Source organism: Natronococcus sp. A-GB7 (genome assembly GCF_029688865.1).
Lineage (GTDB): Archaea > Halobacteriota > Halobacteria > Halobacteriales > Natrialbaceae > Natronococcus.
This window is the reverse complement of the sequence record NZ_JARUKV010000012.1, coordinates 56,925-147,752: the sequence shown is the minus strand read 5'-3', so window position 1 is coordinate 147,752 and position 90,828 is coordinate 56,925. Positions and strand designations below refer to the sequence as shown.

Below are 90,828 nucleotides of genomic sequence, written 5' to 3'. Positions count from 1 at the left end.
ACCGGAACTCGCATCCGGAGGCGATCGCCGAACCCTGCCGACCGGGTGGTCGGCGACGAGGCGGGATGGAACACCTGCCTCCGTGCCGGATGTGGCCGGAGGGAACGTGGCGGACGCCACGTCGATCACAGTAGTAACGAGTAGCGGGTTATTATATAAGGCTGTCGAATCGAATACAGTTCGGATCGCGGTACCGTACCATGGTTTCCCACTCAATAGAGTCCTATCTGACATTTCCGTGATGGCGACGCCTCGAGCTCGCTGAGACAAGTGTTACGCGGGCGGAGGTCGGCCGTTCATCCCACCCTCGAAGGTTCGGTCGGGCCGAATGATACCCGCGTACTCGGACCTCGGACACGAACGTGCAAGAAGGCTTCGAGAGGGGAGCCGTACGACGTTCGCGAGCGGAAACGGCGATCCGCATCGATGCCAATAAACCCCGTGCGTTGCAAGAGGAAGACGAATGGTCCAGGATCCGATCACTTCGGAACCGCCGCCGTCACCGGAAGTGATCTGTTCTGCGCTCGACGATCCCGACTGCCGGGAGATCATCCGGAAACTCGAGGAGCCGATGACAGCGTCGGAGCTCAACGCTCGGTGCGAGATCCCGCAGTCGACGTTATACCGCAAGCTGGAGCTGCTGACCGACTCGACGCTGCTCGAGGAGTCGACCGAAATCCGGCGTGACGGTCATCACGCGAGCAAGTACTCAGTCGCGTTCGACGAAATCACGCTCGTGCTCGAGGACGATCGGTCGCTGTCGGTACAGATCGAGCGTCCAGCTCGGACAGCTGACGAACGGCTCGCCGAACTGTGGTCTGAGGTACGAAAGGAGACATGACTGGAATAGAAACTGCGCTCGTATTGGCAATCGTCAAGACCCTCGTTCTCGTCGTCGGCAGCGTGATCACGTACTTTGCGTTCAAGGCCTACCGCCGAACCCGCCAGCCGGCGCTTGGCTATCTCGCGGGAGGGTTCGGTATCGTCACCCTCGGTTTCGTTCTGGCGGGCGTGCTTCACGAACTGCTCGGCGTCTCGCTCATAACTGGGGTGCTTCTCGAAAGCCTGCTCGTTCTCGCGGGCTTTTCAGTGATCGCGTACTCGCTCTACGTCCAGTAGACCGACCGAGTCTCCCGCGGCTCAGCTGTCGTATCCGGCATCCGACATTATCTCGCCGAACTCCTCGGTTTCCATCGCTTCCTCGTAGACGATCGCCGTCGCCATCCCGCCCGGGTAGCGGTCCTCGGTCGTTACGTGGTGAACCTTGTGACAGTGTGCCGGGTAGATTCCGGGATCGGCGTCCGCCTCGAGTTCGATCGTGTACCGTTCGGCGGGCGCGATGTTGATCACGTCCTCCTCGTACCGGGCGGCTTCGGGAACGACCGAGCCGTCCTTCTCGACGACGGTGAACCGATGGCCGTGCGTGTGGAACGGGTGAGATTCGTATCCGTTGTTCGCCAGATGGATACGCATCGTCTCGCCCTCGGAGACGAGCAGCGGCGACCCCAGTTCGGGATGGAACGTAGTGGGTGCGCTCCGGCCGTTGATCGTGTAGGCGTCCGAGGACCGAGCGGACGGACTGTAGTCGGCACCGCCGCCGGCTTCGCGGTCGTGGAGTCGCGTATCCCAGTCCCGAAGCGTCAGGAAGTACTCCCTGTCGGGGGCCTCGTAGCCCTCCGGATCCACGCGGAGGATTCCGTACATTCCCATATCGAGGTGGTTGTGCGTCTGGTAGTGACAGTGGTAGACGTGCGTTCCCGGGACGTCGGCGTGGAGTGTGTAGGTATGACTCTCGCCAGGGCCGACGTGCTCCCGGTTGGTTACCGGCGCGCCGTCGTCGGCCCAGGTCTTGCCGACCGCATGAACGTGAACAGTATGCGGGCGGCCGTGCTCGCTGTTGTCGTATGTGAGTTCGAACGTATCGCCCTCGGTCATGCGGTAGATCGGGCCGGGGACCGACGGCTCGAGGTCGTCGGCCTGCCAGGCCCACACCTCGGGGAGTTCGACGGGTCCGCCCGATCCCGCCTCGGTGACGAGTTCGTGGCGGGCAGGAACGGTTCGGAGCGTCGACTCGTACCCCTGGTCCGCGAGGTCGACGATCTGCGGCGGGGCCGTGTACTGGTAGTCAGTCAGCGGCTCGTCGTCGTCCGTCTCCGCCTTCTCCGCGTCGCTGTCGTCGCGCTCGGCACTGCCGTCGTCGTCCGTCGCGGAGATACAGCCAGCCAGTGTACCGAGTGCGCCAGCGCCAGCGATCGAGAGGACGGTTCGGCGCCGGATCCCGGAGGATGTGGTAGATGTCATAGTCACATCCGTCCGTAGGTACCGCCCAATGAAGGGTTATTAAGTCGGTTCTCGTCGGTCGGGAAACTCGGGATAGTTTTCGGTCGTTTCTGAGTCCAAGAAAAAAGCGTTCGTCGGCTCGGGCGTCGGTTCCGGACTATCGGTTCAGCGTGTGAATCGCGTGGCCGAGCGCGTTCTCGGCAGCCTCCATCACCGACTCCGAGAGCGTCGGATGGGTGTGGACCGTCGAGGCGACGTCCTCGAGGGTCGCGCCGAGCTCGATCGCGAGCCCGAGTTCGGCGATCAGTTCGGACGCTTCCGGACCGACGATCTGGGCACCCAGCACGTAGCCCTGGTCGTCGTCGGCGACGATCTTGACGAACCCGTCGGACTCGCCGGTCGTCAGCGCGCGGCCGCTGGCCCGGAACGGGAACTTCCCGACGACGGTCTCGAAGCCGGCATCCTCGGCCTCACTCTCGGACATTCCGACGGTGCCGATCTCGGGTTCGGTAAACACCGCCGCGGGCATCGCCTGGTAGTCGATCGCCGACGGCTCGCCGGCGATCACCTCGGCGGCGACCTGCCCTTCCATACTGCCCTTGTGGGCGAGCATGGGCTCACCCGCGACGTCGCCGACGGCGAAGATGTGCTCGACGTTCGAGCGCGCACGCGAGTCGGTCTGGATGAACCCGCGATCGTCGGTTTCGACGCCGGCTTCCTCGAGCTCGAGCGAGTCCGACACCGGCTCGCGGCCGACGGCGACGAGGACCTTCTCGGCGTCGAGCTCGAGGAGGTCGTCCTCGACGGCCTCCGCGCTCGCCTCGCTTCCGCCGTCGGCGGCCGCCTCGTCGGGTGCCTCGGCGACGACGCGGATGCCGTCGCCCTGCTGTTCCCACTCCGAGGCCGCGTAGCCGAAGTGAAAGTCGATCCCGAGGTCGTTCGCGCGCTGTTTGACGGGACGTTTGAGATCGTCGTCGTAGCCCGGCAGGATCGAATCGAGCATCTCGATGACGGTCACGTCGGTACCGAGCTTGGCGTAGACGCCCGCCAGCTCCATACCGATGTAACCGGCGCCGACGATCACCATCGAGTCCGGTACCGACTCGAGCGCGAGCGCCTGGGTCGAGTCGATCACCGGCTCGTCGTCGTACTCGAAGCCGGGGATCTCGATCGGACGCGATCCCGTCGCGACGATAGCGTGTTCGAACTCGAGGGTCTCGGAGCCCTGGCCCTCGCCGCTGTGAGAGACCCGGACGGTGTTCTCGTCGGCGAAGGTGGCGGTCCCCTCCAGTAGGTTGACGCCGTTTGCCTTACACAGTTTCTCGACGCCGCCGGTGAGCTGATCGACGACGTCGTCCTTCCAGCCCATCATTCCCGCGAGATCGACCGCGGGGTCGGCGTGGATCCCCATCTCCTCGGCGTTGCCCGCCTCGTGGGCAACGTCGGTAGCGGTAATCAGCGCCTTCGAGGGGATACAGCCGTCGTTCAGGCAGGTCCCTCCGTAAGCGTCCTTTTCGACGAGCGTTACGTCCAGATCGAGCTGTCCGGCCCGGATCGCGGCCACATAGCCTGCGGGGCCCGCGCCGATGACCAGTACGTCTGTCCCGGTGGTGACGTCTCCGACGACCATCAGTTAACTCCCTCTCGTGGCAGTGTAGTAAGGTTCATCATTCGAGCAGTAGCAGTTCCGGATTCTCGAGGTACTCCATCAGTTCGTTCGTAAACTGTGCGCCGACCGCGCCGTCGATCAGCCGGTGATCGAACGACAGCGACAACGTCATCACCGAACGTGGTTCGATCGACTCCGCGCCGTTTTCGTCGGTGACGACGCGGGGTTTGCGCTTGATCTCGCCGATCGCGAGGATCCCCGCCTCGGGGTAGTTGATGATCGGCGTCGCGTACTCGCCGCCGATCCCGCCGATGTTCGTGATCGTAAACGTCGACCCCCGGAGTTCGTCGGGGCTGATCGACCGTTCGCGGGCCTTCGTGACGAGTTCGTTCATCTCCGAGGACAGCTGCAGGAGTCCCTTCCGGTCGGCGTCCTCGAGGACGGGGACCATCAGGCCGACGTCGGTCGCCGTGGCGATGCCGACGTTGTAGTAGTCCCGATAGACGATCTCCTCGTTGTCCTCGTCGATCACCGCGTTCATTTCGGGGTACTCCTTCAGCGCGGCCGTCACGGCCTTCATGATGAACGGCATGTACGTGAGGCTGATCCCCTGTTCCTCGGCCCGGGGTTTGAGACGTTCTCGGGCCTCGACGAGTTCGGTGACGTCGACCTCGTCGTGGTGAGTGACGTGGGGCGCCGAGTACTTCGACTCGACCATCGCGTCGGCGATCGTCTTCCGGACGCCCTTGAACGGCTCCCGGCGCTCGCGTTCGCCCTCGGCGAACTCGGCGCCCTTCGCGCCGACCGGCTCACCCGCAGAAACGGCCTCGGCGTCTGCCTCCTGTGCCCGCTGCTGGGCCTCCGCGTACTCCCGGACGGCGTCGGGCGTGACGAACGCCTCGCCGTCGCGTTCCTCGTCGGTCGGAACGGCGTCGATGTCGACGCCCTCCTCCTTTGCGAGCTTCCGGGTGGCGGGCGCGGCCAGCGTTCGGTCGCGATCAGCAGACTCGACCTGTGTCGGTGTGGTCGTCTGTGCCGTCTGCGCTCCGGCCGCCCCGGTGTCGGCCGCGGCGGTGTCGGCCGTGTCGGGAGCCGGGTCCGCTCCCGTGTCAGACGTGGATTCCTCGGGCATCGTCTCGGCTTCCGCCGACCTCGAGGACGCGTCCGAGCCGCCCGCAGCGGCCTCTACGTCCGCTGCGGTGATTCGACCGCCAGGGCCGCTGCCCTCGAGCCTCGAGAGGTCGATCCCCTCCTCACGGGCCAGCCGTCGCACGCGTGGCGGTGCGAAGACCCGGTCTTCGGGCGGTTCGACCTCGCCGGTTTCGGCACCCGTCGCGCCGGCGTCGCCGGCGGGTTCGTCGTCCGTGCTCGCCTGGGCCTCCTCGGGCGAGTCGACGCCCGGCGGTTCGCCCGCCCGTTCGTCTTCCGACGCGGTCGGCTCTTCCGTGCTCGGCGCCTCGCTTTCCTCGCCCTCGACGTCGTACGTGACGAACAGATCGCCGACGGGGACCATCTCGCCTTCCTCCCAGTGCAGTTCTCTGACAGTGCCGTTGACCGGCGAGGGGACTTCGACGAGGGCCTTGTCGGTCTCGACCTCCGCAACCGGCTGGTCCTCGCTGACCTCGTCACCTTCCTCGACCAGCCAGCTGACCAGTTCGCCCTCGGCGACTCCCTCGCCGACGTCGGGTAGTTTGAACTCTCGTACCATGTTAGAACCCCATCGTGTCTCGGATTCCGTCCTCGATGCGTGCCGGCTCGGGCAGGTAGTAGTCCTCGAGGGCGTACAGCGGGAACGGCGTGTCGAACCCCGTGATACGCCCGACGGGAGCCTCCTGGTAGAGCAGGGCTTCCTCCTGGATCGTCGCGGCGATCTCCGCGCCGAGGCCGCCCGTCTTGGGCGCCTCGTGGACGACCGCCGCGCGACCCGTCTTCTTGAACGACTCGACGATCGTCTCCTCGTCGAGCGGCGACAGCGTCCGCAGGTCGACGACTTCGACGTCGATCTCGCCCGCGAGGTTCTCGGCGGCCTCGAGGGTCGGACGGCTCATCGCGCCCCACGTGAACACGGAGATATCCGACCCTTCGCGGCGGACGGCTGCCTCGCCGATCGGGACCTCGTAGGACTCGTTCGGAACCTCCTCGCGGAACGCCCGGTAGATGAGTTTCGGCTCGAGAAAGAGCACCGGATCGGGCGAGCGGATCGCACTCGCCAGCAGCCCCTTCGTGTCGTAGGGGGTCGAGGGGATGACGACCTTCAGGCCGGGCTGATGTATGAACATCGCCTCCGAGGACTCGGAGTGGTGTTCGGGTGCCCGAATCCCGCCGCCGTAGGGGGCGCGGATGACCATCGGACAGGTGTACCGCCCGCGGGAGCGCGTCCGCAGGCGCGCAGCGTGGGAGACGATCTGGTCGAACGCGGGGTAGATAAAGCCGAGGAACTGCATCTCGGGGACGGGACGCATCCCGTAGGCGGCCATGCCGACCGCCGTGCCGACGATCCCCGACTCTGCAAGCGGCGTGTCGATAACGCGGTTCTCGCCGAACTCGTCGTACAGCCCCTCCGTGGCGCGAAAGACGCCGCCGTTTTTCCCGACGTCCTCGCCCATGACGATCACGTCGTCGTCGCGTTCCATCTCGCTTTGCAACCCGTCTCGTACCGCCTGTACCAGCGTGAGGTTTTCCGATTCTGCAGCCATATTAGCCCTCCAGAAGCGCGTCGTCGCCGTGTCGCTCTCGGATCGATTCGAACCACTCGAGCTGTTCCTGTAGTCGCTTTGGCATGCCCTCGTAGACGTGGGCGAAGATCTCTTCGGGGTCCGGTCGTTCGACGGCCTCGGCAGCGTCGATCGCCTCGGCGACGTCCTCGGTGATCCGGGACTCGATCGCGTCGACGCGCTCGTCGTCGAGCATCCCGTTGTTACGCAGGAACGTCTCCATGCGCGGGATCGGATCCTTCTGCTTCCAGCGCTCGACCTCCTCGTCGTCGCGGTAGACCGACGGATCGTCGGCCGTCGTGTGCGCGCCGAAGCGGTACTGGACCGCTTCGATGAGCGTCGGCCGAGTGGCGCTGCCGGGCGAGTCGTCCTCGACTGCGTCCGGGTTCTTCGCCTTCTCGACGGCGTCGCGAGTAACCTTGTACACCGCCAGCGGATCCATCCCGTCGACCTGGACACCCTCGAAGCCGTAGGCGGTAGCCTTCTGGGCGAGCGTCTCGCTTGCGGTCTGGCGCTCTCGAGGAACGGAGATCGCCCACTGGTTGTTGTTACAGAAGAAGACGTTCGGTGTGTCGAAGACGCCGGCGAAGTTCAGCCCCTCGTGGAAGTCGCCCTCGCTCGTCGCCCCGTCGCCGAAGTAACAGAGGAATGCCTTCTCCTCGTCCTTGAGCTTCGAGGCCCAGGCCGCACCCGTCGCGTGGGGTATCTGCGTGGCGATCGGGACAGCCACGGTGAAGATGTTGGCGTCGTCGGGGATCTGGTTGCCCAGTTCGTGGCCCATCCAGTACAGCAGGGTCCGCTTGAGCGACATGCCCCGCACGAGCGCCGAGCCGTGCTCGCGGTAGCTCGGGAACATCCAGTCCTCGTCGGCCAGTGCGTGTGCACTGCCGATCTGGGAGCCTTCCTGGCCGGACAGGGGTGGATACGTTCCCATCCGACCCTGGCGCTGCAGGCTCACGGCCCGTTCGTCGAAGTGGCGGACGAGTCGCATCTGCTCGTAGATCTGGACGAACTCCTCCTCGGGGAGGTCGGGCACCTCGGCGCCCTCGAGAACGCGTCCGGCGTCGTCGAGCACCTGTACGCGGTCCTGCGGGTCTCGCTGTATCGTACTCACGGGTGTACCCACCTGTGCATACCCTAACGAATTATCGCTCGCGTTAAAGGATTTTCGTAAATAGTTTACTATCGATGAGATTCTTGCTCGACACGCAGAGAGTGGTCGGTGAAGCCGACTCGAATCGACCGATCGTCCGTGTCAGAACGCCGAAAGAAGAGGTTTACCGGTTATATATCGAAAAACGATCCAGATAGTGGACGATCGGTCGGTCTCCGGCACGGGGACGAGTCGCGGGCGAACTACTCGGCGGCCTCGGCCGGGTTCGACTCCGCACGCGCGTTCCGACGCGCTTCGGCGACGCTTTTCCCCTCGCGGAGAACCGCGTCGACGAACAGTTCCCCGGCCTTGTACGACGAGCGGACCATCGGTCCACTGGCGCAGTACAGAAAGTCGAGTTCCTCTTCGGCGACCCGTCGCCAGGTCTCGTACTTGTCGGGGTGGTCGTACCGGCGGACCTCGAGGTGGTCCCGCGAGGGACGGAGGTACTGACCGAGCGTGACGATGTCGACGCCCCGTTCGCGGAGGTCTGCAAGGGTCCGGTACACCTCGTGGTCGTACTCGCCGTGGCCGAGCATGATCGAGGTCTTCGTGTAGACGTCGGACTCCCGATCGACCTGCTCGAGCACGCCCAGGCTCTGTTCGTATCCCGCTCGCCGATCCCGGACGGGAAACTGGAGTCGCTCGACGGTTTCGACGTTGTGGGCGATGACGTCCGGCTCGGCGTCGATGATCTTCCGTACGAGGTGGTCTTCTCCCTGGAAGTCGGGAATGAGGACCTCGACGAGGATGCCGGGATGGCGATCCTTGATCTCGCGGATCGTCTCCGCGAAGTGACCCGCCCCTTGGTCCGGCAGGTCGTCCCGGTCAACGCTCGTGAGCACAACGTAGTCGAGGCCGATCTCGGCGACGGCCTCGGCGACGTTCGCGGGCTCGTCGGGATCGAGCGGCTCCATCCCGCCAGTCTGGACGTCACAGAAGTTGCAGGCTCGAGAGCAGCGATCGCCCATCAGCATGAACGTGGCCGTCCCGCCCGCGCCGTCGCCGGTACCGGCGCCGCCGGACCAGCACTCGCCGAGGTTCGGACAGTTAGCCTCCTCGCAGACGGTGTTGAGGTTCCGCTCGCGGAGGCGCTTGCGAATGTCGGTAAACTCCTGTCCCGACGGCGGACGCATCTTGAGCCAGTCGGGCTTGCGGACGCTGCTCATACCTCGACCTGGCGGGCCAGCGTGAAAAACGGTTGTGGTCGGCACCCTTATCTCATCTCGATCTCGATAAAAATATTTATCTCGCATGTCGGCATCTATATGAACGAGATGCTCGACCTCGATCGCGAGGAGATCACGACGGGCTCGATACCCCGGGTACTCGCGATCCTCGCCGCACCGTTGCTCGTCCAGAACCTCGTGCAGGTTCTCCAGCAGGTCGTCGACACCCTCTGGCTGGGTCGACACAGCCTCGAGGCGGTCGCCGCGGTCGGGCTGACGTTTCCGGTCATCGGCCTGCTGGCCGCGGTCGCGGTCGGCACCAGCGTCGGGACCCAGGTCCTCGTCTCCCAGCGCGTCGGCGCGGACGAACTCGCGGACGGTCGACGCGCCGCGGTCAACGGGACCGTCGTCGGTCTCGTCGCCGGGTTGATTGTCGGGTTCGTCGTCTGGCTCCTCGCCGGGTGGATCGTCGGCCTCTTCGGGGCTGGCGCGGTCGTCACCCAGTACGCCGCCGCCTACCTCGCGACGTTCGCGATCGCGGTTCCCCTGATGAGCGCGAGCGACACCATCGAGGGGAGTTTCGTCGGCTGGGGCGACACCCGCGCGGCCCTCTACATCAACGTCGTGGCGGTCGCGACGAACCTCGTGCTCGACCCGTTCCTGATCTTCGGCTGGTGGCTGTTCCCCGAACTCGGCGTCCCGGGCGCCGCGCTGGCGACGGCGATCGGCTACGGCGTCGGCCTCACGTTCGGGATCGGCATGGCGGTCCGCGGTCGCGACGGGTTCGCGATCTCGCGGACGGACGTCGAACCCGCGCTCGAGGACTGCCGAGAGATCGTCGATATCGGCTGGCCGACCGCGGGTCAGTACCTCTCGAGCCAGTCGGCCCGCGTCGGGATGATCTGGCTCGTCGCGATCGTCGGCGGCGCCGCGGGGCTGGCGGCGTACACGATCGGCGCACGGGTCGCAGCGATCGCATTCGTTCCCGCGATCGGGCTTCAACAGGCCGCACAGAGCATGGTCGGACAGAACCTCGGCGCCGAGCGCCCCGAGCGAGCGCGGCGAACGACGTGGGTCGGCGTCGCCATCGCGAGCGTCGGCCTCACCGCGGTCGGCGCCGTCCAGTGGGCCGTTCCGGAGACGCTGTCGGTGCTGTTCGTTCCCGACGCGAGCCCGGCGGAGGTCGAACTCGCCGCGGAGTACCTGCGGATCCTGGCGTACGGCTACTGGGCGATCGGCGCCACCTACCTCCTCCAGGCCGGGTTCAACGGCGCCCGGCGGACGCGAACGAGTCTGGTCGCGACGCTGTTCCAGTACTGGATCGTCCGGCTGCCCGTCGCGCTCGTCGGCGCCTACCTGCTCGGGCTGGGCGTCGTGGGTATCTTCTGGGGCGTCACGATCTCGAACATCGTCGCCGCGCTGGGACTCGGCGCGTACTACTGGTACGAGACCGAGACGGGAATGAACGCCCGTGCGGTCGAAACCGCGAGCTCCGAGGCGGCGGACTGAGACGGGCTGCTTTGCTGTACCGATTTGCCGACACAACCAAACCGGGGCACGATCGCGTCGGGACTGACGTACAGCAGCCCGTACGAGGCGATCTGACCCCGTTAGCACGACAGTTTTACGACGACGAGCCGAGTACGATCCGGTATGCCCACTTCGACGCCGGACTGGCTCCACCTCTCCGAGGACGAACGGATCGTCTGGGAGAGCCGTCCCCACCCGATCACGATGGGCGTCAGGCTCCCGGCCGCGCTGTTGCTCGTCCTCGGTGGCTTCGCGATCGCCGGCTGGACGGCGACCGGCGGCACCGGGCTGCTCACGTACGTCGGAGTCGCGCTCGCGGGCGTCGGCGTCGCCGCAGTGCTCGTCCGGTACGCGTTCTGGCGAAACACCCACTACGTGATCACCTCCGCGGAGCTGTACAAGAAACGCGGCATCGTCTCGAGGGACGTTACCCAGTTCCGGCTCGATCGCGTCCAGAATACGACCCTGGAGCAGGACGCCGTCGGACGACTGTTCGGCTACGGCGACCTGACGGTGTACACCGCCGGCTCCGGCAACCCGGAGCTCACGTTCGAACGGACGCCCCAACCCGAGCGCGCCGGCAGCGCGCTCTCGGATCAGCTCGACAGGGCCGTCGACGGCGGCCAACCGGGAACGCCGTAGTCACCGGTCACCGACGCGGATCCCGGGAGCCGCCGAAGGAAACGCCTTTTGCCCGTCGCTCCCCGTCTCCATCCGATGGAGGTCGCCGAGGTTCTACCCGAGTTCGCCGACGCCTTCGCCTTCGAGGAGTTCAACCGGATGCAACGCGAGGCTCTGCCCGCGCTGCTCGAGTCCGAGGCAAACGTCGTCGCGAGCGCGCCGACGGCTTCCGGCAAGACCGCGCTCGCCGAACTGGCGATCTGTAAGACGCTGGCCGAGGGCGGCACCGCGCTGTTTATCGCGCCGATGCGGGCCCTGACCAACGAGAAGGAAGACGACTGGGACCGCTTCGAGGCTCTCGACTACTCGGTGTACGTCGTCACCGGCGAGCGCGACCTGAACCCGCGACGGGCGCGCCACGCCGACATCCTCGTGATGACCCCCGAGAAGCTGGACTCGGCGACCCGGAAACACGACTCCCGTCGGTACGACTTCGTCACCGACATCGACGTCTGCGTCATCGACGAGGTGCACCTGCTCGACGCCGACAGACGGGGATCGGTACTCGAGGTGACGATCTCTCGGCTGCGGCGGCTCTGTGATCCCCGAATCGTCGCGCTCTCGGCGACGATGCCCAACGTCGACGACGTCGCGGCCTGGCTCGACGCGCCCGAGGAGGCGACCTTCGAGTTCGGGGAGGAGTACCGTCCCGTCGAACTCAACGCCGGCGTCAGGACCTACACCCACGGCGACAACGCCTTCGCCGACAAGTACCGCCGGCTCTACCGGGCGCTGGATCTCGCCGAGCCCCACCTCCGGGAGGACGGGCAGTCACTCGTCTTCGTCTCCTCCCGGCAGGACACCGTTCGGGCGGCCGAGAAGGCCAGAGACGAGATCGCCGAACGCGATATTCCGATGGGAGTCCGAGGGGATTACGACTTCCACACCGAGGCCCAGGAACTCGAGAACGACACCCTCCGTAACTCCGTGCTCGACGGGGTCGCCTTCCACCACGCCGGCCTCTCGAAGAACGACCGCGACCTCGTCGAGGAGTGGTTCAAAGCGGGCCACGTCGAACTGCTGTTCTCGACCTCGACGCTCGCCTGGGGCGTCAACCTGCCCGCCCGCTGCGTCGTGATCCGGGACACGAAACTGCACGACCCCCTCGAGGGCGAGGTCGACATGAGCCCGCTGGACGTCCTCCAGATGCTCGGGCGGGCGGGTCGACCCGGCTACGACGACGTCGGCTACGGCTGGGTCGTCTGCGACACCGCCGAGGCCGACAAGTACCGCCGACTGCTTCGGGACGGCAAGGAGATCGAGTCCCGCCTCGCCGAGACCCTCGAGACCCACCTCAACGCCGAGATCGCGATGGGGACGATCACCGATCTGGAGGACGTGATGGACTGGCTCGAGACGACGTTCTACTACGTCCGCGGCCAGTCGAAACCCGAGGCGTACGACTTCCCGAACCTCCGCCAGCGCGTCCGTGACTGCCTCGAGGGACTCGTCGACCGGGGGTTCGTCGCGATGGGCGAGTCCGGCGACCTCTCGATCGAGGCGACCCCTCGAGGAGTGCTCGCCTCGAAGTACTATCTCCGCCTCGAGACCGCGGCTTCCTTCGCCGCGCTCTGCGATCGGGCGAACGGAGGCGACGCCCTCGAGCCCGACGACCTGCTCGAGGTCGTGGCGAGCGCCGCGGAGTTCGACTCGGTGTCGGCCCGCCAGAACGAGCGCGACGCGATCAGCGCCGTGCTCGTCGGCCAGGAGACGGGCGATCTCGAGGCGGGCCAGCGAAAGGTACTCGCAATCTTGCGCGGGGCCGCCAGCGGCTCGGTCCCTCCGGAGCTCAGAAGCGACGCTTGGGTCATCAGGCAGAACGCGACCCGCCTGCTCTCCGCGCTGGGTGCCTTCCTCGATCGGCTGGCGGACCCACACGCCGCGAACCTCGCGAGGCGAGTCGAGGCCCGGGTCGAGAACGGCGTCGCCGAGGACGCCGTCGGGCTCACCGCGATCGACGGCGTCGGCCCCGGACGAGCGAGCAAGCTCTCGAAAGAGGGGCTGTCGACGCCGGGCGACGTCGTCGGTGCCGGGGTCACCGGACTCGTCGACGCTGGACTCTCGGAGGGCGTCGCGGAGGGCGTCTACGAGGGCGCCCAGTCGCTACCCGCCGTCGAACTCGAGTGGGGCGCGTTTCCCGAGACGATCGCTACCGGGGAGAACGACGTCGCCGAGGTCACCGTGCGAAACGTCGGCGAGCCCGCGCGGGCGGGGGTTCAGGTCACCGTAAACGGAGTCGAGATGACGAGCACGAGCACCTACCTGCGCGATACGGAGACGGTTCCGGTCGGCGTCTTCGGCGCCGACGCGGACACACTCGAGTTCAGCGTCAGCGTCGCCTTCCCCGAGGAGCCGCTCCTCCCGCTCGAGGAGCACCGAACGGTCGAGGTCCGCTGAGTTACTTTTTGTGGGTGAAAATGACCGCCTGGTCGTCGGCCGACCCGATACAGAGGTCGAGTTGCTGTGAGAGGTTGAGGCTCGTCGGGTTCTCCTTGCAGACGACGAGGTCGTCGAACTGGACGTCACAGGCCGGACAGGAAAGCGCGACGGTGTTCTGGTAGCTCTTGATCGCCTTGTTCTCCTCGCGAAGAGTCAGCGACGCGGCGAGTTCGTCGAGGTCGATCTCGTCCATACCGTCCCTTTCGAGCGGGTAACTATAAAATCAGGGAGAATAATCATCGATCATCCGGTTCCTGTCGGCACGGTCGGCACCCAGCCGGGGCGACGACGGCTACGCCTCCTCGACGAGCTCGAGGACCGCCTCCCGGAGTTCGGCCGGCGTATCGGCGACTCGATCGGCCGGCGAGTAGTCGATGTCGCCGTGGGCGTCGATCCGGTAGGCGACGACGATCGTGCCCGCGCGGTCGGCCGCCTCGATGCCGTTCTCGGAGTCCTCGACGACGACTGCGTCGTCGGCCGGGACACCGATCTCGTCGGCCGCGTACTCGAAGACGTCCGGCTCGGGCTTGCTGTCGCCGTCGATCTCCTCGGCGCTGATCACGCGATCGAACTCCCCCTCGAGCTCGAAGCGCTCGAGGACCATCCCGATCCAGTCGTGGGGCGACGAGGAGACGACGGCCGTCGGCACGCCCCGCTCGTCGAGTTCGGCGAGCAGGTCGTGGGTCCCCTCGAGCAGTTCGACGCGCTCGGTGTAGAGGGTCTCGGCGGCTTCCTTGAACTGCTGGATATACTCCTCGCGAGAGATCTCGGTGCCGTACTCTTCCTCGAGGTAGTCGTAGATCTCGGCATAGTTCATCCCGCTTACCTCGGCGACGTCGACGTCCTCGTCGGGGACGGCCGCGGGGAGGATCTCCTCGCGCTGGAACTCGACCCAGTAGTCCTCGGAGTTGACGAGCACGCCGTCCATATCGAACAGAACTGCACTCATGTACGTCGGGCTACCGGCGACGAACGTATAGCCGTTTGGCCGTCACACGGACGCCTTCGATCGTCGTAACGTAGACGGCCGACAGAGACGTCCGTTCAGCGAGTGATATCTCTCACGGTCAGATAGTAGCACGGTCCGTAACTGGGGGTGAAACTCAGGATAGTACTGACAGGACTGTGGGCAGATCCGTATCGAGTGATACGGCCGCCGTCGGCCAGTCTACGTGTAGCAATTCTCACAGCACAGGAACTTCCCCACGGTATTTTTCTCGGGCGAGATGATTTCCCGGTAGAATGAGTGGCCCACAGCCCTCGACCCAGGAGCAGACCCGTACTCCCCCAGCCGAAGCCACGGAGGCCACAGGGAAGGTCGATGCCCGTGCGCTCGGTCTCTCGGCCGGTATCATCTGGGGTGCAGCGGTTGCCTTCCTGGAACTGGCAGCTGGGACGAAATACGGAGAGCGCTGGCGACTGTTGCTGGCAGACCTCTACCCTGGATACAGTTCCGAACCGGGCGATCTCGTCTGGGGGACGGTTCTAGGGGTCGTCGATGCGTTCGTCCTTGGATACCTGTTCGGGCGGATCTACAACCGGCTGGCGAGGTGATCTGTCACTCAAATCGATCTCTCCGTGCCGTCCACTCCGACAGGCCCGACACCCGAATTTACAACTACTGCTGACCGAACACCTCGCCCCGGCGCTCGTGTTCCATCTCGGTCGCGACCGCGTCGGCGATCTCGGCGCCGAACTCGCGCTCGAGCAGCCACAGCGCCAGGTCGATCCCAGCCGTGACGCCGCCTGCCGTAAGCACGTCACCGTCGTCGACGACGCGTTCCTCGACGACGTTCGCGGCCGACTCCTCGAGATCCTCGAGCGCGTCGTGGTGGGTCGTCGCGGGACGGCCCTCGAGCAGCCCCGCCTCGGCGAGGATCATCGCGCCGGTACAGACCGACGCGACCGTTGCCCCCGTCGCGAACCGATCGTCGACGGCGTCCGGAATTGCGCCGTCGTCGACGACGGTCCGTACCCCGCCGTCGTCGCTCGTCCACCCGCCCCCGGGGACGACCAGCAGGTCCGGTTCGCCGAGCGTGCCGTCGGGTTCCACACGAAGCTCGTGGCTCGCCGTGACAAGGTCGGCGTCCTCGAGCGTAACTAGCCGAACCTCGAGGGAGGCGCCGGCCGCCGCGCCGTTTGCGAGGACCTCGTAGGGGCCGATGGCGTCGAGTTCGTCGAAGCCGTCGAACAGCAGTATCTCCGCGGTAACGTCGACCATGTGTGAGAGGTCCGTGCCGTCGCGGAAACGTATTTCGCCGACGGTCGCCCGCTACCGCGGGGATGCGATCGCCGCGAAACGAGCACGACGGTCCTCGATCGGAGCGACGGTCCGGGACGGGCTGTGAACGGTCGCGACCGGTCAGCTTCGATCCGCGAGCGCGTCCCGGGGGATCTCGAGGAGTTCCTCGAGCAGCGCTTGGTTGCCGGCGCCGACGAACCACTCCTCGCCGCTCGCGGTCTCGAGCCCGCTCTCGCGGGCGAACAGCTCGCCGAGGCGCTGCTCCTCCGCGTCGGGCCGGTAGCAGACGATCCCGTCCAGCCGGCCGCGGGCGAGCAACCCCCAGTGGACCGTCGGCGACCAGCTCTCGAGGCGGCGCTTGCACCGGTCCTCGATCCCCCGATTGATCCGCTCCGAGATCGCGGCGCGGTCGGACTCGAGTTTGACGTCGTGGCCGATGACCGACGCGACGGTCGCCGTCGACGGCACCGCGTCGACGTCGGCTTCGACGGGGCGACCGTCGTACCTGACGCCGGCACCGCGTTTCCCGTCGTAGAGATCCTCGAGCAGCGGAACGTGGACGACGCCGAGCACGGGCTCGGCGCCCTCGAGTACCGTCACCGCCGTTGCGAACGAGGGGAGTCCGGACTCGAAGTTGTTCGTCCCATCGAGGGGGTCGACGAGCCACTCGCAGCCACCGTCGCCCTCGTGGACGCCAGACTCCTCGGCGCGGATCGGGTGGTCCGGAAACCGCGAGCGGATCGCCTCGAGCATCCGCTCCTCCGATTCGGTGTCGGCACTGGATTTCACGTCGTGGGCGAGTCGATCGGCGTCCGTGTCGCCGGTTCGGTAGGCTTCGCGCAGGTATCGCCCGCCGACGGTGCAGGCCTCGATGGCGGTCGCCTCGAGTTCCGAGAGGGACGGCTCCATGGGTCGAACGAGTCGATCGGCTGACTGTTGAACGTTCGGGCTCGCTTCGCCAGGGAGACCTCTTGTGGGTTCCCCGAAACCCTGGAGGCGTCTGCGAGGGCACCCGAGCCGGAGTTACCGAACCGTCTCCGCTGCCTTCGGTCGAGTGCTGGCGATTCCGAAAAAGAAAGCGAGGGAGAGGGCCAGCACGAGCATCCAGAAGGCGGCGACGAGCAGCGAGACGGGAACGGCCATCGGTTCCTCGCTCGACCGCGGTAGCTGGAGCTCCCGTACGCACACCGCTTCCCGCCGATCGGAAGGAGTGGTCCGTCGTCGAGCAGTCGGGCAGCGACGGGTCGGGTACAGTTCTCACAGATCACGACCGTCCTCGGACGCTCGTGTAGCGAAGCCATCGTCCCGCTCGAGCGTACCGCGGGAAGCGACATGAACGCTGCCAGGAGGGGACGATTCGCCTCCGGAGCGCTACGTCGGTCTCGGTACCTCTCGAATACGTAGTGCTCGTAGCGGAGTAGCGACGGCGTTCGAGGGCGGATGCTCGATCCCGCTCTCGAGTCTGCAGCAATTATTTGACCCCTCGACTCGAGACACAGACAGATGCGACGACGGGGGACGCGACGAGTTCGGTGGCGAACGAACGGACGGATGCTCGCTGGATCGAACGGGCGAGAGGCCCGCCGAAGACGGCGCCGTTCGCAGCGCTGTTGGTGGCCGACGGAAACCGCGCCGGGGACTCGATGAACAGACGTCTCCTTCTGGTGATCGGACTGTTCGTCCTCGTCGCCAGCTACCTGGTCGCCGGCGGCGTGGTCGATCCGACCACGGAGCCGGGAGAGCCCGAGACGCTCGATCAGGATCGACTGATCCAGCCGGAGGAAAACGGCAGCCACGTCTGGCCCTACACCAGTCGCGATCGATCGACCGACGAGCAGACCCTCGCGCTCAACCTGATCGTCCACGGCGACGACGAGCGCGTCCAACGGACGCTGGTCGCTCAGGAGGAACTCGAGTGGGAGGAGCTCGATCCCGACGAGGAGGACGAACCCGAGGCCTACGAAGACGATGGGGACTCGATCCAGTGGGACGACGCCCACGGCTCGACGCGGTACACCTACGTCGACACCGAACCCCACGGCGGGGAGGGCGTCTGGATCGACGAGAGCTACCAGCTCCACTCGGGAACCTACCTCGGTAGCCGCCACCACATCCGGGCGTACACGACCGAACACGACGACTGGACGGCCATCCAGGTCCACCAGGAGCATTTCGACTTCTTCCGGCTTCGGCACACGGTGACCGACATCCAGCAGTCCCAGAACACGCTCGAGGGGGAGTTCCTCGACGAACCGTTCGTCGAGGAGGTGCGACGGGAGTACCACGGCACGCACGGCGGGTGGAACGACGGCTGGCTCTCCGTTATCGAGCTGGCAACCGTCGGTCCCGTGGTGATCGGGAGCGTCCTCGGCGTCCTCGGACTGGCTGGCGGCGGAAAGGCCCGAGGTGCCCTGCGCGGTGCCCGCCGGCTGCTCGAGTGGGCGTACCTGAACGTCCGCGGGTTCGTCCTCGTCGGGGCGCTGGCGGGACTGGTCGTCGGCGTTCGGAGTGCCGGGATCGCCGTCGAAGCGGCGGTGCCCTGGATCACGCCGCAGGCGTTCGTCGTCGCGCTTTACCCGATCCTAGCGGTCGGGTTGCCGGTGACGGCGATCGTGCTCACGCAGTCGCTCGAGCGAGCGGGCCGGCTGCTGCGGCTGCAGCGCGTCGTGAACTGGCTCGGACGACCGCTGGCGCCCCAGTCGGCGTTTACGTTTACCGTCGTCGGGCTCGGGCTCGGGTTCCTGCTGGATTTCGCCGCGGTCGGGGTGACGACCCTGCCACTCGAGTTGCTGCTCCACCGGATCGGGCTGATCGTCACTCTCGGGCTGCTCGCCGCGGGAACCGCCCGCAACGACACCGAGGGGGTCGTGCTCTTCGGCGTCGGCCTGCTGGGCTGGACGGTCGGCCTCGCGATGCCGCTTCTGGGCTACCTGTAGCGACGGTCGCCGTCGCTTCCGAAACGCCGTACGTTTTTGCGCCAGCTCTCGTCTCCGGCTCCATGGAGGACCAACAGCGACGAGTTGCGGCGTTCGTCGACGACCACGATCTCGAGACCCCGCCGGCGTACAGACTGCTCGACCTCGTCTCGGAGGTCGGCGAACTCGCGAAGGACGCCAACGAGTCGACCGCGTACGGCGCCGAGCCGGACGCCCTCGAGATCAGCTCGGACGAGCTCGGGGACGTCCTGTTCGCGCTGCTGGCGCTCGCCGACGACCTCGAGATCGACGCCGACGACGCACTCGAGGAGGCGGTCGAAAAGTACGGAGAGCGACTCGAGGAGAGCGGATCGGCTGGTTCGGGCGGCTGAGAGGGCGAAAGACGGCTACGGTGCGGGGTCGCCCTCGAGTTCGAGGACGTCGGTGGCCGCCTCGCGAACCGCATCGACGCGATCCGGCGGGGCGTAGACGCCGAGACGCCAGATCTCGCGCGTGCAGGCGTCCAGACCGGCGACCAGGGGGGATCGGTCGCCGAGACTGCGGGGTTCGCCGTCGACGAGCACCCGCGCCCGCGATTCCGGCGAGGAGGGCATCCCGGGGCTATCGAGGATGACGGCCGACGGAGCGACGTCGGCGATGCTCGCGATCTCGCGCTCGAGCTCCCGGGTACGGTCGTACTCGAGGCCGACGAAGTTCTCGGGGACGGCCTCCCGCCGGACCCAGGCCGCACGCTTGTAGAGACGGCGGTTTCGCAGGCGACTCGCGGCGTCGGCCGTCGGTTCGTGGTCGGCGAGCGCCGCCAGCAGCTCCTCGTCGGTTAATCGTGCGAACCGTTCGGGCTCGAGAACGCCGTCGTCGAGGACGCGCTCGCTGGCCCGGTCGAGCATCGCGCCGGCGATCCGGGAGACGTGGTGACGGTAGACGGTCGCGTTCATCAGCGTCCGGGCGATCAGGGCGCTCTCGGCGCTCGCGACGTTGCCGTCGGCGATCACCAGCTCGCCGTCGACGCGCCGGAACGCTCGGACCAGCCGCGCGTGGTCGATCGTCCCGTAGGGAACGCCCGTGTGATGGGCGTCCCGCACGAGGTAGTCCATCCGATCGACGTCGAGCGCGCCCGAAACGAGCTCGCCGAGCGGGCCGCGGCCGTCGACGGTCGCCGCGATGGCGTCGGGGTCGATCCCCCGCTCCTCGAGGACCGTTCCGAGCTCGGTCTCGGCGAGGAGCCACCCGATCTCGTCGTGGTGGCGTCCGAGGTGGCGCTCGATGGCGGCCTCGGTCTGGTGGCCGAAGGGGCCGTGACCGACGTCGTGGACCAGCGCGGCGGCCCGCAGCCGGTCGGCGAGGGCGTCCTCGAGCTCGAGCTGGTCGACGGCCCGCGAGGCGAGGTGGTAGACGCCGAGACTGTGCTCGAAGCGGGTGTGGTTCGCGGCGGGGTAAACGAGCTGGACGGTGCTCAGCTGCCGGACGTAGCGGAGCCGCTGCATCGGCTCGGTGTCGAGCAGCGCCTCCGCTGTCGGGCGGAGTTCGATGTAGTCGTGGACGCTGTCCTTGATCGTCGTCGTCATGGCCGACACTCGGCGGACCGGGCTCTTAGCCGCGGTGGTCTCGACGCCGGCTGCGAACCGATCCCAGAGTTACCGCGCGGCGACCGGCGCGAGCAGCGCGCGGTCGATCTGCTCGCGAGTCTCCTCGAGCGAGCCGGAGTTGTCGATCGTCACGTGCTCACAGTCGAGTGGGTCGAACGTCTCGCGCAGCTGGAGGTGCTGTTCGAACCGGGCGTCGCTGACGCAGTCGGTTCGGCTCTCGATACGTTCCTCGACGACGTCGACGTCGCAGTCGACGTAGACGAACGTGCAGTCGGCGCCGACCGAGTCGGCGATCTCGGCGGCGCGGTCGCGGTACGGCTTCGACTGAAAGGTCGCGTCCAGAACGGCGTCCGTGTCGGACTCGAGGGCCGACCGCGCCAGCGAGAGCAACTCGGCGTAGGTCGCGTCGGTTTCGGCCGAGGTGTAGTCGGGATCGGGGAAGAGTCGCTTCCGAACCCGGTCGCTTCGGTAGCGCTCGGCCTCGAGTCGGTCGGCGGTGTACGCCGAGGCGACGGATTTACCCACGCCCGGTAAGCCACAGTAGACGATCAGGGTTGGACGGGCCACGGCTGGTGATGGTCCGTACGGGTATTAAATCCGACCGAATTCCGATCGATCGGCCCGCGGTCGTCCGTCGTATTTTGCTCGCTGTGTAGCGATAAGTACGAGAATATAGGACCACAAGAGCAAAAGACCATTGTATTTATCCCGGTTCACTTACCGTACTAGGTATGGCGCAGATACCACGCGGTGGCGATAGCAGTCGACGAACGTTTCTGGCGGCCTCCGGGGGGGCTGCACTCGCAGGGCTGGCCGGTTGTCTCGGCGGGAACGGCGACGGAGACGACGGCGACGGCGACGCCGTCCGGTTCATCCTCAACCCGGCGGAAGAACAGACCGACATCATCGAGGAGTACACGCCGATGCAGGAGTACCTCGAGGACGAAACCGGCGCCGACATCGAACTCATCCGCGCCGGCAGCTACGTCGAGACCCTCGAGGCGCTCGACGCCAACCAGGCCGAGATGGCCGACACGTCGCCGACGGCGGTCCCCGGCGGTGAAGGGTTCGCCGACGTCCTCGGGATGCGAACGGCCTTCGGCGGACCGCTGTACTTCTCGACGATCATCACCACGCCCGACAGCGACATCGAGAGCGTCGAGGACCTCGAGGGCGAGTCGGTGGCCGCCGGCGCGCTGATGTCGTTCAGCGGAACGCTGGCCCCGGCGACGATGCTGAGCGACGCGGGACTGGATATCGGCACGTTCCCGCAGGGAGATGCTGAGGATCTGGAGATTCAGACCGCGGGCGACCACGACACGGCCCGCGAGCAGATGGTCAACGACGACACGGTCGCGGCCGCCACGACCGGCGCGTTCGCGTCCGCCCCCCAGATTCCCCAGGAGCAGTTCGACGAGTACGAGGAGTTCGTCGAGCACTCCGCGGAGTACGACGGTGCCGGGTCGGCCCTCGAGGACGGCGAGGAGGAACTGCAGTTGCTCGCCGTCTCGGATCCGCTCCCGCGAGCGCCGATCATGGCCCGCAGCGAGTGGGACGATCCGGTCCGTGAGGACATCGAGGAGGCGCTGCTCGCGGCCGAGGAGGAAGACCTCATCCCGGACGACGTCGGCGAGGACTACGAACTCTGGTTTACGGGCATCGAGGAAGCCGACAGGGACGACTACGAACCGGTCAACGAGGTCCTCGACGAACTCGGACTCGAATTCGAAGACTTTGAGGACGAGTAGCGGGCAGACACAGTAGGGAGCGTATCCAAAATTAACTATGTCCGCTATTCGAGTAGAAAATCTCACAAAACGGTACGGGGAGACGGTCGCCCTCGACGACGTCTCGTTCGAGATCGAGGAGGGGGAGTTCGTCGTCGTGCTCGGCATCTCCGGGTCGGGAAAGTCGACGCTTCTCAGATGTATCAACGGACTCACCGTACCGACTGAGGGGGCGGTGTACGTCCAGGACGAACCGGTCACGTCCCACCGACAGGACGTCTCGATGGTCTTCCAGCAGCACAACGTCATCGAAGGGATGAGCGCGTACTCCAACGCGCTCACCGGCGCGTTGAGCCGGGCCGACTACCTCGAGAGCGTGTTTCGGTTTAACGACCGCGAGGACAAGGTGAAAGCGCTCGAAGCGCTTCAGACGGTCGGACTCCTCGACGAGGCCGAACAGCGGGCCAGCCGAATGAGCGGCGGACAACAGCAACGGGTCGGCATCGCGAGAGCGCTCGTCCAGGACTCGGATATCCTGCTCGCCGACGAACCGGTCGCGAGTCTCGACCCCGGCAGCGCACAGACGGTCATGGGGTATCTCCGTACCGCGGCCGAACAGCGCGGTCTGACCGCGATGATCAGTCTTCATCAGGTCAACCTCGCCCGACAGTTCGGGCAGCGATTCATCGGACTCGCGGACGGGGAACTGGTGTTCGACGGCTACGGCGACGAACTGACCCTCGACGTCATCGACGAACTGTACGGCGGGATCGACATGGAAGAGTTCCTGTCGGCCGGTGACGACAAAACGGAGGCAACCCAATGAGTACCGATGCGGATACTGCCATCGAACAGCGGTTAGAGGAGATCCGGCTGACCCGTCGGGTCCGGTGGATCATGTACGGACTCCTCGCAGTGTTGTTCGCCGCCGCGCTCTACGGATCGATACGGCTGATGGATTTCTCCTTTAGCTACCTCTACCAGCAGTGGCCGTACTTCACCGACCAGGTCGTCAACTACGTCCCGGACCTCGAGTTCCTCATCGAGGAGAACCTGCCGCTCGAGGCCGGAATCACGCTCGCGATGGGGTTCGTCGGAACCGTCTTCGGGATCCCCTTCGCGCTCGCACTCGGCGTCCTGGGAAGCGGTCGGGTGACTCCCTTCCCGTTTAACTTCATCTTCCGGTCGATCATGGCCGTCTCCCGCGCGATCCCCGCGCTGGTGTGGTTCTTCATCTTCATCCCGCTGAGCGGACTCGGGGCGATCACCTCGACGATCGCGATCTTCGTCAGCACGATCGGCAATCTCGGCCGCCTCTTTACCGACGAACTCGAGGAGATCAAGGAGGGACCGATCGAGGCGATGGAGACGACCGGTGCCTCGAAGTCCCAGACGGTTAGCTTCGGCATGCTGAGCCAGGTCAAGACCTCCTTTATCGCCTGGACGCTGTACATCTTCGAGGTGAACGTCCGTCAGGCCGTCACGCTCGGACTGCTCGGCGGCGGCGGCATCGGCGTCGTCATCGAGGTCCAGCAGGGGATGCGCGCTTACGACAATATGATGGCCGGAATCCTGGTCGTCTTCGTGCTGATCGTCGCCGTCGAGATGGTCAGTCAACGCATCCGATCCTACCTCCGCGACGACGAGGAGGCCGACGGGCTGATCGCGCTCATCGTCGGCTTCCCACAGCGGATGGCCGAATCGGCCGTCAAGTAACCCGTCGGCTCCAGTTTTCGACTCACTCGAGATCGAGTTCGCGGGCCCGCTCGAGAAACAGCGCTTTCGCGTCGGCGTCGGAATCGATATCCGACGGAGCAACCTCGAGCGAGGGTTTCTCTCGGCGGTCGCTCGGAAAGTGAACCGCGAGCTCGTAGCGCCCGATCGCGCCGTCCGCGGCGTCGACCAGCCGTTCGTCCTCGGCCGTTAGCTCGAGTCCCACCGCGTCCCGGACGGCCGCCTGGAGCCGACGCTCGGCGCTCGTGTACCCTGGAAGGCTCCGCTTGACCGGAGCGGGGACGTCCGAGAGGTAGGCCTCGCTGGCGTCGTGGAGCAGCCCCCACCGCTGTGCCGAGAGCGCTCCGCCGCGGGCTTCGATCTCGCGGCTGACGTGAACCGAGTGGCGAGCGACGCTATAGAAACACTTCCCCTGACCCGTGAACCGGCAGAGGTTCGAGAGCGCGTGGGCGACGTCTGTCAGCTCGATCCGCTCGGGCTCCGGAGCCAGCGGCGTGATTGTTTCGCCCGTCCGGGTGTCGATCGAGGCGTGTCCGCCGTTGGCTTCTGCGAAAAGGTCCTGCAGCCCTCCCACGACCGACTCCGCTCGCCGTCGGAGTTCGTCGTCCGGTTCCTCGGCTTCCCGCAGCGCCCGTGTCAGGGCCACGACGTCGTCCTCGAGCCGGGACGGATCCCCCGATCCGGCGACCCCTTCGTTCGAATCGGCCATACCGACGTGGATTCGCGAGCGAGAAAAAAGGTGTAACGCTGTGGCCGAGAACCCAGCCGCGAATTTAAGTATTGGAACGCGGCCAACGACCCCATGATCGACGACGCCATCCGCGTGCTCGCGGGCGACTGCACCGTCATCGCGGAGGACACCGATCGATCGGAGTACCGCGGTCGAGTGACGACGATTGTCAAGCCCGACAACACCGTGCTCGTCCACGATATCGACGGCTACCAGCCCGTCGCCTGGCTCACCCGCGCCGACAGCGTCTCGAGCGATCGGGCGGGCGACTTCACGCTCGTCGCGAAGAAGGACACCCAGACGCTGCGGATCGCCGCCCACGAACAGGAGGGGTTCGCCCACTACCCGGCCTCCGCGGCGGGAACGCCCGTCGGTACCTGTCCGAACTGTGACGGCGCGCTCGTTCGCTCCTCGGGGGTCCACTGCGTCGACTGCGGGGACCGCTACGGGATCCCCTCCGACGCGACGATCCGCGAGGAGCGCTGCGACTGCGGACTCCCTCGGATGCGCGTCGAGCGCGGGCTCGCGTTCGACGTCTGTCTCGACCGGAGCTGCGAGTCGCTGGACGAGGCCGTTCGCGAGGCGTTCGACCGCGAGTGGGACTGCCCCGAACCGAACTGCGACGGCGACCTTCGGATCCTCCGCCGGGGCGGGCTGATCGCCGGCTGCGAGCACTACCCCGACTGCGACACCGGGTTCGCGGTGCCCGCCGGCGTCGTCGACGGCGACTGCGGCTGCGGGCTGCCGACCTTCGAGACCGGAACCGGCGCGCGCTGTCTCGACGCGACCTGCGGGCGAGTCGGCGAGTACCGGGTCGAGGCCGGCGTCGACGACTGAGACGGAACGGGAGGGGATCCACAGCCACTTAGTGATCGCCGGCAAAGAGCCGGGTATGTCACTCGAGGGGCGGTTCGAGGACGGCGTCGTCCGCGTCGGCGGCGACGCCCGCCAGCGCTATCACGACTCGCGAGGGTACGGCTACCCGCTCGAGGGCAACGAGATCGCCCTCGCACCCGTCGAGGCGGCTCACCTGCTCTACAGAGGCGACCTCGCGGCCGTCGTCGACGGCGACGAGCGACTCGACTTCCGGTCGTTGCTGGCCCGCGAGCCCGGCCCCGACTTCGGTGTTCGGTTTCTGGTCTACGCCGACCTCCGCGAGCGTGGGTTTTACCTCTCGCCCGCAGCGGAGCCGTGGGTCGAGGATCCCCCAGAGACCGAGTTCGCCGTCTTCCCGCGCGGAAAGGGGCCCGGGGACGGCGAGATTGCCTACGCCCTGCGGGTGCTGGGCGAGCGGACCGACGTCGCCGGTCGAGACCTCGAGGCAGGCGTCCTCGCGGTCGTCGACGAGGAAAGCGAGATCACGTACTTCGAGGTGAACCGCCGGGACCCCGCAGGATCCTCGGCGTCCGGGCTTCCCGAGGGCTGCGAGGCGGACCTGCTCGCCGACCGGGTTGTCGTCTGGGAACCACCCCTCGAGCTGTACGAGGAGACGTTCTACGGCCAGCCCCTCGAGGGTCGGGAGTACGACGAGCCGACGCTGCAGTGTTCGCTGCTCGAGGCGACCTACCTCGCCGAGCGGGGTGCGCTCGATCTCGAGCCGTCGACCGTCCGGGAACGGGGCCGTGAGGTCGAAGGCGAGCGGTTCGACCGCCGGCTGCGGGTCTACGCCGAGCTACGCGAACGCGGGCTCGTGCCGAAGACGGGCTACAAGTTCGGTGCGGACTTCAGGACCTACGCCGACGTCGATTCGGTCGACGATCTCGGTCACTCCGAACTGCTGGTGCGGGTCCATCCCGCCGACCACGTCTTCGAGCCCCGCGATATCGCCCTCGACGTCCGGCTGGCCCACGGGGTCCGCAAGACGATGGTGTTCGCCCTGGTCGGCGATGACAGCATCGAGTGGTGGTCGCTCGAGCGGCTGACACCCTGAGGAATCCCGCGACCGTTGCCGACAGGCGAGACGATTAGCGTGCTGAATACCACGAGATAGCGGTTCCAGCGATGTATCCGACCGTTCCGACGACGATCGCGAACGCGAGACCGAACCCGACGCCGCTTTCGATCCCACCGACCAATTCGTCGTACGCCGAGGTATACCCGTAGTCCAACAGCCGAGGGTAGGTGTACCGAGAGCCCGTTGCCCAGTTTCCGGTGAGATAGCCCACCAGTGGTGGAAAGACGTACCACCAGAGAGCGAAAAGCCACAGCGCACCGATCGTCGGGACGAGACCCGCCCGTACCGCTCCTGCGGTGATAGCGATCCCGAGCGCGACTGCGATCCAGCCAAGAGAAAGGTCGATATCTACTACGTCGAGTACGAACCCACCGGAGAAGAGCAACAAGAGGGCAACTACTGCCAACAGGAGACGTCCGCCGTTCCGTCCGTCCCCGACGACGTGTGGACGGAAACGATCCCGATAGCTCATCGTAATTTGAACTGTCGTTGTCACTAATGGTCCTTTTGGCGGGAGCGGTGATCACCGCGGGTGCCTCACGACCGAACGGACCGGTTCAGACTCGAGTTTGCGCTACCGGTACTCGAGTTCGGGAATCGCGACGCCTTCGTGCTCGAGCAGGCGCCGCTTCAGCTCCAGGCCGCCGCCGTACCCGCCGAGCGAGTCGTGACCCACGACGCGGTGACAGGGGACGACGACGGGGATCGGGTTCCGACCGCAGGCCTGCCCGACGGCGACCGGTGCCGTCTCGAGGTCGACCGCGAGGTCGCCGTACGTTCAGGTTTCGCCGAACGGAATCGCCGCGATCGATCGCATGACGGCTCCGGTGAAATCGTCCGGATACTCGATATCGAGGCCGAACGCCTCGCGCTCGCCGACCTCGTACTCGCGTAGCTGGTCGCGGATCGTCCCCTCGTCGGCGTCGATCAGCGAGGCGTCGATCTCGCGGTCGGTTCCGAGTATCCGAACGTCCATCTACGTCCCGTCGGCTCCATGCGTACTTGAGGTCACCGACGGTCCGAACGAACGTCCAGCGGCGAAGTCGAAGCCGAAGCCTTTTGCGCGCTGGCGCGCCAAAACGCAGCTAATGACCGGAGACGAGCCAGTCGAGGAGTCCGAGTCAGGAGAACCGCTCGCGGACGGTGGGGCAGCCGGAGCCGACGACGTCGCGCTGGATCCGTGGGGTTCCTCGGCTGTCTCCGACTACCGGAAGCTGTTCGAGGAGTTCGGCATCGAGGAGTTCGACGAGGTCCTCGAGGAGGTGCCGAATCCACACTATCTGATGCGTCGCGGAGTCATCTTCGGCCACCGCGATTACCGACCGGTCGCCGAGGCACTGCGCGAGGGCGAGGATGCCGCGGTCCTCTCGGGCTTTATGCCCACCGGCGACCCCCACATCGGCCACAAGCTCGTCTTCGACGAGATCATCTGGCACCAACAGCAGGGCGCCGACGCCTACGGGCTGATCGCCGACCTCGAGGCCAACTCGGCCCGCGGGATGAGCTGGGACGAGATCGACGAGCACGCCCGGGACTACCTGCTCTCCCTGCTCGCACTCGGGTTCGATCCCGAGGAAGGGACGCTGTACCGCCAGTCGACGAACCGGGAGGTCCAGGACCTGGCCTTCGAGATCGGCGCCGACGCCAACTTCTCGGAGTTCCAGGCGATCTACGGCTTCGACGGCGAAACCGATGTCTCGCACATGCAGTCGGTCGTCACCCAGATGGCCGACATCCTCTACCCCCAGCTCGAGGAGCCCAAACCGACCGTCATCCCCGTCGGTCCCGACCAGGATCCCCACGTTCGCCTGGCTCGCGACCTCGCCGAGCGCACCCGCTTTTTCAAGGTCTCGAAGGCCTACGCGAGCTTCGAGCTCGAGCCCGAGGAGCGCGACCTCGTCGCCGACTTTCACGAGAAGCTCGACCCGGCAGAGTTCGACGACGACCAGCTTCGGTGTGTCCACGTCGCCGAGGCGATCGAAGAGACGCCCCTCGAGGAGCTGAACGTCCCCGCCGACACCCTGAGCTCGGTGCTGACGAAGCTCGAGGAAGCCGGTATGGAACCCGTCCGCCCGCGAACTCGCTTCTTCGACCGCCGGGCGACCGACGAGGCGTTCGACGCACTCATCGACGCGATCGACGGCGAGAAGCGCGTCTACGAGAATCATATCGACGCCTTCGAACTCGAGGTGAGTGAGGCCGAGGAGCTGGCCCGCCAGATCGAGGTCGACAATGGCGGTTACGGCTTCCGCCCGCCGTCATCGATCTACCACCGCTTCATGACCGGGCTGACGGGCGGCAAGATGTCCTCGTCGGTTCCCGCCTCGCACATCTCCCTGCTCGACGACCCCGAGACGGGGTACGACAAGGTCAAATCCGCGACGACCGGGGGCCGCGAAACGGCCGAAGAGCAGCGCGAGAAGGGCGGCAAGGCCGACGAGTGTCCCGTCTACGAGCTGTACGCCTACCTGCTCGCGGGCGACGACGACGAGTTCGCCAAGCGAGTGTACGACGAGTGCGTCGGCGGCGAACGGCTCTGTGGTGACTGCAAGGAACAGGCCGCCCAGCTCATGAAAGAGTTCCTCGAGGAACACCAGGAGAAACGCGATGAGGTCGAAGAGCTGCTCGAGGCGGCGGACATCGAACTCGAGTCGCCGCGGAAGGCCTGACCGAGCCCACAGGAGCCGTCTTTTGCACCGCAACGGCACCCCTACCGAGCCACCACCGGGTGGGAGTGAAAGGGGTTCGGGGCTTTCGGAGTAGTGCTGTCACCTGAAACACCACGATCTGCAGAACGAGCGACGACGAGGGAGGGGCGCGTAACGTTTTTGCACCCCCGTTGCAATCGTTCGCACATGGCATCCGAACCCCGCGATCGGCGTGTCGTCCGCCAGTCAGCTACGGCTCCGGGGTTCGGCTTCTTTTTCGCCGACTAACGTCGGGCCGGTGGACTCGAGGACGATCACACCGATCGCCCTCGGCGAAACCGTCCGCGTCCCGTCGTGCCCTCGAGCGACGCTCGAGTCGGGTAGTCCGATCGAGGAGCGCGCGCCGAACGGAGTCGGAACCGCTAACTGACCGACCGACAGCCATTCAGACAAGCGAATGCAACTACCAGAATCAGAGGTCGCGGTCCTCGAGGCCGCGAACGCCGACGAGGCGACGCCCGTCGACGCCCTCGCCGCGGCGACCGACCTCCCGCCCGAAACCGTCACCGGGGCAGCCTTCGAGCTCGAGGAGCAGGGACTGGTCGCCGTCACGGAACGCGTCGATGAAACGATCTCGCTCACCGACGAGGGACGCACGTACGTCGAGGACCGTCTGCCCGAGGTGCGACTCTACGAGGCCGCCCTCGAGGCCGGCGCCGACGCCGACCCCGTCTCCATGGGGCAGGTTATCGGCACCTCGGGACTCGAGGGAGCCGAGGTCGACATCGCGCTCTCGAACTACGCCCGGAAGGGGTACGGGTCGATCGAGGGCGGCGAGATCACGGCCGACTCCGACGCCGATCCCGCCGCGGATCCGGAGGGCAACGCCCTCGAGTCGCTCGCCGATGAGGGGACGCTCGAGGCGGACGACGTTTTGGACCAGCTCGAGCGCCGCGGGCTCGTCGAGGTCTCCGAGACGACGACTCGCGAGGTAGAGCTCACCGAACAGGGCGTCACGGAGCTGATGGCCGGCGTCGAGACCGCCGAGACGGTCGGCCAGGTGACGCCCGAGCTGCTCACCAGCGGCGAGTGGGAAGACGTCGAGTTCGCCGAGTACAACGTCGAGGCCGACGCCGAGACGGTCGAGGGCGGGCGCGTCCACGTCCTCCGGGAGATGTCCGAGCGGGTCAAGGACGTCCTCGTCGGAATGGGGTTCGAGGAGATGGACGGCCCCCACGCCGACGCGGACTTCTGGATCAACGACTGTCTGTTCATGCCCCAGGATCACCCGGCGCGGACCCACTGGGACCGATTCGCCCTCGAGCAGCCGACCCACATCGATGAGCTCCCGGAGGATTTGGTCGAGCGCGTCGAGCGCGCCCACCGCGAGGGCGTCGGCGAGGACGGCGAGGGCTACCACTCGCCCTGGGACGAGGACTTCGCCCGTGCGCTCGCACTGCGCGGACACACGACGTCGCTCTCCACGCGGTACCTCTCCGGTACCGAGATCGGCGAGATCGAGCCGCCCGCCCGCTACTTCAGCGTCGAGAAGGCCTACCGCAACGACACCCTCGATGCGACCCACCTGCTCGAGTTCTACCAGATCGAGGGCTGGGTGATGGCCGAGGACCTCTCGGTGCGAGATCTGATGGGCACCTTCGAGGAGTTCTACGCCCAGTTCGGCATCGAGGATATCCAGTTCAAGCCCCACTACAACCCCTACACCGAACCGAGCTTCGAGCTCTTCGGGACCCACCCCACGACGGGCGAACTGATCGAGATCGGCAATTCGGGCATCTTCCGCGAGGAGATGCTCGAGCCCCTCGGCGTCGACTGCGACGTTATGGCCTGGGGACTCGCCTTAGAGCGCCTCGCCATGCTGACTACGGGCGCGGAGGATATCCGCGACCTCCACGGGACGCTGGCCGATCTCGAGTTCCTGCGGAACGCGGAGGTGACCTACTGATGCCAACCGTCGATATCGACCCCGACGAACTGCGCGAGCTGACCGGCCGCGAGGAGAAAAGCGACGAGGAACTGCAGGAGGACCTGTTCGGACTGGGCCTCGAGTTCGAGGGCTGGACCGACGAGGACGAGTTCGAACTCGAGTTCGCGCCCGACCGCCTCGATCGGCTCTCGGTCGAGGGCGTCGCGCGCTCGATGCGGTACCAGTACGGCGATTCTCGAGGGGTTCACGTCCCGTCGACCAACTCGGCTGACTGGACCATCGAGGTCGACGAGTCGGTCCCCGACGAGCGACCGTACGTCACGGGCGCGGTGATCCGCGACGTCGACTTAGACGAGGACGGTCTGGATTCGCTCATCCAGCTCCAGGAGAAGCTTCACGCGACGATGGGCCGCAAGCGCGCGAAGGGCGCGATCGGGATCCACGATCTGACGATGTTGAAGGGCAGTGCTGCGACAGAGGGGAGTCCAACGATCCGATACGTCGGCGTCGAGCCCGACGAGGACCGGTTCGTCCCGCTCGATTCCGACGCCGAGCTGACGCCCGCGGAGGTGCTCGAGGAGCACCAGACGGGCCGCGAGTACGCCGACCTCGTCAGCGAGTACGAGCGCTACCCGGCGATCTACGACGATATCGGACTGTTCTCGTTCCCGCCGGTGATCAACGGCCGGCGGACGGAGGTCTCGACCGACTCCCGGGATCTGTTCGTCGAGATGACCGGCACCGATCAGTGGACGATCGACAAGATGCTCAACATCGTCTGCTACGCGCTGGCGGCACGAGGTGCGACCCTCGAGGACGTCCGAGTCGAGTACCCCGACAGCGAGTTGGTGCGCCCCGACCTCTCGACGAAGACGAAGCGGGTCGCCCACGACCGCATCGAGACGCTTCTCGGAATCGATCTCGACCCCGACGACGTGATCGATCTGGCCGAGCGCTCGGGGCTCGACGCCGCGAGAAGCGAGGACGAAGCGACGGGTAACGAGGAGAGTTCCATCACGCCTCTGGAGGACCGAGACGGACTCGAGGAACGGGACGGCCCGGTAGGTTCGGACGAGTCGAACGCCGAGGACGCCGCGTCGACGGGCGACCTCGTCTACGAGGTGACGATCCCACCCTACCGCGTCGACGTGCTCCACCCGCTCGACGTCATCGACGACCTCGGACGGGCCTACGGGTTCAACGACCTCGAGCCCCGCTACCCCGAGGTCGGTACCGTCGGCGGCCGCCACGAACGGTCCCGGCTCGAGCGCGCGGCTCGAACCCAGCTCGTCGGACTGGGCTTCGAGGACATGCTCAACTTCCACATGATCGACGAGGAACAGAACTACGAGCGCCTCGGCGTTTCACCGGGTGAGGAGGTCTACGGCGCGGGCGAGCCCGCGACGATCAAGGAGCCCTACAGCGAGGACTACACGATGCTGCGGACGTGGACGCTGCCCTCGTTGCTCCAGGTCCTCGAGAACAACACCCACCGCGCGTACCCGCAACACCTCTCGGAGGTCGGCTTCGCAGCGGAACTCGACGAAACCGAGAACACGGGCGTCGGCGAGGGACGTCACGTCGGCGCCGTCCTCGCCGATCACGAGGCCGGCTACGAGGACGCCAAGGCTCGCCTCCAGGCGTTAGCTCGGGACTTCGACGTTGCCCTCGAGACGCCCGCTACGGAGCATCCGAGCTTCATTTCGGGTCGGGCGGCAGACGTCGTCATCGACGGCGAACCCGTCGGCGTCGTCGGCGAGATCCACCCGAAGGTGATCGTCGAACACGATCTCGAGGTGCCCGTCGCGGCGTTCGAGTTCGACCTCGAGGCCCTACGGTAGCCCCGTCGTCGTCCCGACCTGACGCTATCTGATCTCGCCGTAGGTCCTCGTGAGCTCTCCCTCGGCGTATCGGCACTGCTCGAAGCCAAGTGCGTTACACAGCAGCGTGTGACCCATAAAGGAGACAGCGTAATCTGCCATCCCGAACGGGTGGAGTTCCGTCTGCTGGGCCGGGGGGAGGACCGATCCGACGACGGCGATTTCGGCCCCGTCCGCCGAGAGGATTCCGGCACCGACGCCGGTCCCGGTGGGCTCCTCGCTTCCGTCTTCGTACTCCGCGAACGTCCCGGCGACCGAACCGCCGGCGTCGGCGAACGCGTCCGGATCGACGGTCGTCGCGGGCTGGTCGACGTCGGTCGTATATCCTAGCTGGGACCCCTTCCAGATCTCCTGCTGGCGCGGCCGAATCCCGGCGAGTAGCGGGTGGTCGAACGCTCGGTCCTCGAGGTTCGCGAACTGCATCTCGACGTTGCGGACGTCGTCGGCTGCGATCGACGCGGCGTTGCCGACCTCGAGCGCTCCGAGGAGGTTCACGCCCGCGTCCGTGAGCACGAGGTCGCCGCCGGCCTCGACGAACGCCTCGATCGCCTCTACGTACTGCGGGTCGTCGATCCCGTCGTCGTGCGAGACGACGAGCTTATCATAGTGGCGCTGGCCGGAGTTGCCCCGGAGCAGTCGTCCGATACGAACGTCGTGAACGCGCAGGCCGTCCATGTCGCCGTCCTCGAGGTACGGCTCGAGATCGGCGAAGAACTGCATCGGATTGACAAGGTACTCGCGCTGTTCGTACCCCAGTACTTCCTCGGGATCGGGGATCCCGTTCTCGGCGTCGACGGTCGTCAGACTGGCACTGATCTCTGCGTCGCTTTCGATCTCGACGTCCCACTGACCCGTCTCGGGGTGGCGGATACAGATATCCTCGTAGTCGTGCTTTCGGACCGTCGAGTCGTTCGGATCCGCCTTCGCTTCGAGGTCGATTTCGCGGACGACCTTCCCCGCAGGGTTGAGCAGTCTGACGACTCCCTCGGTCGCGTTTCCGACGCCCTCGAGGTGGATGAAGATCGACTGCGAGGCGTCGGTGGCTTCGGCCGTGATTCGCGTACTTCCGCCGGGACCGGGCTGGACGACGTCGTGGCTCCGGCGGGCCCCGGAGCCGTGGCCGTCGCCGGACGGATCTGTGCCGGAACCGGTATCCGTGTGTGGCAGATCGGCCGAGGACCGCGTCAGCGCGTCCGTCGTAACGTAGGCCGTATCCTGGTCTCCCGTGGCGATGGTCGCAGTGGTCGTCTGGGCCGCCATCTCGGCGTACTCGCGCATCGAGATGCGGTAAGCCTCCTCGTAGTGGCGAGTCCAGTACGGTTTCCACTCCTTCTGTGCGTCCTCGGAGTGGTTCGAGAGAATTACTTCTGGAGCGACCGTGATCGCGCCGAGGCCACCGAACGCCTCGGGTTGACCGGCCCAACAGAGGAAGCCGCCGGTGATCTGGTAGGACAACGAGTCGTAGATCGTTCCCCAGTCGAACAGCCCCTCGTAGCTGTCTCCGTCCGGAACGAACGACTCATCGTACATCTCCTGGCTGGCGGTCTCGATGTCGTCGGCGATGGCACCGATATCACCCCAGAAATCGTGCATTCCCTCGCCGATCCGGATGTTGACCTCGTCGAGATCGTGGGTCCCGTCGTGATCGAACGGCGCGTTCGTCTCGAGATTGAACACCATGTGGTCGGCGGTGTACATCCCGTGGTAGTCACAGAGGAACTCCACGTTATCGTACCCCCGGAAGTGGTCGACGATCGCCAGCGAGTCGGGAACGAGGTCGTGGAACTCCTCGGGCGCACCGTCGGGCTCTGCCGGCCGGAAGTTGGGGTCGGTCCACCCGATCGTTGGATACTGACGATTCGTGTCGACCGGCTGCTCGTTGAACTGGCTCGCGTTTCCGCGCTGGAAGTTAGTGTCGTGCTCTTCGACCCACGGGATATGGGTCTGGGGCTTGCGCGAGACCCAGCCGTCGGGATTGGTAAACAGGAACAACAGGACGACATCGTCCAGCAGCGGCTCGAACGCCTCGGCCTCGCCGAACGCGATCTCCTCGAGCAGCCGACAGCCGGCCTCGGTTCCCGCACGTTCGTCGCCGTGGATATTCAGCGAATAGACGACTTTCTCCTTGGCCGCGAACGACGACTCGTCGTGAACGTCGTTCGTCACTTCGGCGACGTAGATGTCGCGAGGGTCGGACTCCTCGCCGGTAAATCGGTTCTCCCATCCCGGCGACTGGCCGACCGTTTCGACGGAAATCCGGTCCGAAGCGGTCGTTTCGAGGTACTCGAGTGCCTGTGTGGTCTCCTCGTAGGCGAGGTACTCCCGGGCCTCTTCAACGGGCGGGAAAACCCCCTCCTCGTAGGGCGCCTCGAGTTTCCACCAGGGGTTCGCGCCCGGAGAGAAATCCATGCGCTCGATTCCGTCGAACTCGAGAACGTCCTCGACTTCGTCGGCCGTGAGGTGTGCGTGGGCGGCAGGCGAAGGCGAGTCCCGCGTGACCGCTTTCGGCGCGCGCTCGAGATCTTCGTCCTCGGTTTCGTCCTCGTACGCGTCCGCGAAAGCCGTGAGACCGTCCTGATCGGCGAACTCGATGAGGGTCGCGGCCTCGTACGCTTCGGGCGTGTGGTTGACGACGAAGGCGTACTCGTCGGTCATCGGTTCCCCGGTTACGTCGGCCGCTGCAGTTCCGGGTACTGCGAGTGCCGCACCCGTCGCCGCGGAGAGCGAGAGGAACGTTCGGCGGTCGATATCCGCCTCATCGAAGCGAGCGGCCGAAAGGCGATCGTCGGTTTCGTCCGAGTCAGCAGCGAGTAGATTCCAAGTCATTTGAGTTCTATGAGGGGCTATCCTCCAGAATATCAACAATGATGCTGGGTATATAAACTCAGGGAAGAGAGAGTCTCTCTGCTACACGTATCTTTAGGTAGACAACGATCCTGAACTAAGGGTTTGTCAGTTCGGTTAAGTTAACCCCTCGAAAGGATCGTTCTATGAGCGGACCGGGCTTCGTAGCTGTCGGCCGGCTACCGTCGCTGATCCTTCCAGGGGAGATACTCGAGAGAAAATCTCGAACCGAAACAGCAGTACAACGGGAACGGAACGATGTAGTGGTCGGTTAGAACTCGTGCTCTACCTCTTCTTCGTTAGCCTTCTGGATGATGATCTTCCCGTCCCGGACGCGAACGAAAACTTCGTCGCCGATATCCATACCCGCGACTGCGAGTTCGTCCTCGTGGAGGTTTAGATGGACGTTGTGATAGTTGCCGTCTTCGTCTTTCGCACCGCTTGGACTCAGCTTCTTTTTCCGGACCATCGCGGGATTCTAGGTCGCACTTCGCCGTAGGATATACTTAAGTGTTTTCTACGACACAGCGAATGATCTCGCCTCGGATCCGAATCTCCCCGTGCAACCGCGACGTAGCACAGATCCGGGTGGAGCAGTGACCGGACCGATCCGACAGGATCATTTAAACATAGTGGCGCAGTCCGTCGATTTTGGGGGATATCTTTATGTCTGATCGTGTGCAGAACTGACATGGAGGCTAAAACTATGGTACGTGAGGACGGAAAGCGAAACTTCGCGCTGCGAGAATCGGGCGGCGACGAGACGAGCGTCTTCTCGGGAAACACGCCGCGCCAGGCGGCACTCAAGGCGGCCCGCCGACTCGAGCCCGGCTCGAGCGAGGACGCGGCCGACCGCGTCGAGCTCCGGCTCCGGGAGAAAGGCACCGACAAGGTCCACATCTACGACGGCTGGGCCTGGGAGGAGACCGCTCCCGACGACAAACCCGACTGGATGCCCGACGAGATAACGGAAGCAAACGTCGCCAAGAAGGGAATCGACCACCTCGAAGAGTAGCCGTCCGAGAACCGATTGTTTTGCCGAGGACGCCGTCCCGAACCGCCACTCGAGCGTTCGGTCGCGACCCGGGTTCCGGATCCGTCCTCGAGCCGAGCGTCGGCCGGACCGAACGCGTCCGCTCCGACGCGCTTTTGGCGCGGTCCGGCAAAGACTGAGCCAATGCGTACAGTCACGCTCGGTCCCGAAGGGACCTACTCGCACCGGGCAGCGAGCGCGATCGCCGACGACGACGAGATCGGGTTCCGACAGTCGGTCACCTCGATCGTCGAAGCCGTCGCGACCGGCGAGTACGACCGCGGTATCGTCCCCATCGAGAACAGCATCGAGGGCAGCGTCACGGAGAGCCTCGACGCCGTCGCGGAGTACGACGTCGCGATCGTCCGCGAGATCGTCACGCCGATCCGCCACGCGCTGCTCGCCCAGGGGCCGGAGTTCGACACGATCGCCAGCCACTCCCAGGCGCTCGCACAGTGTCGCTCCTACCTCGAGCGCGAGTATCCCGACGCCACCCTCGAGGCCGTCGCCAGCACTGCTCAGGGCGTCGAGTTCGCCCGCGACGACGCTTCGATCGCGGGGATCGGCCACCCCGCGAACGCCGACATCGAGAACGGACTCGAGGTGCTCGCCGAGGACATCCAGGACCAGGACTCGAACGCGACGCGGTTTTTCGCGCTCGCGCCCGCCGACGAGCGCTCGACGGGCGGCGGAAAATCGACGTTCGTCGTCTACCCGAACGCGAACTACCCCGGACTGTTGCTCGAGTTGCTCGAGCCCTTCGCCGAGCGGGACATCAACCTCTCGCGGGTCGAATCCCGTCCCAGCGGGCAGCGACTCGGCGACTACGTCTTCCACATCGACGTCGAGGCGGGGCTGTACGAGTCCCGGACGATCGAGGCGCTCGAGGACATCGAGGAGCTAGCCGAGAAGGGATGGGTGCGACGGCTCGGCTCGTACGATCTCGAGCACGTCGTCGAGTAAGCAATATAATCCGAGATTCGTAGTTTAGTTAGTTCTCGTTGATCTTTTGCTCAGAATAGAATTCACGAATAGCATAGCCTACAAACGTTTTCTCGAATCTATCACGGCGTTCCCGGGTTACTACGGCAAGAATTAATCCAAGTAGAACTACCGAGATTAGCACAGGAAGGGGACGAGTAGGAATCCATCCTAGCAGAAAGGATCCAATTGCAACCACACCGATTGTCAAGATAGCCCATGAAGTCACAACCATACTTCGATAAAATGAATAAAGCGATTGAAAACGAAGTGCACGGACTGGTGGTCGTGTTTCGAGGAAACTAAGTACGATCTGATAGCGTTCAGTGTCTGACACAGTATTATCAAGTTCAAATATCTCATCAACGAGGGTTAAGAACTGATATCGTACTGTACTCATCGGGAGTGAATTTTCCGTGTTGTTTGGATTATTGTCCCTTCTCGGGGCCGAAAGGTCAGATTCCAGTCGTATTTGTCGCATTGTATGTTGGAACACATCTGGCTGTTTCCAAAGACACTCCCACCCTCTAACCCATTGGATCATATGACCAAGAATCAACGATCCAATTACCGTGATGAGTATCATTGCTCCAGATGCTTCGAAGATGGGGAGAGTTTCTACAGGAAATAAAATAGCTATAAATAGTAAAAAGGCAGCACCAGGTATCAAATCGGTAAGAACGTCATACAGGTTAAGAACCTGTAGAGGCCTCTCAATTGCCATTAATCCTATAGCTCTCAAAACCGGGTGTAGTTTCTTTTGGCCATTTTCCCCTTGGCCTTTTTATTGGCAAATTGATCGTGGAATGACACCTGCCAATCATCTTCGTGGTTTGCACGAACACGAAGTCTGCCATCTTTGCGCGTAGTGAGGACATTACGCTCGGAAGTCTCGTTGTCTGGTTCATCAAGTACAGTAACTCCATTTGGTTTTGTATAGTAGCCACCCGCATTATTACCGTCATCAGACTTATCTGAAATAAGCACTATTTCTGGATTAATATGGTCAACGAATTCACTAACATAGCTGCTTTTCCTCCCGTGGTGTGGAGCGACTAGAATATTTGCGTCTTCGATTGCATTCATAATTTCGGTGTCTTTCATCGCAGTATTGATCCCATCTTCAAGAATATCTCCCGCTGTTACAAGTTTAAATCCATAGCGCTCAATAACAGTAATAATACTTAAGTTGTTTAATCGATCGAAAATACTGCCAGAAACATCATCACTGTCGAGATGATAGTTCGAAAACATTGTTCCTTGTGCCCAGTCCTCAGATGAGGGGTCTTCAACAGCTGGCTGGTCAAATCGACTCACAAACTCTCTGTATGTGTTTGCGATGTTAAGATAAGATTCGTCGTCTTCTTCTTCAATTCGCTCCTCCAGCAGTGGGTCTGTTGCCTCATTTTGACATAGGAGAGGAACTTGAAAATCGGATTTCTCATATTGGACAATATCTCGTATATGGTCCTTATGTGGATGAGTTATGATCATATAATCAAGGGATGATACAGTAGACTGTCTTTCTAAATGCTCAATGGGTGAAAAATTGCTCGCACCCAAGTCGATTATTACATCCCTTTTTGCCGCACTTGCCCACATTGCGCTGCCCCGTTTTACATCCCAAATTCGGAGATCAAGGCCCCAAATCTTTCCTGTCATACTCTAACCTATCAGTGGAGAGCAATCATATTTAAATTGCCGGCACCAAGGTGAAAGTGAAAAGTGAGGATAGAGGCCATTAGAGGCAATATATTCGCACTCAACAATAAATCTCTCTAGAATCCCTCATACTATACTTAAGCGTAAAGATAGACCTATCATTTCTATCAATAAGTAGGACAAGAACGAACTATGTTTTCTCCACTTGAGCGATGTTGATGGCTGCGTTCACATCAGCATGAATTTCATATCCACAACGTGAACAAGAAAACTCCGTCCCATTACGATACTCACGATTCGTTTGTCCACACTTTCGACAGGTAATACTGGTATTTTCGGGATCAACCATTTCTATAGGAACACCTGTAGCTTTCGCCTTGTACGCGATCATCTCCTGCAACTTAGCGTACGGCCAGTCGTGAATTGGATCAGCAACTGTCTCACGATACCCGGTTAGCTCCTCGAGCGCGATCGTAGACGGCGCATGCTCACTCGCAAGATCGACGATCTCTCGAGATGCCGTATTGAGAACGTGCTCGGTGTACCGCTCGCGCTCACCTCGAGTCTGCCGTACCCCGCGAAGATCACCCTGTTCCATCAGTCGCTCTCGCTTGTCCTCAAGTCGCTCTCGGTAGTGGCGAAACTCTCGTCCCGGTTCGACTACGACGTCCTCGACGTCGTCCCCGTCGACCACGGCTGCGGCGTAGATCACGTTTTCACCGATATCGACACCGACGGTCGTCGTCACGTCAGCTGGCTCGTAGACCTCGACGTCCCACTTGACCACCAGATGGGCACGAACCGATCCGTCCGGTTCGACGTGGAGTTCACACGAACCAGTGTCGGCATCGTCCTCGAAAATTCGCTCGAGATAATCCCGTTGATAGCCGTTTGGCTCGATATGAAACCATACTGGTTTGTAGGGAATGAAACTCGCCTTCAGCCCATATCCTCGTTCGTTTTCGACCAACTCGAAATCCTGATGTGAGAGAACAAGATAGCTTCCCCCACCGAACTGCGGTCGATTACCGTCTTTCCCGCGACTACGCCAGGACGAGAAGGATTCGGCAACATGCTGTGCTGCCTCTCTGGCAGTCGTAGCCTTGACTGTTCGATCCTCGAACTCTCGCGTCACCATCTGATAGAGTGTGTTGTTCTGTGGACTCCACTCCCATTCTGGAATTGAGGGCATCATATCGGCCATGTACCCCGCCATCGCCTGAAACTCCTCAACGCCAGCCCGAACGCGCTCGGTCTTCTGCTGGCTCGTCTCGAGATCGAGGACGACTGTCTGGACGACCGTCTCAGTCGTCGTTCCGGCAGTGAACTCCTCGAGATCGGCTTGATTTGATTCACTCATTGGTCTGTGTCACCGGCGACTGTCTGATATATCACTAATTGTACTCGACACCAATAGTTATTTGTGGTTTGTTGCTAAACCGATGAGTAAGCGGAGTTGGGTATATCTCAGTTTCCGCAACGCGGCACTTCGCCGCGCGTATCGAGTCGATGCTACTCGGTACGAGCCTGCCCGCCGATAAGCTCGGCTCGGGCGTCCCTGGCTTGGATGCATGGGCGTGGACCTTTCGCCCGCGGGACTCCGCCGAGATAGGCGAAAAGCGGCGCATAGACAGCGCCCGGCTCGAGGCAGTACTACACCAACAGTGGTTGGGGCACAGGACGTTCGTCCGACGAGGTCCCGGAAATTATAATCCATAGATGCATGGCCTATTCCATGCGGGAAGGAACCCGTCACGCCAAGAGCAGGCACCCCACCGTATACTAAGGGTAGTTCTCCAACTACCCGCGAAAACGGAAAAAGAAACGTTTCCATACGTTAAAGCCCAATACAAAGCCAGACATCAGACAGTTATGTCGACCCCCCGGGTGAAATCGGGTATTAGCGGTCGACGATAGAGGTAGTTCGAGTAACGGTATTGTAGGCGCTAACAACTCGGTTTTTGCAATGGTTCCTGATGAACCCTTGTGGGGTCGAAGGGCCCGGTGTGTGGATTTCAAACGTATCGGAACCAATTGGTGAGGGTTCCTGATGAACCCTTGTGGGGTCGAAGGTTCCGTAACACCAAGATGTAAGGTCATTACATCCCTGTTCCTGATGAACCCTTATGGGGTCGAAGGTCCGAATCAACCAACTCACGGGCCATTTGCCTACGTGTTCCTGATGAACCCTTGTGGGGTCGAAGGGGGCTACGGGTTACCCTCAAAGAAACGTAGGAAGATGTTCCTGATGAACCCTTGTGGGGTCGAAGGGAGATACTGAACAACCCATACGAAAACGTCGACTGGGTTCCTGATGAACCCTTGTGGGGTCGAAGGTGCACACGTCCATTTCACTCCGGGTTCAGGTAGATGTTCCTGATGAACCCTTGTGGGGTCGAAGGATTCTCGACGAGAAGCCAGAAACCGGGTTCCCACAGTTCCTGATGAACCCTTGTGGGGTCGAAGGTTTGAGTACCAGCGCCGTGACTCCCAGATCCCCGAGAGTTCCTGATGAACCCTTATGGGGTCGAAGGTCGGTCATACAGCGAAGCGTGGGCCTCGTGATCGTAGTTCCTGATGAACCCTGTATTGTTGAAGAGTTCCCCCTTTCGGCGGCAACCGTCTCGATCGCGGTCGGGATTTCGGCCGTCACCGAGACCAGGACCAGAGCGATCAGCGTCGCTCTCGGCGGGTACCTCCTCGCGACCGTCCTCTGGTCGTACGTCGTCGACGGGCTCTACTACGCGGTTACTCGAAGCCTTCCGGGCGCCGACCCGCCGACCTGGATCGCCGTCGTCGACCACCTCAACCCCCTCACGGCAATGAGTACGAGCGGAGACGTGTTCCTTCCCGAGGCGAGTCAGATCGCCATCACCGCGACGGAGGAAGGAGTCAGTGCGACACAGACCGAACAGACACCGTCCGGCACGACCGAGGCACTCGTCCACGAACCGCTGTTCCTGGCCGCGGTACTGCTGTTCTGGATCGTCCTCCCGCTTGCGGTCGGCTACCTCCGCTTTCGCGACGCCGACCTCTCGTAGCGTTCGCGAGTCGGTGTCCAAATCGTTTTTCACCCTCCCACCGTACTGCGGGTATGGCACTCACCGCAGGCGACGACGCACCGACCGTCACCGCGCGCAACCAGGACGGCGAAGAGGTCGTCCTCGAGTTCGACCGTCCGACGGTTCTCTACTTCTACCCGCGAGACGAGACGCCGGGCTGTACGACCGAGGCGACCCAGTTCCAGCGCGAACTCGAGACCTACCACGAGGCGGGCGTCGACGTCTACGGCGTCTCGACGGACGACGTCGACTCCCATCAGTCGTTTTGCGAGTCGGAGGGACTCGAGTTCGACCTGCTGGCGGATCCCGACGCCGAACTCGCCGAGGCGTTCGACGTGGAGGTTCGAAACGGCGCGACCGCGCGGACGACGTTTTTCATTGGCGACGGCAAGGTCAAAGCCGCCTACGAGGACGTCGACCCGGACGGCCACGCCCGACAGGTGCTGCTCGACGCGCTCGAGGACGGACGCGTGACGCTCCCGGAGTAGCCGTTCCTCCCGTGCTGTTCTACCGTGGCCTCGAGAGCCGCCGCTGTAGCTGTCTCGAGAGGACACGACGATTCTCGGCGAACCGACGCGCCGAATGCGTGAGTATACCAAGCACAGTATTTATCTGCTCGGACGTAGAACGCACTGACGTCGCGGGACGATAGCAAGTCCGGTGATCAGCCAGACGGCGTATCGCGTGTCGAGAGCCGAGCACGACGATACGGACCACGCCTCCTCGAGATCGGAGCAAGGAAAACGGAGGAGCCGAGCCACCTGTTCGCGTGGTCCTTTTCGAACTCCGTTCCGAGCAGAATTTATCCCCGTCGAGCACCTACGCCGAGGTATGCGACGAAACCCCTTCGAGGAGATCGAGGAGATGCTCGACCGCGTCAGCAAGCAGGTCGAAGGCGGGATGGGCAGCGGCGGGCTTCAGGTGCCGGGTTCGGTGCCGGTCGACGTCGCCGACAGAGCCGAGGAGTACGTCGTCACGGCCGACCTGCCCGGCTACGACACCGACGACATCGAGCTCACCCTCGCCGAGGGAACGCTTCGCCTCGAGGCTGATCGGGCCGACGAACTCGAGCACGCCTCCGAGCGGTATATCCGACGCGAACGAACCCGAACGTCGGTCAACCGTCGGATCCGGCTTCCGGACCCGGTCGAGGAGGAGTCGGTATCGGCAAGCTTCGAGAACGGCGTCCTGACCGTTCGACTGCCGAAGGTCGAAGGCGGCGACGACTCGAGAGCGATCGACATCGAGTAGTCGCCCCCGAGGCGTTCCGTTCTCGGACGTCTCGAGCAACCGAGCCGACCAACCGCGAACACCGTTTTTCGACCCGCCAGTCCGGATGAGGGTCCAGAGACTGTATAGAAAGTTATACGACGACGACGCTACCACACGTATATAAACAGATGAGCGACGCGGGATACGACCACGCGGCGGTCGAACGACGCTGGCAGGAGGCGTGGGACGAGGCGGACGTCTACCGAACGCCCGACGACGTCGAGGATCCGACGTACGTCCTCGGGATGTACCCGTACCCGTCGGGGAAGCTCCACATGGGCCACGTTCGCAATTACACGATCACGGACGCCTACGCCCGGTTCCGACGGCTGCAGGGCGACGACGTGCTCCACCCGATGGGGTGGGATGCGTTCGGCCTCCCCGCCGAAAACGCGGCCAAGGAGCGCGACACCAACCCGCGGGACTGGACGTTCGACTGCATCGAGACGATGCGCGGCCAGATGGAGTCGATGGGCTTTGGCTACGACTGGGAGCGCGAGATCGCCACCTGCACCCCTGACTACTACAAGTGGAACCAGTGGCTCTTCGCTCGGTTCCACGAGGAGGGGCTGGTCGACCGACGCGACGCCGAGGTCAACTGGTGTCCCGAGTGCGAGACCGTCCTGGCCGACGAGCAGGTCGAGGGCGAGGCCGAACTCTGCTGGCGCTGCGATACGCCGGTCGAGGAGCGCGAACTCGAGCAGTGGTTCCTGAAGATCACCGAGTACGCCGATGAACTGCTCGAGGACATCGACGAGCTGGAGGGGTGGCCCAACTCGGTGCGCCAGATGCAGCGCAACTGGATCGGGCGCCAGGAGGGGACCGAACTCGAGTTCTCGATAGAGGGCCACGGCTCGGTGACGGCGTTCACGACCCGCGTCGACACCATCCACGGCGCGACGTTCTTCGCGCTCGCGCCGGACCACCCGATCAGCGAGCAGGTGGCCGAGACCGACGAGGACGTTCACCACTTCGTCGAGGAGGAGGCCGACCCCGAGGGTGACGAGCCAAACGGCGTCGAGACCGACCTGACCGCCACGAACCCCGTCACTGGCGAGGAGATCCCGGTGTACGTCGCCGACTTCGTCCTCTCGGACGTCGGGACGGGCGCGCTGATGGCCGTCCCGGGCCACGACGAACGCGACCACGCCTTCGCGACGAAGATGGACGAGGAGATCGTTCCCGTCATCGCCCCCGAGCCGGACGACTGGGACAGCGAGACCGTCCCCGAGGCACCCGACGTCAGTGAGGAAGCCTACACCGAGGACGGTGTGTTGGTCAACTCCGGTGAGTACTCCGGCCTCGAGAGCGGCGTCGCCCGCGAACGGCTGACCGACGATATCGACACCGCCGAGTGGACCACTCAGTACCAGCTCCGTGACTGGGGGATCTCCCGCCAGCGCTACTGGGGGACGCCGATCCCGGTCGTCCACTGCCACGACGGCTGTGGATCGGTCGTCCTCTCCGAGGAGGAGCTGCCGGTCGAACTGCCGGAGTTCATCAACACGACCGGCAACCCGCTGGACGAGGCCGAGGAGTGGAAGGAGACGACCTGTCCGGAGTGTGGCGGGGCCGCCACCCGCGAGACCGACACGATGGACACCTTCGTCGACTCCTCGTGGTACTTCCTGCGGTACGTCTCGCCGGAGCTCGACGAGGCCCCCTTCGACCTCGAGCAGGCCAACGACTGGATGCCCGTCGACCAGTACGTCGGCGGGATCGAACACGCCGTGATGCACCTGCTGTACTCGAGGTTCTTCACGAAGGTGCTGGCCGACCACGAAGGCCTCGAGCACCGCGAGCCGTTCACGAACCTGCTCGCCCAGGGGATGGTCCAGCTCGAGGGCGAGAAGATGTCCAAGTCGAAGGGGAACGTCGTCTCGCCCCAGCGGATCGTCGAGGAGTACGGCGCCGACACCGCCCGCCTCTTCATGATGCAGGCCGCCCAGCCCGAGCGGGACTTCGACTGGAGCGAGGAGGGCGTGCGCTCGACGTACGCCTTCCTGACGCGCCTGCAGGGGATGGTCGAGGAGTACGACGATCCCGACGGCGACGACGACGCGGTCGCGAGCTACGTCGACGGCGAGATCGACGCGACGGTCGCCATCGCGACCGAAAAGTACGACGAGCTGACGTTCAACCGAGCGCTGCGAGAGGTCCAGGACCTGGTTCGGACGCTCAGACAGTACGCGGAGTACGCCGAGCCACACGCCGACACCTACGAGCGAGGGCTGTCGGCGGTCGTCCGGCTGCTGGCGCCCGTCGCGCCCCACATCGCCGAGGAGCTGTACGACGAGCTCGGCTACGACGGGTTCGCCGCCGAGGCCGAGTGGCCGACCGCCGAGATCGACCGCGATCACGTCCGGAAACGCCGACAGCTGGTCGAGAACACCCGCGAGGACGTCCGCGACATCGTCGACGTCGCCGGCATCGAAGATCCGCAGGCGATCGACGTCGTCGTCGCACCCGACTGGAAGTACGACGCCTTAGAGATCGCGGTCGAGAGCGATGCGCCGAACCTGATCGGCGAACTGATGCAGGAGTCCCACATCCGCGAGCAGGGCGACGCCGCGGCCGACTACGGCCAGGACCTGCAGGCCGAGCGCGAGGCGCTGTCGACGACTCTCGGGCCCGACGCGGAACGCGAGGCCCTCGAGGCGGCCGCGTGGCTGCTCGAGCGCGAGTTCGAGGCCCCGGTCACCGTTCGCCGCGCCGAGGCCGTCGACGAGAGCGTGCTGAAGAACGCCGAGCCCGGTCGGCCGGCGATCGAGATCGAGGACGGATCCGAGAACTGACGGCGACCTCGTCGACGAGCGTGGAACGGGCAGGCTGTTCTTTTATTCCCGCGCCTGTGGGTAGTGGAGACACCGAATGAGAAACGACGGACGAGAGCGGACGGATCCCGCCCGATGGCCGGTTGCCGGTGTCTCGAGCCCGAGGGCGCCGTACGTCGCCGCGATGACGTGGCGGAAGGGGCTGTTCGCCCACTGGCCGATCGACCCCGAGGTGCTTCGGCCCCACGTTCCCGATCAGCTCGAACTCGAGACTCGAGACGGGCGGGCCTGGCTCAGCGTATTACCGTTCGTGCTCGCCGACGCGGGACTGCGGGGAACCCCCTCTATCGCGAGGCTCGATATCACCGAACTCAACGTTCGGACGTACGTCGAACACCGCGGCGACCCCGCGCTCTACTTCTTCAGCGTCGACGTCGACAACCCAGCGGTCGGCGAACCGATCGGTCGAGCGACTCGGCTTCCGGTCTACACCGCCCGGATGTCCCTCGAGGACGACGGCGACCGAATCGAGTTCTCGAGCGAGCGACGCCGGTCGAGGGCGGGTGATCCAGCCCGATTCGTGGCGTCGTACCGTCCTACCGGAGATGTCTCCGTTCCCGAAACCGATTCGCTCGCCTACTGGCTTACCGAGCGCCGACGGTTCTACGCCCCGTCGGGTGACGGCGTGATGGGAGGAGAGATCGCTCACGATCCGTGGCCGCTCCAGCCGGCCGAGGCCACGATCCGCGAAAACACGATGTTCGCGGCGAACGGGCTGCCGTCGCCGACCGGCGACCCGGTCGTTCACTACTGCGATCGGCTTCCGATTCGGGGGTCGATCCCACGTCGGCTTCCGGACCGAGAGTAAAAACGGGTTTCAGGCGAAGGGGAGATCCGGTGTCGATACTCGTTCGTTATATTCTTTTATCGTTCATGTAGGTTATCCGAAAGCGACAGGTTAGTTTACTCGGGTTAGAAAGAACGCTCGAGTTCTAACCGCATGGCAACGAAAGACGCGACTCCAGAGGGGACCGGACGAAACTCCTTCGTCTACGTCGTCGCCGCGCTGGCGGCGCTCAACGGACTGTTGTTCGGCTTCGACACCGGCGTCATCGCCGGCGCGATGCTGTACATCCAGAACAGCTTCGATCTGACCGCGCTGTTTGGCTACCCAATGAGCGCCTCGTTCGTCGAGGGGCTCATCGTCAGCGGCGCGATGGGCGGTGCGATCGTCGGCGCCGCGTTCGGCGGTCGACTCGCCGACCGACTCGGACGGCGCCGACTCATCCTCGTCGGCGCCGTGATCTTCTTCGTCGGCTCGCTCATCATGGCGATCGCCCCGAACGTCGAGGTGTTGATCTTCGGCCGACTGATCAACGGCGTCGGGATCGGTTTCGCGTCCGTGGTCGGCCCCCTCTACATCTCCGAGCTCGCGCCGCCGAAGATCCGCGGCTCGCTGGTCTCGCTCAATCAGCTGACGATTACGAGCGGTATCCTCATCGCCTACCTCGTGAACTACGCCTTTTCGGGCGGCGGTGACTGGCGCTGGATGCTGGGTCTCGGCATGATCCCTGCCGTCGTCCTGTTCGTCGGGATGCTGTTTATGCCCGAGAGCCCCCGCTGGCTGTACGAACAGGGGCGGGTCGACGACGCCCGCGACGTGCTCTCTCGGACGCGCACGGAGAGTCGAGTCGCCGCGGAGCTCCGCGAGATCAAGGAGACGGTCAAGACCGAGTCCGGCACCGTCGGCGACCTGTTCAAGCCGTGGGTTCGGCCGATGCTCGTCGTCGGGGTCGGGCTGGCCGCCTTCCAGCAGGTGACCGGAATCAACGTCGTGATGTACTACGCCCCGGTGATCCTCGAGTCCACCGGGTTCCAGGATACCGCCTCGATCCTGGCGACGGTCGGGATCGGTGTCGTCAACGTCGTGATGACGCTCGTCGCCGTGCTCCTGATCGACCGGACCGGTCGGCGACCGTTGTTGCTCACGGGGCTCGTCGGGATGACCGTCATGCTCGGTCTCCTCGGGCTCGCCTTCTTCCTGCCCGGGCTCTCGGGAGTCGTCGGCTGGCTCGCGACGATCGGCCTGATGCTGTACGTCGCCTTCTTCGCGATCGGGCTCGGCCCCGTCTTCTGGCTGTTGATCTCCGAGATCTACCCCACCCAGATCCGGGGTACCGCGATGGGCGCCGCGACGGTCGTCAACTGGGGGGCGAACCTGCTGGTCTCGCTTACCTTCCTCGGGCTGGTCGACGCCGTCGGCCAGGCCAGCACGTTCTGGCTCTTCGGCGCCTGCTGTCTGGCCGCGCTGGTCTTCTGCTACAAGCTCGTTCCCGAGACGAAGGGGCGCTCGCTCGAGGAGATCGAGGCCGACCTGCGCGAGAAGACCCTCGTCGGACCGGACGAGCACCCCGACGCCGTCGGGAGCGACGACTAGTCGGTCGCTGCGATTCGAGGAAGAAGCGTTCGATCGACGACCGAGACGACTACCGGTCGGTGTGAATCAGTCCGAAGTCGAAACCGGCCCCGTGCTCCCGGGCGTCCTCGTAGACGACGCGGGCCGCCGCGACGTCCTGGATCGCGAGTCCGGTCGAGTCGAAGACGGTAACGCCGGTGTCGTCCTCGCGGGCCGCCTTCTCGCCGACGACGAGTTCGCCGATCTCGCCGTAGATGTCCTCGTCCGTGAGCGTCCCCTCGTTGTAGGGGACGTTGACCTCGCCGGAGTGGGTACACTGCTTGTGGTCGTCGATGACGACCGTCGACTCGAGCAGTAGCTCGTCGCTCAGCTCGTGTTTCCCCTCGGCGTCGGCGCCGATCGCGTTGACGTGGGTGTGTTCGCCAACGTCCTCGAGGCCGACGACTGGGTCTCTGACCGGCGTCACCGTCGAGAGGACGTCACAGTGACCCGCCTCGGAGATCGAGCCCGCGCGGACGTCGAACTCGTCGTCGTAGGCGTCGATGAACCGCTGGACGCGGTCGTCGTCGAGGTCGCTGACGACGACCTCCTCGATCGGACGGATCTCGCTGATCGCCTCGAGCTGGGTGTAGGACTGAACGCCCGCACCGACGACCCCCATCGACGTGGCGTCCTCGATGGCGAGGTAGTCGGTCGCGACGGCCGCTGCGGCACCCGTGCGTTTCATCGTCAGCGCGGTGCCGTCCATGATCGCCAGCGGGGAGGCGGTCTCCGGGTCGGAGTAGATCATCGTCCCGAGCACGGTCGGCAGATCGTGATCCGTCGGGTTGTCGGGATGGACGTTGACCCACTTGACGCCCGCGGCGTCCCACTCGCCCGCGTCGAGGTAGGCGGGCATCGACCGGAAGTCGCCGTTGTACTGCGGGAGATCGATGTAGGACTTGGCGGGCATCTGGGCGTCGCCGCGCTCGTAGGCCCCGAAGGCGTCCTCGACCGCACCGATTACGTCGGCCATCCGCGCGTGCTCGTCGACGTCGTCGCTGTCCAGGAGAAGTGTCTGCATATCGGCGAATATTGCGGGCTAGTACTTAAGTGGTGCTAACTGTCGAGCACACCGACCGCTATCGGGACGAGCGGCGAAAGAAATCGACGTGTGGGCCGACGAATCGATCGAATGCGATACGTGATCGGACGGGTGGGTAGCCGAGCGGGCCGAGCGTGATCTCGCGGGTCGCGTGCTCCCCGCTCGCTTTTACGAGGTTCTCACTCGCTTCGCTCGTTCCGAACCTCGCCTACATCATGCCGCCCATACCGCCACCCATGCCGCCCATGCCGCCACCCATACCGCCGCCGCCCGGCGGCATCTCCTCGTCGTCGTCGTCGTCGGCGACCGCGAGGTCGCCCGCGGCGATGACGTCGTCGATGCGCAGCAGCATGACGGCGGCCTCGGTGGCCGACTCGATCGCCTGGGTCTTCACACGAAGCGGCTCGTAGACGCCTTCCTCGCCCATGTCGATGGTGTCGCCGGTGAACGCGTCCAGTCCGGCGGCCTCGTTACCGCCGTCGTGGGCCGCGCGCAGCTCGACCAGCGAGTCGATGGGGTCGAGGCCGGCGTTCTCGGCCAGCGTGCGCGGGATGACCTCGAGGGCGTCCGCGAACGCCTCGACGGCCAGCTGCTCGCGCCCGCCGACGGAGTCAGCGTAGTCCCGCAGAGCGAGCGAGAGCTCGACCTCGGGGGCACCGCCGCCGGCGAGGACTTTGCCGTCCTCGAGGGTCGTTCGCACCACACCGAGGGAGTCCTCGATGGCGCGGTCGACCTCGTCGATGACGTGCTCGGTGCCGCCGCGGAGGATGAGGGTGACGGCCTTGGCGTCGTCGACGTCCTCGACGAAGATACGCTGGTCACCCGCGATCTCCTTCTGGGCGACGCTGCCGGCGAAGCCGAGGTCGTCCTCGGTGAGGTCGTCGACGCTGGTAACGGGCGTCGCGCCGGTTGCGCGGGCCAGCTGACTCTGGTCGCTGGACTTGACGCGACGGACGGCGATGATGCCCTCCTGGGCCAGGTAGTGCTGGGCCATGTCGTCGATGCCGCCGTCGACGAAGACGACGTCGGCGCCGGCGTCGGCGACCTTCTGGGCCATCTCCTGGAGCTGGGCCTCCTCCTGCTCTAAGAACTGCTCGAGCTGGTCGGGGTCGGTGACGTTGACCTCGGCGTCGATCTCGGTCTCCTTGATCTCGAGGTCGCCGTCGACGATCGCGACATTGGCGTCCTCGGCGAAGTACGGCATGTTCTCGGAGACGCGCTCCTTGTCGACGATGACGCCCTCGACGAGCTCGGAGTTCTCGATCGAGCCGCCGACGACCTTCTCGACTTTGATGTTGTCCGTGTCGACCTCGTCGTCGTCCGCGACGGACTGGACGGCGCTGACGACGAGCTCGGCGAGCAGGTCGCGGGCACTCTCGGCGCCCTTGCCGGTCATCGCCGTCGCGGCGATCTGGTGGAGGATTTCCTCGTCGTCCTCGTCGACGTCGATGGCAATCTCTTCGAGGGCCTCCGTGGCCTCCTCGGCGGCCTGGCGGTACCCCTGGGCGAGGGTGGTGGCGTGGATATCCTGGTCGAGGAGATCCTCGGCCTGGGTGAGGAGTTCGCCGGCGACGACGACGGCGCTCGTCGTTCCGTCACCGACCTCGTCCTCCTGGGTCTCGGCGACTTCGACGATCATGTCGGCCGCCGGGTGGTCGATCTCCATCTCCGAGAGCAGCGTCACGCCGTCGTTCGTGACGATGACGTTGCCCGAGGAGTCGACGAGCATCTTGTCCATCCCTTTCGGACCGAGTGTGGTCCGTACCGACTCGGCGACGGCCTTGCCGGCCTGGACGTTCATCGACTGGGCGTCCTTGCCGGACGTTCGCTGGCTGTCCTCCGAGAGTACGATAAGGGGCTGGTTGCCCATCTGCTGTTGTGCCATAGTCACCTGATGGATTGATTGCTATTCTATATAAAAGCTTCGCTATAGGATGACACAACCCCTCACACAACGGTTCAGTACGGGGATTCGGTACTGGCGCTCGTTCCACTATTTATATGCAACGAGCGCGACGAAAACACGTTTCGGCCGAAACGCGAGCGATCAGGATTCGCTACCGGGGTAGCGGTGGTACTGCATCCCCTGGTGTTTCATCTCGTTGTGGCGCTCCTCGAGGAACGAGTACACCGTTCCGTGGGGGGCACCGTCGAGCAGCATCTCGGCGGCGGTACGGACGGCGTCGACCTCCGGGGGAGTCCCGATCGCGCCGAGCGTCGAGCCGTAGATGACGACGTCGGCTCCCGACAGCTCCTCCATAAGCTCGCGGGTGCGGCCGTCCTCACCGATGAGCCGGCCCTTCTTGCGTTTCATGTCGTTTTTGTTGCGTGCGGCGGCGTCGATGTCGACGATGTCGAGTTGCATCATGTCGTCCTCGAGCAGCTGCAACGCCTCCTCTGGCGGAAAGCCGCGACCGATCGCGCGAACGATCTCGGGCCCCTTGAGGCCGCGAACGGGATCGCCGACGGTCTCGACGGCGACGGAACCGTTCTCCGAGTCGATGTCCAGACGGACCTCCGCCGCCGCCTCGATCTCGCGCATCGTCTCGCCGCCCTCACCGATGAGGACACCGATGCGGTCCTGCGGAATCTTCACGTGTTTCATGCCCTCCAGTATTCGCTCAGCGAGGTTAAGGTCTTGGTCCGATCCCGGCAACAAAACGATCTATACGGTCTCTCGACGTCTGGTACCCTATGGCAAGCGACCCACGGTACGAAGTATCTGTCCCGGACGATCGCACGCTCGAGGGAACGCTCCTCGTCGGCCTCTCGAACTTCGGGCTCGCGGGACTCACCGCGACGGACCACCTGCTCACCCAACTCGAGTTCGAGCAGGTAGGACACGTCCGATCCCGGAACCTGCCGACGGTTACCCCCTTCGAGGACGGAACGCCCAGGCGGCCGATACGCCTCTACGCGGCGGCCGATCACGACGTCTGCGTGCTCGTCAGCGAGGTCGTCGTTCCGGTGTGGGCCGCCGCCGCGTTCGCGGACGCCGTGGAGAATCTCGTCGCCTCGAGCGAACTCGAGGAGATCGCCCTCCTCCACGGCGTTCCGTTCCCCCACGGACCCGACGAACACGCGGTCTTCTTCGTCGCGACGCCCGAGTTCCGGGAGCGACGGCTCGAGGAAACCGAGCTCGAACCGCTTCGCGGCGGCGTCTTCGACGGCGTTCCGGCCGAGTTCACGAGCCGGAGTCTGGACGGCGAACTGCCGCCACTCGGGACGCTCGTCACGCCGATCCACCCGCCTGGACCGGACTTCGAGGCCGCCGTTCGATTCCTGGAGTTCCTCCGCGAGGGGTACGGGCTCGAGGTCGACGACCGACAGCTCCGCGAGCGATCGGAGTCGATGAACCGCTACTACGGCGAGCTCGCCGACCGCATCGAGACGCTCGAGTCGGAGAGAGGGAGCTCTGAGGAACGCCAGTTGCCGATGGATCGGATGTTCATGTGAAGAAGTCGCGACCCGGCGGGAGGTTACGGTCGGCGAGAGCGGGCGATCGACTCCCCGATCGCCGGAAGCGCGAGCATCGAACCCACCCCGACGACGATCGCCACGGCGACCGACAGCGCCGGGACCCCGACGGCGACTGCAACCGCGACGCCGCCGTAGGACGCGACGGCGAGGGCGGTGTTGTAGTGGACGAACCGAAGGGCGATCAGCGCCGGCGAGAACGTGAGCCAGCCGAGGGTCTCCGTTCCAAGCGGCCGAACCCATCCGCCACGAACGAGGGCGCCGACCAGCACCATGGTCAGCCAGGCGACGATCGCGGCCGCCGTCACCCCGTAGCTCGCCGTCGAGTCGGTCATCCCGACGAGCAGCAGTACCGGAAGTCCGATAATCGACACCTCGCCGAAGATCGACGTCAGGTCGTGGAGGAAACAGCCGAACCGGCTCTTCTCCAGATTGGCGATCGTTCCGTACCCGTACCACGACTGACGCTTTTGCGTGTAGGCGGGACGGGTCCGCCGGCCGGGTGTCCGCTTGCGCCGGTCTCTGCTCATACCGGTGCTAACGGTCACCACCGATAAATAGCCCGTGACTCCCGCCAGTTACCGGTCGTCGGACGACCCGGCGACCGAGCGGAACCGCACCGACTCCGAGAGCGTGTCGACGATCGCAACCGTCCGGTGTTCGTCGTCGACGGTCGGGAACTGCGCCCCGGGATTGAGCAGCGTCGTACGGCCCGATTCGGTGTGCTCACGCCGGTGGTGGTGACCGTAGCAGACGAAGTCGTACGTCTCGGCTGCAGCGAGTGCTTCGACCTCCGCCTTCGACTCCCCGTGAAGCACCCCAAAGGAGAGCCCGTCGAACTCGAGCGTGGCGAACCGTCCGTGGAGTTCGCTTCCCTCGCCGAGGGCGTCGAACGTCGCCTCGAGGCCCGAGATTTCGCCGTCGTTGTTCCCGAGAACGCCGTGAAGCTCGAGTCCCTCGAACGCCGAGAGCAGGGGCGGGGCGACGAAGTCGCCGCAGTGGATGACGACCTCGACGCCCTCCTCTTCGAAAATTTCGGCTGCGCGCTCGGCCGCCGCGACGTTGTCGTGGGTGTCGGAGACGATCCCGATGATCATACGTGAAGAACCGCCGCCGAGTAACTAAGACGTTCGGGGACCGGTAACGTGGTCGGTGCGAGCGGTCAGTCTCGAGACGGATCCGGTTCCGGATTGGTGACGAACTCGAGCAGCTCGTCGGGATCGGTCTCGACGCCCTGCCGAGAGAAGAAGTTCGCGACGTTCTCGCAGTCGCGCTCGAGGAAGTTCCGGCTGTTGGGATGGTGAACGGTGACGGCCTGGCCGAGGTCGATGACAACGAGCTGGCCTTCGTGGAAGACGACGTTGTACTCGCTCAGGTCGCCGTGGACGATCCCCGCCGAGTAGAGCCGGCGCATGTACTCGCGCATGACTCCGTAGGCGGTCTCGGGGTTCTCGATGTGGACTTCGCCGAGTCGCTTCGCGCGCCCGTCCCCGTTGCCGATGTACTCCATCACGAGGACGTTCCGCTCGGTCGCGATCGGCTCCGGCACACGAACACCCGCTTTCTTCGCCCGCCTGAGGTTCGCCAGCTCCTTTTTCGTCCAGGCGAGCACGACGTCCTTCTTTTTGCCGCCCAGTCCCTCGAAGCGCGGGTCGCCCTCGAGGTAATCTCGCATCTGGCGGAAGTTCGAGGCGTTGATGCGGTAGACCTTGACGGCGACCTCGCGGTCGTCGCCCAGGGCGTGGTAGACGTTCGCCTCCTTGCCGGTCGACAGCGGTCCCCCGAACGCCTCGACGTACCCGTCCTGAACGAGCTTGTACAGCGCCGCCAGCGTCGCGTCGTCGAACACCGACTGCTCGACCTTGAACTGGTCGGCGTCCTTGATCCGCTCCTCGAACTGCTCGAACTTCCGGTCGCGCTTGCGGGCGATCCGATCGGCCTCGGTGTCCGAGACGTCGATCTCCTCCCACTCGTCCCCTGGCGTGTCGACCTCCTCGAGGTCGACCAGCCCGTACTCCGATCCCTGTTCCATCTGTCGGCGTCTACGGAGTCGGTGCGGGTAAAGACTGGGTATCGGCGGACCGCCGCCGAACCCGATTCCAACCTCGAACCGACCGCGTCGAACGGCCGGTCGGGACGGCTCTACGTTTTTCCGCTCGCGGGGCATACCGTCCTCCATGGACCGCCCAGGCGAACGTCGACCGACGAGAGGCAAGCGATGAGCGGCCACGACGTCACGCTCGAGTGGCCAGACGGCCGGAGCGAAACAGTAGCAGTCGATCCACAGGAGACGGTCCTCGAGGCGGCCCTGCGCGAGGGGATCCGGCTTCCGTACGACTGTCGGAAGGGAACCTGCACGGCCTGCGTGGGGCGGGTGCGCTCCGTCGATGGAAGTCGGGACGAGAGCGACGAGTCGCCCGACGCCGCGAGCGCCGTCGACTACCGGCGCCCGCCACGGGCGCTCGAGGAGTCCGATCGAGCCGACGGCTACGCGCTGCTGTGTATCGCCCACCCTCGGGCCGACTGTTGCATCGAGGTCGGTCCGATGGTTCGCAGCCAGCTCGGCGACAGTCCCTGGGGATAGTCCCCCGGTCGTGGGCAGCTTTATGCCCACGTTCGTGGTACGTCCGGCCATGAGTGATGCTGACACCCCTACCGACGCCGAACCGAGTCACGACCACGAGCATCACGGCCACGAGGGACCGGGGTACGCGACCCCCCAGGCGGCCCTCGAGGAGGGTGAGCGCGAGGAGCTCGCCTACGTGATGAGCCTCTACACCGGGACCGATATCGACGAACCCGACTTCGTCGCCGTCGTCGACCTCGATCCCGACTCCGAGACCTACTGCGAGATCGTCGACCGCCTCGAGATGCCCGAAAAGGGCGACGAGCTCCACCACTTCGGGTGGAACGCCTGCTCGTCGTCGTGTCACGTCGAGGGCCTCGAGCGCCGACACCTGATCGTTCCGGGCCAGCGCTCCTCGCGCATTCACGTCGTCGACACGAAGGACCGGCGCAACCCCGAGCTGGTCGAGGTAATCGAGCCCGAGGAGGTCTTCGAGTACGACCTCTCGGCGCCCCACACCGTTCACTGTGTCCCCGACGGGAAGATCATCATCAGCATGCTCGGCGACGCCGACGGCGAGCTCCCGGGGGGCTTTCTCGAACTGAACGACGACTTCGAGATCGAAGGCCGCTGGGAGCCGCCGGGCGAGATCGAGATGAACTACGACTACTGGTACCAGCCCCGCCAGAACGTGATGGTCTCGACGGAGTGGGCCGCGCCGGAGACGTACTACCCGGGGTTCGACCTCGAGGACGTCGAGGACGGGAAGTACGGCCGACGGCTGCACTTCTGGGACTGGGAGAACGGGACCGTCGAGCAGACGATCGATCTCGGCGAGGAAGGCCAGATTCCCTTGGAGGTCCGCTTTCTCCATACGCCCGAGTCGACCCACGGCTTCGTCGGGGCGGCGCTGTCGTCGAACATCTTCCACTTCTGGTACGACACCGAGGCCGGCGAGTACCGCGCCGAGAAGGCGATCGACTTCGAGGCCCGCGAGCACGAGGACTGGGAGATGCCCGTCCCGCCGCTGACGACGGACATCCTGATCTCGATGGACGACCGCTACCTGTTCGGCTCGAACTGGCTCCACGGCGAGCTGTGGATGTACGACATCTCCGACCCCGCGAACCCGCGACGGGCCGACTCGCTCTCGGTCGGGGGCACCTTCGGCGACGTCCAGGAAGTACAGGGTCGCGAACTGGCGGCCGGCACGCAGATGATCCAGCTCAGCCTCGACGGCGAGCGCCTGTACTGGACGACCTCGCTGTTCTCGACGTGGGACGACCAGTTCTACCCCGAGGAGGCCGAAAAGGGGTCGGTGATGCTGAAGGCCGACGTCGACCCCCGGAACGGCACCCTCGAGCTCGACGAGGACTTCCTCGTCGACTGGGGCGACTGTCCGAAGGGGCCGGCCCGCGCCCACGAGATCCGCTGGCCCGACGGCGACTGCACCAGCGACGTCTGGCAGTGACCGAAACGTACGCGGTCACCGTCGAACAACCCGACGGCTCCAGCCGGACCGTCGCGGTCCGGGCCAACGAGACGGTCCTCGAGGCGAGCGAGCGGACCGAGCGGACGGTTCCCTTCGGCTGTCGAACCGGGGCCTGTGGAACCTGCGCGGGACGCCTGCTCGAGGTCGACGAAGCGGGAGACGATGGAGATGGCGACGCGACCGACGGATCGGCAGGTGTCGCGGACGCATTCGAGTACCGCCGCGAACCGCGAGCGTTGAAACCACGCCACCGTGAGGCGGGGTACGTCCTGTTGTGTATCGCTCTTCCGCGGGCTGACTGTCGGGTTGCCGTCGGCTCGAGGGCTCGACGCGACCTCGTCGACAACCCCTGGAAGTAGCCGGACTCGCCTCCCTCGAGTGCGCTCTGCGAACGACGTCAGTAACGTTAACGGAGCCGCGGCGTAACCCTCGAGCAACGAATGTCTCTCGCCGACGAGAACGCCGACGAACAGAACCCGTACCTCCGGGATCCGCCGACCGACTTCGCATCGATCGAGGACCTCACGGAGGACGAAGCGAAACGGCAGGTCCGGCTGCTCCGCGAGGCCGTCCGCGAGCACGACCGCCGCTACTACGTCGAGAACGATCCCGTCGTTGCGGACCGAACGTACGACGCGCTGTTCGCGAGACTGCAGGAACTCGAGGACGCCTTCGACCTCGCCAGTCCCGACAGCCCGACCAGAAGCGTCGGCGGCGAGCCCATCGAGGCGTTCGAGACCGTCGAACACGTTACCCCGATGCTCTCGATCGACCAGAGCGGGGACGAGGAAGACGTCCGGGAGTTCGACGACCGGGTACAGCGCGAGGTCGGCGCGGTCGACTACGTCTGTGAACCCAAGTTCGACGGCGTCTCGATGGAGTTCGTCTACGAGGACGGCCGCCTCGAGCGGGCGGTCACCCGCGGCGACGGCCGCGAGGGCGACGACGTGACGAAGAACGCCCGCACCATCGGCTCCGTGCCCCAGAAGCTCCACGGCGACCACCCCGAGTTCCTCGCGGTGCGCGGCGAGGTCTACATGCCCAAGGACGCCTTCCAGGAGCACAACCGCGAACGGATCGAGCGCGGCGAGGAACCCTTCGCCAACCCGCGGAACGCGACAGCCGGGACGATCCGTCAGCTCGACCCCTCGGTGGTCGCCGATCGGCCCCTCGAGGTCTTCTACTTCGACGTGCTCGAGGCCAGCGATCTCGCAGAGAGCCACCAGGAGGAGCTCGAGCGCTTCCCCGAGTGGGGGCTGCGGGTAACCGAGCACGTCGAGATCGTCGAGAGCGCGGAGCAACGCTCCGCGGATCAGTCGAGCGGCGACCAGCCGCAAGACGCGATCGAGGATGCGATCGCGTACCGCGACCGCATGCTCGAGGCCCGCGACGACCTCGCATACGAGATCGACGGCACCGTCATCAAGGTCGACGACCGCGAGGCCCGCGAGGAGCTCGGGCGGACGGCTCGCCACGACCGCTACGCCTTCGCCTACAAGTTCCCGGCCCGCGCGGAGGTGACGCCGATCGCCGACGTCGCCGTCCAGATCGGACGGACGGGGCGGGTAACCCCCGTCGCCCTGCTCGAGCCGGTCGACGTCGGCGGCGTCACCGTCTCGCGGGCGAGCCTGCACAACCCCGAGGAGATCGCCGAAAAGAACGTCAACATCGGCGACACGGTTCGCGTGCAACGGGCGGGCGACGTCATCCCCTACGTCGAGGAGGTCGTCGAGAAGGGAAGCGAGGGTCACTACGAGCTGCCCGACCACTGTCCGGTCTGTGACAGCGCCATCGAGCGCGACGGCCCGATGGCCTTCTGTACGGGCGGCCTCGCCTGCGACGCTCAACTGCGTCGGTCGATCGAGTACTACGCCAGTGACGACGGGCTCGACCTCGAGGGACTGGGCGAGAAGAGCGTCCGCCAGCTCGTCGACGCCGGCCTGCTCGAGTCCGTCGCGGATCTCTACGAGCTCGAGCGCGAGGAGCTCACCGCGCTCGAGGGGTGGGGTGAGCAAAGCGCCGCGAACCTGCTCGCGGAGATCGAGGCCGGCCGCGAGCCCCCGCTCGCGGAGTTCCTGTCGGCGCTGGGCATCCCCCACGTCGGGCCGACCACCGCCCGGGAGCTGGCCCGCGAGTTCGGGAGCTTCGATGCGGTTCGAGAGGCCGCCGAGGACGACCCCGAGTCCCTCGAGGGCGTCGACGACGTCGGGGAGACCGTCGCCGAACAGATCCACGACTTCTTCTCGAGCGAGGCCAACGCGGCGGCGGTCGACGCCGTCCTCGAGCACGTTTCCCCGCAGGAGTCGGAACTCGACGCCGGCGGTGACGAACTCGAGGGACTGACGTTCGTCTTTACCGGTTCGCTCGAGGACGTCACGCGGAGCGAGGCCCAGGAGACCGTCGAGGCCCACGGCGCGAACGCGACGGGCAGCGTCTCCGGAAACACGGACTACCTCGTTATCGGCGAGAGCCCGGGACAGACGAAGCTCGACGACGCCGAAGCGGAGGACGTGCCAGTGCTCGACGAGGACGAGTTCCGAGAACTGCTCGCGGAGCGGGGGATCGGGCTCGAGTGATCGAAACTGGAGGACACATCGGCGGTGGCGCGTGCCGTCTCGCGATGAACGGCAGTGAATGGCGGGACGAAGCCGCGCGAGGTCTTCGTGAGTGACACGAGCGAACGACTCGACAGAGCACGCTCTGCTAGTTGATGAGCGCGGAGCGTAGCGACCGAAGCGAATCGACTGGGGAGGACGTGGAAACCCGTGTGTTCGTGCGAGCGGGATCATCTGTTCCCGTCGGCCAGACGCATACTGCGACTCGAGGTCAGGGGGAGAAGACGGTGACAGGGTTCTTCGCCTACTCCTCGGGTAGCCGGTCGGCGATCGACCGCACCGCCTCGAGCCCCTGCACCTCGCCCTCCCGCTCCGGGAGCGTCACGACCTCGAGCTCGGGGAACGTCTCGCGGATCTCGGCCACGCGCTCGGTGTGTCGCTCGTAGCGCGACCGACAGCGCGAACAGTCGTCCTCGGGATCCTCGAAGACGCGGTTCACGACGAGACGATCGACCCGAACCCCCGCCTCCCGAAGTTTCTCGACGAGGCGCTCGGATTCGGCGATGGCCATCCCCTCGGGCGTGAGGACGACCCGGAACTCCGTCCGTTCGGTGTCGAGCAGCAGCTCCTGAGCACGCTCGAGGCGCTCCCGGAACGCCTCGAGGTCGGCCCCGTCGTCGCCGCCCCCGAACATCGACATCGGGCCCAGCACCGCCGAGCGGGCCGCGGTCCCGATCCGTCTGGCCTGCCCGCGCAGCGAGCCGAGCGTCTCGAGAAACGGGCCCGCCACCGCAGGCGTGTCGAACAGCCGCAGCGTGTGGCCCGTCGGCGCGGTGTCGAAGACGACGACGTCCCAGTCGCCCGAGTCGACGTACTCCACTAGAAGGTCGAGCGCGGCGATCTCGTCGCCCCCCGCCGGCGTCCCCGCGGCGAAGATCCGCTCGACCTCGTCGTCGTCGAGCCGAATGCCCGCGCTGCGCAGGTCGGCGGCGAGCGCCCGCGCGAGCTCCTCGTAGCGCTCCTGGCGCGTCTCGGGGTCGATCTCGGCGGCCCAGAGGTCGGCGCTCTCCTCGAGTTCGGCCTCGCCGTCGGAGTCGGTCTCGAGGGCGGGTTCGGGTCCTCGCTCGAGTTTGCGGGGCTCGGGGCCGAGGTCGGCCTCGAGGGAGTCCGACAGCGAGTGTGCGGGATCCGTCGAGACGACGAGCGTCTTCCGTCCACCGTCAGCCAACCGAGTCGCCGTCGCGGCCGCGCAGGTCGTCTTGCCGACGCCGCCCTTGCCGCCGTAGAAGATACAGTCGGTCATTCGATCACGAGTACTGGGGACGGAACCCTAAGTATCCCGTCACGACGGCGAGAAAGTCTCGAAAACGAATGCTTCGGAGACGAGATCGTGCTCGCTCAGAGGTCGACTCGGTCGAACCGGTAGAGTGCGACGGCGATCGGAACGACGATCCAGAACACCAGGATCAGGAGCGCGAACCAGTCCTGCAGGAAGAAGGGGAGTTCGCCGCCGAACATCTCCTCGTTGAGCTGAGCCTGGAGCTCGATCATGTCGGTGTCCGTGACCAGTGTCAGCGTTCGGCCGTAGGCCTCCCCGGGATCGAGGTTCACGACGAAGTACACCCAGTCGGGGAGCCGCTCGAGTTCGACCTCCTGGCCCTGAACCTCGGTCGTGTAGCTAATCGTGTCGAAGAACGGAATCCCCCGATCGGCCAGCAGCGACGCGACCGACGTCAGCGCGTTCCAGACCACGTAAAAGAGGATGAAGACGCCGAACATCGCCGCACCGGCGACCGTCGTCGACCGGGTCAGCGAGGACAGGGAGACAGCGATACTCGTGTACGCGATCCCGTAGACGATCGAAACCGCGAGCAGGCCGATGTAGTCACCGACGTCGAACCCGCCGAGCAGAACGGCGACGACGACGGCCGCGAGGACGAACCCGAGGGTCAGCGACAGCGATAGCACGGCCGAGCGCCCCAGTAGCTTGCCCAGCAGGACGTCCTTCCGGGAGTGTGGCAGGGAGAGCAAGATCTTGATGCTACCGGACTCGCGCTCGCCGGCGATAGCCTTCCATCCCAACACGAGCGCGATCAGCGGGATGATCAGCCGCGTGATCTCGCTGACGAAGCCGACGAGTACGTCCGTCGTCGCTCCCTGTGCGGCGAGATCCTCGCCGAAGTAGGAGACGACGCCCGTCGTCGCGACCAGCAGCGTGAAGAAGAAGAGACTCAGTCCCCAGAACAGCCACGAGCGGACCGAGTCCTGGAAGTCCTTCTTCGCGACGGCACGGACGCTCTCGAGGGTGATCGAACTCGAGGGCGCCGTCGTTCCGCGGTCGGCCGTTCCGGTTTCCGTCTCGGACTCGGTACTCATCGGGCACCCACCTCCGTCGTATAGGACTGGAAGACCTCCTCGAGCGACGCCTCGGAGGTCGAGAAGTCACGGACCTCGAGGCCCTGATTCTCGAGCTCGGAGAGCACGTCCGTCTTCGAGCCGTCGACCCGGACCGCGAGCGTCGGCGGCGCCTCGCTCTCGACGGTCGCTTCGGAGACGTCGGGCAGCGAGCGGACCGCCTCGACGGCATCGTCGTCGAGCCGGTCGACCGTGACACGCAACACCGTCCCGTCGCTGACCGACTCCCGCAGGCCCGCGACGGAGTCGACGGCGACCATCTCGCCCTCGCGGAGGATGCCGACGCGGTCACAGACGGCCTCGACCTGCTCCATGATATGACTCGAGAAGAAGACCGTCGCGCCCCGTTCGCTCTCCTGGCGGACGATCTCGCGCATCTCTCGAGCACCGTTTGGATCGAGCCCGGTCGAGGGTTCGTCCAGGATGAGGAGCTCGGGATCGCCGACGAGCGCCATCGCGAGCATGAGCCGCTGGGCCATCCCCTTCGAGTAGCCGCCGGCCTTCTTGTCGATCGCGTCGGCGAGATCGACCCGCTCGAGCAACCGTTCGGGGTCGTCGTCGACGCCCTTCGAGTCCATCGCGAACTCGAGGTGTTGCCGGGCGGTGAGTCGCTCGTAGGTTCGGTACCCCTCGGGGAGGACCCCGGTCCGCGAGCGGATCTCGCGGCTGTGGGTCTGTGCGTCGAGCCCGAGCACCTCGACTCGTCCCGCCGTCGGGCGGACGAAATCCAGGAGGACGTTGATCGTCGTCGACTTGCCGGCCCCGTTCGGGCCGAGGAAGCCGAACACCTCACCCTCCTCGACCTCGAAGGAGAGATCGTCGAGTGCGAGGGTCTGACCGTACGTTTTGGTCAGCCCGTCGACCGTGATAGCGGGCATGGTTGGTGGCCGAGTGAAGACACCGTTTCCCGATAAGGATTGCCACTCGGCGTAATATTCCCTTCCGGATCCGTGAAAAATGCCGAATCAGATCGGCTCGTCGGGATCGTAGTTCGACGCGGTTCGATCGGCCTCCGTCGCGTACCGGTCGCGGGTCTCCTCGTCCGCGACGGCCTCGAGCTGGTCGGGCGTGAGTCCCTTCGCGGCCGTCACCCCTGACGCGGCCGACGCAGCCAGCTCCCGGCGGTAGATCGACTCGCCGTCGGGCGTCGCGTACGTCAGCGTTACCAGCCCCTTGTCGTCGTACTCGCGCTCGACCAGCCAGCAGCGGATCTCCTCGCTCATACCCTGACGTGGACGGTCCACCACCGAGAAAGTACCGCGTCCGTTTCGGCGGTCGGCTCGAGCCGACTCCGAGTCGGACCGAGCGACGAGCCCGCCGTCCGTCGACCGCGAGGAGTCAGGCTGAAACCCCTCGCCGACCTAGGCCCGCCGATGAACGCCGAGGGGGTTCGCGAGCGCGCGACGTCGTTGCCGCGGGAGCCGGGCGTCTACCAGTTCCGGGCCGACGGGACGACGCTGTACGTCGGGAAGGCGGTCGATCTCCGAAGCCGGGTTCGCTCCTACGCCGACCCGCGGAGCGCCCGCATTCGACGGATGGTCGACCGCGCAGACGGGATCGAGATCGCCGTCACCGACACCGAGACCCAGGCCCTGCTGCTCGAGGCGAACCTCATCAAGCGCCACCAGCCCCGGTACAACGTCCGACTCAAGGACGACAAATCCTACCCGATGGTCCAGCTTACGGACCACGAGGCGCCGCGGATCGAGATCACGCGCGACCCCAACGAGTCGGCGACCGTCTTCGGCCCCTACACCAACAAACGCCAGGTCGAGACCGTCGTCAAGGCCCTGCGGGAGACCTACGGGGTCAGGGGGTGTTCGGACCACAAGTACTCCGGGCGGGATCGACCGTGTCTCGACTACGAGATGGGGCTCTGTACCGCCCCCTGCACCCGCGAGATCGATCTCGAGAGCTACGACGAGGACGTCACCGCCGTCGAACGGTTCCTCGAGGGCGAAACCGGAATCCTCGCGGACCCGCTGCGCCGGGAGATGGAGGCCGCCGCCCAGGACCAGAACTTCGAGCGCGCGGCGAACCTGCGGGACCGCCTCGAAACCGTCGAGGCGTTCCACGGCGAGGGCGGCGAGGCCGTCCAGTCGGCCGACGACGAGCGCGCGGTCGACGTCCTCGGCGTGGCGATCGAGGGCGGGGACGCGACGGTCGCCCGCCTGCGGGCCGAGAACGGCAAACTCGTCGACCGGGACCGACACACGATGGAGGCGCCCGGCGCCGAACCCGGCGACGGGATCGCTGCCGACTCCGGAGGCGTCCCCGCCGTTCTCGCGGCCTTCCTCGTCCAGTACTACGCCGAACGGGACCTCCCCGACGCCCTCCTGCTCCCCGAACGCCACGGCGACAACGAGGTCGCAGCCTGGCTCGAGGCCGAGGGGGTCTCGGTTCGGGTTCCGGGTGCGGGCCGCGAAGCGAAGCTCGTCGACCTCGCGCTCAAGAACGCCCGACGAAACGTCGGCGGACGCGACGAGTGTGCCATGCTCGCCGACGCCCTCGAGATCGAGTCGGCCGGGCGGGTCGAGGGGTTCGACGTGAGTCACGCCCAGGGGAAGTTCGCGGTGGGAAGCGACGTCACCTTCGTCGACGGCAACGCCGAGAAGGCCGACTACCGCCGGAAGAAACTCACTGACGAGAACGACGACTACGCGAACATGAAGGCGTTACTCGAGTGGCGCGCCCGCCGGGCCGTCGAGGGCCGAGACGACCGACCCGACCCCGACCTGCTGTTGATCGACGGCGGCGAGGGCCAGCTCGAGGCAGCCCGCGAGGCGCTCGAGGACGTCGGCTGGGACGTGCCCGCCGTGGCGCTCGCGAAGGCCGAGGAGCGCGTGGTGACGCCCGACCGGAGTCTGTCGTGGCCGGACGACGCGCCACACCTCCACCTCCTCCAGCGGGTTCGGGACGAGGCTCACCGCTTTGCGGTCCAGTACCATCAGACGATCCGCGACGACGTCTCGACGGTGCTCGACGACGTGCCCGGAATCGGCCCCGAGACGCGCAAGCGACTGCTCGGTCGGTTCGGCAGCGTCGAGAACGTTCGCGAAGCGAGTTCGGAGGACCTCCAGAGCGTCTCCGGAGTCGGCGAGAAGACGGCAGAGACGATCAAATCACGACTGTAGGTCGTCAGTAGCGTATCGCGGCGTCGAGGATCCCGGCGGTCTGTCCGAGGCCGACCGCGACGAGCCCCGCGACCGCGATCGGATCGGTGGCCGCGGTGACGCCGATCGCGTACGCGACCGCGCCCAGACCGCAGGCCGCCGCGCCGCCGAGGTAGATCCACGCGCCGTTCGGGACGCGACGACCGGTATCGATGAAGCCGACGGCCGGGAGAGCCATCCAGCCGAACAGCGCGATCGCCTGGAGGGGGTCTGCGACGGGCTCGAGCAGGAATCCCGCCGTTCCACACAGCGTCACGAGCAGGCCGACGACGATGAGACGCCACCAGACGAGCAGCGTTCCGTGACGCATGTCCGACCGACCGGTCACGGCGAACAGGGCCAGCAGCGTGCTCATGACGACGTGTGCGATGAACAGCGTCCGAACGGCGACGACGCCGAGGTGCGCTGCGACGACGAACGTCCAGGCGAGCGGTACCAACATCGGCGGTCCGAGTTCGCGGGCGCGACGGAGCACGGTGGAGAGTCGTGTTCCGTCCGTATGAACCGTCGGGCCTCGAGCGTCGGACAGCGAGGATGTCGATCCCGACGACCGGTGGTCGGGCCGATCGGGGGACAGGGTTTTGCGCTCCGGGCCCGATTGGAACTACGTGTCAAACGACGACTCGATCGACGACCTGCTGGACGAACTCGACAGCCACGGCGACCTCGAGGCAGCCGAACAGCTGCTGTCGATCCGAATGGAGAAACGACGGTACGGAAAACCGGTAACGATCGTCGAGGGGTTCGACCTGCCGGACGCCGAGATCAAGTCGATCGCCTCCGACCTCAAATCGTCGGTTGGAACCGGCGGCACCGTCGACGAGGGACGGATCGAGCTCCAGGGCGACCACCGCGACCGAGCGCCCGAACTCCTTCGCGAACACGGGTTCGACGTCGAAACGTAACCGGGATTGCACCGGTACAACTCGAGTTGCGAGTACACCTTTGGTCCTCGCTATCGTAGCGCGCGGCATGGATATCAGACCGGCGACGGCCGACGACCGCGAATCGCTTCGCGAACTCGCCCGCGAGACCTGGCACGACACCTACGACGAGCTCTCGAGCGACGTTATCGACGAGACGATCGACGACTGGTACGGCGACGAGGAGCTCGAACGAGCGCTCTCGGAGCCCGGAACAGCGGTGCTCGTCGCTGAGGCCGACGGCGAGATCGCCGGGTTCGCTCATGGCGTCGTGCAGGGCGAGGAGGGCGACGTCCTGCGGATGTACGTCCACCCTGACCACCAGCGCGAGGGAGTCGGAACGGCGCTCCACGACCGACTCCGCGAGGATCTGGAGGACTTCAACATGAGCCGGATGCGAGCGATCGATCTCGCCTCGAACGAGGGGGGTCGGGCGTTCTACGAGGAGCTCGGCTTCGAGCGGACCGGCGAGGGCGAGGTCGAGATCGGTGGTGAGATGCGTCAGGAGGTGGTGTACACGCTCGAGCTGTAGCGCCGCCTGATTCGCTTAAAAGGGGGCTTGCATTCTCACCGGACGGATGGAAGTAGCCGGTCGGCGTGGGGGTGTGAAGAGTTCGCACAATGAGCACGAAAGCGCCCACCGAAGCGGACATCCTTCGCCCGATCAAGAACACGACGACGACGTACTTCCTCCTGTTCGGCGTCGCCGGTCTGGCGCTGCTCGCCTTTCTGATCGGCTGGGGCTACCAGCTCGCCGAGGGACTGATCGTTACCGGGCTTTCGGACTGGGGAACGGGAGGCGGGGTCACCTGGGGCGTCTACATCGGCGCCTTCATCTGGTGGGTCGGCATCGCTCACGGCGGGATCATCCTCTCGGCGGCCGTTCGACTGCTGGGGATGGACCGGTACATGCCGGTCGCTCGGCTGGCCGAGCTCCTGACGATTGCGGGGCTCTCCGCAGCGGGCTTCTTTATTCTCGTCCACATGGGTCGTCCCGACCGAATGGTGACGAGCGTGCTCGGTCACTACCACATCACCGTCCACGCGTCGCCGCTGGTGTGGGACGTGACCGTCATCACGGCGTACTTCGTGCTGACGGCGACGTATCTCGGACTCACGCTCAGATACGACGTCACCCGGCTTCGCGATCAGCTACCGAACCACTTCGAACCGGTCTACAAGGGGTTGACGATCGGCTACAGCGAACGGGAGGACGAGATCGTCCAGCGAATGGTCTGGTGGCTCGCGCTCGCGATCATCATCATGGCGCCGCTGTTGCTCCACGGGGGCGTGATCCCGTGGCTGTTCGCAGTGTTGCCGACGTACCCGGTCTGGTTCGGCAGCGTGCAGGGGCCGCAGTTTCTCACTATCGCGCTGACGTCGGCGATCAGCGGCGTGATTCTGCTCTCCTTTGCGTTCCGCCGGGCCTACGACTGGGACCACATCATTACCGACGACGTCTTCCGCGGACTCCTGCTGTGGCTCGGCTTCTTCTGTCTGCTCTTTCTCTGGCTGCAGCTCCAGCAGAACGTCACCGGACTGTTCAAGCCGCCGATCGACTTGGACGTCGCGGCGACCGCGAGGCTGGCCCACCCGATCTACCTCCTGTCGATGGGGCTGGTCTTCGCCGTCCTCGCGTACATCTTCGCGCAGTCGATCCGGCCTGCGCTGTTCTCCAAGGGACGAGCCATCGCCGCGGCCCTGCTCGTGCTGTTCGCGACGCTGATCGAGAAGGTGCTGTTCGTCGTCGAGGGCTTTTTCCACCCCAGCTTCGAGATCTACGGAGCGACCCCGGGAACGTACTTCCCCAGTCTGATCGAGTTCGCCTCGATCACGGGAACGATCGGGATGGTCGTTCTCTTCTTCCTGGGCGTCGCGAAGGTCGTCCCGGTCGTCGAACTCCACGCGATCGAACACCTTCGGGGCGATCACGGCGAACACGACGCCCACCCCGAACGCGCCGAGCACGCCGATCGCGAGTCGGGCACCCACGATTGAAGCCGCGGGCTGCCACGCGGGCTCGCTGTGAGCCCGTTCCGGTCCGCAACACCGGTCGCGTTCAGAACTCCTCGGCCGGCGGCGCGATTCCCTCGTCGTCGGTCTCGAGGGCGAACTCCTCGCGTACCTCACGGATTCGATCTCGGATGTCGGCCGCGAGTTCGAACTCGAGGTTTCCTGCCGCCTCTTCCATCCGATCCTCGAGCTCCGCGATGTAGCGGGCGGCCTCGTCGTCGTCCTCGAGTTCGCGACCCGACACCTCGGTCGTGTCCGTCTTGCTCCCGGGCAGGTTCGTCTCGCCGACCGCCTTGTCGATCGTCGTCGGCTCGAGACCGTGTTTCTCGTTGTACTCCTGTTGGATCTCGCGACGCCGTCGGGTCTCCTCGATCGCCGACTCCATTGCGTTCGACGGGTCGTCGGCGTAGAGGACGACCTCGCCGTTGACGTTTCGGGCGGCCCGGCCCATCGTCTGGACGAGCGTCGTCTCCGAGCGCAGGAACCCCTCCTGGTCGGCGTCGAGGATGCCCACGAGCGAGACCTCGGGGATGTCCAGTCCCTCCCGCAGGAGGTTGATCCCGACGAGCACGTCGATCTCCCCCAGCCGAAGGGAGCGAATGATCTCGTGGCGCTCCAAGGTGTCGGTCTCGTCGTGCATGTAGGCGACGTCGACGCCCGATTCCTCGAGGTACTCCGTGAGGTCCTCGGCCATCCGCTTCGTGAGCGTCGTCACGAGGGTGCGCTCGTCGCGTTCGATGCGCTCGTCGATACGGTCCATCAGGTCGTCGACCTGGCCGCTGGCGGGTGAGACCTCGATCTCCGGGTCGACGAGGTGGGTCGGCCGAACGATCTGTTCGACGATCCGATCGGAGTGCTCGCGCTCGTAGTCGCCCGGCGTCGCGCTCACGTAGAGGGTCTGGTCGGTCTTCTCATCGAACTCCTCGAACGTGAGCGGGCGGTTGTCGTACGCCGTCGGCAGCCGGAAGCCGTTCTCGACCAGCGAGTCCTTCCGGGACTTGTCGCCGGCGTACTGGCCCCGGACCTGGGGGAGGGTTACGTGGGACTCGTCGACCACCGTCAGGAAGTCGTCGGGGAAGTAGTCGAGTAAGGTGTAGGGGGCCTCACCGGACTCGCGATCCGAGAGATAGAGCGAGTAGTTCTCGATGCCCGAACAGTAGCCCGTCTCCTGCATCATCTCGAGGTCGAACGTCGTTCGCTCCTCGATGCGCTGGGCGGCGAGCATGTCGCCCTGTCGCTCGAAGTACGAGATCCGGCTGTCGAGGTCGTCGCGGATCTCGTCCATCGCCCGCTCGAGTTTCGTCTCCGGGATGGAGTAGTGTTCTGCCGGGTGGACGAGGACGGCCTGCTGTTCACCCTGGGTCTCGCCCTCGAGGGGGTCGACCTTCACCATGCGGTCGATCTCGTCGCCCCACAGCTCCACGCGAACGGCGTAGCGACCGTACATCGGGTAGATCTCGATCGTGTCGCCCCGCACTCGAAACGTCCCCTGCGTGAAGTCGACGTCGTTGCGCTCGTAGTTCAGGTCGACGAGCCGCGCCAGCAGCTCGTCGCGGCCGGTCTCCTCGCCGACCTCGAGTCGCATCGACATGTCGATGTAGTTGCGCGGGTCACCGAGGCCGTAGATAGCAGAGACGGAAGCGACGACGATGACGTCCTCGCGCGTCAGCAACGAGCGCGTCGCCGAGTGGCGCAGGCGGTCGATTTCGTCGTTGATCGAGGCGTCCTTGTCGATGTACGTGTCGGTCTGCTCGACGTAGGCCTCGGGCTGGTAGTAGTCGTAGTAAGAGACGAAGTACTCGACGGCGTTGTTCGGAAAGAGGCTCCGGAACTCCTCGTAGAGCTGCGCCGCGAGCGTCTTGTTGTGGGCGATCACGAGGGTCGGCTTCTGGATCTCCTCGATCGTCCACGAGACGGTGTTGGTCTTGCCCGATCCCGTCACGCCCAGCAGGGTCTGCTTGTCCGCGCCCGTCCGGAACCCCTCGGCGAGCTCCTGGATCGCCTCGGGCTGGTCGCCCGCAGGGTCGAACGGCGCGTCCACCTCGAACGGCTGGGCGGCCTCGGGACGGTCCGGCTGGAGGGGACCTCGAGAGTCACTCATCATCTGGATCAGGGACTCGAGACACTTGACGCGCTCGCATGCAGCGCGCGGGCGCCCGCGAGCCTCGAGCGATCCGGGGGGACCCGAAAGGCTATACCGATAACGTGTAGAGGCGGTGATATGCTATCCAGACGCGCCGTGCTCGCGACGGGGGCTTCGGCCGGACTGGCCGCCGTCGCGGGCTGTCTCTCGACACACTCCTTTGCGGACCTCGAGACCGATTCGGACAGCTGGCGGCTCTCGCGGTACGACCCGCAGAACACGGGTCACAACGCCGACGCGACCGTCCCCAACGAACCCGAGGAGCGCTGGCGAGTGGAACTCGATTCGCCGGGTCGGGACGTCGACGGACTCGTCGTCGGCGAGGACGTCGTCGTCGCGGGCAGCGAGGCGGAGACGAGCCGGAGCCTCGTCGCGCTCGAACGGGACGACGGGGGCGTTCGGTGGGAGGACGAGGACGCCGACGTCGCCGCGCTCGCGCTCGGCGACGAAACGGTGTACACAACGGCAGACGACGGGCACGTCGCCGCCTACGATCGCGAAACCGGCGAGCGGACCTGGGAGACCGCCGGAGCGAGCGGGTCGACGATCCACGGAGTCTGGCTCCTCTTCGACGGCGAGACGCTGTATCGCGGAGACGAAAGTCGCCTCACCGCCTACGACGCCGAGGACGGCGACGAACGCTGGCACCTCTCGGGGTACGGCGCGAGCGCGATCGAGGACGGACGACTGCTGCGGGGGAACGCGGGACTCACCGCGTACGAGTCCCCCACTGAATCGGTGCGATTCGACGACAGGGAGCCGGAGCCACGCTGGGAAGCGTCGGGCGGGGGGTACGGAACGTTCCCCGTCGTCTGGGAGGATCGAGTCCTCACTGGTGCTCGCTTCTGGTCGTTCGACGACGACTTCGCGCGACTGCAGGCCCATCGGATCGACGACGGCGAGCTCGAGTGGGAACGCGAGTTCTCGGACGCCCGCGTCACCTCGCCGGTGATCGTCGACGACCGGGCGATCTTTCACGTCGGACGTGGCGACCGGGACGACGCTCCCGCCGAACCAAGCACACTGGCGGCGGTCGACCGCGAGGGGACGATCCATTGGGAGCTCGAGACCGAGTGGGAGCGACCGACCCTGGCCGCCGCGGGAGAGACGCTTCTCGTCGGCGGTGACGCCGACGACGCCGATCTCGTCGCGATCGATCCGACGGGCGGCGAGCGCCGATGGGAGCGTGATCTCCAGGGAGACAGCGTCCAGGTCGCCAGCGCAGCGGCGCTCGCGCCGGTCGACGGCGAACTGTTCGTCGGAACCGGACACAGTCACGTCGTCGCCTACGGCTGAGAGGACTGAGTCGAAAAGAACGGAACGGGTCGGATCGCTCGACTCGGAACCGGCGGTCGGCCCCTTCTTCTACCGGTCAGCTAGCACTGGTGGTCCGGCGCCGCCTTCTTTCCGTTAGCCGCATCCTTGCCGTCGGTTGGACCCTTGTCCTTGCCGTTGCCCGCGTGCTTACCGTCGGCCGCGTCTTTTCCGTTTGCGGCCTCCTTCTCGTCGACGCCGTTCTTGCCGTCGGCCGGCTCCTTTTCCTTGGCCGCGTCGTCACCGATCTTGTCTTTACCCTTCTCGTCAACGTCTTTCTCGTCAACGTCTTTCTCGTCAACGTCTTTCTCGTCAACGTCCTTCTCGTCCTTCTCGTCCTTCTCGTCGACGTCTTTGTCGTCGTCCTTTTCGTCAGCGTCTTTCTCGTCCTTCTCGTCGACGTCTTTCTCGTCGTCCTCGTCCTTCGGGTCCTCGTCCTCGTGGTCGGCTTCCGGCGCTTCCTCCTCCGCATCAGCCGCCGGTCCGTCGACGACGAGTTCGACCGTGAACTCGCGGTCGGCGAACTCCTCGGGTGGCTCGAGGTAGCCGATCGCGTACCCCGTCGTGATCGACTCGGCTTCGAGTTCGACGTCGAACGACGCTACCTCCTCGTCCTCGCCTGCCGGACGGACGGAGAGCGTGTACGCGCCGGCGGGAACGGCGAGGTACTCCGAGACGTCCTCGAACTCGACACCCTCGACCAGCGGCTCTTCGTCGGCGTAGATGTCGACGGCGGGCGCGTCGGGCGAGAAGTGTGCCACGCGAACGAACGCCGCGTCGGCCCCGGCGCCCTCCGGCAGGGGCTCGGCGTCGACCAGGATCTCCGGCCGGAACGTCTCGGCCTCGAGTTCGCCGATCGCCGCGATCGTGGCGAACCCCTCGGCGACCTCGACCTCGTCCTCGAAAACGACGGCCTCGGGATCGCCGGCCGCCGTGATCGCGACGGTGTAGGTTCCGGGCTCGAGCTCCAGGTACGGCGAGACGGCGCCGTAGGGAACGTCCGCGAGCACCTGTTCGTCGTCGACGAGGATATCGACGTTCGGCGCGTCGGGAGAGAAGTGAGCCACGCGGACCGCGGCGGAGACGGCGGCCGGTTCGTCGGCTGCGTCGTCGGCCGGTCGCTCGTCGTCCTCGTGTTCGCCTTTCGCGAAGACGGTACCGCTGGTAGCACCCAGTCCACCTGCTACAGCTATCGCTTTTAACGTCGTGCGTCGTGATACGGACATTTGCAACCGTGACCGGGAAGCGGGACGGCAAAAAGCCGTTAGTCAGTACTCGAGATACTTTCGAGGTTATCGTCGGCAACGATCGTGTACGGGCACCCTACGGAGAGAAGCTGACGTATACACAGTCTGTAGCCTCCCGTCCGAATCGGGAGACGACGACCCGCCCTTGATACCGGGGCTGATGTCTGGCCAACCGTTATGAGTCGGACCATCGTGGGTTCGGGTATGGCTCAGGAACTGACGCAGGTTCGCGACGAGCTCGAGAAGGCGGCCGAGACGGCGGACGACGACGGCCTCCGCGAGGACATCCGCGAGCACGTCGATGCGTTCGAGGATTACACGGTCAGCGACCACGAACCGGACCACGCGCTCATGGACGAACATCTGAACGGAGTGCGACAGCTCAGCGAGCGCGCCGAGGGAGATACGGAAGCACACCTCGAAAGCGCCCTCGAGACCGCCGAGGAGTACCGCGAAGGGATCGATCAGGCCTGAACCGCCGCTCTCGTGGCTCGATCCGCGACGTCGGCCAGTGTCGCTCCTGCCGAACAGCTCCCGACCTGTAGTGTTCAAACCGGTCGACGATGACGGGAGCTTGCGTTTCTCGGGAACTCCAAGGAGGATTTCCACGGAAAGCTGTGCGTCGACGGAGGTGCCAAACGCCTCGAAGGGCTGTGCGTTGGTCATCAACTGGCGTCGCTCAGCCGTCGTCCAATAGCTCAAGGACAACCCGGGCGACACTGCGTTTGCCGTGAGTTACAGCTCACTCGAGGCGATCGAGGACGGCCTCCTTGTCGTAGGACAGCGACAGCGAACGCGATCGGCCCCGACCCTCGATGTCGGCGTAGTCGGCGTCGATCAGCCCGAGCTGATCGAGCTTGTTGACGATTTCGGAGTACCTCGTGTACCCCAGTCCCGTCTCCTCGTGGAAGGTCTCGTACACCTCGCCGGCCTGTCCGCCGTCGTTGGTGGCGATGACCTCGAGCAGCGCCCGTTCGGTGTCCGACAGCCCGGAGAGACTCCGGGAGAGGTTGATGTACTTCGACTTCTCGTAGGCCGCTTCGACGTCGGCCATCTCGACGGTTCGGCTCCCACGCATTTCGGCGTTGAGTCCCGCGCGGCGCAGGAGGTCGATGCCGACTCGGAGGTCGCCGCTCTCGGCCGTCCGATCGGCGACGTGCTCGACGGTACTCCGCGAGATGACGCCGTCGCGAAACCCCTTTCGGACCCGCTCGTCGAGGATGTCGACTATTTCGGGCTGGTCGTACACCGGGAAGTAGACCTCTTCGGGCCGAAACACGCTCTGAACCCGCGAGTCGAGTTCGTCGATGACCTCGAGGGTCGGATCGGAGGAGACGACGATGACGCCAATCTTCGCACCGGGGTACTCCTCGTGAGCACGAAGCAGCGAGTACAGCGTGTCAGAGGCCTCGTTCTCGTAAAAGAGGTAGTTGACGTCGTCGAGCGCGACGACCAGCACGCGGTCGTCCTCGACGAGTTTGTCGGCAATCTGGCCGAACAGTTTCTTGAACGAGATTCCAGACGACGGCGGTTCGTAGTCGAAGGTCCCCTCGAACAGCCGCGAGAACACCGAGTACCGCGTCGAGTTGACCTGACAGTTGACGCGGATCGTTCGTACGTCGCTGGTCTGTGTTCCGACCTCGTCGAACAGCTTCTGGACCGCCGTCGTCTTTCCCGTTCCGGGCGGTCCCCGAACCATGACGTTCAGCGGGCGGGAACCGCGAACCGCCGGTCGCAGCGCGTACGTGAGGTTCTGCGTCTGCGTGTCGCGGTGTTTGAACGTCTCGGGAACGTAGTCGATCTCGAAGACGTGCTCGTCTCTGAACACGGACTCGTCCCACGACAACATCCCCTCCTCGGGGTCGTCTGCCATTACTTTCACCACGCTGTCGTAGTTACTTAGTTGTTTGCGAGGCAGGCTCCGCGTCCGGAACGTCCCGTCGCGAATACGCGTATTCGGCTGCTTACTTCCTCCTCTCGCGTTTTTGATGCTGACGCTGGGTCGAAACATCGAGGTTCGTTTAACGGCCGTATAATGAAACGTCATACACCGCAAGTAGCCACCAATGGGACCAGCTATCTCGTCGTGGCACACACGAGATCAGGGCGAGCGCCGACCGGATCTTCCTCTCGAGGCCGACGGCTACGACGCGGAGCGAACGGCGTTGACCGGCCGGATTGGCCGGTCGAACCACGCCAGTCGCGATCAACGGCGTTATGAGACACCAGTTCGTCGGTCACGAGGAACGTGTCGGGAGAGAAAACGTACGGCACAGCGCACACCGGTAGTATGAGTCACTCGGGTCCACAGAACGCGCGGTCGGTCTCGACCGGCGCCCAGCTCCTGCTGATCGTTGCCGGGATCGGGTTTCTCGTCGCCGGAATCGCGCTTGCCGCGAGCGGATCGGGGATCGACGACGCGATCACCGGAGTGGACGACGACGAAATCGAGGGAGAAACGGAACCGGACGAACCGAGCGACGAGGGTGAGAGCGACGAGGCTGACACCGAAGACGAAGGCGGTGACGACGTAGACGAAAGCGATGACGACGGGGACGGCGGTGAAGGCGATGCGGACGACGCCCCGGCTGACGACGGTGCCGACGATGCTGGAGGCGACGACACCCCGGCTGACGACGACGGAGCCGACGATGACGCGGCCGACGATGCCGGAGGCGATGACGTCCCGGCTGATGACGACGGAGCAGACGACGTCCCGGCTGACGACGACGCCGGTGCAGACGACGTCCCGGCTGACGACGACGTGTTCGGTGATGATGACGATGCCGACGATGATGCGGCCGACGATGACGATGCTGACGATGATGAGGACGATGCCGACGATGACGATGATGACGATGACGATGATGACGACGACGATGATGACGACGATGACGATGACGACGACGATGATGACGACGGCAACTGGTTCGAGTAGCGCGGTAGCGTAGCGCGCTTCCTTTTTGCAGCCGAAGGTCGTCCAGGAGTGATTCGAACCTGACGTTCGTTTCTGTGTCTCCCTCGAGACGGTTACCGTTCCGAACGCGATCACCGCGTAGACGGACACGCTGCAAGGGAATCGTAGCGGGCGGATCCGGAATCAGGACCGAACTCGAGCAGGGAACACCGACGGTCGATCGTGGGCTTCGCGACGGTCGAACGGGAACGAACAACCACCGACGGTCATCGCTGCCGGAGGGATCCCCGACAGTACTCGCCGAAACGGCTGTGGCAACCGTCCCGACCGAGACACGGCTCGTCTTCGGAATAGGCAATCGTTGTCGCTGGGTCGGCATCGAACCGCTCGCGATCCGTAGCGCCTCTATGCCTCGAGACGGGGAACGTCTCGAGAGCGGCGCTCGTATGGGCCGTTTTAAAACACCGACTCCGTACGCTCTCGAGTCAGCCGCGGAAATCTCGCGGCAAAAAACGGCCCGAGTGCAACCGTCGGCGAATCGGATTGGACGCCACCCAGAAGCGGGGTTGACTCGAATCGATCCGACGACTCACGAGAGCGAGGCGACAGTGCGATCGGCTCGCTGCCGAACCACCATCGAAGGTCGGGAATCGCTCTCGGCGTCCGAAAAACGCAGCGCGAAAAAAGCTCGTATCGAGGGACTGCGGGAGGATTGATCGGAACGCGTCTTACTCGACTGTGACGCTCTTTGCCAGGTTGCGCGGCTTGTCGATCGGTCGGTCGAGTAGATCCGCAGCGTAGTACGAAACCAGCTGCAGTTGGACGTTCGCGAGCAGCCCGGCCCAGACGGGGTGTGTGTCCGGAACCGAGAGGTGGACTTCGGCCGCGTCGACGACGGGATGGTCGTCCGGCGAGACGGCGACGATCGACGCACCTCGAGTCTGTGCCTCGATCGCGTTCGTCTTCGTTTTCCCGTCATCACCGCCAGTACAGACCGCAAAGACCGGCGTCCGTTCCGTGACGAGCGCCAGCGGGCCATGTTTGAGCTGGCCGGAGGCGAACCCTTCGGCGTGCTCGTAGGTGATCTCCTTGAACTTCAGGGCGCCCTCGAGCGCAACGGGGTGGCCGAGCCCGTTGCCGATGAAGAAGAAGGCGTCACTGTCGATATACTGCTTTGCCAGTCGTTCGGCGTCGGTGGTCTCGAGGATCTCCTCGACCTGTCCTGGGAGGTCCTCGAGGCTCTCGAGCATGACGTCGACGTCGTCGACCTGATCGGCGTGGGGGACGTCGGCCGCGAGACGCTGGCTGACCAGCGCGAGCGAGACCGCCTGCGAGGAGAACGTCTTCGTCGCGGCGACGCCGACCTCGGGGCCAGCACGGATGTACATCGCGTCGTCGGTCTCGCGGGCGATCGTCGAGCCGACGACGTTCGTAACCGCCAGCGTTCGCGCACCGCGGTCGGCCGCTTTGCGGATCGCCTGCAGCGTGTCGGCGGTTTCGCCACTTTGCGTGACCGCGATCGTCAGGGTTTCCTCGTCGACGGGGCCCGAGGCGGAGTCGTACTCGCTCGCACGGATCACTTCCGCGCGGATACCCGACGCCTTCAGCAGCTGGGCGCCGTACAGCGCTGCGTGGTACGAAGTCCCACAGGCGACGAACTGGACCTCCTCGACGTTTTCAAAGGAGCCAGCTGGCAGCGACTCGAGGTCGACTTCGCCGTCCTCGACGCGGCCCTCGATCGTGTTCGCGAGCGAGGTCGGTTGGCCGTGGATCTCCTTTTTCATGTAGTGGTCGAACTCGCCCTTGCCCGCGTCCTCGGGATCCCAGTCGACGGTGTCGGTTTCGCGGTGAACCGGCTCGCCCTCGAGGTCGGTAATCTCATAGGATTCGGGCTCGAGAACGACGACGTCGCCGTCTTCGAGGTAGATGACCTCGTCGGTGTAATCGAGGAAGGCCGGAACGTCGCTGGCGAGGAACCAGTCGTCGGTGCCGAGTCCCAGAACCAGCGGGGACCCCTTTCGCGCCGCGTAGACGCGGTCCTCGTCCTCGACGATCGCCGCGATCGCGTAGCTTCCCTCGAGCGTCTCGACTGCCTTGCGCACTGCGGCCTCGGTCGGCAGCTCCTGTCGGTACTCGTTGATCAGGTGCGGGATGACCTCGGTGTCCGTCTCGCTCTGGAAGACGTGTCCCTTCTCCGCCAGTTCCGTCCGAAGCTCCGCGTAGTTGTCGATAACGCCGTTGTGGACGACGGCGACGTCACCGGCGGAGTCGGTGTGGGGGTGTGCGTTTTCCTCGGTCGGCGGACCGTGAGTACTCCAGCGGGTGTGGCCGATGCCGACGTTGCCGGTCGGCAGGTAGTTCAGTTTCGATTTGAGGTCCGAGACCTCGCCGGAGGTCTTGTGGACCTTCACGCCCGAACCGTTTTGGACGGCGATCCCCGCCGAGTCGTAGCCGCGGTACTCGAGGTTCTCGAGTCCCGTCAGCAGCGTATCGGCGGCATCGTCGGATCCGATTCGCGCGATGATACCACACATTATCCGAGTACCTCCTGGTCGGTTCCGGAAACCGAGGAAGAGCCACAAACAGAGCCGGCCGGATCGGTCGAACGTCGGTTCGGTACGCCGCTACGGCGTGCAGTCCTGTAACGTGTCATAGATCTAATCCTCCCGGGCCTTCTGTCCCTGCACATCGACCCGGCGTTACCCGATACGTTGCCGACATAGCCCATTACTATGGATCGGATAACCACTAACGGACGTCCCGTTCCACTATTTCTTCACGTGTCGTCAGTAATATTACCTTATCGTGTAGGGCGAGCGCACGATGGATCGCGTTCGGCAGTTCGAAGAACGGAAGCAGACTAACCACAACCGCACGAACGATAGTATCGGTCGAACGGCTGCACTCTGTTGCAGAGACACGACGCGTCCTTATTCGACCACTAAGAGCGCCAGCGTGCCCGATCCGCAAGCGTATCAGGAGTCCGCTAGTACGGAAGACAGCGGCCAAAAACGGGGATCCGTCGATATATTTACTGAGATGCGAGAGAAGATACCCAGCGACGTTGACTCCGTCGGCTACTGCGGAGACTTCGTAACCGTTACCGATTGGTCGTCGGCCTCCGGGGATCCCTCGGGCCCGTGGTCAGCGAGAACGATCGCGTTCTCGCGACCGACCGAGACCTTGCCGATTTCCCCTCGGTCGTGCATCTCCGAGAGCAGGCGACTAACCTTGGACTTCGACCAGCCGGTTTCCTCGACGATCCGATACTGGTACGTCCGGCCGTCGTTCTCGACGAGTATCCGGATGATCTGCCCTCTGTCGCTCAGAAGTTCATCAGGTGTGTCCGGCGAAATGTACGTTTCGTACGTGTGGGTCGGCTCTTCGGCCGCCGGTTCGTCGTCCGGGTCGTCGTCGTCGGATGATATCAACGCTACCGGGTCGAGCGTGACATCGCGGTTCGAGAGCGCCTCGAGGAGGCGGGCCCCGATGAGTACGCCGATGATCACCACTGCAGCGCCGACCAGTGCGAGCTCCCAGACGGGCGTCCCGCCGAGAAACTGGACGGTATGAGAGACACTGATGCTGGCAGCGAGAGATGCCACCGCTGACCGGACTATTGCGCCGTCGGGCGACGAGAGTAACGCGGCTGCGTGTACCTCGCCGACGGTGACCAGTACGTCGCTGGAGACGGATTCGGATACGGTATCGATCGTTCTGGGCTCCATGGTTGCTAGATTCGGGTGTGACCGACCGTGAGAGAACATATTCACATCGGCCGTATTAGCACACAATATGACATCCAACTTCATTATGCGGTCAAACAGATTTGCTTAACAGCGAAATAAGATGACAGGGTCTGAGAAGCGAAACCAAGGCTGAGTCAGGGTTGAGAGGGAGCTACACTGTTGACGAATCCGAACGACGCATGACGAGGCAGTTTATCGGCTATATAGTAAACCGATGAGATTGTCTGTATTCGGGTGAGGCGTGCCAGCCGTCTCGAGGGCGTCTGGCACACAGGACTCCGACGCGCGTCGGCGACGGCGTCGGGCACGTGACACACCACCATGACCCCACCACTCAGCGACACCGAGAGACGAACTGACGGACCAGAGAGCGATCAGCCGGACGGACTCACCCGGTCGACGGAGGGCAGTCCTCGAGAGGCTACAGTCTGCGTCGTCGGACTCGGCTACGTCGGACTCCCGCTTGCGGTCGGATTCGCACAGGCAGACTACCGTGTCGTCGGTTTCGACGTCGACGACTCGAAGGTCGAGACACTGCAAAACGGGGTCGATACGACCGGAGATCTCTCGGACGAAGCAATTCTCGACGGTGACATCAGCTACACCACCGACTCGGCTGCGGTGCGCGACGCCGACTACGTGCTCGTCACGGTCCCGACGCCGGTCGAAGACGAACGGCCGAACCTCGCGTTTATCGAGAGCGCCGCCGAGACCGTCGGTGCACATCTGACGCGCGGAACGACGGTAATCCTCGAGTCGACGGTGTATCCAGGGGTCACGCGCGAGGAGTTCGCGCCCGCTATCGAGGACGCATCCGGACTGGAGGCCGGCGAGGACTTCTACCTCGCGTACTCTCCGGAACGGGCGACGCCCGGCGACGGCGACCACTCGCTCGACAGCGTCGTCAAGGTCGTCGGTGGACAAAACGAGGCCGTTCTCGAGGACGTCGCGACGCTGTACGAGTCCGTCGTCGACGCAGGCGTTCACCGAGCGCCGTCGATCGAGGTCGCGGAGGCGTGCAAAGTTATCGAAAACGTTCAGCGCGACATCAACATCGCGCTGATGAACGAGCTCTCGATGGCCCTCGAGAAGATGGGGATCGACACGCACGACGTGCTCGAGGCCGCGGGGACGAAGTGGAACTTCCACGACTACCAGCCCGGACTGGTCGGCGGCCACTGCATTCCGGTCGACCCGTACTTCTTCGCCCACCGGGCGAAACAGGCCGGCGCCGATCCGGAACTGATTCTCGCGAGCCGGAACGTCAACGAGTCGATGCCGGATCACATCTCCGATCTCACGATCAAGGCACTCAACGACGGACACAAGACCCTCTGTGAGAGTCGGATACTCGTGCTCGGACTATCGTACAAGCCGGATGTGGGCGACATCCGGAGTTCGAAGATCACGAACGTGATCGATCGGCTCCAGCAGTTCGACGTCGACGTCGTCGGCTACGATCCCCACGCGGACGACGACGCCGTCGAACGGTCGTTCGGAATCGACGTACAGGACTCGCTCTCGTTTGCGGGCTTCGACGGCGTTCTCATGGCGACTCCCCACGCCGAGTTCGACGAACTCGATCTCGGGGCGATGGCGACGGCGCTCAACGATTCCCCTGCGCTGATCGATATTCCCGGGGCGTTCGACGCCGACGATGCAACCGACCGGGGCTTCAGCTACAGGAGAATATAATGTATCGCGGTCATACGATCCGAGGCGGGACGCTACCGAGGAACTCGCCGGCGTCAGCGTTCGCACTCGATACGAAGGTCACGGCCCTCTCGACAGCGACGGGGGTCGACACTACGGGAGCCGATACGGGTAGGGTGAGTCGATAGATGCGCGTCATCGTAACGATCCAACACCCGGCCCACGTCCACTTTTTCAAACACGCTATCGCGGAACTCGAGGCGGACGGGAACGACGTCTACGTCTTCGCGCGGGAAAACGAAGTTGTCAGGGATCTGCTCGAATCGTACGACATCGACCACGAGATCCTGGCCGGCGAGTCCGACTCCCTGTTCTCGCTCGCGAGGGTACAGGCGACCTACGAGGCGCGACTGCTGGCCCGAGCGCGGAAGATCAAACCGGACGTTATTACGGCTATCGGCGGCCCCGCTGCGACCCACGTCGCGAAACTCGTCGGCGCGAAAAGCGTCGTCTTCTACGACACCGAACACGCGACGCTCATCAAGATGCTCGCGTACCCGTTCGCCGATATCGTCTGTACGCCGGAGTGTTACGACGGCGATATCGGGTCGAAAAAGGTCGAGTACCCCGGCTACCACGAACTCGCCTACCTCCACCCCGACCGATTCGACCCCGATCCGGCCGTTCTCGAGGAAGCCGGACTGGAGCCGGACGACACGTTCGTCGTGATGCGGTTGAGTAGCTGGGACTCCTCGCACGATATGGGACAGGGTGGGTTCAACGATCCGATAGAGGCCGTCGAACGGCTCGAAGAGGCCGGCGCGACGGTGTTGATCACCTCGGAGGTTCCACTTCCCGACGAACTCGAATCCAACCGGATGACGACATCGCCGGATCAGATCCACGACCTGCTCGCGTACGCGGACTGTTTCGTCGGCGAGGGCGCAACGATGGCCGCCGAGGCCGCGATACTCGGGACGCCCGCGGTCTACGTGAATTCCCTCTCGCTGGGTTACATGCAAGAGCTCGAGGACGAGTACGGACTCGTGTTCAATTTCAACGACGAGGATCGTCACGCCCGCTCGCTCGAAAAAGCGGTGTCGATCATCGAAAACCGCGACGAGGAGACCTGGCGGCGCCGACGGGACCGGTTGCTCGCCGACCGCGTCGACGTCACCGACGTCATCGTCCGGGAACTCGAAACCGTCCTGACGACCGACTCGGACCGATCGACGGTCGCCGCCAACGCCGACTGACACGACATGCACGTACTCCACCTCATCACCACCACGCGTTCGTTCTTCGAACAGCAGATCTCGGTCCTCGAAAACCGGGGGATCGACTGTACCGTCGTCGGCGTTCCGGGCGATTACACGGCCGAATCTCCTCGAACGCCGATCGACTACCTTCGGTTTCATCCGAAGGTGCTCTCACACATCTGGGCGGACGACTACGACATCGTTCACGGACACTACGGTCTCGTCGCGCCGTTTGCACTCGCCCAGCCGACGCGTCCGGTAGTGTTGAGCCTCTGGGGTACCGACCTGATGAGTGACATGGGCTGGCTCGAGACGATCAGCCGGTACGGCGCCCGATTTGCCGACGCGACGATCGTTCCGAGCCCGGCGATGTCACGCGAACTCGACGTCGACCACGTCGAGATTCCGTTCGGCATCGATACGGAACTGTTCAGACCGATCCTCCGCGAGGAAGCTCGCGACCGCGTCGGCTGGGACGAAGACGCACGAATCGCACTGTTCCCGTACGACCCGGATAGAAGCGAGAAGGACTATCCGCGGGCCGAACGCATCGCCGACCGCGCCGACGCGGATCTCGAGGTTCGGACGGTCGACGGCGTTCCCTACGAGGAGATGCCGTACTACATGAACGCGAGCGACCTGCTTCTCGTGACCTCGAAGCGGGAGGCCGGGCCGATGGCGGTCAAGGAAGCCGCCGCCTGTAACGTCCCCGTCGTCTCGACCGACGTCGGCTTCGTCGACGAGACGATCGGCGGCCTCGAGAACTGCGTCGTCAGCGACGACGACCGCGAGCTCGCGGCGGGACTCGACTCGGTCCTCGCCGGCTCCGGACGGTCGAACGCCCGCGAGGCCATCGACGGACTGAGCCTCGAGTCGATGGGAGACAAACTCCTCCAGTGTTATCGGGACGTCCTCGAGGATCGGGGACGCGATGCGACGGAGTTATCCCTCGAACGAACGGACGATAGGGAGGAAACGTATCATGGGATCTAGAATGTCGCTGTCGAACGTGCGACCACTGCGGCTCGACACGACGGCGGCGATTGTCGGCCTGATCGCCGCGCTGTTGCTGTTCCCGCTGCGGTTTGTCGCTTCCCAAATATACATCAACACGATTCCGATCGTCGTCGGCCTTGGCTGTGCGCTGTATCTTCTCGCGGTCCACCAGAACGAAAACGAGCGGACGCTGCCGACGCTGTCGACGCCGGCGGCGATGGCACTCCCGAGTATCGTCACGGTCGGAATGGCAGTTATGATCCTCGTGACGATTCTACAGGGCGCCCGGACGCCGCTGTTTTTCGTGATCTCGAGCGCCGTCGGGACGTTACTGTTCGGACAGATACTGTTCACGAGCGACCGTGACTTCCACCGCGGAATCCTGCTGTTCCAGCTCGTGTTGTTCGCGTTCGTCTTCCGGTTTACCGCGCTGTACGCGACGCCGGGGTACATCGGGATCGACGTCTGGACCCACATGACGGAGCTTTCCCAGGCGATCTACGCGGAGCAGTCGCTCGGAGCGATCTCCTACGACAAACACTTCGGGTCACCGTTCTTCCACCTGTACGTCGTCGCCTCCTCGCTCGTCTACGACGTCTCGTTGCGGATGGGACTGTACCTCTCGATAGGGATCGCGATGCCGCTTTCGATTCTGACCGTTTACGCCGCAGCCAACCTTCTGGTTCCCGCGCGGTGGGCGACGCTTGCGACCGCGGTATTCTCGGTCGCCAGCTACACCGTTATGTGGGGAGTTCATCTCATCCCGACCAGCATGGGGCTCGTCTTTTTCCTCGCGATCGTGTACGCCCTGATCCGCGTAATGCGTATCGAGTACACGAGCCGCGACTTCGCGTTCCTGGTTTTCCTCTCGGTCGCGGTTATCCTGACACACCAGATATCGACGTTTATCGTACTGGTTCTCCTCGGCGCCGCGTTCCTGGCTCAGATCCTCTTTATGACCGGCCCGCTGGGGCTTACCAGACTCGATACGAGCGTCTTCCGGACCAAGAAACCGGTCAACCTGATCGGCCTTCTCGTGTTCAATTTCGGCCTCGCGATTTTCGTCTGGTCTCTGACACCGTATCGCGACGACTCGTTCCTAGGAACGGTCCTCGGCTGGTTCGGTGAAACGCTCGAGGAAAGTGCCGGCTTCCTCGAACTCGCATCGCCGGGCGCAACGGGTGACGAAGAGGCGGCAGTTCCCGACACGGGAACGACGGTGCTCGATCAGATCGTCCCCTACGTCAACGAACTCGGCTTTCTCGTGCTGTTCGGTCTCATGCTCGTGGGAAGTCTCTACATCGTTCACCGTCGACGGGCCGAGCAATCGGTGTTTACCCTGGTGCTCGGTAGCGGAATCATGCTCGTGTTCGTCCTCGGGCTTCCGATGTTCGGAATTCAAAACTTCGTGCCGACGCGGTGGTTCGCCTTCCTCTATGCATTGATGGCGATCGTCGGTGCGATCGGACTGCGGACCCTCAGTCGGAACCTCTCGCCCGCACCCGTCGTGGCTCTCCTCCTGGTAATCGTCCTGCTGTATCCGGGGGCGATGATGCTCGCTGCCGAAAGCAACCCCGACAATCCGGTGTTCTCCGACCAGCACGAGCGGTTGGCCTACGATCAGTCCGAACTCGCGGCGGTGGATACGATCGGCGAGATGACCGGCTCACCCGCAGGGTCCGATATCCGTCCGGACCAACAGCTCCATACCGATCATCCTTACCAGACCGTGTTCGACCGAACTGGAGCCTACCCCTCGACGACATCGATAGTCCTCCCGGAGGATAGCTACGCGGAACACGACTACGTCGTCTACCGAACGACCCAGTCGGAGGACGCGACCTACTTCAGCAGCGCTGAGGACGGACCAGGGTACGCCAGCAACCCGACCGAAGAGCGTATCTGCCGGACCACACAATCCTCCGTATACGACAACGGCGACGTACGCTTCTGTACCCCGTCACCGGCACAGGGGTAGTTCTCACCGGTTCAGAGCCGCGTCGGACGCCGATCTCATCGGAGTCCGTCTTCGATCGGCCGAAAGACCTCCATCGAGTACTACCGACAGCGACAGCCGAGATTCCCGGAAGAATCGAGCGAGACAACTCCTACAACCGGTGTCCTCGGGCAACTCCCCTGACTTCGTAGCCAGATGCGGTCCGTGCTTCTTTCGGTGATCGGTAACGAGGATCCGCCTCTCCCGTAGCGCCGTTGCAGCCTCGAGATCGCCACCGCTGCTCGCTGAAGATCGGGACGGGAGGCCGATTACGTCGCCGAACGATAGAACGCCGTTCACGGAGCGCAGGGCAGTCACCCACTCGAGGGCAGTTCAGTTGCTGCTCGAAAGAAGATTGCAACAAGAAGTGGGTGAACCGGGTGGAGCCAGCACGGCGTTCGATACAACCGAGAGAGACCCCGCGTTCGAGCGCCGGACCTCGAGAACTCCGGAACGCTTCGGCTCGTCCTGTTTTCGTCTCTACCGATCAGCGGAGCGGAGAGTCGATTCACCGTCGAACGAAAGGTGTCGAACGAAAGGTGTCGAACGAACACCACTCGAGAGCGACGGCGGTCACGGGCCCGTGCTGGGAGCTGGATCGGCCGTCGAAAGCGGAATCTGCCGGCCTGACTTCCTCCCACGACTTCAGTCGTGGGCTTTCTCCTTGAACCACTGTAAGCGGAGGCAAGTGGAAGGCGAAGCCACAGTATCGAAAGAACGAGTTCGACGCCGATATCACGGCGGCAACGGTCGCAGCCGATTTCAAAAGGCTGTGCGGACCCGAGCTGTCCATCTCTCACGACTTCATCGATATCCGAGTGTCGGCTCGTCGTACTGCTGGGACGAGCGAACGGCAAGATTCGACCACCCTGATCTCCCCCTCGACGGGAGAGATCGTTCCACGTAGTCCGTCCGAATAGGCTGTGGCGTCTGACTCCAAAACACGAGTACGGGGTGCGGGGCGGGCGGCAGCAGCCGGTTTGCTGGCGGATCGGCGGTTCTGGGCGTTACGAAACCGTTACCGGAAGCTTGATCGTTCGATAGGCGCTTTCCTCGTCCGGATCGTCCGGTGCCTCACCCTCATAGAGGAACAGGACCAGGCGGACGTCATCACCGGTTATCGTCGGTTCGAACTCGAGGGGTTGCTCGTGGGTCTCGCCGTGAGCGACGGTTGCGGAGTCAGTCGTGAGAACGTCCTGGTCGTTGACGGAGACACTATCGTTGTCGTAGCTCACGTCCTGTAACGCGACTGCGGTCTCGTACGATCGTTCCTCGTGTTCCTCGTTGGCGATGTAGGCAGTTATCGACTCCGTCTCGCCCGCCGAGAGCGATTCGTCGTAGAGGTACTCGGTGTCACCGTCGACTTCCTCCGTCTCGAGATAGAACTCCGTGTAGCTATCGTGGTCGGGCGGGCTCGCGACGGCGAAGCCGACGACGGCCGCCAGGACGAGCAACGCGGCGAGAAACATAACGTTGTACGGTCTGGTACTCGGATCCGACCGGCCGAACGAGTCGCCGGCGTTCGAAAACAGTAGAGAGGCGCCCGACAGCGAGGGAGTGTATCGGCGGTTCGGAGGACACCGATACCGCTGAACGATCCCTACCAGCGCGAGTGCGATCGTTACGAACGCCGTTCCGGCGAGCACCGGAAGAATCGTGATCCCCCACGGCGTTGCGGTCGCAACGAGCGCGACCGCCGGAACGATCGCGATGCTCGCGACGATCGAGAGGACGAATCGTTCGATCGGTTGGAGTCCACCGTTGTTTAGCTCGTTTCGGTTCGGCTCTCGAGTCTCGTCGTCGAACGACCGGTATCCTGCCTTCGACGCGTCCGGATACAGGATGGAGATGAAAGCGTACCCGGGAAGAAAGAGCAACAGCGGAATCCCCAGAAGAACTCGAACCGCCCCCGAGATCGGCGTAAACAGACCGAACGTAACGAAACCGGTTACTGCGATGACGAGTGTAAGATCGAAGAACCACCAATCGGAATCGCTCATTACAGGTCCTGTGGTCCTCGAGCGTTTAGTTATCAGTCATATAAGCGACGGCCGCGGGGTCAACTCGGTGTGAGCAGTCGGACCCAGCACGTCGAGGAACACGATTCGGTCTTGTTTTCATTGTTTTTGCTGGCTGTTGAAATGCGGTCCGGATTGGTACCGATCCTGCCCCTGGAGTCGCGGCCGGATCGGGCGAACCGAATACCGCTGTCTGTAATCGTTCGGAACGCGATTTTTTATAACTCAGTTATCCAGAAAGGACGCTTCTCAGAGGTTGTACACGCACAGTGCACGATATGAAACAGTCTGAACGGGTAGGTTAGTACGGATTTGGGTGAAGTAAAACCGTTCATCTATGGACGATTTTCATGCTTTAATACTGGTCCATGAGTCGGACTGATCAACGCGATGAGTTCGACAGAGACCGTTACAGAGGAACGAAGCCGGGGTGAGGACCGCGAAGCGGACATCGTCTCCGACGACGACGAACTTCCGGTCGACGAGATTTTTCATATTCTTCAGAACGAGCGCCGACGGATGGTTCTCGAGTATCTGCAAGAGACGGATGGCTCCGTACGAATGCGTGACGTGGCCGAACAGGTCGCCGCCTGGGAGAACGAGACGACAGTACAGGAGCTGACCTCGGATCAGCGTCAGCGCGTGTACATCCCGTTGTACCAGTCACACCTTCCGAAGCTGGACAAGGCCGGTATTATCGACTACCAACAGAACCGCGGTGTCGTCGAACGACGCCCGCTCGCCCGGCAGCTCGATTACTACCTCAACGCAGATTCGAACACGAGCGCGGCTGCCGCCACCGGAAACGAAGGAGGAACGGACTGGGACGACTACTACATCGGTGCCGCCGGTGCGGGTGCAGTCTTGCTGCTGGGAGCAATCCTCGAACTGCCGCTGCTCTCGATCATCACGGGTATCGGACTGAGTGCGCTAATCCTGCTGATGTTCACGACGCTGACGATCGGTCAGTACGTCAAGTAGGTTTCGCGGCGTTACCGATAGATCGTAGCGACGGTCCCGAGACAGGCAGCCAGCAGGCCGACGACCGAAACAGCCGCCGTAATCTCGAAAACGAACGGTGAGACGAGCAGCGCCAGCGAGACCGCAAATGCGAACGCGATCGGATAGCGCCATCGACCGGTGGAGTGGTCGTCGGCGAGCTCAACGGTTCCACGTTCGGGACGGTACTCGACCACACCCGAGGCGTCGAGTGCGGGCAAGTCGGTTTGCGAGAGGCGCTCGTGAACGTCGCCCCAGGCTTCGACGTCGTCGGTTCCACTGGCGTCGTAGAGCTGATCCGCGATCTCGTCGATCGTCACTGGTCCGTTGCGTGATTCGAGCAGAGAAACGACGTTCCATTCGAGTTCGGCCGGCGCTCCGGTCGTCGTCGTGTCGGTCTCGCGGTCGTTAGACACGATCGACGATTCGTTGTATTCGAACACTCTAACAGACGTCGACGCTTGAACGGTGGACTCGTCGCCACTCGAGTCCGAAGATGAGTTCTTTCGAAACGGCGTCAGACGCATATTGCGAATCACACACGTCTGGTACTATAAATATGCTCTCAATAGCATGCGATAAATCTGTTGCGGCCGTTTGTTCACGCGTTCAAACCGGGCATAAACATTTTACAGAGTGAGAAAAACCCATCTTACAAGCGGAACTATTGGGCGAGAGACGAGTTCTGCTCGATCCATCTCAGATGCTGGTCCGCGCTCTCGTCCCAGCTATCGACCCAGCCCAGAAAGTCGTTGAGGCGAAGCTTGTGTCGGGCGGGTAGATCGTGGACGTGTTCGAACTCCGGCAACAGTCGCTGATCGAAGTTGTACCTGGTAAAGAGCTGTTTTCGGTTCGGCCACGGCGATTCGAAGGAATCGAAAAACGGTGTCTTGCGACGGACGAACCGTTCCATCTCGTTGAACAGCGTCACGCTGTGCGGTCGGTCCGGCGGTCGGTAGCGAAGCATCTCCGGATCGATCTGTTTACACGCCTCGAGGAAGGTGTCCGTGGATCGTTCCGCTGGCGGTGCGTGGAGATGCCAGTCGAGGAGTTCCGTATCCGCGGCCAAAAACGACGCGAAGAAGTTATCGGCGAGCTGGGTGTGGAACGGCATCGACGGCTGATTGGCGATTCCACAGCAGTTGAGCGCGTTCTGGATCGAATCGGAGCGGTCGAGGACCGATTCGAACTCCGTTCGGACGGCCTGTCTGACGAACGATTCGGGATCGACGTCGAAGGCGGTTCGTTCGGCCAGTTTCCTGCTCGTCGACCGGCTGTAACCGAACCGCGAGAGGAGAACGTCGATCGGGTCGGGGTCGGGATCGAGTCGTTCAAACGGAACCCGTTTACCGAACACCTCGAGGTCGACGTGGGCGGTAAAGTGGCCCCGGAAGAACGTGTCACACAGCAGGCCATGATAGATCGTATCGACGTCGATTTCGTCAGTGTATCCGGCGTGGTGGATATGCAGTGACTCCTTGATTCCTTGCGAGTACTGTACCTTCGATCCGTCGGCGTAGAGGTAGCGCTCGTCGGGTCCGAACGCAGTGTGGTCGGCACCGTACTGCGCTGCGAGGCGTTTGGCGCCGATAACCTCCTGAGCCGTGGAGTTGCCGACCGTGTAGCAGTGTTCGAGATCGGGGAGCTGGGAGAGCAGTGTTCGGGAATCGTATCCCGCAGAGAGAAGCAACCCCTTTCGTCCGGGAAGAATCGATCGACGGTCGATCGCTCGTTCGAGTCGGTTCGCGAGCGTTCCGGCGTAGTCGAACTCTCTGGTGTCGTAGACGAATCGCTCGAGGTCGGTAACCGACGATGGCCGCAGCTGGCTGTCGATC

The 90,828-nt window shown here is 64.4% G+C and carries 78 protein-coding genes, 2 pseudogenes and 1 CRISPR repeat array (1 of these 81 cut by a window edge); of the genes and pseudogenes, 41 read left to right on the top strand and 39 right to left on the bottom strand.

The genetic code is table 11. The features are described 5' to 3' along the window. The first annotated feature begins 463 nt into the window (after positions 1-463). Together QA609_RS12870 and QA609_RS12865 are read left to right on the top strand one after the other, a co-directional pair. Positions 464-841, top strand: a complete 378-nt coding sequence (locus QA609_RS12870; RefSeq protein WP_005555199.1) for a helix-turn-helix domain-containing protein — start codon at positions 464-466, stop codon at positions 839-841. Then, on the top strand, positions 838-1,119 hold the full coding sequence (locus QA609_RS12865; RefSeq protein WP_278303012.1) for a hypothetical protein: 282 nt from the start codon (positions 838-840) through the stop codon (positions 1,117-1,119). The genes QA609_RS12870 and QA609_RS12865 overlap by 4 nt, the downstream gene beginning before the upstream one ends. 21 nt (positions 1,120-1,140) lie before the next feature. Here QA609_RS12865 and QA609_RS12860 read toward each other — a convergent pair whose 3' ends face one another. From QA609_RS12860 to lipA, 6 genes are all read right to left on the bottom strand, one after another. After that, positions 1,141-2,301 carry a multicopper oxidase domain-containing protein gene (locus QA609_RS12860; protein ID WP_278303011.1) on the bottom strand — a complete coding sequence of 387 codons (1,161 nt, stop codon included), beginning with the start codon at positions 2,299-2,301 and terminating at the stop codon, positions 1,141-1,143. Between the two features lie 136 nt (positions 2,302-2,437). Continuing rightward, a complete protein-coding gene (gene lpdA / locus QA609_RS12855) occupies positions 2,438-3,910 on the bottom strand; it encodes a dihydrolipoyl dehydrogenase (RefSeq protein ID WP_278303010.1) in 1,473 nt (490 codons plus the stop codon). 37 nt (positions 3,911-3,947) lie between these two features. Next, on the bottom strand, positions 3,948-5,597 hold the full coding sequence (locus QA609_RS12850) for a 2-oxo acid dehydrogenase subunit E2 (RefSeq protein WP_278303009.1): 1,650 nt from the start codon (positions 5,595-5,597) through the stop codon (positions 3,948-3,950). Between the two features lies 1 nt (position 5,598). Next, entirely contained in the window at positions 5,599-6,585 is a 987-nt protein-coding gene (locus tag QA609_RS12845; RefSeq protein ID WP_278303008.1) for an alpha-ketoacid dehydrogenase subunit beta, read from the bottom strand. Between the two features lies 1 nt (position 6,586). Continuing rightward, positions 6,587-7,717, bottom strand: coding sequence for a pyruvate dehydrogenase (acetyl-transferring) E1 component subunit alpha (gene pdhA / locus QA609_RS12840; RefSeq protein ID WP_278303007.1), 1,131 nt, complete (start codon positions 7,715-7,717; stop codon positions 6,587-6,589). A 242-nt stretch (positions 7,718-7,959) separates the two neighbouring features. Then, on the bottom strand, positions 7,960-8,925 hold the full coding sequence (gene lipA / locus QA609_RS12835) for a lipoyl synthase (RefSeq protein ID WP_278303006.1): 966 nt from the start codon (positions 8,923-8,925) through the stop codon (positions 7,960-7,962). Positions 8,926-9,033: 108 nt separating this feature from the next. On the opposite strand from lipA, the gene QA609_RS12830 reads away from it, so the two are divergent. The 3 genes from QA609_RS12830 to QA609_RS12820 all read left to right on the top strand — a co-directional run bounded on the left by QA609_RS12830 (position 9,034) and on the right by QA609_RS12820 (position 13,533). After that, complete coding sequence (locus tag QA609_RS12830) at positions 9,034-10,434, top strand: MATE family efflux transporter (protein ID WP_278303005.1); 1,401 nt, start codon at positions 9,034-9,036, stop codon at positions 10,432-10,434. Between the two features lie 144 nt (positions 10,435-10,578). Then, a complete protein-coding gene (locus QA609_RS12825; RefSeq protein ID WP_278303004.1) occupies positions 10,579-11,097 on the top strand; it encodes a PH domain-containing protein in 519 nt (172 codons plus the stop codon). Between the two features lie 75 nt (positions 11,098-11,172). Further along, positions 11,173-13,533: a DEAD/DEAH box helicase gene (locus tag QA609_RS12820; protein ID WP_278303003.1), complete on the top strand. Its 2,361-nt coding sequence runs from the start codon at positions 11,173-11,175 to the stop codon at positions 13,531-13,533. A 1-nt stretch (position 13,534) separates the two neighbouring features. On the opposite strand, the gene QA609_RS12815 is transcribed toward QA609_RS12820, so the two are convergent. Together QA609_RS12815 and QA609_RS12810 are read right to left on the bottom strand one after the other, a co-directional pair. Further along, the gene (locus QA609_RS12815) at positions 13,535-13,768 is read right to left on the bottom strand and encodes a hypothetical protein (protein ID WP_278303002.1); all 234 of its coding nucleotides are present in this window, start codon (positions 13,766-13,768) and stop codon (positions 13,535-13,537) included. A 99-nt stretch (positions 13,769-13,867) separates the two neighbouring features. Further along, entirely contained in the window at positions 13,868-14,524 is a 657-nt protein-coding gene (locus QA609_RS12810) for an HAD family phosphatase (RefSeq protein WP_278303001.1), read from the bottom strand. Between the two features lie 293 nt (positions 14,525-14,817). Here QA609_RS12810 and QA609_RS12805 point away from each other — a divergent pair, with 293 nt between their 5' ends. After that, on the top strand, positions 14,818-15,129 hold the full coding sequence (locus QA609_RS12805) for a bacteriophage holin (RefSeq protein ID WP_278303000.1): 312 nt from the start codon (positions 14,818-14,820) through the stop codon (positions 15,127-15,129). Positions 15,130-15,193: 64 nt separating this feature from the next. Here QA609_RS12805 and QA609_RS12800 read toward each other — a convergent pair whose 3' ends face one another. Beyond that, on the bottom strand, positions 15,194-15,796 hold the full coding sequence (locus tag QA609_RS12800) for a DJ-1/PfpI family protein (RefSeq protein ID WP_278302999.1): 603 nt from the start codon (positions 15,794-15,796) through the stop codon (positions 15,194-15,196). A gap of 141 nt (positions 15,797-15,937) precedes the next feature. After that, entirely contained in the window at positions 15,938-16,726 is a 789-nt protein-coding gene (locus tag QA609_RS12795) for an inositol monophosphatase family protein (protein ID WP_278302998.1), read from the bottom strand. A gap of 734 nt (positions 16,727-17,460) precedes the next feature. On the opposite strand from QA609_RS12795, the gene QA609_RS12790 reads away from it, so the two are divergent. Together QA609_RS12790 and QA609_RS12785 are read left to right on the top strand one after the other, a co-directional pair. Next, entirely contained in the window at positions 17,461-18,753 is a 1,293-nt protein-coding gene (locus tag QA609_RS12790) for a hypothetical protein (protein WP_278303016.1), read from the top strand. A gap of 62 nt (positions 18,754-18,815) precedes the next feature. After that, positions 18,816-19,124, top strand: a complete 309-nt coding sequence (locus tag QA609_RS12785; protein ID WP_278302997.1) for a MazG-like family protein — start codon at positions 18,816-18,818, stop codon at positions 19,122-19,124. A gap of 15 nt (positions 19,125-19,139) precedes the next feature. On the opposite strand, the gene QA609_RS12780 is transcribed toward QA609_RS12785, so the two are convergent. Then, on the bottom strand, positions 19,140-20,318 hold the full coding sequence (locus QA609_RS12780; protein WP_278302996.1) for an HD domain-containing protein: 1,179 nt from the start codon (positions 20,316-20,318) through the stop codon (positions 19,140-19,142). A 69-nt stretch (positions 20,319-20,387) separates the two neighbouring features. Continuing rightward, entirely contained in the window at positions 20,388-20,906 is a 519-nt protein-coding gene (locus QA609_RS12775) for an AAA family ATPase (protein WP_278302995.1), read from the bottom strand. A 164-nt stretch (positions 20,907-21,070) separates the two neighbouring features. On the opposite strand from QA609_RS12775, the gene QA609_RS12770 reads away from it, so the two are divergent. From QA609_RS12770 to phnE, 3 genes are read left to right on the top strand one after another with little or no spacing between them, the layout of a single operon-like run. Next, entirely contained in the window at positions 21,071-22,087 is a 1,017-nt protein-coding gene (locus tag QA609_RS12770) for a PhnD/SsuA/transferrin family substrate-binding protein (protein WP_278302994.1), read from the top strand. Positions 22,088-22,124: 37 nt separating this feature from the next. Continuing rightward, positions 22,125-22,892 (top strand): phosphonate ABC transporter ATP-binding protein, encoded by a 768-nt coding sequence (gene phnC, locus QA609_RS12765; RefSeq protein WP_278302993.1) that lies wholly within the window; start codon positions 22,125-22,127, stop codon positions 22,890-22,892. Beyond that, positions 22,889-23,782, top strand: coding sequence for a phosphonate ABC transporter, permease protein PhnE (gene phnE / locus QA609_RS12760; RefSeq protein WP_278302992.1), 894 nt, complete (start codon positions 22,889-22,891; stop codon positions 23,780-23,782). The genes phnC and phnE overlap by 4 nt, the downstream gene beginning before the upstream one ends. Before the next feature lie 22 nt (positions 23,783-23,804). On the opposite strand, the gene QA609_RS12755 is transcribed toward phnE, so the two are convergent. Then, entirely contained in the window at positions 23,805-24,509 is a 705-nt protein-coding gene (locus tag QA609_RS12755; protein ID WP_278302991.1) for a hypothetical protein, read from the bottom strand. A 93-nt stretch (positions 24,510-24,602) separates the two neighbouring features. Here QA609_RS12755 and QA609_RS12750 point away from each other — a divergent pair, with 93 nt between their 5' ends. Both QA609_RS12750 and endA read left to right on the top strand, forming a co-directional pair. Then, a complete protein-coding gene (locus tag QA609_RS12750) occupies positions 24,603-25,367 on the top strand; it encodes an endonuclease NucS domain-containing protein (protein ID WP_278302990.1) in 765 nt (254 codons plus the stop codon). A 55-nt stretch (positions 25,368-25,422) separates the two neighbouring features. Beyond that, a complete protein-coding gene (gene endA / locus QA609_RS12745) occupies positions 25,423-26,460 on the top strand; it encodes a tRNA-intron lyase (RefSeq protein WP_278302989.1) in 1,038 nt (345 codons plus the stop codon). Positions 26,461-26,494: 34 nt separating this feature from the next. On the opposite strand, the gene QA609_RS12740 is transcribed toward endA, so the two are convergent. Both QA609_RS12740 and QA609_RS12735 read right to left on the bottom strand, forming a co-directional pair. Next, a complete protein-coding gene (locus tag QA609_RS12740; RefSeq protein WP_278302988.1) occupies positions 26,495-26,890 on the bottom strand; it encodes a hypothetical protein in 396 nt (131 codons plus the stop codon). Positions 26,891-27,058: 168 nt separating this feature from the next. Beyond that, positions 27,059-27,460 (bottom strand): annotated as a pseudogene (locus QA609_RS12735) (methylated-DNA--[protein]-cysteine S-methyltransferase). Between the two features lie 112 nt (positions 27,461-27,572). Here QA609_RS12735 and QA609_RS12730 point away from each other — a divergent pair. The 3 genes from QA609_RS12730 (at position 27,573) to QA609_RS12720 (ending at position 32,921) form a co-directional block, all read left to right on the top strand. Next, entirely contained in the window at positions 27,573-29,153 is a 1,581-nt protein-coding gene (locus QA609_RS12730; protein ID WP_278302986.1) for a tryptophan--tRNA ligase, read from the top strand. A gap of 436 nt (positions 29,154-29,589) precedes the next feature. After that, on the top strand, positions 29,590-31,098 hold the full coding sequence (locus QA609_RS12725) for a phenylalanine--tRNA ligase subunit alpha (RefSeq protein WP_278302985.1): 1,509 nt from the start codon (positions 29,590-29,592) through the stop codon (positions 31,096-31,098). Continuing rightward, a complete protein-coding gene (locus tag QA609_RS12720) occupies positions 31,098-32,921 on the top strand; it encodes a phenylalanine--tRNA ligase beta subunit-related protein (protein ID WP_278302984.1) in 1,824 nt (607 codons plus the stop codon). The genes QA609_RS12725 and QA609_RS12720 overlap by 1 nt, the downstream gene beginning before the upstream one ends. Positions 32,922-32,945: 24 nt before the next feature. Here the strand turns inward: QA609_RS12720 and QA609_RS12715 are convergent, their stop codons facing one another. Together QA609_RS12715 and QA609_RS12710 are read right to left on the bottom strand one after the other, a co-directional pair. Further along, complete coding sequence (locus QA609_RS12715; RefSeq protein ID WP_278302983.1) at positions 32,946-35,786, bottom strand: M14 family metallopeptidase; 2,841 nt, start codon at positions 35,784-35,786, stop codon at positions 32,946-32,948. A gap of 289 nt (positions 35,787-36,075) precedes the next feature. Then, positions 36,076-36,273, bottom strand: a complete 198-nt coding sequence (locus tag QA609_RS12710; RefSeq protein ID WP_005555160.1) for a hypothetical protein — start codon at positions 36,271-36,273, stop codon at positions 36,076-36,078. A 237-nt stretch (positions 36,274-36,510) separates the two neighbouring features. On the opposite strand from QA609_RS12710, the gene QA609_RS12705 reads away from it, so the two are divergent. Together QA609_RS12705 and pheA are read left to right on the top strand one after the other, a co-directional pair. Further along, positions 36,511-36,819, top strand: coding sequence for a non-histone chromosomal MC1 family protein (locus QA609_RS12705; protein WP_278303015.1), 309 nt, complete (start codon positions 36,511-36,513; stop codon positions 36,817-36,819). Positions 36,820-36,981: 162 nt separating this feature from the next. Beyond that, positions 36,982-37,800 carry a prephenate dehydratase gene (gene pheA / locus QA609_RS12700; RefSeq protein ID WP_278302982.1) on the top strand — a complete coding sequence of 273 codons (819 nt, stop codon included), beginning with the start codon at positions 36,982-36,984 and terminating at the stop codon, positions 37,798-37,800. A 28-nt stretch (positions 37,801-37,828) separates the two neighbouring features. Here pheA and QA609_RS12695 read toward each other — a convergent pair whose 3' ends face one another. From QA609_RS12695 to QA609_RS12685, 3 genes are all read right to left on the bottom strand, one after another. Next, positions 37,829-38,542: a hypothetical protein gene (locus QA609_RS12695; protein WP_278302981.1), complete on the bottom strand. Its 714-nt coding sequence runs from the start codon at positions 38,540-38,542 to the stop codon at positions 37,829-37,831. 14 nt (positions 38,543-38,556) lie between these two features. After that, on the bottom strand, positions 38,557-39,480 hold the full coding sequence (locus QA609_RS12690) for a hypothetical protein (protein ID WP_278302980.1): 924 nt from the start codon (positions 39,478-39,480) through the stop codon (positions 38,557-38,559). 190 nt (positions 39,481-39,670) lie between these two features. Next, positions 39,671-40,840 carry a transposase gene (locus QA609_RS12685; protein WP_278302979.1) on the bottom strand — a complete coding sequence of 390 codons (1,170 nt, stop codon included), beginning with the start codon at positions 40,838-40,840 and terminating at the stop codon, positions 39,671-39,673. Positions 40,841-41,449: 609 nt separating this feature from the next. Further along, positions 41,450-42,080: a CRISPR direct-repeat array (repeat unit 30 nt; unit sequence GTTCCTGATGAACCCTTGTGGGGTCGAAGG). 24 nt (positions 42,081-42,104) lie between these two features. Here QA609_RS12685 and QA609_RS12680 point away from each other — a divergent pair. The 6 genes and pseudogenes from QA609_RS12680 to QA609_RS12655 form a co-directional block, all read left to right on the top strand. After that, a pseudogene (locus tag QA609_RS12680) lies at positions 42,105-42,521 on the top strand (ABC transporter permease subunit); the annotation flags it as partial. 53 nt (positions 42,522-42,574) lie between these two features. After that, the gene (locus QA609_RS12675; RefSeq protein WP_278302978.1) at positions 42,575-43,030 is read left to right on the top strand and encodes a peroxiredoxin; all 456 of its coding nucleotides are present in this window, start codon (positions 42,575-42,577) and stop codon (positions 43,028-43,030) included. 343 nt (positions 43,031-43,373) lie between these two features. After that, entirely contained in the window at positions 43,374-43,793 is a 420-nt protein-coding gene (locus tag QA609_RS12670; RefSeq protein WP_278302977.1) for an Hsp20/alpha crystallin family protein, read from the top strand. A gap of 149 nt (positions 43,794-43,942) precedes the next feature. Beyond that, complete coding sequence (leuS, locus tag QA609_RS12665; protein WP_278302976.1) at positions 43,943-46,609, top strand: leucine--tRNA ligase; 2,667 nt, start codon at positions 43,943-43,945, stop codon at positions 46,607-46,609. A gap of 76 nt (positions 46,610-46,685) precedes the next feature. Then, a complete protein-coding gene (locus QA609_RS12660) occupies positions 46,686-47,456 on the top strand; it encodes a DUF2071 domain-containing protein (protein WP_278302975.1) in 771 nt (256 codons plus the stop codon). A 132-nt stretch (positions 47,457-47,588) separates the two neighbouring features. Then, positions 47,589-49,025, top strand: a complete 1,437-nt coding sequence (locus QA609_RS12655) for a sugar porter family MFS transporter (RefSeq protein ID WP_278302974.1) — start codon at positions 47,589-47,591, stop codon at positions 49,023-49,025. 49 nt (positions 49,026-49,074) lie between these two features. On the opposite strand, the gene QA609_RS12650 is transcribed toward QA609_RS12655, so the two are convergent. The 3 genes from QA609_RS12650 to QA609_RS12640 all read right to left on the bottom strand — a co-directional run bounded on the left by QA609_RS12650 (position 49,075) and on the right by QA609_RS12640 (position 52,693). Next, positions 49,075-50,067 carry an ornithine cyclodeaminase family protein gene (locus QA609_RS12650; RefSeq protein WP_278302973.1) on the bottom strand — a complete coding sequence of 331 codons (993 nt, stop codon included), beginning with the start codon at positions 50,065-50,067 and terminating at the stop codon, positions 49,075-49,077. Positions 50,068-50,296: 229 nt separating this feature from the next. Then, positions 50,297-51,958 (bottom strand): thermosome subunit alpha, encoded by a 1,662-nt coding sequence (gene thsA, locus QA609_RS12645; protein WP_278303013.1) that lies wholly within the window; start codon positions 51,956-51,958, stop codon positions 50,297-50,299. A 177-nt stretch (positions 51,959-52,135) separates the two neighbouring features. Continuing rightward, positions 52,136-52,693: a KH domain-containing protein gene (locus QA609_RS12640; RefSeq protein WP_005555138.1), complete on the bottom strand. Its 558-nt coding sequence runs from the start codon at positions 52,691-52,693 to the stop codon at positions 52,136-52,138. Between the two features lie 89 nt (positions 52,694-52,782). On the opposite strand from QA609_RS12640, the gene QA609_RS12635 reads away from it, so the two are divergent. Beyond that, positions 52,783-53,544, top strand: a complete 762-nt coding sequence (locus tag QA609_RS12635) for a PAC2 family protein (RefSeq protein ID WP_278302972.1) — start codon at positions 52,783-52,785, stop codon at positions 53,542-53,544. Positions 53,545-53,567: 23 nt separating this feature from the next. Here QA609_RS12635 and QA609_RS12630 read toward each other — a convergent pair whose 3' ends face one another. From QA609_RS12630 to rio1, 3 genes are all read right to left on the bottom strand, one after another. Next, on the bottom strand, positions 53,568-54,095 hold the full coding sequence (locus QA609_RS12630; RefSeq protein ID WP_278302971.1) for a hypothetical protein: 528 nt from the start codon (positions 54,093-54,095) through the stop codon (positions 53,568-53,570). A gap of 48 nt (positions 54,096-54,143) precedes the next feature. Further along, positions 54,144-54,662: a YfcE family phosphodiesterase gene (locus QA609_RS12625; RefSeq protein ID WP_278302970.1), complete on the bottom strand. Its 519-nt coding sequence runs from the start codon at positions 54,660-54,662 to the stop codon at positions 54,144-54,146. A gap of 65 nt (positions 54,663-54,727) precedes the next feature. After that, positions 54,728-55,597 (bottom strand): serine/threonine-protein kinase Rio1, encoded by an 870-nt coding sequence (gene rio1 / locus QA609_RS12620; protein WP_278302969.1) that lies wholly within the window; start codon positions 55,595-55,597, stop codon positions 54,728-54,730. 186 nt (positions 55,598-55,783) lie between these two features. Between rio1 and QA609_RS12615 the strand changes: the two genes are divergently transcribed. The 4 genes from QA609_RS12615 (at position 55,784) to ligA (ending at position 60,199) form a co-directional block, all read left to right on the top strand. Continuing rightward, positions 55,784-56,149, top strand: a complete 366-nt coding sequence (locus QA609_RS12615; protein WP_278302968.1) for a 2Fe-2S iron-sulfur cluster-binding protein — start codon at positions 55,784-55,786, stop codon at positions 56,147-56,149. Positions 56,150-56,198: 49 nt separating this feature from the next. Continuing rightward, entirely contained in the window at positions 56,199-57,602 is a 1,404-nt protein-coding gene (locus QA609_RS12610) for a selenium-binding protein SBP56-related protein (protein WP_278302967.1), read from the top strand. Beyond that, complete coding sequence (locus tag QA609_RS12605) at positions 57,599-57,982, top strand: 2Fe-2S iron-sulfur cluster-binding protein (RefSeq protein ID WP_278302966.1); 384 nt, start codon at positions 57,599-57,601, stop codon at positions 57,980-57,982. The genes QA609_RS12610 and QA609_RS12605 overlap by 4 nt, the downstream gene beginning before the upstream one ends. 81 nt (positions 57,983-58,063) lie before the next feature. Further along, positions 58,064-60,199, top strand: a complete 2,136-nt coding sequence (gene ligA, locus QA609_RS12600; RefSeq protein WP_278302965.1) for an NAD-dependent DNA ligase LigA — start codon at positions 58,064-58,066, stop codon at positions 60,197-60,199. 283 nt (positions 60,200-60,482) lie between these two features. On the opposite strand, the gene QA609_RS12595 is transcribed toward ligA, so the two are convergent. The 4 genes from QA609_RS12595 to QA609_RS12580 all read right to left on the bottom strand — a co-directional run bounded on the left by QA609_RS12595 (position 60,483) and on the right by QA609_RS12580 (position 63,816). Continuing rightward, positions 60,483-61,481: a TRC40/GET3/ArsA family transport-energizing ATPase gene (locus QA609_RS12595; RefSeq protein ID WP_278302964.1), complete on the bottom strand. Its 999-nt coding sequence runs from the start codon at positions 61,479-61,481 to the stop codon at positions 60,483-60,485. Between the two features lie 95 nt (positions 61,482-61,576). Then, positions 61,577-62,554 (bottom strand): ABC transporter permease, encoded by a 978-nt coding sequence (locus QA609_RS12590; RefSeq protein WP_278302963.1) that lies wholly within the window; start codon positions 62,552-62,554, stop codon positions 61,577-61,579. Next, positions 62,551-63,471, bottom strand: a complete 921-nt coding sequence (locus QA609_RS12585; RefSeq protein ID WP_278302962.1) for an ABC transporter ATP-binding protein — start codon at positions 63,469-63,471, stop codon at positions 62,551-62,553. Before QA609_RS12585 ends, QA609_RS12590 begins: the two co-directional genes overlap by 4 nt. A gap of 87 nt (positions 63,472-63,558) precedes the next feature. Next, positions 63,559-63,816 carry a hypothetical protein gene (locus QA609_RS12580; protein WP_278302961.1) on the bottom strand — a complete coding sequence of 86 codons (258 nt, stop codon included), beginning with the start codon at positions 63,814-63,816 and terminating at the stop codon, positions 63,559-63,561. 150 nt (positions 63,817-63,966) lie between these two features. Between QA609_RS12580 and QA609_RS12575 the strand changes: the two genes are divergently transcribed. Further along, positions 63,967-65,727 carry an excinuclease ABC subunit C gene (locus tag QA609_RS12575; RefSeq protein WP_278302960.1) on the top strand — a complete coding sequence of 587 codons (1,761 nt, stop codon included), beginning with the start codon at positions 63,967-63,969 and terminating at the stop codon, positions 65,725-65,727. 4 nt (positions 65,728-65,731) lie between these two features. Here QA609_RS12575 and QA609_RS12570 read toward each other — a convergent pair whose 3' ends face one another. After that, positions 65,732-66,208 (bottom strand): hypothetical protein, encoded by a 477-nt coding sequence (locus QA609_RS12570; RefSeq protein WP_278302959.1) that lies wholly within the window; start codon positions 66,206-66,208, stop codon positions 65,732-65,734. Between the two features lie 166 nt (positions 66,209-66,374). Here QA609_RS12570 and QA609_RS12565 point away from each other — a divergent pair, with 166 nt between their 5' ends. The 3 genes from QA609_RS12565 (at position 66,375) to nrfD (ending at position 68,687) form a co-directional block, all read left to right on the top strand. Then, a complete protein-coding gene (locus tag QA609_RS12565) occupies positions 66,375-66,671 on the top strand; it encodes a translation initiation factor (RefSeq protein WP_278302958.1) in 297 nt (98 codons plus the stop codon). Between the two features lie 67 nt (positions 66,672-66,738). Then, the gene (locus tag QA609_RS12560; RefSeq protein ID WP_278302957.1) at positions 66,739-67,221 is read left to right on the top strand and encodes a GNAT family N-acetyltransferase; all 483 of its coding nucleotides are present in this window, start codon (positions 66,739-66,741) and stop codon (positions 67,219-67,221) included. Between the two features lie 89 nt (positions 67,222-67,310). Then, complete coding sequence (gene nrfD / locus QA609_RS12555; RefSeq protein ID WP_278302956.1) at positions 67,311-68,687, top strand: NrfD/PsrC family molybdoenzyme membrane anchor subunit; 1,377 nt, start codon at positions 67,311-67,313, stop codon at positions 68,685-68,687. 61 nt (positions 68,688-68,748) lie between these two features. On the opposite strand, the gene uvrB is transcribed toward nrfD, so the two are convergent. Continuing rightward, positions 68,749-70,803: an excinuclease ABC subunit UvrB gene (gene uvrB / locus QA609_RS12550; protein ID WP_278302955.1), complete on the bottom strand. Its 2,055-nt coding sequence runs from the start codon at positions 70,801-70,803 to the stop codon at positions 68,749-68,751. A 120-nt stretch (positions 70,804-70,923) separates the two neighbouring features. Here uvrB and QA609_RS12545 point away from each other — a divergent pair, with 120 nt between their 5' ends. After that, positions 70,924-72,141 (top strand): PQQ-binding-like beta-propeller repeat protein, encoded by a 1,218-nt coding sequence (locus QA609_RS12545; protein ID WP_278302954.1) that lies wholly within the window; start codon positions 70,924-70,926, stop codon positions 72,139-72,141. 80 nt (positions 72,142-72,221) lie between these two features. Here the strand turns inward: QA609_RS12545 and QA609_RS12540 are convergent, their stop codons facing one another. Next, the gene (locus QA609_RS12540) at positions 72,222-73,385 is read right to left on the bottom strand and encodes a DUF4397 domain-containing protein (RefSeq protein WP_278302953.1); all 1,164 of its coding nucleotides are present in this window, start codon (positions 73,383-73,385) and stop codon (positions 72,222-72,224) included. Between the two features lie 225 nt (positions 73,386-73,610). On the opposite strand from QA609_RS12540, the gene QA609_RS12535 reads away from it, so the two are divergent. Beyond that, positions 73,611-73,880 carry a hypothetical protein gene (locus QA609_RS12535; RefSeq protein WP_278302952.1) on the top strand — a complete coding sequence of 90 codons (270 nt, stop codon included), beginning with the start codon at positions 73,611-73,613 and terminating at the stop codon, positions 73,878-73,880. Positions 73,881-74,148: 268 nt separating this feature from the next. On the opposite strand, the gene QA609_RS12530 is transcribed toward QA609_RS12535, so the two are convergent. Next, the gene (locus QA609_RS12530) at positions 74,149-75,279 is read right to left on the bottom strand and encodes an ORC1-type DNA replication protein (protein ID WP_278302951.1); all 1,131 of its coding nucleotides are present in this window, start codon (positions 75,277-75,279) and stop codon (positions 74,149-74,151) included. 417 nt (positions 75,280-75,696) lie between these two features. Between QA609_RS12530 and QA609_RS12525 the strand changes: the two genes are divergently transcribed. Then, positions 75,697-76,344 carry a hypothetical protein gene (locus QA609_RS12525; protein ID WP_278302950.1) on the top strand — a complete coding sequence of 216 codons (648 nt, stop codon included), beginning with the start codon at positions 75,697-75,699 and terminating at the stop codon, positions 76,342-76,344. A 707-nt stretch (positions 76,345-77,051) separates the two neighbouring features. On the opposite strand, the gene glmS is transcribed toward QA609_RS12525, so the two are convergent. Together glmS and QA609_RS12515 are read right to left on the bottom strand one after the other, a co-directional pair. Beyond that, positions 77,052-78,857: a glutamine--fructose-6-phosphate transaminase (isomerizing) gene (gene glmS, locus QA609_RS12520; RefSeq protein WP_278302949.1), complete on the bottom strand. Its 1,806-nt coding sequence runs from the start codon at positions 78,855-78,857 to the stop codon at positions 77,052-77,054. A 543-nt stretch (positions 78,858-79,400) separates the two neighbouring features. Continuing rightward, a complete protein-coding gene (locus QA609_RS12515; protein ID WP_278302948.1) occupies positions 79,401-80,051 on the bottom strand; it encodes a MarR family transcriptional regulator in 651 nt (216 codons plus the stop codon). A gap of 342 nt (positions 80,052-80,393) precedes the next feature. Here QA609_RS12515 and QA609_RS12510 point away from each other — a divergent pair, with 342 nt between their 5' ends. The 4 genes from QA609_RS12510 (at position 80,394) to QA609_RS12495 (ending at position 85,958) form a co-directional block, all read left to right on the top strand. Next, the gene (locus QA609_RS12510) at positions 80,394-81,767 is read left to right on the top strand and encodes a nucleotide sugar dehydrogenase (RefSeq protein ID WP_278302947.1); all 1,374 of its coding nucleotides are present in this window, start codon (positions 80,394-80,396) and stop codon (positions 81,765-81,767) included. A gap of 146 nt (positions 81,768-81,913) precedes the next feature. Further along, a complete protein-coding gene (locus QA609_RS12505; RefSeq protein ID WP_278302946.1) occupies positions 81,914-82,981 on the top strand; it encodes a DUF354 domain-containing protein in 1,068 nt (355 codons plus the stop codon). A gap of 6 nt (positions 82,982-82,987) precedes the next feature. After that, a complete protein-coding gene (locus QA609_RS12500; protein ID WP_278302945.1) occupies positions 82,988-83,977 on the top strand; it encodes a glycosyltransferase family 4 protein in 990 nt (329 codons plus the stop codon). Then, entirely contained in the window at positions 83,967-85,958 is a 1,992-nt protein-coding gene (locus tag QA609_RS12495) for a hypothetical protein (RefSeq protein WP_278302944.1), read from the top strand. The genes QA609_RS12500 and QA609_RS12495 overlap by 11 nt, the downstream gene beginning before the upstream one ends. Before the next feature lie 1,025 nt (positions 85,959-86,983). Here the strand turns inward: QA609_RS12495 and QA609_RS12490 are convergent. Continuing rightward, positions 86,984-87,976 (bottom strand): DUF1616 domain-containing protein, encoded by a 993-nt coding sequence (locus QA609_RS12490; RefSeq protein WP_278302943.1) that lies wholly within the window; start codon positions 87,974-87,976, stop codon positions 86,984-86,986. Between the two features lie 408 nt (positions 87,977-88,384). On the opposite strand from QA609_RS12490, the gene QA609_RS12485 reads away from it, so the two are divergent. Further along, entirely contained in the window at positions 88,385-88,975 is a 591-nt protein-coding gene (locus QA609_RS12485) for a hypothetical protein (RefSeq protein ID WP_278302942.1), read from the top strand. 11 nt (positions 88,976-88,986) lie between these two features. Here QA609_RS12485 and QA609_RS12480 read toward each other — a convergent pair whose 3' ends face one another. Together QA609_RS12480 and QA609_RS12475 are read right to left on the bottom strand one after the other, a co-directional pair. Further along, positions 88,987-89,436 (bottom strand): hypothetical protein, encoded by a 450-nt coding sequence (locus tag QA609_RS12480; RefSeq protein WP_278302941.1) that lies wholly within the window; start codon positions 89,434-89,436, stop codon positions 88,987-88,989. 221 nt (positions 89,437-89,657) lie between these two features. After that, positions 89,658-90,828 carry the 3' portion of a hypothetical protein gene (locus QA609_RS12475; protein ID WP_278302940.1) on the bottom strand. The gene runs 518 nt beyond the window's last position, so only the last 1,171 of its 1,689 coding nucleotides appear in the window; the start codon falls outside the window, past its right edge; the stop codon is at positions 89,658-89,660.

Coding starts and splice junctions, on each gene's coding strand:
- QA609_RS12870 (WP_005555199.1), top strand. CDS start 464: ATGGTCCAGGATCCGATCACTTCGGAACCGCCGCCGTCACCGGAAGTG.
- QA609_RS12865 (WP_278303012.1), top strand. CDS start 838: ATGACTGGAATAGAAACTGCGCTCGTATTGGCAATCGTCAAGACCCTC.
- QA609_RS12860 (WP_278303011.1), bottom strand. CDS start 2,301: ATGACATCTACCACATCCTCCGGGATCCGGCGCCGAACCGTCCTCTCG.
- lpdA (WP_278303010.1), bottom strand. CDS start 3,910: ATGGTCGTCGGAGACGTCACCACCGGGACAGACGTACTGGTCATCGGC.
- QA609_RS12850 (WP_278303009.1), bottom strand. CDS start 5,597: ATGGTACGAGAGTTCAAACTACCCGACGTCGGCGAGGGAGTCGCCGAG.
- QA609_RS12845 (WP_278303008.1), bottom strand. CDS start 6,585: ATGGCTGCAGAATCGGAAAACCTCACGCTGGTACAGGCGGTACGAGAC.
- lipA (WP_278303006.1), bottom strand. CDS start 8,925: ATGAGCAGCGTCCGCAAGCCCGACTGGCTCAAGATGCGTCCGCCGTCG.
- QA609_RS12830 (WP_278303005.1), top strand. CDS start 9,034: ATGCTCGACCTCGATCGCGAGGAGATCACGACGGGCTCGATACCCCGG.
- QA609_RS12825 (WP_278303004.1), top strand. CDS start 10,579: ATGCCCACTTCGACGCCGGACTGGCTCCACCTCTCCGAGGACGAACGG.
- QA609_RS12820 (WP_278303003.1), top strand. CDS start 11,173: ATGGAGGTCGCCGAGGTTCTACCCGAGTTCGCCGACGCCTTCGCCTTC.
- QA609_RS12815 (WP_278303002.1), bottom strand. CDS start 13,768: ATGGACGAGATCGACCTCGACGAACTCGCCGCGTCGCTGACTCTTCGC.
- QA609_RS12810 (WP_278303001.1), bottom strand. CDS start 14,524: ATGAGTGCAGTTCTGTTCGATATGGACGGCGTGCTCGTCAACTCCGAG.
- QA609_RS12805 (WP_278303000.1), top strand. CDS start 14,818: ATGAGTGGCCCACAGCCCTCGACCCAGGAGCAGACCCGTACTCCCCCA.
- QA609_RS12800 (WP_278302999.1), bottom strand. CDS start 15,796: ATGGTCGACGTTACCGCGGAGATACTGCTGTTCGACGGCTTCGACGAA.
- QA609_RS12795 (WP_278302998.1), bottom strand. CDS start 16,726: ATGGAGCCGTCCCTCTCGGAACTCGAGGCGACCGCCATCGAGGCCTGC.
- QA609_RS12790 (WP_278303016.1), top strand. CDS start 17,461: ATGAACAGACGTCTCCTTCTGGTGATCGGACTGTTCGTCCTCGTCGCC.
- QA609_RS12785 (WP_278302997.1), top strand. CDS start 18,816: ATGGAGGACCAACAGCGACGAGTTGCGGCGTTCGTCGACGACCACGAT.
- QA609_RS12780 (WP_278302996.1), bottom strand. CDS start 20,318: ATGACGACGACGATCAAGGACAGCGTCCACGACTACATCGAACTCCGC.
- QA609_RS12770 (WP_278302994.1), top strand. CDS start 21,071: ATGGCGCAGATACCACGCGGTGGCGATAGCAGTCGACGAACGTTTCTG.
- phnC (WP_278302993.1), top strand. CDS start 22,125: ATGTCCGCTATTCGAGTAGAAAATCTCACAAAACGGTACGGGGAGACG.
- phnE (WP_278302992.1), top strand. CDS start 22,889: ATGAGTACCGATGCGGATACTGCCATCGAACAGCGGTTAGAGGAGATC.
- QA609_RS12755 (WP_278302991.1), bottom strand. CDS start 24,509: ATGGCCGATTCGAACGAAGGGGTCGCCGGATCGGGGGATCCGTCCCGG.
- QA609_RS12750 (WP_278302990.1), top strand. CDS start 24,603: ATGATCGACGACGCCATCCGCGTGCTCGCGGGCGACTGCACCGTCATC.
- endA (WP_278302989.1), top strand. CDS start 25,423: ATGTCACTCGAGGGGCGGTTCGAGGACGGCGTCGTCCGCGTCGGCGGC.
- QA609_RS12730 (WP_278302986.1), top strand. CDS start 27,573: ATGACCGGAGACGAGCCAGTCGAGGAGTCCGAGTCAGGAGAACCGCTC.
- QA609_RS12725 (WP_278302985.1), top strand. CDS start 29,590: ATGCAACTACCAGAATCAGAGGTCGCGGTCCTCGAGGCCGCGAACGCC.
- QA609_RS12720 (WP_278302984.1), top strand. CDS start 31,098: ATGCCAACCGTCGATATCGACCCCGACGAACTGCGCGAGCTGACCGGC.
- QA609_RS12715 (WP_278302983.1), bottom strand. CDS start 35,786: ATGACTTGGAATCTACTCGCTGCTGACTCGGACGAAACCGACGATCGC.
- QA609_RS12710 (WP_005555160.1), bottom strand. CDS start 36,273: ATGGTCCGGAAAAAGAAGCTGAGTCCAAGCGGTGCGAAAGACGAAGAC.
- QA609_RS12705 (WP_278303015.1), top strand. CDS start 36,511: ATGGTACGTGAGGACGGAAAGCGAAACTTCGCGCTGCGAGAATCGGGC.
- pheA (WP_278302982.1), top strand. CDS start 36,982: ATGCGTACAGTCACGCTCGGTCCCGAAGGGACCTACTCGCACCGGGCA.
- QA609_RS12695 (WP_278302981.1), bottom strand. CDS start 38,542: ATGGCAATTGAGAGGCCTCTACAGGTTCTTAACCTGTATGACGTTCTT.
- QA609_RS12690 (WP_278302980.1), bottom strand. CDS start 39,480: ATGACAGGAAAGATTTGGGGCCTTGATCTCCGAATTTGGGATGTAAAA.
- QA609_RS12685 (WP_278302979.1), bottom strand. CDS start 40,840: ATGAGTGAATCAAATCAAGCCGATCTCGAGGAGTTCACTGCCGGAACG.
- QA609_RS12675 (WP_278302978.1), top strand. CDS start 42,575: ATGGCACTCACCGCAGGCGACGACGCACCGACCGTCACCGCGCGCAAC.
- QA609_RS12670 (WP_278302977.1), top strand. CDS start 43,374: ATGCGACGAAACCCCTTCGAGGAGATCGAGGAGATGCTCGACCGCGTC.
- leuS (WP_278302976.1), top strand. CDS start 43,943: ATGAGCGACGCGGGATACGACCACGCGGCGGTCGAACGACGCTGGCAG.
- QA609_RS12660 (WP_278302975.1), top strand. CDS start 46,686: ATGAGAAACGACGGACGAGAGCGGACGGATCCCGCCCGATGGCCGGTT.
- QA609_RS12655 (WP_278302974.1), top strand. CDS start 47,589: ATGGCAACGAAAGACGCGACTCCAGAGGGGACCGGACGAAACTCCTTC.
- QA609_RS12650 (WP_278302973.1), bottom strand. CDS start 50,067: ATGCAGACACTTCTCCTGGACAGCGACGACGTCGACGAGCACGCGCGG.
- thsA (WP_278303013.1), bottom strand. CDS start 51,958: ATGGGCAACCAGCCCCTTATCGTACTCTCGGAGGACAGCCAGCGAACG.
- QA609_RS12640 (WP_005555138.1), bottom strand. CDS start 52,693: ATGAAACACGTGAAGATTCCGCAGGACCGCATCGGTGTCCTCATCGGT.
- QA609_RS12635 (WP_278302972.1), top strand. CDS start 52,783: ATGGCAAGCGACCCACGGTACGAAGTATCTGTCCCGGACGATCGCACG.
- QA609_RS12630 (WP_278302971.1), bottom strand. CDS start 54,095: ATGAGCAGAGACCGGCGCAAGCGGACACCCGGCCGGCGGACCCGTCCC.
- QA609_RS12625 (WP_278302970.1), bottom strand. CDS start 54,662: ATGATCATCGGGATCGTCTCCGACACCCACGACAACGTCGCGGCGGCC.
- rio1 (WP_278302969.1), bottom strand. CDS start 55,597: ATGGAACAGGGATCGGAGTACGGGCTGGTCGACCTCGAGGAGGTCGAC.
- QA609_RS12615 (WP_278302968.1), top strand. CDS start 55,784: ATGAGCGGCCACGACGTCACGCTCGAGTGGCCAGACGGCCGGAGCGAA.
- QA609_RS12610 (WP_278302967.1), top strand. CDS start 56,199: ATGAGTGATGCTGACACCCCTACCGACGCCGAACCGAGTCACGACCAC.
- ligA (WP_278302965.1), top strand. CDS start 58,064: ATGTCTCTCGCCGACGAGAACGCCGACGAACAGAACCCGTACCTCCGG.
- QA609_RS12595 (WP_278302964.1), bottom strand. CDS start 61,481: ATGACCGACTGTATCTTCTACGGCGGCAAGGGCGGCGTCGGCAAGACG.
- QA609_RS12590 (WP_278302963.1), bottom strand. CDS start 62,554: ATGAGTACCGAGTCCGAGACGGAAACCGGAACGGCCGACCGCGGAACG.
- QA609_RS12585 (WP_278302962.1), bottom strand. CDS start 63,471: ATGCCCGCTATCACGGTCGACGGGCTGACCAAAACGTACGGTCAGACC.
- QA609_RS12580 (WP_278302961.1), bottom strand. CDS start 63,816: ATGAGCGAGGAGATCCGCTGCTGGCTGGTCGAGCGCGAGTACGACGAC.
- QA609_RS12575 (WP_278302960.1), top strand. CDS start 63,967: ATGAACGCCGAGGGGGTTCGCGAGCGCGCGACGTCGTTGCCGCGGGAG.
- QA609_RS12570 (WP_278302959.1), bottom strand. CDS start 66,208: ATGTTGGTACCGCTCGCCTGGACGTTCGTCGTCGCAGCGCACCTCGGC.
- QA609_RS12560 (WP_278302957.1), top strand. CDS start 66,739: ATGGATATCAGACCGGCGACGGCCGACGACCGCGAATCGCTTCGCGAA.
- nrfD (WP_278302956.1), top strand. CDS start 67,311: ATGAGCACGAAAGCGCCCACCGAAGCGGACATCCTTCGCCCGATCAAG.
- uvrB (WP_278302955.1), bottom strand. CDS start 70,803: ATGAGTGACTCTCGAGGTCCCCTCCAGCCGGACCGTCCCGAGGCCGCC.
- QA609_RS12545 (WP_278302954.1), top strand. CDS start 70,924: ATGCTATCCAGACGCGCCGTGCTCGCGACGGGGGCTTCGGCCGGACTG.
- QA609_RS12540 (WP_278302953.1), bottom strand. CDS start 73,385: ATGTCCGTATCACGACGCACGACGTTAAAAGCGATAGCTGTAGCAGGT.
- QA609_RS12535 (WP_278302952.1), top strand. CDS start 73,611: ATGGCTCAGGAACTGACGCAGGTTCGCGACGAGCTCGAGAAGGCGGCC.
- QA609_RS12530 (WP_278302951.1), bottom strand. CDS start 75,279: ATGGCAGACGACCCCGAGGAGGGGATGTTGTCGTGGGACGAGTCCGTG.
- QA609_RS12525 (WP_278302950.1), top strand. CDS start 75,697: ATGAGTCACTCGGGTCCACAGAACGCGCGGTCGGTCTCGACCGGCGCC.
- glmS (WP_278302949.1), bottom strand. CDS start 78,857: ATGTGTGGTATCATCGCGCGAATCGGATCCGACGATGCCGCCGATACG.
- QA609_RS12515 (WP_278302948.1), bottom strand. CDS start 80,051: ATGGAGCCCAGAACGATCGATACCGTATCCGAATCCGTCTCCAGCGAC.
- QA609_RS12510 (WP_278302947.1), top strand. CDS start 80,394: ATGACCCCACCACTCAGCGACACCGAGAGACGAACTGACGGACCAGAG.
- QA609_RS12505 (WP_278302946.1), top strand. CDS start 81,914: ATGCGCGTCATCGTAACGATCCAACACCCGGCCCACGTCCACTTTTTC.
- QA609_RS12500 (WP_278302945.1), top strand. CDS start 82,988: ATGCACGTACTCCACCTCATCACCACCACGCGTTCGTTCTTCGAACAG.
- QA609_RS12495 (WP_278302944.1), top strand. CDS start 83,967: ATGGGATCTAGAATGTCGCTGTCGAACGTGCGACCACTGCGGCTCGAC.
- QA609_RS12490 (WP_278302943.1), bottom strand. CDS start 87,976: ATGAGCGATTCCGATTGGTGGTTCTTCGATCTTACACTCGTCATCGCA.
- QA609_RS12485 (WP_278302942.1), top strand. CDS start 88,385: ATGAGTTCGACAGAGACCGTTACAGAGGAACGAAGCCGGGGTGAGGAC.